A 115,343-nucleotide genomic window follows, 5' to 3' on the forward strand; every position below is an offset into this window, starting at 1 on the left:
CGATCATGGACGCGCTGATCCGCTTCCGCCGTATGCAGGGTCGCAACACCCTGTGGCAACCGGGCACCGACCACGCCGGTATCGCCACGCAAATGGTGGTAGAGCGTCAACTGGCCGCCGAAGGCATTGGCCGTCACGACCTGGGCCGCGAGAAGTTCCTGGAAAAAGTCTGGGAATGGAAAGAACAATCCGGCGGCACCATCACCCGTCAGATTCGTCGCTTGGGCAGCTCCGTGGACTGGTCCCGTGAGCGCTTCACAATGGACGAAGGTCTGTCCGAAGCGGTGAAAGAAGCCTTCGTGCGCTTGCACAACGATGGCCTGATCTACCGTGGCAAGCGCCTGGTTAACTGGGACACCAAATTCCACACCGCCATCTCCGACCTTGAAGTGGAAAACCACGACGAGAAAGGCAGCCTGTGGAACCTGCGCTACCCGCTGGCCGACGGTAAGAAGACCGCCGATGGCAAGGATTACCTGATTGTCGCCACTACCCGCCCAGAAACCATGCTCGGCGACAGCGCCGTGGCCGTACACCCGGAAGACGAGCGTTACAAGGCGTTGATCGGCAGCTTCGTTGAGCTGCCGCTGGTAGGCCGCCGTATCCCGATTATCGGCGACGACTACTGCGACCCTGAGTTCGGCACCGGCTGCGTGAAGATCACCCCGGCCCACGACTTCAACGACTATGAAGTCGGCAAACGCCACAACCTGCCGCTGATCAACATCTTCGATAAAGACGCCGCTGTGCTGGCCACTGCTCAGGTGTTCAAACTCGACGGCAGCGTTAACCCAGACGTCGATGGCAGCCTGCCTGCCAAATACGCCGGTCTTGACCGTTTCGAAGCCCGTAAGCAAATCGTGGCTGACTTTGAAGCCGCTGGCCTGCTGGAAAAAATCGAAGACCACGCCCTGAAAGTCCCGAAAGGCGACCGCTCCGGCACCATCATCGAGCCGTGGCTGACCGATCAGTGGTACGTCTCCACCAAGCCGCTGGCAGAAAAAGCCATCGCTGTGGTTGAGAGTGGCGAAATCCAGTTCGTGCCGAAGCAGTACGAAAACATGTACTTCAGCTGGATGCGCGACATCCAGGACTGGTGCATCAGCCGTCAGCTGTGGTGGGGCCACCGTATTCCTGCCTGGTACGACGACGCAGGCAACGTATATGTAGGCCGCGACGAAGCCGAAGTGCGCGCCAAGCACAATTTGGGCGACGCCAACCTGCGTCAGGACGAAGACGTCCTCGACACCTGGTTCAGCTCGGGCCTGTGGACCTTCTCCACACTGGGCTGGCCGCAGCAGACTGACTTCCTCAAGACCTTCCACCCGACTGACGTGCTGGTGACTGGTTTCGACATCATCTTCTTCTGGGTTGCCCGGATGATCATGCTGTCCACTCACCTGACCGGGCAGATTCCGTTCAAGACCGTTTACGTTCACGGTCTGGTGCGCGATGGCCAAGGCCAGAAGATGTCCAAGTCCAAGGGCAACGTGCTCGACCCGCTGGATATCGTCGACGGTATCGATCTCGAGTCACTGGTCGCCAAACGCACCAGCGGCATGATGCAGCCGAAACTGGCCGAGAAGATCGCCAAGCAAACCCGCGCCGAGTTCCCGGAAGGCATCGCCGCTTACGGCACCGACGCCCTGCGCTTCACCAACCTGGCATTGGCCTCCACCGGTCGTGACATCAAGTTCGACATGGGCCGTGTTGAGGGCTACCGCAACTTCTGCAACAAGATCTGGAACGCCGCCAACTTCGTCATCGAGAACACCGACGGCCAGGATACTGGCGTCAATGGCGAGCCGGTTGAGCTGTCCTCAGTAGACCACTGGATCATCTCGGCTCTGCAGCGCACCGAAGCCGACGTGACCCGCCATCTGGATGCGTTCCGCTTCGACATGGCCGCCCAAACGCTGTACGAGTTCATCTGGGACGAATACTGCGCCTGGTACCTGGAGCTGGTTAAGCCGGTGCTGTGGGACGAGAACGCGCCGATTGAGCGTCAGCGCGGCACCCGTCGCACCCTGATACGCGTACTTGAAGTGGCCCTGCGTCTGGCTCATCCGTTTATGCCGTTTATCACCGAAGAAATCTGGCAGCGCATTAAGGCGCAAGCTGGCGTCAGCGGTGACACCATCATGCTGCAACCGTGGCCAGTGGCCAACGAAGAACGCATCGACGCCGCCGCTGAAGGCGATATCGAGTGGGTTAAACAACTGATGCTGGGCCTGCGCCAAATCCGTGGTGAGATGAAAATCTCCATGGCCAAGCGCATCGACATCATCCTCGCCAACACCAACGACGAAGACCGCCGCCGTCTGGCCGACAACCTGCCACTGCTGAACAAGCTGGCCAAGCTGGAGTCGGTCCGCGTGCTGGAAGCCGGAGAAGAAGCGCCAATGTCCGCCACCGCACTGGTTGGCGAGATGGAAGTGCTGGTGCCGATGGCCGGCCTGATCGACAAAGATGCCGAACTGGCTCGTCTCGACAAGGAAATCACCCGACTCGAAGGCGAAGTGAAGCGCGTTGGCGGCAAGCTCAACAACGAAGGTTTCGTCGCCAAGGCCCCGGCTGAAGTGCTGGAGAAGGAACGCGCCAAACTGGCCGAGGCCGAACTGGCCCTCGGCAAGATGGTTGAGCAGCGCGGCAAGATCGCCAGCCTCTAAACCTCAACAAGGCCCGTGTAATGCGGGCCTTGTTCTATTCATAACAGCCAGGCCGAACAACTCAGGAGATGCGATGGAAGTCAGTAAAACCAAAACCAGCTTTTACCGCCGCCTGTACGTGGCCTGGCTGATCGACAGCGGCACCGCCACCAGCGTGCCCGCGCTGATGGAAGCAACCGGAATGCCCCGCCGCACCGCGCAGGACACCCTGCTGGCCTTGGGCGAGCTGGATATCCACTGCGAATTCCAGCAAGAAGCAGGTGAACGCAACAACGCCGGGCATTACCAGATCAGCGATTGGGGCCCAATTAACCGCGATTGGGTCGCAGCACATGTGGCCGAGATCAAAAACCTGCTGGGCTATCCATAAGCCTGCGACGTTGCCGACTTAAGGACACTGCATGAACATCGAACTGCTCAGTGTATTGGGCTTGCTGTTAGTCGCTGTCAGCCTGTTTGTACTGAACAAACCGCGCATGGATGTGGTGGCTCTGCTGGTTCTGGTCGCGCTGCCCCTGACAGGCGTACTGAGCATGGCGGAGGTACTGGCAGGCTTTAGCGACGCCAACGTCATTCTGATCGCCGCACTGTTCGTTATCGGCGAAGGGCTGGTACGTACCGGGATTGCCTACCAACTGGGCGACTGGCTTGTGGATAAAGCAGGCAGCAGTGAAACCCGCCTGATCGTATTACTGATGCTCGCCGTTGCGGGCCTGGGCTCGGTGATGAGTTCCACTGGCGTGGTCGCCATTTTCATTCCCGTGGTACTGGGCGTTGCCGCCCGCCTACGCATTTCCCCCGCTCGCCTGATGATGCCGCTGGCCTTCGCCGGGCTGATCAGCGGCATGCTCACGCTCGTCGCAACACCGCCTAACCTGGTGGTGCACGCTGAGCTGCGTCGCGCCGGGCTGGAGGGCTTCGATTTCTTCTCCTTCACACCGATCGGCCTGGCTGTTCTGGTTGTGGGCCTGGGCTACATGCTGGTCGCACGGCGCTGGCTGGGCGAACGCGCAGAAAAGCGTGACGATCAGATTCCGCAAATGACCCTGTTCGACATGGCTGACCGTTACCGCCTGACCGAACGGGAGCGGCGCCTGAGCCTGAAGCCCAACTCGCCGCTCATCAATCAGAAGCTCAACGAATTGGAGCTGCGCCGCGAGTACGGCATCAACGTGATTGCGGTTGAGCGACGCCAACGCCTGCGCACGCTGTTGTTAGTCGCCACCGGTAACACAGTGCTGGAGGCCGGTGACGTCTTGCTCGTAGATATTGCCAGCCCAAGCATCGCCCTGCTGGGCGCCTATCAGCAGTTGGGACTGGAGCCACGGGCCATGCCCAACTCCTATTTCAGCCTGCATGCCCACGAACTGGGGCTGGCTGAGGTGGCGTTATCGCCGGAGTCTGAACTGCCGGGCAAGACTATTCAGGAAATCGCCTTCCGCTCCAAACACAAACTCAACGTCGTCGGCATCCGCCGCCATGGCCAAGCCCTTGAGGGCGTTCTGGTGGATGAAAAACTGCGGGCCTCAGACACCTTGCTGGTCACCGGCAACTGGACTGACATTCATCGTTTGCAAGGCTTAAGCCGGGACTTTTTGGTACTCAGCTTGCCCGCTGAAGTGGCCGAGGTGGCTCCAGCCGCCCGCAAAGCGCCCTATGCCCTGCTGTGTTTGGCGGTGATGATCGGCCTGATGGTTTCCGGTGTTGTGCCCAACGTGCAAGCCGCGCTGATTGCCTGCCTGCTGATGGGCGCCTTCCGCTGCATTGATCTGGAAAGCGCGTATAAGGCAATTCACTGGCCAACACTGATTCTGATCGTCGGCATGCTGCCCTTTGCTCAAGCGCTGCAGAAAACTGGCGGCGTCGATTTGGCCGTGCAGGCGCTGGTCAGCGGTCTGGGCAATGCCTCGCCACACCTGATGCTGGGCTGTCTGTTTGCCCTGACTGCGGTGATCGGCCTGTTTATCTCCAACACCGCCACGGCCGTGCTGATGGCACCGGTCGCGATTGCCACCGCACAAGCGCTGGACGCTTCGCCACTGCCCTTCGCCATTACCGTAGCGCTGGCCGCATCGGCCGCGTTTATGACGCCGATTTCATCCCCGGTGAACACACTGGTGCTCGGCCCCGGCCAATACCGCTTTGGTGATTTCGTGCGCGTCGGCGTGCCCTTCACCATTCTGGTGATGCTGGTCTGCGTGATACTGGTGCCGTGGTTGTTCCCACTCTGATTTCTGTAGATAACTCCCTATGGCCCAGCCACCGAAAACATCCCGCAAGCCCGCGCCCGCGAAAACCGATGCAGGCAAAGGTCAGTTGCACCCGCGCAACCGCCATCAGGGCCGTTACGATTTTCCTGCATTGATCCGTAAAAGCCCTGAGCTGGCTGAATTCGTGATCATCAACCCGTACGGCAAGGAGAGCATCGACTTCGCCAACCCGGATGCGGTCAAGGTCTTCAACCGGGCGCTGCTACGGCAGTTCTACGGCATCCAGCACTGGGATATTCCGGCTGATTATCTGTGCCCGCCAATTCCGGGGCGGGCGGATTACCTGCACTATCTGGCCGATCTGTTGGCTGAAGACAACGGCGGCAAGCTGCCCAAAGGCCCACGGATTCAGGCGCTGGATATTGGCGTGGGAGCCAACTGCATTTATCCGCTGCTGGGCAACCGCGAGTACGGCTGGCGCTTTCTCGGCTCGGATATCGCAGCCAGTGCGATTGCCTCCGCCAAAGCCATCGTGCAGTCCAACCCGGGTTTGGCAGATGTGATCGAACTGCGCCACCAGGCTGACAGCAGCCACATATTCACTGGCCTGCTGCACAGCGATGAACGTATCGACGTGACCCTGTGCAACCCGCCCTTCCACGCCAGCGCCGACGAAGCCAGCAGCGGCAGCAAACGCAAATGGAAGAACCTTGGCAAACTCGATCCCAAACGCAAACTGCCGGTGCTGAACTTTGGTGGCCAGGCGGCGGAGTTGTGGTGTAAAGGCGGCGAAGCGGCGTTCGTAAGCAAGCTGGTAGCTGAAAGCGCACAGGTCGGCCAACAGGTGCTGTGGTTCAGCAGCCTGATTTCAAAGTCCGGCAACCTGCCGGGCGTGTACAGCGCCCTGAAAAAGGCCGGCGCCTTGCAGGTTAAAACCGTCGGCATGGCTCAGGGACAAAAGCAGAGCCGCTTTGTTGCCTGGACCTTCCAGACCGATGAACAACGCCAGCAGTGGCGGCGTGAACGCTGGGGCTGATTACCAACCCATCCAGCCGCCCATCACCAACCACAGACCGGCGACCAGCATGCTCAGCAGCGTGACCGGCACGCCACTGCGGGCGTAGGTCGTAAAGCCCAAATGTACGCCCTGGCGGCGGGCGCTCTCAGCGACAATCAGGTTAACCACACTGCCAATAATCAGCAGGTTACCCGCAAGCGTCGACATGATGCCCAAGCCCACCAGCATGCCTTCGCTGATATCTGGCATCACGCCCAACAGTAAAATCACGAACGGCACATTGCCGATCAGATTACCCGCCAGCAGCGACAGAGACGCCAGCGATATAGCCCCCTGCGGCAATAGGCCGATGTCATTGAGCGTACCGGCAAGCCCTGCCACCTGCGGCAGACTCAAAGCAGCACCGGACACCACAAACAGGCCGGCAAACAGCAGCAACAGGTTCCAGTCGACCTTCTGCACGTAGTCTCGGCTGTCGACCCGACGCGAGATCATCACCAGTACAGCAATCATCAGCGCCGAATACTCGCGGGGAATACTGGTGGAAAACAGCGCCAGCAGCGCCACACTTGCCAGCAGAGGCTTGAGGTAGCTGCGCGCGCCATAAATCTGCTCGGGCGAGGCATCCGTTTGCACCAGCGGCTCGGCAACACCCCAGCGTTTATGCCACTGCAGCCAGATCACCGCATAGGTTATTGCCAGCGCGGCCAATGCAGGCGGCCCGGCAATCCAGGTGTACGACCAGAAATCCAACCCACCGGCCTGGCCGATCAGGATGTTCTGCGGATTGCCGATCAGGCTCGCTGACGAACCTGCATTACAGGCCAGCGCCAAGGCCAGTAGAAACGGCCGTGGATCAAGCTTGCGCGCCAGCAGGCTGTGACACAGCAGCGGCGTTAAGGCGAAGGCGACGATGTCATTGACCAGAATCGCCGACAGCACACCGCCCAGCGCTACCACGCCAAGAAGCAGCACATTGGGCCGGTCCGCCCAATCGTTCAGGCGCTGGTTGAGCCAGGCATACACACCGGAAAAATCGAACTGCGCCGAGATCAGCATCAACGCCAGCAGCAGTAAAAGCGCCCCCGCATCCAGATGTGCCGCCGCCTGCGCTGGCGCAATCGCGCCGCTAAACAGCAGCAACACCGCCGCCCCACCGGCGATCCAGCTGCGGTCGATGCGCAAGCCACGGATGCCACCGGCAGCCATGCCCAGATAGGTGAGAACAAACAGAATGGAAATGACCCAAACGGCCATGGAGCGGGTTTCCTGTACAGGGGGTTGGCGCGAGGCTCGCACTCTAATCTCAGAGTGGGATATGGGAAACAGGTTAGGCGATAAATTCGTTCGTGCTCTCACCCGCGACCAGTACGATCATCACCCACCCCAACCTGAGTCGACCATAAGCCATGTATTTACAAACAAATACTTGAGCCGTTCGCAGATAGTGCGCGCGACATCCTATGTCCCTTCAGGAGGGTGACCAGAATTGCTGCGAAAGAGGTTGAGCGGCATGGATGCCGCGAGAGCAGCGATGGGCCATGGATGGACCCTCGCTGCGTGCCTCTGGAGCGGTGATTCTGGGCACGAACCCGGCGCGAAGCGCAGGGCCGGATGCTGGGGCAAGACCTTTTGGTTTCTTTTGTGGCGATTGACAAAAGAAACTCGCCCGTGAAGGGCGAAACCCTTTCGCAAGATCTCTACGCAGGGCCGAACATGCCGAAACTAGAGTGTTTAGTGAGTTCAAGTGGTGCTGTCAGTACGAGTGGTGAACGGCTCTCGGTCGGTCGGTGGATAACCTGCTTCGCAGGCTTATGCCACCCTACCGGGCGCACAAGATTTGTAGGGTGGATAAGGCCGGAGGCTTATCCACCATGGCGGCCACCTACGCTGTTACGGCAAAGCGTTTATCCAACTGGCTGTAGCCCATGCCCACGCTTTTACTGACTTTTAGCTGCACCGGTATCCGTTCTTTCAGGGCTTCTACGTGGCTGATTACGCCGATCATCTTGCCGCTGGCGTTGAGGCTGTCCAGTGCGTCCAATGCCACTTCGAGGGTTTCGCCGTCGAGGGTGCCGAAGCCTTCGTCGAGGAACAGGGAGTCGATACTGGTTTTGTGGCTGACCAAATCAGACAGTGCCAATGCCAGCGCCAAGCTAACGAGGAAGCTCTCGCCGCCGGACAAGGTGCGCGTATCGCGGGCTGCGTCAGCCTGCCAGGTATCGACCACTTCGAGTTCCAGCTCGCCGCTGGTCTTGCGTCGCAGCTGATAACGGCCGTGCAGGCGTTCTAGCTGCTGGTTGGCCAGATAGACCAGATGATCCAGCGTCAGCCCCTGCGCAAACTTGCGGAACTTGGCCCCATCCGCTGACCCGATCAGGCTGTTGAGTTTTTGCCAGATATCGTAATCCACCTGTTTCTGTTCAATCGCGGCAAACAGGCTTTGCTGACCGGCACGGCGGGCATCGTCTCCGCTGAGTTGCGCACGGATCTCGCCCTGCCGCTGGCTGATCTGCCGCAGTTGTTCAGCCAAGCCTGCAAGCTGCTCATCCAACTGTTCAGCGCTGAGCTCGGTCACCGGAGACGCTTGCAAGGTGTGCAATTGCTGCTGTGCAGATTGGCGCAACGCCTGCGCATCACTGACGGCCTTGTGCAAACGCTGTTGCAGTTGTTGCAGGCTGGCCCGTTCTTCTGCGCTGAGTAGCGCGGCCAGATACTCAGTCTCCGTGGCAAACGGACTCTGCGCCAAAGCGTTCGTCCAGGCCTGCCCGGCTTGCTGCAAGCGTGCCTGCTCTTCCTGCTGACGCGCGAGCAAAGTCTGCCGACTACCAGCGAGTGCCTGCTGAGTACGCAAGGCGTCTTCAACCTGCTGTTCGGCCCGCTGTAATTGCTCAAGCACATTTTCAGCAAAGGCCAACGCAGATCGCTCAGCCAGCTCCAACGCAGCCCAACGGGTTTGCCAGTGCAACTGTTGCTGCTCAACAGCCTGCAACTGGTGTTTTTGGTCAATCAGAACTTGTCGCAGTTGCTGAACCTGCTGCTGAGCCTGCTGCCAGTTTTGCCATTCAGCCTGACGCTGCTCCAGCCAGCTTTCGCCGTCCTCCGGCAGTTCATAGCCAAATACCTGTAAGGACTGTTGCAGGTGCTGTTCATGCTCGAGCGCACGTTGTTGTTGCTGAGCAAGATCAGCTTGAGCCTTACCCAATCGCTCATTAGCGCTTTGCAACTGTTGCTGAGTCAGGGCCAGTTCACTCGCAATCTGCGCAGATTGGGTAACAGCAGCCTGATGCTGCTGACGAGCCTTCTCATGCGCAGATTTGCATTGATCGAGCTGTTTCAAGCGCAGTTCCAGCGTCTGCTGATCCTGTGCAAGCTGCTGCTGACGCACCGCTAAGTCTGCTGCATCCGCCACTGGCGTTTGCAGTTGAGCATTCAGGCTGTGCCAGCGCGTATCCTGCTCGGCGCTGATCTGCTGAGCACGCCCGATTTGCTGTTGCTGCTGCTCCAAACGGGCTTTGATCGCACTGAGCTCGGTGGCCAGTCGCTGTCCCTGCTCAGTCAGCGACTCCAACTCAACACGCTTGCGCTGCAACAGGCTTTGCGTGGAAGACACGTCCAGCGCCTGATACGCCTCAATCGCCGGATGCTCGTGGGAGCCACACAATGGGCAGGCTTCACCGGGCTGCAACTGGGCGCGGTGCGCTTCCAGCTGCTGAATACGCTGTTCCTGTTCGAGCAGCTTCTCCTGCGATTTCACCTGTTCCTTGAGATCTTTATAGGCTTCGCGCAGTTGTTCGACTTCGCTGCTTTTTAGTTGCTGCTGCCCAGTGAGGCTCTCTGCACTGGCCTGCAATTGCGCCAATTCTGCCTGCTGACGCTGACGAATCGCAGCCAGCTCGGCCACTTGCTCCAACACGCCGCGTTGCTGATGCAGGTGCTGCCAATGCTCGCGCAGACCGGATTCATGCTGCCCGTTAAGCAGTTCGTTAAGCGCCTTTGCAGCCTCGCCTTCCTGCTTAGTGGCTAATTCAAGCTGCTGCTGGACAGCCTGAACCTGCTGTTCCTGCTGCCCCAGTTGGGCTTGCCAATCGCTGATGGCTTGCTGGGCTGACTGCTGTTCTGATTGCGCCCGCGCAACAGCCTGCCGCAACTCGACACGGGCCTTGATCTGCTCGCGCCAGCCACCTAATTGCTCGCCCAGCTGTGCATGCTGCGGCTGCTCGGCAAGACGAGTCTGCACCTGCTGCAATTGCTCATCCAGTCGGCTGTATGCGGTTTGTTTCTGACTCAACAAAGCAGTACTGGCTTGCAGCGCCTGCCAGGTTGCGGCGGCGATCTGTTCTTCGATCTGCTGCGCTTCGCGGCTGTTGTGATTGATGCTCTGTTCGGTCTGCGTCAGAGCCTGTTGTGCCTGTTGCAGAGCCTGATGCAAGGGTTGTAGGGCTTGAGCCGGTTCGCTGCTAGCCAGTCGGTTGAGTTGTGCCTGTGCGGCCTGTAACTCAGCTTCAGCGTTTTGCTCAGCTTGCGTGACAGCAGCCAAGTGCACCTGAACCTTGTCCAGTTCACTGCGCCACTGTCGTTGCCGCTGCAGATCAGCGCTCTGTAGATTGAACCGTGCCTCGCTGGCTGCCAGCTCAGAGCTCTCGGTCTGTAAAGACTGCCGCTGTTCTTCGCTCAGCAACTCGACGCCGTCGGCACGGGCGCGCAGTTGATCCAACTCGTTCTTAGCTTCGCGGGTTTGTTCAAACACCCGCTGGGAAATCTGCCCGTAGATATCAGTCCCTGTCAGCTCTTCCAGCAACTCGGCACGCTGGTTGGCATTGGCTTCAAGAAACGCAGCAAAACCGCCCTGAGCCAGCAACATGGATTTGGTAAAGCGCTCGAAATCCAGTCCGGTGAGCTGTTCGGTCTGTTTGAGTTTGTCGTTGATCTTGTCGGTCAGAATGCTGCCATCAGCAATCAACGCCAACTCAACCTTGGGCGCTTGCAGGGCTCCGTCAATTTTGTCCCGCGCCCGGCGCTGGCTCCAGAAGGCACGGTAACCGACGCCCCTTACTTCAAACTCGACCTCAGCCAGGCAATCCGCCGTGTGTCGGGTCATCAGTTCGTTACTGTTGGCCGACAACGTGTTCATCCGCGGTGTGCGGTGATACAGCGCCAGACAGATGGCATCCAGCAGCGTGGTCTTGCCCGCACCGGTCGGCCCGGTGATGGCGAACAAACCATTGTCCTTGAAAGGCTCGCCGGTAAAGTCAATTTTCCATTCGCCTTTAAGGGAGTTGAGGTTTTTTAAGCGCAGGCTGAGGATTTTCATGCTTGCAGCGCTCCCACTACATCCCGGTACATCTGCTGCAAGCGCGCCTGCTCATCCGGCTCCAGCTCTTCTTGCTGCAGACGGCGGACGAATACTTCATCTACGGTCAGTTCGTCCAAGGTTTCCCGCGCTTGACTGCTAAGGCTGGCAGCGGCGTTGCCGCGCTCGCGGCGTACGCGCAGCACTTCAACTGGCAAGCCTTCGCACAAGGCAGCAATGCGGCTTTGTAGGTCGCTGAGGTAATCATCAGTGGCGACCAACACTTCCAGCCAGACAGGCTGTTCGGCTGTACCCTGCTTGGCTATTTCTTCTATCTGCTGGCCCAGCGCGGCCAGCGAGCCACGCAGGCTAATCAACGGCTGAAAACATGGCACCGACAAGGCCGTTACGGACTGCAAGGCGCTACCGGAACACTCCACCAGCAGCACTTCTTTCTGCTGGCGGGCTTCATCAAAGCTCAATGGAATGGGTGAACCGCTATAGCGGATATGTTCAAGGCCACCGACCTTTTGTGGCCGGTGGATATGGCCCAACGCAATATAAGCCGCAGGTGGAAACGCGCTGGTGGGGAATGCCTCCAGACTGCCCACATAGATTTCCCGCACCGAATCAGTGGCGCTGGCGCCCACAGTGGTCAGATGGCCGGTGGCAATAATCGGCAAGTTGCCGCCCAGTTCAGCGCATTTAGCTTCGGCCAGCGCGTAGAGGGTTTGGTAGTGCTGCTGGATCGCCTGTTGCAGCGACAGCTGTTTATCTTCGGCGCTCTGACCTGCTTGGCTCTGTAAAACATCGCGCGGGCGAATAAAGGGGATGCCGCACAGCACAGCACCGGGCTGGCCATTGCGCTGTTTGAGTACCAGCACTTGCTCATTAAGGTCTTCACTCACGCCGGGAATCACCCAAGTGTCCAGCGCAGCCAAGAGGCTGCGGCTTTCACTGAGCATGGCCACCGAATCATGGTTGCCGCCCAGCACCACCAGCTCACAGCCAGTGGCGCGCAGCTCAACGATAAAACGGTTGTACTGCTCACGGGCGTAACTCGGTGGCGCGCCGGTGTCGAATATGTCGCCAGCAATCAGCAGTGCATCGACCTGATGCTCACGCACCTGCTCAATCAGCCAGGCGCAAAAGGCCTGATGTTCGGCCTGACGGGTCTTGCCCATAAAGTGCTGGCCAAGGTGCCAGTCGGAGGTATGCAGAATACGCATGCTTACATCACCCAATCCTTGACCACCATGTGGGTCTTCACTTTCTGCATGCCGGGAAAGCCTTCAATGGCTTCGCGGATTTCACTCAGGCGCTGCATGGTCTGGGTTTCGATATACACCAGCATGTCCGTTTCGCCACTGATGCCGCTGCAACGGATGATCTCGGGAAATGCGCGCATGCGGGCGACGTTTTCTTCGCAATAAGCACCTGCATAAAACAATTCCAGATAGGCTTTGATTCCAGCATCGCCCGGCAGCACAACCTGGGCCTGATAGCCTTTGATGATCCCGGCCTGCTCCAACTGACGGATACGCTCACTGACGGCTGAACGGGATAGGTTTACTTCCCGGGCAATCTGGCTGACGGCCAGCCGCGCATCGGTACGCAACAGGGCGAGGATCTGCTGATCAAACTTGTCCACGATTTCTCTCGAATGATGATGCTTGCCAGAATGACGGCGAAATCCGTCACTTTGCCGGTCAACGCCGACGCTTCGACAGAAGTCTTATCAGGCGCTTGGCCATACGCTATCCGGCAAATTTCCAGAGCATACATCATGAGTCGTCTTAACCAGGAACTGAGCCTGTTGCAGGGCATCGGCTTGCTCAGCACGTCGTTGCTGGGCACCGGCATTTTTGTCGTGCCCGCACTTGCGGCAACCGCTGCCGGAGACGCCTCGCTATGGGCGTGGATGCTGTTGATTGCACTGGTGTTGCCGGTGGCCTTCACTTTTGCCCAGCTTGGCCGTCAGTTCCCCCATGCCGGCGGTGCGCCACATCTGATTGGTCGCGCTTTCGGGCCGCGAATGGAACGCGTAAGCGCTCTGCTCTTTCTGGCGGTGATTCCGGTCGGCCTACCCGCTGCATTAAGTATTGCCAGCGGCTTCTGGCAGAGCCTGTTTGGGCTTAGTTCAGCACAGACGCTGCTGATCCAGCTGGCAACACTGGCAGCCATGCTGATCCTCGGGCAACGCCCGGCGAAGGCATCAGGACTGATTCAGGGGGTGATTGCCGTGGCGATCATCCTGACCGTCGCGCTGATCTGGTGGAAAGCTGATCTGCCTAACAGCCAGCAGCCGCTGGTGCCGTCAATCAGCGGCTCATGGCATCTGCTGCCAGCGGCGCTGGGCGTGATGTTCTGGTGTTTTGTCGGGATTGAGGCGTTCACTCATCTGGGCGAAGAATTCAAAAATCCACAACGGGATTTTCCGTTGGCGCTGGTGTTCGGCGTATTACTGGCCGGGCTGGTGTACTGGGCCTGTTCCGTGGCGGTGCTAAGTCTGAATGCTTACGGCGATGTGCAAACCGACTCCGGCTCCATGCCGCTGATGCTGTCGCACCTGCTGGGTGAGAAAGCCCGCGTGCTGGCTGCGCTGATCGGCTATCTGGCCTGTTTCGCCTCGATGAATGTCTACATTCAGGGCTTTGCACGGCTGATCTGGAGCCTGGCAGATGAAGGCAAGTTGCCGAATGCACTGGCCAGCCGTAACCGCCATGGTGTGCCCGGCCGTGCGCTGCTGCTAGTGATTGCGGTGTGCGCTCTATGCGCCAGCTTGGCGCATGGGCTGGCGCTAACGGTGGATGACCTGATCCGCTACGCCAACGGCAACTTTGTCTTGATCTACCTGTTCAGTATGGCCGCTGGCTGGATGCTGCTACGCGGCTATGCACGGTTGCTGGCGGCCTTCAGCACGCTGTTATGCGCACTGGTTGTGCTGATGTTGGGCTGGGATGCGGGCTATGCGCTATTACTGCTGGCAGCGCTTGCCGGGCTGGACCTGTGGCGCGAGCGTAGGGCTCGTCCCACCCGCCTTGCAGGCCGTTCCGGGTAATCACCGCAAGACTGTGCACAGCCCAATACAGTGGAGAAATGCAACAGGGAGTCCAATACCGCTGGTAATGCCGCTATGCTCTGTCCAGGCAATTAAAAGGACTGACCATGCGCCGCATTCTCAACGACCTGAAAATCCTGATTCTCGCCAACCTGTGGATTGTGCCGGTACTGGCTGGACTGGTGGGGGCCCTGTTCTACTTCGTTGCACCACCTCCACCCATGCATGCGCGCATGGCGACCGGTACGGAAACCGGCGGTTACCACACCTTTGCCAAACAGCTGCAGGCTGAACTGGCCGAGCACGGTTTTGAACTGGAGCTGGTGACCAGCAGCGGCTCACGAGAAAACCTGCAGAAGCTCAATGACGATGAAGTCGAACTGGCCATGGTACAAAGCGGCCAAGAGCTCAGCCTGAGCCCTGAGCAGCGGGAAACCCTCATTGGTCTGGGCGTGATGTACAAGGAGCCGTTGTGGTTGTTTGTCGGCAACAAGACTAAGTACGAACAGTTTGCCGACCTGAAAAAACTGCGCCTGGGGATCGGCTCAGCGCAAAGCGGTACTCAGGCAGTGACGCAAGCCCTGTTCGAAGCCAATCAGATCACACCCGATCTGTACCCGAAAAACTGGCAGCACATTGGTGGCAGCAAGGCGCTGGACGCTCTGCTTGAAGGCAAGCTGGACGCTGCGTTTTTTATCGGCCCGGCTGAAAACAATCTGGTTCAGCGCCTGGCCGCCAGTGAGCAAGTCCGCCTGGTAGGTCTGCGTCGCAGCGAGGCTTATCTGGCCCGCCTGCCTTACCTGAGCCGCGTTGAGGTCAGTGAAGGCATGCTGAACATGGCGCAAAACGTGCCCACTGAAAACATCACCACACTGGGTCCGGTTGCGACGCTGGTAGCCGGCGAGTCGTTTCATCCTTCGCTGACACCGCTGATCCTGGAGGCGGCCCGTACCGTGCTGGAAAACGGCAGCCTGCTCGACCCTGCAGGCAATTACCCGGCTCGCCCGCCCCGCTCCCTCAACACCCTGAGTGAGGCCGAGTACTACTACGACAAAGGCTTGCCGATCCTGCAGCGCTATCTGCCGTTCCGCATTGCCTCGCTGGCGGACCGCTACATCATTCTCGCTATCCCACTGCTGGTGCTGCTGTTCCCGCTGTTCAAAGCCATCGGCCCGATCTACCAGTGGCGCATCCGTGCGCGTATTTACCGCTGGTACAAACACCTGCGGGAGATCGATCAACAGCTTTACAAAGGCCGCCTGAGCAGTTCGCTGGACGAAGAAATCGCCCGACTGGAACGGTTGGAAGATGAGCTGGCGCGAGTTGAGGTGCCGCTTTCATACTCCAGCGAGCTGTACGAACTGCACATGCACCTGCGCTACATGATCGACCGGCTGATCGCTTACAAGCAACGCACGACTGATGAGGGTCAGGTCGGGTAACATGGCGGCTTTCTGTTCACCACGCATCACGAGACTGCCATGCCGATCCGCCATTGCATTGTTCACCTGATCGACAAGAAGCCAGACGGCAGCCCGGCCGTACTCCATGCCCGGGATGCCGAGCTGGAAGCCTCCCAGGCCATCGAGAACATGCTCGCTGACCTTAACGAAAGCTACAACGCCAAACAGGGCAAGGCTTGGGGCTTCTTTCATGAGGAGTCTGCTGCCTTTCCGTTCAGCGGTTGGCTGAAGACTTATCTGGATGGTGGCCAAGACTTCACCGCATTCAGCCGTCAAGCCGTTGAACACCTGCAAAAGCTGATGGAAGAGTCCAACCTCTCGGCGGGTGGGCATGTGCTGTTTGCCCACTATCAGCAGGGTATGACCGATTACCTGGCTATCGCCCTGCTGCACCACAGCGAAGGCGTAGCGGTAAACGATGCGCTGGACGTCACCCCGGCCAAACATCTGGATCTGGGTCAGTTGCATCTGGCTGCGCGCATCAACATCTCCGAATGGCGCAACAATCCCAACTCCAAGCAGTACATCTCCTTTATCAAAGGCAAGAACGGCAAGAAAGTTTCGGAGTACTTCCGCGACTTTATCGGCTGCCAGGAAGGTGTCGACGGTCCGGGCGAAACCCGCACCCTGCTCAAGGCCTTCAGCGACTTTGTGGAGAGCGAAGACCTGCCTGAAGAGCAAGCCCGCGACAAGACCAAGACATTGGTCAGCTACGCCACCAGCCAGGCCAAACAGGGCGAGCCGATTACTCTGGAAGAGCTGTCCGGTCTGATTGACGAGGACCGCCCCAAGGCCTTCTACGAGCACATCCGTAACAAGGATTACGGCCTGTCACCGGAAATTCCGGCGGATAAGCGCACATTAAGCCAGTTCCAGCGTTTCACCGGGCGCGCCGAAGGTCTGTCGATCAGTTTTGAGGCCCACCTGCTGGGCTCCAAAATTGAATTTAACGAAGACAGCGGCACGCTGGTGATCCACAACCTTCCGACTCAGTTGGTGGATCAGCTGAAACGCCGCAAAAACTAAACCATTACGGACTGACCGGACAAACCTTCCGGTCAGCCCGTAGCGCTGCATCAGCAAATAAAAGCTTCTGGCCATCACTGCACTCGATCTGTCGCCCAAGTCATCAATCCACCAAACAGTGTTATGACCTTTAAGCGCTAGGCTGAGTCTCTGACGAATTCTCAGGGCTGTTTGCCTGTAGCGCCTGCCAGCCAAGCACCAGAGCTTCCTTGGCTGTTTTCTTCAGACGTTTAATGGCGCGCTCGCGGCGTAAAGCCTCGCTCTTTGAGGCAGCACTCTCGATGTACACAAGCGCGACAGCCGGGCTCGAGTAGAAAAAACGTGCGCCTTTACCGCTCTGATGCTTGGCGAAGCGCTTATACGGATCGTCGCTGATACCACAGTACAGTGAGCCATTAGCGGCCCTTACCAGGTACACAAACCAGAGCTGAGGGCTAGGAAGCGGTTCGTCGGGCGTGTTGTCAGACATGGGGTTATTACGCAAGAAAAGTGCGTCAAATCTTAACAGAGCACTGGAAAATGCGCTTTTTGTAGCCTGCAAGTGATCAATTCGACACGGATCAGCTTCAGAACTTTCCTATGAAGGATCGATCCACTAGCCTTCTACCGCTGGCCATAACGTGCCAATTATCGAGTATTTCGCCAAAGGTTGATGCTCAGTTCACCGACCGATCCCGGATTTACCAGAGCGATTACGTACTCACTACTGGATGCATTATTCGGCCATGGATTGCACAGTCAGTCACCACGTAGACCTGACGTGCCTGTTTGGAAAACAACGATGCAAGAGTCAACAAGCAAACGCCCTTACCGCGTTTACTGGTCATTAGTCTGGCTGCTGACAGCCCTGAACCTCGGGCGTTTTTATGAGCTGAGCACACCCTTCTGGCTGCTGCTTTATCAAGTGGCACTGATCGGCAGCTATGCCTTAATGTTTATCGCGATCCCCTGCCTGATCACCCGCGTCACTCGGCACCACCTGCCGGCACTGACAGCCATAATTGCAGTCTTGTCCGCGGCGCTGGTGCAACTGACGTTGTACTTCGACTCCATGCTCTGGCAGTTGTATGGGTTTCATATCAATGGTTTTGTCTGGAACCTGCTAACCACGCCTGGCGGGCTGGCAGCATTGGTGACCTCACCCTCCACCGAGCAAGACCTGACCCTACTGGGCTTGAGCGTGCTGGCCCTGTACACGGTGTTGCTGCTGGCCTCTTTTTTCCTCGCGCGAATCCCCCTGCCACTGCCCAGGGCTGCGTGGGTGATTCCGCTGTTTCTGCTGGTGACCAGCGCCGAACGCCTGACGTACAGCATGAGCCATTTCTATGGCTACTCCCCGGTGCTGGAAAGCGCCCAGGCTACGCCCTTCTACCAGCCGCTGACCATGCGTCGCCTACTGGAGCAGCGTTTAGGCCTAGAGCGGCCACAACACCTTGAAGTAGACGGTGTCGAATTAAAGGGCCAACTGCGCTACCCACAAGAGCCGCTGAAGGTCATTGCCCCACAGAAGCCCTTAAATCTGGTCTGGCTGGTGGCTGAATCCTGGCGGGCCGATGCGCTCAATCCCAAGGTAATGCCGCAAACCTATGGCTTTGCCAATCAGGCGCAAAACTTCACCCGGCATTATTCCGGTGGTAACGGCACCCGCATGGGCATGTTTTCACAGTTTTACGGTTTGGCCGCCAATCTCTGGTTCCCAGTGCTCGATGCCCGGATCGGCAGCCCCCTGATCGAGGCGCTGCAGCAACAGAACTATCAGCTGAAACTTTTCACCAGCGCCCGCTTCAGCTACCCGGAATATGACAAGACTATGTTCGTCAAGGTACCTGCCGAGCAGATGATCGCGGATTACAAAGGCCCCACTTGGCAGCGCGACCGCCGCAACGTCGAACGCATGCTGGAGTTCGTTGACAACCGCGACCCGGCAAAGCCCTTCATGACCTTTATGTTTTTTGAGTCCGCCCATGCCAATTACGATTTCCCACCCGAATCGGTCATTGCCAAGGATTACCTGCCGGACTTCAGCTCAGCCCGCGTAGATCTGGATAACGACATTGAAGGCATCCGTAACCGCTACCTCAACGCTGTCCATCATCTGGATAGCCAGATTGCGCGGGTCATCCAGCATCTCAAACGCAAAGGCCTGCTGAATAACACTATCGTGGTGCTCACTGGTGATCATGGTGAAGAGTTTATGGAGCGAGGCCGTTGGGGCCATAACTCGGCCTTCACCGATGAGCAGCTGCGCGTGCCGTTGATTCTTCATGTACCCGGTCGCGCACCTTTCAGAGAAGCATTGCGCACCAGCCATGTCGATTTGTTACCTACACTACTGCCGCTGCTGGGTGTGACGAATCCACCAGAACAGTATTCGATTGGCTACAGCCTGTTTAACCCCCAACCCAGACGAACGCTGATGGCTGGTGAGTGGGATAGCCTGGCGTTTATGACCGAGCAGTACAAACTGGTCGTGCCATTTAGCAGCGCAAACTTCGACGCGTTGAAGATCACCGATGCTAACGACAGTGACACGCAAGACCCACAGGCCGTACTGCAACAGCTACTACCGCAGGTTCAGGAGCAAATGCGCAGCCTGCGCAACTTCCTGGCCCGATAACGCAAAAAGGCTGCTGGCCCTAAGGGCACAGCAGCCTTTTCCAGATTAGCCAGATTGACTGACTTATTTCTGGTTGAAGCTCTGGATCAGGTTGGCGTAGGCCGGCAGGTGGCCGCCCAGAATACCGCCAAAGCCTTCAATGTCATTACGCCAGTCGCGGTGCAGCTCGCAACCCACGCTGAACCAGTTCATCAACTGAGCACCGGCCTGAGACATGCGGTTCAGCGCAGCATCACGCACGCTGGTGTTGAAGGTGCCGGAAGCATCAGTCACGACAAACACGTCGTAGCCAGCCTCGAGCGCAGACAGAGTCGGGAAGGTCACACACACGTCGGTCACTACACCAGCGATGATCAGTTGCTTGCGACCGGTTGCTTTGATGGCGTTAACGAAGTCTTCGTTGTCCCACGCGTTGATCTGGCCAGGACGAGCGATGTATGGAGAATCCGGGAACATAGCCTTCAGCTCAGGAACAATCGGGCCGTTAGGACCGGTTTCAAAGCTGGTGGTCAAAATGGTTGGCAGCTTGAAGAACTTGCCGATATCAGCCAGCGCCAGAACGTTATTCTTGAACTCGTCTGGGGTGTAATCACGCACCAGCGAGAGCAGACCGGCTTGGTGATCAACCAACAGCAGTACAGCGTCATCCTTGTTCAAACGCTTGTAAGTAAACGACATGTGAATCTCCTATCGAATGTCTAAGCCACAGCTAGAAAGAATCTGAACTGCGGTCTTAAAGCTTAGACGCCAGTTCCTCATCTGCACACAGAGCGTGAACGAAATCACTGTTCTGCAAGGGCGAACAATCTCAGAGCAATCCGCTACTATTCATGCACACATTACAGAGTTGAAATCTGATGAGATTGGATCTCCAAGAAATCGAAACCTTTATTCAAGTAGTCGAGCTCGGCAGCGTCAGCCAGGCAGCGGAACGCCTGAACATTTCAAAATCCGTAGTCAGCAAGCGCCTGAGTGACCTTGAGCGACGCCTGAACGCTAACTTGTTGTATCGCTCAACGCGCAAAGTGACCCCCACAGACAACGGGGTTCAGTTCTACCAGCAGAGTAAGGCGGCAATTTCCAACCTCAAGGAGGCGGCAGAATCCGCCACCTTTATCGACAGTGGTCTATGCGGCAGCATGCGAGTGCTGGCCCCAATGAGCCTGGGCACACTGTGGCTGGCGCCACGGATTGCCGAATTTATGAAGCTGCACCCCAGGATCAGAATCAGCCTGCAACTGGACGATCGCCTGACCGACTTTGAACGTGAAGGCTATGACCTGTGCGTGCGTATCTCGCGCATTGGTGACAGTGCGCTAATTGCCCGCCCCCTCTCCCTCAGCCAGCGGCACCTGTGCTGTAGCCCGGAATACGCAGCACAGAACGGCACACCGGGAAACATTTCTGAAATTATCGATCACTCGTGTATCGGCTACAGCAATGTGCCGTCGACACAGGTCTGGTCCTTCCAGACGATCGATCCCCCCAATGAAACATTCACCCTGTCACCACAAGGCCCCTTCACCACCAACAACGGCGAAGCCATGCGCGATATGGTGGTACAGGGCATGGGGCTGAGTGTGCTGCCTGAATTTATTATTCACCGCAATCTGGCCGAAGGCTCGCTGATTTCCCTCGAACCTGGCGTACGGCCAATACCAGACACAATCTATGCACTGTATCCACGCTCCAACAGATCGTCTCGCAAGGTCCTTGTACTCTGCGACTACCTTCAGCAGTGCCTGCTCTCGGAACCTTGGTATTACCCCATTGAGGCGCGCCAAAGCAGAACCTCCGCAGGCTAGAATGGCTGTTTTTAGTGGAGCCCAAGCCATGCAAACACCTGCTGTCTACGGCGTTGGCGATGCCTCCTACCAAGCCGCCGGAGGCTTTGAGGGACTGCAACGCCTGACCCGAGACTTTTACGCGCTGATGGACCAGCTACCCGAAGCCACTGCACTGCGCTCCCTGCACGGCTCCGACCTGTCCATCAGCCAGGACAAGTTGGCCTGCTTCCTCAGTGGCTGGCTGGGCGGACCACGGCGCTTCAGCGAGAAATACGGTTCCATAGCCATTCCCTCTTTCCATGCGCGCTGGCCAATTGATGAAAGCCTCAGTCAGAGCTGGCTCACCTGCATGGCCCAAGCCATTGCCCGCCAGCCCTATGCTCCAGAGTTCGCCGAATACCTGCTGGCCCAATTGCGGGTACCTGCCGAACGAATTGTTCAAGCCAGCCGCAACCGGCACGCCAACGCTGCTGACTAAGCCTAATCCGATGCACCACGGCCCCGACTGGCTTATGCCTGCAGTTCGGGGCCGTTTCGTTTGCGCCCTGAGTACACAGGCAGTTTTTTCCTAGCCAGCGACTACAAAAATCATCATTTCGCCTTTTCTGGCTTCTGCACAGAATGATTCCCGACATTCACGTTGACCGCATCCAATGCGCGACTGCAAGCAGAACAAGAAGAGGCCGGAGATGAACGATTTAAATCACGCTGCCACCCAAAGCACGGGCAATCTGAAACCACAGACGATCGAAATCGACACCTTGGTTGTCGGTGCTGGTCAAGCCGGTGTCGCCATGAGCGAACACCTGACCAAGCTTGAAGTCCCTCATCTGGTTCTGGAGCGCAGCCGCATTGCCGAAGCCTGGCGCACTGGTCGCTGGGATTCGCTGGTCGCAAACGGCCCTGCCTGGCATGACCGTTTTCCCGGCATGGAGTTTGAAGGTCTGGACCCGGACGCCTTCGCCCATAAGGATCAGGTTGCCGATTACTTCGAAGCCTACGCCCGTAAGTTCAATATGCCGATTCGTACCGGCGTTGAAGTGAAGAAGGTCGTGCGCAATGCTGACCGCGCCGGGTTCACCGTTGAAACGTCTGAAGGCGTGATTCAAGCTCGTCGCGTTGTGTCCGCAACCGGCCCGTTCCAAAAGCCGGTGATCCCGGCCATTGCACCGAAAATCGAGGGCATCACCCAGATTCACTCCGCCGCCTACTACAACCCGCAACAGATTGCCGATGGTGCTGTGCTGGTCGTAGGCGCAGGCTCTTCCGGTGTGCAGATTGCGGATGAACTGCAGCGTGCCGGTAAGCAGGTTTACCTATCAGTGGGTGCCCATGACCGTCCGCCACGAGCCTACCGCAACCGTGATTTCTGCTGGTGGCTGGGCGTGCTGGGCCTGTGGGATGCCGAAGCCGCCGTACCGGGTAAAGAGCACGTCACCATCGCTGTCAGCGGCGCTCGCGGCGGCCACACTGTAGATTTCCGCCAGTTGGCGGCACAGGGCATCACCTTGGTGGGCCTGACCAAATCTTTTGAAAACGGCGTGGTGACCTTCCAGCCGGATCTGGCAGAAAACCTTGCCCGTGGCGACGAAAACTATCTGTCGCTGCTGGATGCTGCTGATGCCTACATCGCCCGTAACGGCCTGGACCTGCCGGAAGAACCCGAAGCCCGCGTGCGTCTGCCAGAGCCGGAGTGTGTGAAGAATCCGCTCCTCGAGCTGGATCTGAAGCAAGCCAATATCCGCACCATTATCTGGGCCACCGGTTACTCCGTTGACTTCAGCTGGTTGCCGCAGACTGCCCTGGACGCCAACGGCAAACCACAGCACCAGCGCGGTGTTTCCAGCGAGCCGGGCGTTTACTTCGTCGGCCTGCCATGGCTGTCCCGCCGTGGCTCCACCTTTATCTGGGGTGTGTGGCACGACGCCAAACACATCGCTGATCACATCGCGACCCAGCGCAAGTATCAGGCCTATCAGGACGCCAGCCAGCGTCAGTTGAACCAATAAGCCGCAGGCAGGTGCCAGCCACCTGCCGTGCAGTTCATTCCATAATCACAACATCGGAATTCAGCACATGCCTACTCACACCCGTATTCGCATGTTCAATACCAAGGCCACTTATCCTAATCAGAGCCTGGACAACGACCTGTGCCAAGCCGTACGCGCGGGCAACACCGTGTACGTGCGCGGTCAGGTCGGAACCGACTTTGAAGGCAATCTGGTCGGCCTCGGCGACCCGCGTGCGCAAACCGAACAGGCGATGAAAAACGTCAAACAGCTGCTCGAAGAAGCGGGCAGCGACTTGTCCCACATCGTTAAAACCACCACCTACCTGATCGACCCGCGTTATCGTGAACCGGTTTATCAGGAAGTCGGTAAATGGCTCAAAGGCGTCTTCCCGATTTCCACCGGCTTGGTTGTCAGCGCTCTGGCTCAACCGCAGTGGCTGATGGAAATTGACGTAATCGCCGTGATCCCGGACGACTGGACACCGAATAACGCATAAGGAATTGCCATGACCTTCTCAATCGTCGGCCGCTGTGCCGAAACCGGCCAGCTAGGCATTGCCATCAGTTCATCCAGTATCGCCGTGGGGGCCCGTTGCCCGTGGCTGCGGGCTGGTGTTGGAGCGGTTTCCAGCCAGAACATCACCCTGCCCGCCCTCGGCCCGCAGATTCTTGATGAGCTGGAAGCTGGAAAAGAGCCTGCTGCGGCACTGGAACATGTGCTCAGCCGCAATGGCTACAGCCAATACCGACAAGTGGCGGTACTCGACAGCAAAGGCCGCACGGCGCTGTTCTCTGGCAGTGAATCCCTCGGTGTTTATAACGCGGTGGCCGGCGAACAATGCGTGGCGGCGGGCAACTTACTGAGCAGTCCAGCCGTTATCAACGCCATGGTTCACGCGTTTGAAACTTCAGGCGGACCGCTGGCTGATCGCCTGCTAAGCGCCATGCACGCTGCAATGGCCGAAGGCGGCGAAGCCGGCCCCGTGCATTCAGCGGCACTTAAAGTTGTGGACGACCTGACCTGGCCGCTGATTGACCTGCGTGTGGACTGGGCCGATCACGACCCAATCGGCGAGCTGGATAAACTCTGGCAAGCCTACAAGCCACAGATGCAGGACTATGTCATCCGCGCCCTGGACCCGACCAAGGCACCCAGCTATGGCGTACCCGGTGATGAATAGCCGTGATCTGCTGGCCAGACTGGTGGGCTTCCCCACCGTCAGCCGCGACTCCAATCTGGAGCTGATCCAGTTTGTCCGTGACTATCTGGAAAGCCTCGGCGTGTCCTGCGAGCTGGATTACAACAGCGAGCAGAGTAAAGCCAACCTGTATGCGCGCTTCGGCCCGGATGTGGCCGGCGGCGTACTGCTTTCAGGGCACACTGATGTGGTACCGGTGGACGGCCAGAACTGGACTGTTCCACCGTTTGAGCTGACTGAGCGGGATGGCCGTTTGTACGGTCGCGGCACGGCCGACATGAAAGGCTATATCGCCTGCGTGCTGGCCGCTGTTCCGCAACTGCTGGCCAAGCCACTGCGGGTGCCGGTGCATCTGGCCTTTTCTTATGATGAAGAGGTTGGTTGCCTGGGCGTTCGCACCTTGCTGGAGGTGATTCGTCAGCGCCCCAACCCGCCAGCGGTGTGCATCATCGGTGAGCCGACTGAGCTTAAACCGGTACTCGGGCACAAGGGCAAACTGGCCATGCGCTGCGAAATTCACGGCGCTGCCTGCCATTCGGCTTACGCACCGCAAGGTGTTAATGCCATCGAATACGCAGCCAAACTGATCAACCGCCTTGGCGAGATCGGTCAGCGCCTGCGTGCAGTTGAACGCCACGACCCGCGTTTTGATCCGCCTTTTTCCACCGTACAAACCGGCTTGATTCAGGGTGGCCGGGCGCTGAACATCGTCCCGGCGGAATGCCAGTTCGACTTCGAAGTCCGTGCCCTGCCCAGTGATGATCCGCAGCAAGTTGCTGATGAACTGCGCGCCTATGCCGAAAGCGAACTGCTGCCGGAAATGCGCAGCCGCAGTGAGGCCAGCAATATCGAGCTGAAGCCGCTCTCAGCCTATCCGGGGCTGGCAACAGACCCGCAAAGCGCCGCCGCTGAACTGCTGGCGATGCTCTGTGGCAGCCGCGAATTCGGCACGGTGGCATTCGGTACGGAAGGCGGCTTGTTCGATCAGGCTGGGGTGCCCAGCGTGATCTGCGGCCCCGGTAGTATGGATCAGGGTCACAAGCCGGATGAGTTTGTCACTCAGCAGCAACTGGATGCCTGCGATGCGATGCTGGCTCGGCTGGCCGGGTGGTTACAAAATCCGGTCTAAAGGTTCGTGGCTAAAGCCACTCCTACATAAACGCAACACCACCTGTAGGAGTGGCTTCAGCCGCGAAAGTCCCAGCGCTTAATCCGCCGATTCTTCCGCTTTGGAGCCCAGCTGCTCCTTGCAGAACTCTATAAAGAGCTGAGCAGGCTTGGTCAGTTGCGAACGTTTCAGCCAGGCTGCAGCGAGGCCAGAACCCGTCACATCTTCGGCGATATCCACCATCACCACTTTCTTGCCGTCGTAGGTGCATTCCGAATGCGGCCGCGTCACCAGCAGAGAGAAGCCAAAGCCCTGCCCGACCATGCCCCGCACCATCTCGATAGACGGTGAACTGAAGACGATATTGGGCGTCAGGCCCAGCTCCTCAAACAGACTCACGAAGTAGGTCCGGCTCGGCAGCACATCCAACAGGATCATCGGCTCCAGGCACAGATCACGCAGCGAAACCTGCGCCTGCCCGGTAAAGCGGTGCCCTTCGGGCAGCAATGCATATGGTTTTTGCGGTGCCATCAATGGTTCGCACTCTATGGTCACGTCCAGATCGTGGTCATACAAAATCGCCAGATCGAAGCGTCCTGCAGTCAGTCCCTGAATCAGCTCCTGCTGCTCGCCATCGCGAATGCGGATTTCAACCCCCGGATACAGTGCATTAAAGCCTGCGATCAGGCGTGGCAGGTACAACGGCGCAACGGTTTCAAAACAGCCGATGTCTATCTGCCCGGACACCACATCATTATCCGCAAGCGCGTTCTGCTCGAACTCCCGCGCCATGCGCATCAGCTCCTGCGCTTTTTTATAGAAGCGCGCGCCGCCCGGCGTCAGTGACACCCCTTGGGCGTGATGGCGGATAAACAGTTGCAGCCCAAAACTCTCTTCCAGCCCTTTGATCGCGGTCGAGATCGACGGTTGGGCGATGTATAGCTTGCGCGACGCCTCGGCCACACTGCCGCACTCCACCGTCGTCACAAAATACTTGAGTTGTCGCAAGGTATAAGCAGCCATGAGAACCCTCATTGCAGCTTTAAAGCCGCTTTTCTTATCTTTTTAAGTAGTCCCAACCATACCCCAGCCCTTGCCTTTGGGCTGACCATTTTTTTCATGGCTAACGAGCATATTTTTACTAATTTTCCTATTCCGCCACCTGCGCCACCATCGTCATCACAACTACAAAGCCGATCACGGCACCATGACGAGGTATACAGGCTATGTTGCAGCACAGCGATTGGCAGAAGCGTGCAGCCGATCAACGCTTCATCACCCAGGCTCTAATAGATGGTCAGTGGGTGAGCGCCCGCAGCGGCAAAACCTTTGACTCCATCAATCCGGCCACCAATCAACTGCTGGCGCAGGTTGCAGCCTGCGACAGTGAAGACGTCGATCTCGCCGTTGCCAGTGCGCGCAAAGCCTTTGAACAAGGCCCGTGGGCGCGTATGGCTCCCCGTGAGCGCAAGCAAGTGCTGCTGCGTCTGGCTGAGTTGATTCTGGCCAACCGTGAAGAGCTGGCTCTGCTCGAATCGCTGAACATGGGCAAGCCGGTGATGGACGCCTACAACATCGACGTACCCGGCGCAGCCGGTGTCTTCAGTTGGTATGGCGAGGCGCTGGATAAGATTTACGATCAGGTTGCCCCGACCGCAAGTGACGCCTTAGCCACCATCACCCGTGAGCCTGTCGGCGTGGTTGCTGCTGTGGTGCCGTGGAACTTCCCGCTGGATCTGGCTGCATGGAAACTGGGCCCGGCACTGGCTGCCGGTAACTCGGTGATTCTCAAACCTGCCGAACAATCGCCCTTCTCCGCTTTGCGTCTGGGTGAACTGGCGCTGGAAGCGGGTCTGCCAGCCGGTGTGCTGAACGTGGTTCCCGGCCTCGGCGAAACCGCCGGCAAAGCGCTCGGCCTGCATATGGATGTGGATTGCCTGGCCTTCACCGGCTCCACCGAGGTGGGCAAATACTTTATGGGCTACTCAGCCCAATCCAACCTCAAGCAGGTGTGGCTGGAGTGCGGCGGCAAGAGTGCCAACGTGGTCTTTGCCGACTGCCAGGATCTGGATCTGGCTGCAGAAAAAGCCGCCTTTGCGATTTTCTTCAACCAAGGTGAAGTCTGCTCCGCCAACTCGCGCCTGCTGGTACAGCGCGAGATTCATGATGAGTTCGTCGAACGTGTCATCGCCAAAGCACAGAAATGGTTGCCGGGCGATCCGCTTGATCCGTCCAGCCCGGCGGGTGCCATCGTGGATGCACGTCAGGCCAAACGCATCATGGACTTTATCGACATGGCTCAGCGTCAAGGCGCGAAGTTGGTCTGTGGTGGTCAGCGTTCGACCTTTAACGGTTCCGATAACTTCATCCAGCCAACCATCTTCACCAACGTCACGCCGGATATGCCGCTGGCGACTGACGAAATCTTCGGTCCGGTGCTGGCGGTTATTCCGTTCGACAGCGAAGAAGAAGCCATCCAGCTCGCCAACGACAGCCAGTACGGCCTGGCCGCTTCGCTGTGGACAGATGACCTGCACCGCGCTCACCGCGTTGCCCGTCAATTGCGTGCCGGCACCGTATCGGTCAACACCGCCGATGCGCTGGATGTCTGCGTGCCCTTCGGTGGCTGCAAGCAATCAGGCTTTGGCCGAGACCTGTCGCTGCATGCCTTCGACAAATACAGCCAACTGAAAACCACTTGGTTCCAGCTGCGTTCCTGACAGGAGTCACAGTCTCCACGGATCCGGATAAAAAGATTCACCTGACACAACAATAAGATGCAGGAGAGATCCCATGCGTGACCCAGACATTGCCGTTGCGGCTCCACTAAACGCTACCTCTGCGGTAGCTTCAAAACCCCGCCCGCGCCTGGGCCTCTCCGCGCTGCTGGCGGTGGCGGTTGGCCTGGTAGTTTCTCAGGGCGTAATGGTCCTGATGCTGCAAGGTGCGGGTATCGCCGGGCTGGGATTTCTCATCCCGCTGAGTCTGGCCTTTATTCTCGCACTGACTTACGCCGTATCGTTCTCCGAGCTGGCGTTGATGATTCCGCGCGCAGGTAGCCTGAGCAGCTACACCGAAGTTGCCCTGGGCCACTTCCCGGCCATTCTGGCGACCTTCTCAGGCTACGTGGTGGTCGCCATGTTTGCCCTGTCGGCCGAGCTGCTGCTGCTCGACTTAATCATCAACGAGGTTTACCCCGGCTCATTCCCGGACATGACCATTGCCTACGGTGTGCTGATTTTGTTCACCGTGCTTAACCTGCTCGGTATTGATCTGTTCGCCCGCCTGCAATCTGCGCTGGCGCTGGTCATGGTGATCGTGCTGCTGACCTTGGGCATTGCCTCGGTAACTGGCAGCGGCACAGAAGCGGCTCTGGGCACGTCGATTACCAGTGACTGGAACCCGCTGGGCGCTGGCGTTCTGACCCTGGTCGCCTTGGCCATCTGGGGTTTTGTGGGGGCAGAGTTCGTTTGCCCGCTGGTAGAAGAAACCCGTCAACCTGAGCGCAACATTCCGCGTGGCATGATGCTGGGAATAACCATCATCTTCATCACCATTGCTCTGTACAGCATCGGTGCTCTGTTCTACGTACCGCAGGCTGATTTGGCCAGCGCGTCACTGCCACACTACCTGTTTGCTACCGCCGTATTCGGTGAGGCAGGCAAAGTGGTTCTGGTCGTAGCCGCTATCACCGCAACCTGCAGCACAGTCAATACCTCACTGGCTGCAATCCCGCGCATGCTCTACGGCATGGCCGTGAACGGTCAGGCCTTCCCGCAACTGAAGATGGTCAGCAAACGCTTCAATGCCCCGTGGGTCGCTGTGCTGTTCGTAGCTGCCATTACCGGTATTCCGGTGATCTTCATGGGTGATAATCCAGGTGCCATCAGCCTGTTGCTGCTGGCGGCGTGTGTCGCCTGGCTGCTGGCCTATATCATCTGCCACCTGAACGTGATCGCCCTGCGTCGCCGTTATCCGGATATGCCGCGTCCGTTCAAAACACCGTTTTACCCGCTGCCACAAATTGTCGGTATCGTCGGTATGCTGGTATCTCTGTACTACGTGTCGCCAACGCCTGAGATGACCATGGACATCGTCTACTCCTCCGGCGCAGTACTGGCTCTGGTCTCCGTGATCGCAGTGCTGTGGATTAAATTCGTGATGCGTAAGCCTCTGTTCAAACCCGAGCCAATCGAAACCGTACTGGCCCGTAAATGAACCCCAGGCCGGGGACGGTCCCGGCCAGCTACACCTGCAATGATTGAGGTTGCTGAAATGACGAGCCCGAATACTCCATCCCGCTCCACTCAGGACTATCAGGCAGCCGATGCTGCTCACCACATTCACGCATTTCTGGACCAGAAAGCCCTGAATGCCGAAGGCCCGCGGGTGATCGTGCGCGGCGAAGGCTTGTACCTGTGGGACAACGACGGCAAACGCTACCTGGACGGCATGTCCGGCCTGTGGTGCACCAACCTCGGCTATGGCCGTCAGGATCTGGTCAAAGTGGCCGCCGAGCAAATGGCCCAACTGCCGTACTACAACATGTTCTTCCACACCACTCACCCTGCGGTGGTGGAGCTGTCTGAGACGCTGTTCAGCCTGCTGCCTGGCCACTACAGCCACGCGATCTACACCAACTCAGGCTCTGAATCTAACGAGGTTCTGATCCGCACCGTGCGCCGCTACTGGCAGATCCTCGGCAAGCCGCAGAAGAAGATCATGATTGGTCGCTGGAACGGCTATCACGGCTCGACCCTGGCTGCGACCGCGCTGGGTGGCATGCAATTCATGCACGAGATGGGTGGCATGATCCCGGACGTCGCTCACATCGACGAACCTTACTGGTACGCCCATGGCGGCGATCTGACCCCGGAAGAGTTTGGCCGTCGTTGCGCCCAGCAGCTGGAAGACAAGATTCTCGAACTGGGCGCTGACAACGTCGCTGGTTTTATCGCTGAGCCATTCCAGGGCGCTGGCGGCATGATCTTCCCGCCGGAAAGCTACTGGCCGGAAATCCAGCGCATCTGCCGTAAGTACGATGTGCTGCTGTGCGCAGACGAAGTGATCGGCGGCTTTGGCCGTACCGGTGAGTGGTTTGCCCACCAGCACTTCGGCTTTGAGCCGGACACCCTGTCCATCGCCAAAGGCCTGACCTCCGGTTACGTGCCAATGGGCGGCTTAGTTCTGAGCAAACGCATTGCTGATGTGCTGGTCGAGCAAGGCGGCGTATTTGCCCACGGCCTGACCTACTCCGGGCACCCGGTGGCCGCTGCTGTGGCTCTGGCCAACATCAAAGCCCTGCGCGATGAAGGTGTGGTTGATCAGGTTAAGGATCAAACCGGCCCGTACCTGCAACAGTGCCTGCGTGAAGTCTTTGGCCAGCACCCGCTGGTGGGCGACATTCAGGGCACCGGCTTTGTAGCGGCTCTGCAATTTGCCGAAGACAAAGCAACCCGCAAGCGCTTCGCCAATGAAAACGACATCGCCTGGCGCTGCCGTACCATTGGTTTTGAAGAAGGCGTCATTATCCGCTCCACCCTGGGCCGGATGATCATGGCCCCGGCACTGGTTGCAACCCGCAGCGAGCTGGATGAGCTGGTGGAAAAAACCAAACGCGCAGTTGACCGCACCGCCAAGGAAATTGGCGTGCTGTAACCTCCGGTGTTTGTCAGACAGCCGCGCAATGTCGCGGCTGTTTGCATTCTGGCGAACGGAATTTTCGAATTATTCCCACGCCATCCCGTCCGTTGGCACCTGCCCGAACAGTCAGGAATCTGTAGAATTCTCCCATCGCGACTCCGCTGCGGAGTACTGTCTGAAACTGCCTGTTAACGCTTCAATCCATGCCCACAACCCTGGCTCGCCATCGACAACCGCTGCTGATCTGGATGCTGTATTTCAGCGTTCTAGTCAGTTCGTGGGCGTGCGCACTGAACCATGGGCAAATGACCGGACTGAGCCTTAGCGGCCTCACTCCGGCGTTTTGTTCGCTGCATGCTGAGGCGTCGTCTGCTGAGCCTTTGGCGCTTGAGCAGCACAGCACGATGAATGCAGCCGCAGAACCGAGCTGCATGTTGACCAGCCTGTTCAGCGCCCTTTTGTTGGCCGCCTTATTTGGCTTGCTGTGCCTGCTAAGGACAGATGCAGGCCAAGCTCTGCCAGTGCGCTGTTGCCACAGAGCCCCGCGTGACCGCTGGCCGCTGGCCAATCCCCGCGCCTCCCCACGCCCGCTTCCTTCACGTTGATTTCAGCCTGAAACAGCCCGCCTGAGGCGGCGCTGACGGCTGCTCGCTGATTCACAACCAGGAAGCTGAACATGCTCCGTAGAACAACTCTGGCGCTGCTGGTAAGCAGTGCGACCACCTGCACCTGGGCATTGGATGACACCCTCAATCTGCCCGCTGGCACCATTACTGCCACCACTCACAACAATGGGGAAGACACCCAGCTGGACCTCGACAAGCCCATCAGTAGTGGCTCACGTCTTAACCTCAGCGCTAGGGAAAACCCGGCCTCCGTCAGTGTTGCCGACCGCGCCACCATGGATCGCATCGGCGCGCGCAATTTCCAAGACGCAGCCAACGCTCTGCCCGGCGTCAATGCCTCAGCTCCGCCCGGTTGGGGCGGCTACGTGTCTTACCGGGGCTTTAACGGGGCGCAGATCGGTCAGTTATTCAACGGCATCAACCTGCAATCCGGCGCGGCCGCCCGCCCCATCGGTGACTGGATTTATGATCGAGTCGAGCTGCTCGGCGGGCCGTCATCGTTTCTTAATGGCAGCGGCGCTGTGGGTGGCAGCCTGAATATGATCACCCGCCTGGCCAACCGCGACGAAGATGTCTTCGAGGGCCGTACCCGTTACGGTCGCTACGACACGTGGGAAACCGCAGTGGGTTTTAACAAAGCGCTCAACCCAGACAGCGACGGAATCAAGCACTACGCCCGCATGGACTACAGCCGCACCAGCAGCAACGGCTATATCGACCGACAAGAGAACGGTGCAGGCAACGTTGCCTTCTCACTGCTCAGCGACATCAACGACCGACTCTCCCACACCTTGGCCATCGAGTATCTGGAAGAGAAAGAAGACAGCCCGTACTGGGGCACTCCAACGCTGCAACCGCAGTCCGGCGAGTTGCATATCGACAAGCACAATCGCTTTAAAAACTACAACGTTGAAGATGGCCGCTACGAGCAGCGCACCCGCTGGCTGCGCTCAATCACGGATTACCGCCTGAGCGATGACAGCCAACTGCGTAATACCTTCTATCACTACAAAGGCCAGCGCGATTACCGCAACCTTGAGGTGTACCGCTACAGCAATGACAACAGCCAGATTGCCCGCTCCAGCGCCTACCGCCAGCGCCACGATCAGGAACTCAACGGCAACCGCGTGGAACTCAGCCATGCAGGCGAACTGTTCAGTCTGAGCAGCAACTGGGCGTTTGGCCTTGAGTACAGCCGCAATCAACAGACGTTGTATCCGTTGTCGTCCGGCGCGTTTGATGTGGTCGACCCGGGACAGTTTGATCCCGGGCACTTCCTCGATATACCCGGCATGGACGCGCCACGTACCAAGGGCCGCAGCACCTGGACGGATACCTCGTCGCTGTTTGCCGAAAACCAGACCCAGCTGACCGATCAGCTGTCGCTGATTACTGCACTGCGTTACGACCACATCGACTTCGACCTCAAAGACCACGTCAACGGCCAGACCTATGACCGCCGCTGGGATGCCGTTACCGGCCGCCTCGGTCTGGTCTACGAGCTGACTCCCAACCTGAGCCTGTACAGCCAATACAGCACGTCGGCTGAACCTCCGGGAGGCACGCTGACCAGCGCCTCGGCGTCACAGGTGGGTGATTTTGACCTGAGCACCGGACAGCAGGTGGAAGTCGGCAGCAAGTTCGACTTTCTCGATGGCCGAGGTAGCGCCACAGCAGCGGCTTATCGGATTGTGCGCAAGAACGTCTCGGTGCCCTCTTCAACTGTGCCCAATACCACAGAGCAAGCCGGTCAGCAGACTTCAACCGGGGTCGAACTGGCGGCCTCTTTCAAAATCACTCCTAAACTGCTGGTCGCCGCCAACTATGCCTGGGTAGATGCCGAGTACGACGAATTCAACGAGAAGATCGGCGACACGGTGTACTCACGCAAAGGCAAAAACCCGGTGAACATCCCCGACCGCACTGCCAACCTGTGGCTGACTTACCAGATGGCACCGAACTGGAAGATCGGCGCGGACGCCCGCTATGTTGCCGCAGCCTACGCCGATACCGCTAACACCATGTGGGTGCCGTCCTACACCCTGTATGGCCTGTCCATGAGCCATGATCTGGACGAGCACATTCAGCTCAACGCCCGCGTCCGTAACCTGACAGATGAGGTCTACGCCCGTTTTATCCACCAGAGCAACACCCAGTACTACGTGGGAGAGCCACGCAGCGTTGAATTCGAAATGCAGTGGAGATACTGATGAAGCTCAAACGCCATCTTTATCTCTGGCACCGCTGGCTGGGTATCGTCTCGTGTCTGTTTATGGCGCTGTGGTTCATTTCAGGCGTGGTCATGCTGTATGTGGGCTACCCCAAACTGACACCAGCCGAACGCCTTGGCCACCTGCCGGAGTTACCCGCCACTTGCTGTGCACCGCTCCCAAACCAGTGGGCACATATCCCACTGGAAAGCCTGCGGCTGACCAGCCTAGCCGGGAAACCGCATTACCTGCTGGTGTTGCCTAACGGACAGCATCTGGCCGTGAATGCACAAAACGGCAAACCCGTCAGCGAGGTTACTCAGTCTTGGGCCGTCGCAAACGCCTGGCAGTTCAACGGCAACACCTCGCTGTATTATCAAGGCCTGCTGGATGAAGACATGTGGACCCACTCCCGCGCCCTTGACCCGCACCGTCCGCTGTACCGGATAGTCAGCAACGATAAAGCGAAAACCTGGCTTTACCTGTCCAGCCAGACGGGTGAGGTGGTGTTGGATGCCAACGCACAGGAGCGCAGCTGGAATTGGCTCGGTGCCTGGCTGCATTGGCTGTACCCGTTGCGCGGGGGATTCGGCATAGAAAATGGCTGGCGCATGCTGGTCATCGGCCTCTCGCTGATCGGTACTACGATGGCTGTGTTCGGCATGATCGTGGGCCTGCTGCGCTTGCGCCTGCGCACCCCATATCGCCATGGCTCCTGCAGCCCTTATAAGACCGGCTGGCTGCACTGGCACCACATCGCAGGCCTGCTGTTTGGGCTGCTGCTGGTGCTGTGGGTATTCAGCGGCTTCATGTCTATGCGCCCGTGGGGGCTCACCGACGGCCACTCACAGCTGCTGAGCAAAGACTTGCAGCAGGGGTCGTTGCGCGCTGCTGATCTGAGCTTCGGGGTCAATGAGGCGCTGCTTCAATTCCAGACGGAAACCGGCTTCAAGCCCGTTGAGCTAGAATGGCAGCGCTTAAGCGGCGAAACCTATCTTGTGGCCAGGGATGCCACCGGCAAGAGCCGCATTCTTGAAGACTTCGAGCCGCCTAAACTGGCCTTCTCCCGTGAGCGCCTGCTCGCAGCCGCGCGCCTGCTTGCCGAAGGCATCACCTTGCAGGGTGACTGGCAAAGCCACTATGACAACTACTATTACGCGCGGGCCGAATACAGCATGAACGGTGCGCAGGAGCGTCCGCTGCCAGTGGTGCGGATGCGCTTTGGCGATGCGGAAAAAACCTGGCTGTACATAGACCCAACCAGCGGCAAGGTGGTGGCACGCAGCGATGAGGCTCAGCGCACTAACCGCTGGCTGTTTAATCTGCTGCATAGCTGGGACATTCAGGCCCTGCTGGATCGGCCGTTGCTGCGCGAAGTGCTGATTATCCTGTTCAGCCTGGGCGGACTGTTGGTCTCAGTAAGTGGTGTAGTGCTCAGCTGGAGACGCCTGAGTCGGAGGCAGCAACAGCGCCAACGCAGCCAGCGCCTATAACTGCCAGAGTCCTGAGACTATCAGGGCTGGCAGTTGCCAGCCCTTTCAGCGCCAACGATCTGCCGCAGCCTGATCGCTGTTACGTCCTTCAACCCAGCGCGGACCGTTCGCGGTGTCTTCTTTTTTCCAAAACGGCGCACGGGTTTTCAGATAATCAATGATGAAATGGCACGCCTCAAACGCCGCCAAGCGGTGGGCGCTACAGGTGCCGACAAATACAATCGGTTCACCCGGCTCCAGCCGCCCGATGCGGTGGATCACATCAACCTTCAGTAGCGGCCAACGCTGCTGCGCCTCAGCAATGATTTTATTCAGCGCTTTTTCAGTCATGCCGGGGAAGTGCTCAAGAAACATCCCGCCAACATCCTGCCCGTCATTAAAGTCACGCACATAGCCGACAAAGGACACCACAGCCCCAATCCCCAGGTTGTCGGCGTGCAGAGCATTCAACTCAACTCCGGGATCGAAGGCGTGGGGCTGAACACGGACAGACATGCTTCAGCCTCCAGTCACAGTGGGGAAAAAGGCGATCTGATCACCACTGCGGACAGGTTCGCTGAGGCTGCACAGCTCTTCATTGCGCGCGCACATCAAACCACCCTCGGCCAGAACGCTCCACACACCACCCCGGCTAAGCAGATGCTGACGCACCTGGTCCATATTGCTGAATTCCGCTGCCAACTCTTCTGAATCCAGCCCCAACACCTCACGGTAACGGGCGAAATACTGCACGCGAATCATACGGACGCCACATAGTGGCCACTCTTGCCACCCAGTTTTTCCAGCAACCGTACTTGCTCAATTTGCATACCGCGATCCACCGCCTTGCACATGTCATAAATCGTCAGCGCGGCCACACTTGCAGCAGTCAGCGCTTCCATTTCCACACCGGTCTGGCCGGTCAGTTTGCAGCGTGCAGTGATCCGCACAGCGTCATCGCCTTCGGCCTGCAACTCAACTTTGACACTGGTGAGCATTAGCGGATGACACAGCGGAATCAGGTCAGAGGTTTTCTTCGCGGCCTGAATCCCGGCAATTCGCGCCACAGCAAACACATCCCCTTTAGGGTGATCACCCTGCACGATCATCTGCAGCGTTTGCGGCAGCATGCGCACCCGCGCTTCAGCTACGGCTTCACGCACGGTCTGCGCCTTGTCGCTGATATCGACCATGTTGGCACGGCCTTGTGAATCAAGATGGGTTAGCACTGAAAAGACTCCAAACAGGAATTGCGAAGATTGTACGACTAAGCTTTGAGAGGGAATACGTGCAGCGCCAGTCAGTTACGACACAGGGCAGTATCGGCTAGTGCCAGAGAGTCTGCGTTGATGCACTGATATTCACCAGACAGTGGTTGGTCTCCCTGACATCGAAAGCTAAATATTTGGCGCAGTTTGTTAAGTCTATCGACTGTCAGCACACCACACTCCTGATGTACGTCCGTCCGAGCCAGAGCTGTCTCAATGCATGTTGAGCTGATCAGACATGATTAAAACACTCTACAAACAGAGGCCGTCATGAATCTGTCCACCCGTATTCTTCCCCTCGTCACTGCCGTTAGCGTTATTTGTACACTCACCCTGCCAGCCAGTGTGCTGGCCGCCCCTGCAACCCCCAGCCAAACAACCCAAAGTGAAGAACAAGCGTTCAAGGCGCTGGTAAGCGATGCCTATTTGTACGCCTACCCGCTGGTCACTATGGATGCCACCATGCGTCAGGCCGTCAATACGCCTGACGCTACCAGCATCCCCCGCCGCGCTCCGGTCAATCAGTTCGCGCATTACCGCTCCTATCCGGATGCCGAGGCCAAAGAGGTGGTGCGCTTTAACTTCGACACCCTGTACTCCCTGGCCTGGCTCGATACCGCTAAAGAGCCCGTCATCCTCAGCCTGCCAGACAGCAAAGGCCGCTACTACCTGGCACCGTTGATGGACATGTGGACCGATGTATTTGCCGTGCCCGGCACCCGCACCACCGGCAACCAAGCTGGCCACTACGCAATCACCGCGCCAGGCTGGGAAGGCAAACTGCCGGACGGTGTGGAGCAGATCAAAGCGCCCACCTCGATGGTCTGGCTGCTTACCCGCACGCAGACCAATGGTCCTGCGGACTATGCCAACGTGCATGCCTTCCAGGACCAACTGAAGCTCACCCCGCTCAGTGCCTGGGGCAGCGACTACACACCGCCCACCGGTTTGCCCGTACGCAAAGACCCGAATGATCAGATCGCCCCGCAGAAAGTGGTCAACTCAATGGATGGCGTTCAACTGCTGACGCGCTTTGCCGAACTGCTGAAAGTTTATCCACCCCATGCCAACGACTACCCCATCCTGCATCGTCTGCGGGCTCTGGGGATCGAGCCGGGCAAGGACTTCGACACCAGCCGCTTTACCCCCGCACAGCTCGAAATCATTCGTGGCGTAGCCAAGTCCAGCCAGGAAGACATCGTCAAAGCCATCAGCAACGCCTCGATTGGCAAGGTGAAAAACGGCTGGAACTGGTCTGATGATCTGGGCGTCTACGGCACCCGCTACCGCACCCGAGCACTTGTCGCCCTGGCCGGGCTGGGGGCCAACCTGCCGGAAGATGCGATCTACCCGAATGGTTTTGCCGATGCAGACGGTAAGCCTTACTCAGGCCAGAACAACTATGTCCTGCACTTTGAAAAGAGCCAGCTACCTCCGGCTGACGCCTTCTGGTCGCTGACCATGTACGACAACATGGGCTTTCAGATCGCCAACCCGATCAACCGTTTTGCCCTCAGCAGCCACGACAAGCTCACCTATAACAGCGACGGCTCCCTTGACCTGTATCTGCAACACGCAGCGCCGGGCAAAGACAAAGAAAGCAACTGGCTGCCAGCCCCTGAAGGCAACTTCCAACTGACCCTGCGCCTGTACTCTCCGCGCGCTGAAGTGCTGCGCGGCGAATGGGTACCGCCTGCCGTCCGTAAGACCAACTGAACAGGAAAGCAGAGAAATGGATATGAAAAAAACACTGCTCAGCACTGCACTTATGCTCGCCACCAGCGTACCTGTATTTGCACAAGCGGATATGACGCCTGAAGAAATCCAGGAAATCGCCCGGGATGCCTATATCTATGCATACCCTCTGGTAATCATGCAGATCACCCGCGATGTTGCTACCAACGTGGCCAAGCCCACCGGCTTACGGGGGCCAGTCAACCAGTTTGCGCATGCCAGAGCCTTCCCGGATCACACCTTCACCGACGTAGTCAGACCTAACGCCGATACGCTCTATAGCGCACTGACTTTCGACGTCAGTAAAGAACCGCTGCTGATCGAAATACCGGAAGCCGGTGATCGCTACTACATGCTCACCATGCAAGATTGGTGGACCGATGTATTTGCCGCGCCGGGCACTCGCACCACCGGTAATGCACAGCAAAAAATCGCCATTGTCGGCCCCAATTGGAGCGGCAAACTCCCATCCGGGGTTCACACCTATCACAGCCCAACCAACGACGGCCTGATCATTGGTCGCACCAAAACCAACGGAAAAGCTGACTATCCAGCAGTACACAGCTTTCAAAACGGCTTACGCGCCTACCCGCTGAGTGCAGATGGCAAAAGCTACACAGCCCCTTCTGGACAGGTGAATCCTGAACTGGATATGTCTGCGCCACCAGAGCAAGTCGAGAAAATGCCTGCCGAAGCGTTTTTTGCAAGCTTCGCAGAGTTGCTCAAGCGAAACGCGCCGCACGCAACGGACTACCCGATGCTAGACAGAATGCAGCGCATCGGGCTGATTCCCGGGCAACCGTTTGAATTCAACAAACTCTCAGCCGAGGTCCAAAAGGCTCTGCGTGCTGCCCCCGCCGAAGCGCTGCCAATGATCAAAGCTGCGTTCCGCGACTCTGGGGTAAAGGCCAATGGCTGGAGCACCAACCTGACGGCTATCGGCACCTACGGTACTGACTACCTGCGCCGGGCTGGCGTGGCCTACGCGGGACTGGGTGCCAACGTGGTTGAAGATGCGATTTACCCAAGCGCCTATACCGACAGCGAAGGCAAACCGCTGCAAAGTGACAAACGCTACGTGATTCACTTCCCAGCTGATCAGTTGCCGCCAGTCCGAGGTTTTTGGTCACTGACCATGTACGACGAGCGCCAGCTGTTCACCGCCAACCCGATCGAGCGCTTCGCCATTGGCGACCGCGACAATCTCAAGCTCAATCCGGACGGTTCGCTGGATCTTTACATCCAGCGTGAAGCGCCTGAAAAGGACAAGCAGTCCAACTGGCTGCCGGCTCCGGCCAGCGGGAACTTCAGTATGAACATGCGTCTGTACTGGCCGAAAAGCCCGGCACTGACCGGCAAATGGACGCCTCCGCAGGTGAAGGCGCTCTAAGCCACCAACAAGCCCCGGCACCTGCCGGGGCTTGTGCTTTTTACATATGACTTTCCGCGTACTCCGCCAGAATCGAGCGCGGTACACCTTGCAAGGTGATATGCACGCCGTGCTCAAAGTCCTTAAAGCGTTCAGTTAGGTAAGTCAGCCCTGAGCTTGGTGCAGACAGATACGGCGTATCAATTTGCGCCAGGTTACCCAAGCAGATCACCTTGGAACCGTTACCGGCACGGGTGATGATAGTTTTCATCTGGTGCGGCGTGAGGTTCTGACACTCGTCGATCAGGATCAGACTCTGCTGGAAGCTACGGCCACGGATGTAGTTAAGGGATTTGAACTGCAACGGCACCTTCTGCAGGATGTAATCCACGCTGCCGTGGGTGTTCTCATCATCCAGGTGCAGCGCCTCCAGGTTATCGGTGATCGCCCCGAGCCAAGGCTCCATCTTCTCGGCCTCAGTGCCTGGCAAAAAGCCGATTTCCTGATCCAGCCCCTGCACACTGCGCGTTGCGATAATGCGCCGGTAGCGTTTGGTCACCATGGTCTGCTCAATGGCTGCGGCGAGCGCCAGAATGGTTTTACCCGACCCCGCTGCGCCCGACAGGTTGACCAGATGAATATCCGGATCGAGCAAGGCATACAGCGCCAGCGCCTGATAAATATCCCGGGGTTTCAGGCCCCAGGCTTCCTGATGTAACAACGGCTCCTGATGCAGATCGAGAATGGTCATCTCGCCGTTTTCGATGCCTTTAATCCAGCCCACAAAGCCTTGTTCGTCGAGGATAAATTCATTGACGTGCACAGCAGGCAAGTTGTCAGTGAGCTGCACCTTGTGCCACGTACGCCCGTGGCCCTGACGGGTTTCCACTTTACTGACGCGGTCCCAGAATGAGCCTTCCATATCGTGGTAGCCCTGGGACAGCAAAGACACGTCATCCACCAACTGATCGGTGTGGTAATCCTCGGAGTTGATGCCACAAGCCCGCGCTTTCAGGCGCATGTTGATGTCTTTAGTCACCAGCACCACGTTGAGGCCGGGGCGGTGTGATTTGAGCTCAACCAGTTGGTTGATGATGCGGTTGTCGTTGAGGTCTTCCGGCAGCCAGGTCACCGGGGCTGCGCTTTTGCTCATGAGAATCGACAGAAAGCCACAAGGGCCACTCTTGTCACGCTGAATGGCAACGCCGTGCTCCACTTCCTCCGGCGATGCACTGCCAAGAATCTTGTCGATCAGGCGAATGGCCTGACGGCACTCAGCCGCCACACCTTGTTTACCGCTTTTGAGTTTGTCCAGCTCCTCCAGCACCGTCATCGGAATAGCGACATGGTGTTCTTCAAAATTCAGCAAGGCGTTCGGATCGTGGATCAGCACATTGGTATCGAGGGCATACAGGGTTGGAGCGGTAGACTTGCGGCGTCCATGGTCATCCATACTCGAGCACCTTCTCATTGTGGCCAGGCGGTACAGCTCACGACTGCACCGAAAAAGGCCGCCAAACGCTCAACCAGAGATTGAGAACAGGCAGAAATGTGAAGGCCAATGGCCGCCACCTGTCTGCAGGGTTCGGCGGTCTTGAATGACTAATTACTCCAAAAAAAGTGACAGAAAAATGTTTTTTTGAGGTTTTCCCTATTTATTTGTCGACACGACAATTGACCCTTGGCGTCGCTAAAAATGAGGTCTACATTCAATAGTCCTACCGGGCGAAAATTAACGCCCAAACTCGCTGCAACCCTTCTGTATCGCCCGACTTAAACGGCCTATTACATCCGACTATCCATCTAATCGCCCTGATAGGTGGTTTCAACCGTGCACACCTTCTAGAATCGGCCGGGTATCTTAAGGAGCCTGCTTATGTTGATGGTGATTTCCCCGGCCAAAACCCTCGATTACGAAACCGCGCCGGTGACTCAACGCTTTACCCAGCCGGAACATCTGGACCACTCACAGGAATTGATCGAGCAGCTGCGCGAGCTGAGCCCGGCTCAGATCGCTGAGTTGATGCATCTCTCCGACAAGCTCGCTGGCCTGAATGCCGCCCGCTTTGGCAGCTGGGAGCGTCCGTTCAACCCATCCAATGCCAAACAGGCCCTGCTGGCCTTTAAAGGCGACGTGTACACCGGCCTGAATGCCGAAGATTTCAGTGAAGACGATTTCGACTTTGCCCAAACTCACCTGCGCATGCTCTCCGGACTGTACGGCCTGCTGCGTCCGCTGGACCTGATGCAGCCTTACCGCCTGGAAATGGGCACCAAGTTTGCCAACCACAAAGGCAAGAACCTCTACGAGTTCTGGGGCGAGCAAATCAGCGGCTGGCTGAATGAAGCACTGGCAGCCCAAGGTGATGATGTACTGCTCAACCTGGCCTCCAACGAATACTTCAGCGCGGTTAAACGCAAAGCCCTGAACGCCCGGATCATCGACACCGAGTTCAAGGACCTGAAAAACGGCCAGTACAAGATCATCAGCTTCTACGCCAAAAAGGCCCGCGGTCTGATGGCCCGCTATGTGATCAAAGAGCGCCTGACCAACCCGGAAAAACTCAAGGACTTTAACCTCAACGGTTATTACTACAGCCCTGAGCAGTCCAAGCCTGATAGTCTGGTGTTCCTGCGCGACCACCCCGAGGACTGATGCATGCTGTTCGGCGCGTTCCTGCTGCTGTGCTGGCTGATATTACTGATTCGCTACCCGGCCAAGGCGCTGCCGATTTCACTCGGCGCGCTGGCTGGGCTGGGGCTGGTTGCCAGCTGGGTGCTGTGGCAAGAATCGCGGGACAATCATCAGCTCTCGCGCCTGCAAGTGAACTTGAACTACGCGCCGGACAGCTGTCCGGCCGACCGGCCACTGGCGTTTGAGCTGAAGAACGACAGTAACGCTGCTGTACACGAACTGCACTGGGAAATCGCCGCCTATCGCCCCGGTGAAACAGTCAACCTGGCTCAACGCCTGTACGACACCCCGCGCTACACCGGTCCTGGTGATCTGCCGCCCGGAGAGAGCTGGAGCACCTGCCTGCCCTTGCCTACGCTACGCAGCGGCTACCGTCCAAGCACCTTGGAGTTTCGCGCTGAACGCCTGCAGGGCACCTTCACCTATTAATAACGATTAACAAGAACAGGAGTCTGCCATGCCACAACCCAGCGTACTGATCACCGGATGTTCCAGCGGTATTGGCCGCGCACTTGCTGACGCATTCAAACAGGCGGGTTATCAGGTCTGGGCTACGGCTCGCAAAGCGGAAGATGTTGCTGCACTCGAGGCCGCCGGTTTTCACAGTGCGCAACTGGACGTGAATGACGGCCTGGCATTGGGTGAGTTGGCCGAACGCCTGAAAAGCGAAATCGGCGGGCTGGATGTGCTGATCAACAACGCCGGCTTCGGTGCCATGGGGCCGTTGTTGGATGGTGGCGTTGAGGCCATGCGCAAGCAGTTCGAGACCAACGTGTTCTCCATCATCGGCGTGACCCGCGCGATGTTCCCGCTGCTGCGTCAGAACAAGGGCCTGGTGGTGAATATCGGCAGTATTTCTTCGGTGCTGATCACCCCATTTGCCGGCACTTACTGCGCCTCCAAAGCAGCTGTCGCCGCACTCACTGGCTCGCTGCGTATGGAGCTGGCGCCTTTTGGCGTCGAGGTGATGGAAGTACAGCCTGGTGCGATTGAGTCCAGCTTCGGTGCCAATGCGACCCAGCAAGCTGAGCAATTGATTGATGAAGCCTCACCCTGGTGGCCGATTCGCGACGGCATCCGCGCCCGCGCGATGGCCTCGCAGGACAACCCAACGCCCGCAACTGAATTCGCCCAAAAGCTACTGCGCGAAGTGCAGAAAAAGCCCCGCGCCCGCCGCGTGCGAATCGGCAACGGCAGCCGCGCCCTGCCGTTTCTGGTCAGTTTGCTGCCGCTGGGGCTGCTTGAAGGCATGATGAAAAAACGCTTCGGTCTGAACCGGTCACTGTAACGGATGACTCAGCCAACTTTGCGTAACGTCGTTATCAGCCACCTCGCCATTGGCGGTGTGGTCGGCGCAATTGTGCTCAATCTACTGCTGCGCACCTTCGTCAAACTCGGCGGAGTGGTCGCTACTGTTGCTGCTGCGGCGCTAGTGGCAGCAGGCATGGCGCTGTGGTTTCGCTGGCGTGAACAACGGCCGATGCAATCCGGCGAACGCTGGCGCTTGCTGGGTTTATACAGCGGGATTCTCGGCATGCTGTATCTCGGTCTGCTGGGCATGATGACGCTCAAAGAAGACCCGAGCCCCATGGGCACGCTGATCTTCGGCCTGCATTACTTCTGTTATCCGCTTTTAGCGTGGTTGTTTACCCGCCCCGGCGATCCGCAGTAGTAAAAAAGGGCGTCCTATATGGACGCCCTTTTTGCCTCAAGGCTCTTCGACTCCCGTGGTATCGCTGATCAGCGACTCTGGCTTCAACGGCGGTTGCGGCTGGCTGCGCAGCTTCGCCACCTGCCTGGCACTCACGCTGCCCGCCTGATTCCCCCAACTGGTGCGGATAAAGCTGACCACATCCGCCACCTGCTGGTCGGTCATACGCCAGGCAAACGGCGGCATGGTGAAGGTCGACGGTGCCGTATGGGTTGCAGGCAAGGTCGCGCCCTCCAGCACGATATGGATCAGCGACGTGGCATCCTCACTCTGTACCACCGGGTTACCCGCCAGCGCCGGGAATACCCGCTGATAGCCTTTACCATCGGTACGGTGACAGGCCGCGCAGCTGTCCACATACAGCGCCGCGCCAGTTTTGCTGTCGTCCCCTGTCCACAATGCGCTGGCGACTTTCGCGTCCTCTTTGAACGGTGGGTCGTCATCATTCACCGCAGGCAGACTTTTCAGGTAACGGGCAATCGCGGTCAGGTCAGCATCGGTCAGGTATTGCAGGCTGTGCACAACCACATCGCTCATGCCACCGAATACCGCGCTTGTGTCGCTGCGACCGGTCTTCATAAAGGCCACCAGCTGCTCTTCACTCCAGCTGCCGAGGCCGTCCTTGTGATCGCCGCGCAGGCTCTTGGCGATCCAGCCTTCCAGCGGTGCGCTGCCGGACAGGAACTCACTGCCTTCAGCATCGCTCAGGGCCTTCTCCTGCATGGTCAGTGCCCGTGGCGTGTGGCAGGCACCGCAGTGGCCGAGACCTTCGACCAGATAAGCTCCGCGCTCGATCACCGGATCTTTGCCTGCCGCATCTGCGACCTTGACCTCCGGTGCAAACAGCCCACGCCAGATCGCCAGCGGCCAACGCATGCTCAGTGGCCACGGGATGTCGCTTGCTTGGTTCTTTTGCTCAACCGGTTCAACACCGTGCATAAAGTAGGCATACATCGCTTTCATATCGGCATCTGTCACCCGCGCATAGGACGGGTAAGGCATGGCCGGATACAGGGTGGTTCCGTCTTTGGCGATGCCCTGACGCACTGCCCGTTCGAAGTCCTCGTAGCTGTATTCACCGATACCGGTGCTGTGGGGCGTGATGTTGGTGGAGTAGAGAATTCCGATGGGGGTTTCCATGGGCAGGCCACCGGCGAATGGCTTGCCACCCTTAGCGGTATGACAGGCCACGCAGTCACCGGCACGGGCCAGGTATTCGCCCTGTTTGATCAGCTCGGCATCCGCGCCTTCGGCGGCGTACAGACAGCCACTGGCGAGCAGGCCGAGGGCTGCAATCAACGTCGTTTTCATGCGCATGCTCCTTATACTTGCACCAGTGGGCCGGGGTTCTTCAGGTACTGCTCGCGGATCGCCCGCGCCGACCAATAGGTCAGGGCTGCCAGCAAACCGGTCGGGTTGTAACCCAATCCCTGCGGAAACGCCGAAGCTCCCGGCACAAACACGTTGTGTACGTCCCAGCTTTGCAGATAGCGGTTCACCGCGCTGGTTTTCGGGTCGGTGCCCATAATTGCGCCACCATTCAGGTGGGTGGTCTGGTAGCTATTGGCATCGAAATGCGCACCGTTGACCTTGCTCGACACACTGATGGCTTTCGGGCCCATGGTTTCTGCAACCTTTTGCAGGCGTTCGAGCATGAAGCGGTTCATCTTCACATCGTTTTCCTGCCAGTCGAAGGTCATGCGCAGCAGCGGCAAGCCGTAGTTGTCGGTGTATTGCGGGTCAAGGTCGAGATAGTTGTCGCGGTAGGACTGATGCGCACCGTGAGCATCCATCGACAGGGTGTGGGTGTAGCTCTCGGCCACTGCAGCCTTCCAGGCGCTGCCCCACTTCGGTGTTCCCGGCGGCACTTTGAGTCCGGCGATGGGTTTTGTTCCAGCCTGGTTCACCCAAAATGGCGAGCCACCGACAAAACCGTGCGGGCCGTGGTCGAAGTTATCGGCGTTGAAATCATCCATGCCGATGCCGTTACCACCGGCACCAATAAAGGGGTTGGTGTAATGCGCGTCAGGCTTAAAGAAGGCGGTCACGGTGGACATGTTCTGGTAGGCGAAATTGCGCCCAACTACGCCTTCGTTGGTTACCGGATCGTACGGTTTGCCGATGCCGGACAGCAGCATCAGGCGCACGTTGTTGAACTGGAATGCGGCCAGAATCACCAGATCCGCCGGCTGCTCAACCTTACGTCCCTGACTGTCCACATAGATCACACCGGTGGCCTGAGCTTTTGAATCGTCGAGTTTCACCTTGAGTACGTGGGCGTTGTTGCGCAGCTCAAAGTTAGAGGCCTGGCGCAGCGCCGGCAGGATGTTCACGTTGGGCGATGCCTTGGAATACATGTAACAGGCATAGCCACTGCAATAACCGCAAAAGTTGCACGGCCCCATCTGCGCGCCGTAGGGGTTGGTGTACGTCCCTGAGGTGTTCGCCGATGGCAGGTTGTACGGGTGATATCCCAACTCAGTGGCGGCCTTGGCGAACAACTGTGCGGAGACGGTGTTCTTCTGCGCTACCAGCGGGAAATCGTCGCTGCGATCGGCTGCAAACGGGTTGCCGCCCTTATCACGCCCCACCACCTCACCCTTGATCGACCAAGCGGTGCCGGAAGTGCCGAAGACCTTTTCGGCAAAATCGAAATACGGCTCCAGCTCTTCATAGCTGACGCCGAAGTCCTGAATGGTCATGTTCTCCGGGATGAAGTTCTTCCCGTAGCGCTCCTCGTAATGGCTGCGCATACGCAGCTCCATCGGATCAACCCGGAAGTGCACGCCCGACCAGTGCAGGCCAGCGCCGCCCGTGCCAGTCCCTGGCAAAAATGCGCCGAACTGACGGTACGGAACGGCTACATCATTGCGGCTGTGGCGCAAGGTGACGGTCTCGCGGGAGATGTCCATAAACAGTTTTTTGCGCGAGTTATAGGTCAGCTCATCCATGGTCTGTGGATAAACCCCATCCGGGTAAGTATCCCGCGCCGGGCCACGCTCCAGTGCCAGCACCTGCAATCCGGCTTCGGTCAGTTCCTTGGCCATGATGGCGCCCGCCCAACCGAAACCGACGATAACCACATCAACTTTCTTCATCACGTGCATGGCTTATCCTCGCTCGCCGCTGATGGAAACAGGCGGGAAGGCATAACGCTCATCACGCTCAACCCAGTCCATAAAGTCGGCTCGGGCACCGGGGAAGCCGATCAGCTTCCAGCCAGCCAGGCCCTGATTACCGCCATGAATCGGATCACTGAAAAAGCCCTCACAGGTGTTGCTCCACAGCATGGCGAAGAAGGTCGCAGCCGGTACGGCTTCGAACACCGCCTTGCCGCTGTCAAAGTCCTGCAAAGCCTGCTCCTGCTTGGCTTCATCCAGCTCAGCGAACGACTTACCCCACTGCTTCTGGCAATAGCTATTGGCCTCTTCGATGCCCAGGCGATAGACCTCCTGCGGGCTCAGTTTGAGCTGATACCCCAGCTCCTTGGGTGCATCCGGCTGGAATGGCCCCTGCATGTACCACAGCCCACCGCTGCCATAGCGGGTGTTGAGCTGGCGGTCGATAAACTCCGGCACGCCACTGTCTGCCGCGCCGGGACCTAGGTTGTCTGATGGAATCAGGCGCGCTACCGCTGCGCTGACAAAGGCCAGCTCTTCTGCTGTGAAATAACTGGGTGTGAAGCTCTTTGTGGCGGGAGCAGCAACTGCTGCTTCTGGCTTAGCCAGAATGGCGGAACCCACTCCGGTAGCGGCAATCGCTGCCACCGGAATCAGCCCGAGGGAATGACGCAAAAACTCTCGACGCGCCGGATAAGTGTGGTCGGATTTATCCTTGGACATGGCAGGTGCCTCTCCTTGCAACAAGCTTGATCAGGTCAATGCAGCGTGGTCCCCTATTTCCAGGGACTCTTCGGGTAGACCGGTGTTATGGACGGCTGTTCCTAAAAAACCGTTCAGGAACAGCACAAGGACTGGCTATACGTCAGTGCAACGCGGCCAGACAGAGTCGTTAACCAAATTGGTCGGGCGCTCGCCCGCCAATGCGGCCAACAGGTTGTCCACGGCGCAGCGGGCCATGGCTTCGCGGGTTTCCTCGGTTGCTGAGCCGATATGCGGGGTCAGCACCAGGTTCTCCAGCTGTAGCAGGGGCGAATCCATCGGCAAGGGCTCTTTGACCATCACATCCAAACCTGCACCACGAATGCGTTTGTGCTTGAGTGCATCGACCAGCGCCGATTCATCTACAACCCGACCGCGGGCAATGTTCACCAGAATGGCTGAAGGCTTCATCAAGGCCAGTTCAGCCGCGCCGATGAGGTTCTCGGTCGCTGAACTCAGCGGCACGGTCAGACAGACGAAATCCGACTCAGCCAGCAGAGCTCGCAAACTGCGGTAGCCCGCGCCGTAACGCAGCTCGACTTCCGGGCGGGGGTTACGGCTGTGATACAGCACCTGCATGCCGAAGCCCGCCGCCGCACGCCGGGCCAGCGCTTCACCGACGCGCCCCATACCAATAATGCCCAGGGTTTTGCCCTGCACATCGCAACCAAACTGCGCCGGCCCAATCGACGCCTTCCAGTGACCAGCACGTATCCAGCCATCCAGTTCCACCACCCGCCTGGCGCACGCAAGAATCAGGGCAAAACCGGTGTCAGCAGTGGTTTCTGTCAGCACATCCGGCGTGTTGGTCAGCAGTACGCCGCGCCGGTTAAAGGCCTCAATATCGTAGTTATCCACACCTACTGAAACACTGGATACCACCTCAAGGTTCGGTGCCAGCGCGAGTACTGCGTCGTCCAGACGCATGCTCGCGCCCAGCAAACCATGAGCAGCAGGCAGTGCCGCGTGCAGCGTTGTCTTGCCCTCGCCTGTGGGGTTATCAATCAGAGTCACCTCAGCGTGCGCCTGCAAACGCGCCATCAGTGCATCCGACAGGCGCTTATAAAGAACAACTGACTTCTTCATCACACATCCCTAGTGGTTGGTCGCCAGACGCTGCCGATGCGTCGGCTGTAAGGGGTTAAGCACTGCCGTAAGCGCGACGGCAAACAACAACGCCCCACACATAAACAGATAAGAAGCACCCGGCCCGCCGGTGGCACCATTGAGGTAACCCACCAGCCACGAGCCGGAGAACGAACCCAAAGCCCCCATACTGTTAATAAGGGCCATCGCGCCGCCCGAGACATTGTTTGGCAACAGTTCCGGAACAATGGCAAAGAACGGTCCATACGGCGCGTACATGCAGGCACCGGCCAGCACCAGCAGCGCATAAGACAGCCAGAAGTGATCAGTACCCACCACGTACGAACCGTAAAAGGCCAGCGCCGCGATCAGCAAAGGAGGCCAGACGAAGCGCTTACGCTTCTGAATTTTGTCCGACGCCCAGGACACACCCAGCATCGCCAGCACCGCACACAGATACGGCAACGCAGACAACCAGCCGGCCGTGACAATATCCACACCCGCAGCCTGTTTCAGAATTGAGGGCAGCCACAGAACAAAGCCATATACACCGATGCTCCAGCAGAAGTACTGCAGCGACAGGATGATCACCGTCGGTGAGCGAAAAGCTTCACGGTAGTTTTTCACCGGCTTGATGCCCTGCTGCTCAGCGGCCAGCGCATCCTCCAGCGCCTGTTTTTCATCAGCCTTTAACCACTTGGCCTGAGCCGGACGATCATCCGCCAGATGCCACCAGATAAAAGCCCAGAGAATTGCCGGCGCGCCTTCGATGATGAACATCCAGCGCCAGTTGAACTGCTCGATCAGATAGCCCGACACCACCGACATCCAGAGGATCGTCACCGGATTGCCCAGCAGCAGAAAAGTATTGGCCCGCGAGCGCTCGGCACGGGTAAACCAGTGGCACAGGTAAATCAGCATGGCAGGCATCACCGCAGCTTCCACCACGCCGAGCAGGAAACGAATGACGACCAGCCAGTACACCTGATGCACCACACCGGTCAGCGTGGCCAAGCTGCCCCACAGAATCAGACTCCAGAAGATCAGCGTTTTTACGCTGCGCTTTTCCGCATAGATCGCCCCCGGCACCTGAAAAAAGAAGTAACCGAGAAAGAACAAAGCCCCCAGCAACGACGACAAACCGGGCGTGATGTTTAAGTCTTCGGCCATGCCCGAAGCGGCGGCAAAACCGTAATTGGCCCGATCCAGATAGGCCAGGCTATAGGTGATAAAAACGATGGGCAGAATGTGCCACCAACGGCGTGAGGCAAGTCGTGAAGTAAGCATCTGGGCTCTCCTGGCGTTGTTGTTTTTGTTCCATCAGGACCGGCTGAGCCGGCGGTTTACATCGAGCGTTGCAACAGCATTTCGTAATCATTCAGCTGCGCCTGCAGCGGCAGCCCTTCCATATCCCCGCGGCTCTGCACGGCACGGCTACCGCACCAGTTGCCACGGTCCACGGCATACTCAAGCGGCAACCCCTGCAGCAGCGCACTGATCACGCCAACGGCAAAGGCATCACCAGCCCCTACGGTATCCACCACCTGCACCACCGGATGGCCCGGTACGACGCCGTGTCGACCCAGTGCATCCTGCCAGTAGGCACCCTCCGGTCCGAGCTTGATGGCTACTTTCTTAACGCCACGCTCCAGATAGAACGCAGCAATCTCTTCAGGCGACTCATAGCCAGTCAGCAAACGCCCTTCCTCCAGACCCGGCAGTAGCCAGTCCGCCTTGAAAGCAAGTGCGTTGATCGCCTCAACCATCGTGGCCTCATCCGGCCACAGCGACGGCCGCAGGTTAGGATCAAATGAAATAGTGCGCCCAGCTGCACGCATCGCATCCATCAGTTGGTGGGATAGATCACGACAGCTGGCCGACAGCGCTGGCGGAATACCTGTGGCATGCAGATGACGCACCTGCAGCAATTCCGGGCTGATCAGCGCAGGCGACATACGGCTGGCCGCTGAGCCACGGCGGAAATATTCCACATGCGGATCGCTGCCATCATCACAGCGCTGTTTGAGCTGCCAGCCGGTCGGGTGCTCTCTGTCCACCTCAAGCCTGCTGCAGTCCAGCCCTTCATTGCGCAGACTGTCGAGCACAAACTGGCCCAGCGAATCATTACCTACACGGCTCAGCCAGTTGACCTTGAGCCCCAAGCGGCTCAAGCCGATTGCGACATTGCTGTCTGCACCGGCAATGCGTTTTACGAAGCGATCAACCGACGCCAGCGAACCGGATTGTTCGGCCACAAACATAGCCATGGTTTCCCCAAAGCACAGCACATCATGCTTAAACATGGCTCACCTGCCTGTTCAGTTCTGCCAGCTGTACAACCCGCTGCCGCGTCAGGGCAGGCAGATTTTTGCCTGCCAGGGGATATTCGATTGCCAGCGGGACCCTGGCTGGAAAGTGACGGATCAACTCTCGCCATTGCTGCAGATCGCTCTCTTGCGGAGGCACCGCTACCAAACGCCCGTCTTCACGGCGTTTAACAGCCTTGCAGTGCACGTATCGTACCCAGCGTCCAAGGCTCAGCGCGGCCTGCTCGGCCGACTCCCCCTGCCACTGCCAGTTACCGATATCAAAGGTCATGCCCGGTGCAACGCCCTGCTGCTGAGCGGCCTGAAAGAACGCCAGCAGGCGCTCCAAATTACCGCCATGGGGAGTCTGATCGTTCTCCACATACAGCTCTGGCCCTTGTTCCAGCAGCGGCTTCAGCAACTTCAGATCACACTTCGGCTGCCAATGCCCCAAGGACACCTTCAGGGCCACCGCTCCCATGCTCGCAGCCATCTGCATGCGCTCGATGACCTCTGGTTCCAGCTCTCCATCCTCACGCCAAAGCTCCAACGGGCACGAATACAACTGCTGCAAACCGTAGGCTTCAGCAACACCGGCCAGCATTGTCGGGTTGGGCTCACGCTCAAACAACTCTTCGCGCCACTCCACACGGCTTGCTCCGGCAACCGCCAACAGCGGGATGTAAACCACCTGACCGCGCTCACGGACCGCATCTGCACCGAAGCTTGAGAGGCTGATGGAGACAGGATTTAACTGCATGTAGACGTCCTTGTTAGCACTATGAAACCGGTTTCAATTCCGGATAAACAAACCCCGCAAAAGCAGGTATTAGTCAGACCCGTAGTCGGCTAGAACCTCGGGGAATCAGTTGGGCAGGCAAGTCCAGCCTGCGGGGAGCAGCCACACTGCCCTGCAAACGATCAAGCAGACAGTTAAAAGCTACGGCACCAATCTGCTCAGTCGGCTGCGCCAGGGCGCTGATGCCGCTGCCCACCAGCGGGTACCAATCCAGTTCGTCGATCGCTAACAGGCCGGCCTCATCGAACAAAGTACCGGGGCGGGCATGCAGTACGTGCATCACCTGTAAAGTGGCGATGCCGTTGAAGGTCAGCAGTGCTTTCGCACCATGGCCGCTGTCGGCGAGGAATTCACTGACCTGCTGATCCAGCTCATTGCCGGTTTCAAGCACCAGCCCACGTAAACCGGCACGGCGCACAAGTGAAGTCATAAACGCTTCAACACGCTCATGCCGGGAGCTGGTGCCGTCCAGCGGTTCAGTCACTGCCAGAATGTCGCTGTAGCCGTTTTGTTGCAGGTGATCCAGAGCCTGCTCAATGGTCTGGCGGTTATCCAAACCGACCATATCCACCTGTAACTCAGCCACTTGCCGATCCACCAGCACCATCGGCAACTCACGGGCCAAACTCGCCAGCTCCCGCGCCTGATGGCCGAGGGTATGCACGATCAGCCCGTCGATATTGTAAGACTGCAAGGCCTGCAGCTGAGCCTTCTCAAGGTCATCGTCACAGGCGGTGTTGCACACCACCAGGCTGTAGCCTTGCTGGCGGCAGGCGGTTTCGACGCCATGCATCACGGCAACGGAATAGGGATTGCGTATGTCCGCCAGAAGCAAGCCGATCAGACCGGTACGCCCGCGTTTCAGAGCGCTGGCCATACGGTTGGGGCGGTAACCCAGACGCTCAACAACGGCCTCAATGCGCTGAGCGGTAGCCTCAGCCAGCAGTTGCCGGTCTTCGCCCATAAAGCGCGATACCGTAGCCTTGGAGACTCCGGCGGCTTTGGCCACTTCACTGATCGTGACGCGGGCGCGAGCAGGTAAAAGATCCTTATTCACCCCAATTCCTTTTTTGTTTGAGCTTGGCTGGGTGTTTATGAAAACGGTTTCAATGAAAACGCGTCGTCACCCAATCGTCAAGTCTCCCTTTGTCGGATGCCCCTACAAACTCTGGTTAATGAGGCCTTCGCGGAACAAAAAAGCCGCTGGCAGCGCAGTGCTGACAGCGGCCTGATCGTGCAATGGAATTACTTGCGCTTAATGGTCTTAAGCAGATCATCCGGAGTGATGTAACCCACTGCACCACCTGTGCTTTGCAGGCTACCCGGCTGCGGTTGGTTGAGAATGTGGCCCTTCATCTTGCCGATGATGTGCATCTCGCACGGCTTGCAATCGAATTTCAGGGTCAGCACTTCGTCCTGATGGATCAACTGCATCGGTGCGACCTTGGTACGCACGCCGGTCACACCTTTAGCCTGTTTCGGGCACAGGTTGAAGGAGAAACGCAGGCAATGCTTGGTGATCATCACCGGCACTTCGCCCGCCTCTTCGTGGGCCTCGTATGCGGCGTCAATCAACTGCACACCGTAACGGTGATAGAAGGCGCGGGCTTTCTCGTTGTAAACGTTGGCAAGGAAGGTCAGGTGCGACTCCGGGTACACCGGCGGCGGCACGCTGACAGGCTTACGGAAACCGCGCGGGTGCGCCGCCAGGCGGGCCTGAGTCAGCGCCTCAATTGCCTCACGGCGCAGGGATTTCAGCTGTGATCCGGGGATAAACGGCACCGCCTCCGATTCCACCTGCACATGGGCTGCGAAGTAAATGGTGGTACCCAGTTTGCCCAGCGTATCGATCAACTGCTCACGGGCTTGTTCAGCATCTTTTGCCGCCGCAAATGGCCCAGCCAGTGTCACGTCGACACTCACACCGTCTTCACTGGTGACGGTGAGTTGCAGCTGATCCGCACTGCAACGGGCCAACCAGTTCACCGCCACACGGCGCTCGGCGGAAGTCTTCAAGAGCGCCTGCTGCCAGTTGTGGTCGAGGTTGCGGTTAAGCGTATGCAGCGGACGCAGGCGGAACATCGCTTCCGGCATTTCATTCGGCTCTACGCGGTAGCGGTAACGCGCCTGGCCGTCTTCTTCAAACTGCTCTTTCAGCTCGGCGATATTGGCGCGGAAGCCCACCACTTCGCGCTTAACCAACACGTTAAGGCCATCACCGTTGGACAACGGCGTGTCAGTCACGGCGATCAAATCGCGCTTGTTGACCTTTTCCACCTGCCCCACTGGCAAGCCGGTGAAGGTCGGCGAATCGAAGGCGCCGATGTCGATCTTGCGATCGGTAACGAAATAGTCAGTGCTGCCACGGTGGAACGTCTTTTCCGCGTCCGGCGTAAAGAAGTGCTCGGTACGGCCGCTGGAGGCGCGAGCGAGATGCGGGCGTTGCTCAAGAATCGCGTCCAGTTCCTGACGGTAATGAGCGGTGATGTTCTTCACGTAGCTCATGTCTTTGTAGCGACCTTCGATCTTGAAGGAACGCACACCGGCATCCACCAGATGGATCAGGTTAGCGGTCTGGTTGTTGTCCTTCATCGACAGCAAATGCTTGTCGTAGGCCACCACGCGGCCCTGATCGTCCTTCAGCGTGTACGGCAAGCGGCAGGCTTGCGAGCAGTCACCACGGTTGGCGCTGCGCCCGGTCTGCGCATGGGAGATGTTGCACTGGCCAGAGAACGCCACACACAGCGCACCGTGGATAAAGAACTCGATGGCGGAATCGACGTTCTCGCAAATCTCACGCACCTGTTGCAGGTTCAACTCCCGGGCCAGCACCAGCTGGGAGAAGCCTGCATTATCGAGGAACTTGGCCTTCTCCAGCGTGCGTATATCGCACTGAGTACTGGCGTGAATCTCGATAGGCGGCAGGTCCATTTCCATCACGCCCATGTCCTGCACGATCACAGCATCCACACCGGCTTCGTAAAGCTGCCAGATCAATTGGCGCGCAGGCTCCACTTCATCGTCATGCAAAATGGTGTTGATGGTGACAAACACCCGCGCATGGAACAGATGGGCAAACTCCACCAGGCCCGCAATATCCGCCAGGCTATTGCTCGCGTTATGCCGCGCACCAAAGCTGGGGCCACCGATATACACGGCATCAGCGCCGTGCAGAATGGCCTCCTTGGCAATGGCGGCATCACGGGCCGGGCTCAACAATTCGAGGTGGTGCTTGGGCAAGGACATGGCGGACTAATCTGTCAGGGAAATCGAACCGCGCATTTTACCCTTAATTGCACATTTGTCTGTGCCCGCCGGGATGAAATACCAGCAATCGACACACTGTATAGGCATACAGACCAGAGACACGTAGAATCAGTGCCTTATTCGTTCGAGGTTCTTGCGGTGGACTTAAAACAGGGCTTTCTTCTGACCCGACACTGGCGCGACACGCCGGACGGGACGCAGGTGGAGTTCTGGCTGGCCACTGACGACGGCCCGCGGCGCATTCGCATCCCGCAGCAAACCTCCGTTGCGTTTATACCCGCCGAACAGCAGGACAAAGCGCTAGCGGTGATCAGCAAAGAAAAAGGCGCTGAGCTGCGCCCGCTTGGCCTGAAAGATTTTCGCCACCGCCCCGTCGTGGGGCTGTACTGCCAGCAGCACCATCAGCTGATTGATCTGGAAAAGCAGCTGATCCGCGCCGGTGTGGATATCTACGAAGCCGACGTACGCCCGCCCGAGCGCTACCTGATGGAGCGTTTTATCAACGCGCCGGTGCTGTTCGGCGGCCAAGCCGATGCCAGCGGCGTGCTGCTCAACGCCCAGATCAAACCCATCCAGGATTACCGCCCAGCCCTCAAACTGGCCTCACTGGATATCGAAACCAGCGAGTTCGGCGAGCTGTATTCCATCGGCATCCACGGCTGCGGCCAGCGTCAGGTGTACATGCTGGGGCGCGCCAAAGAAGACGATGCGCCGGTGGATTTTGATCTGGAGTTCTGCGCCACCCGTGCCGAGCTGCTGCAACGCCTGAATCAGTGGGTACAGACCCACGACCCGGACGCGATCATCGGCTGGAACGTGGTCCAGTTCGACTTCCGCGTACTGCATAAACACTCCCGCGAACTCGGCGTGCCGTTGCTGTTGGGCCGCGATGGCAGCGAAATGCAATGGCGCGAGCACGGCAGCGGCAACAATCACTACTTTGCCGCTGCGGCGGGCCGATTGATTATCGACGGCATCGAAGCGCTGCGTTCGGCGACGTGGTCGTTCCCTTCGTTCAGTCTGGAAAACGTCGCGCAAACCCTGCTCGGTACCGGCAAAGACATCTCCACGCCCTACCAGCGCATGGACGAAATCAACCGCATGTTCGCCGAAGACAAACCGGCGCTGGCCCGTTACAACCTGCGCGACTGCGAGCTAGTCACAGAGATTTTCGCCAAAACCGACATCCTCAACTTCCTGCTCGAACGCGCCACCGTCACCGGCCTGCCCGCCGACCGCATGGGCGGCTCGGTGGCAGCGTTTGAGCACCTGTATATGCCGCTGATGCACCGCTTGGGTTTTGTTGCACCGAACCTGCGCGATAAAGCACCTCACGCCAGCCCAGGCGGCTTTGTCATGGACTCGCAACCGGGCCTGTATGAGTCGGTGTTGGTGCTGGATTACAAAAGCCTGTATCCGTCGATTATCCGCACCTTCCTGATCGACCCGGTGGGACTGATCGAAGGCCTGCTTCAGCCAGATGATGCGCACTCGGTGGAAGGCTTTCGTGGTGGCCGTTTCTCCCGCACCCAGCATGCGCTGCCGTCGATTGTCGAGCGCGTGTGGCAGGGCCGCGAAGCCGCAAAACGGGAGAAAAACGCCCCGCTGTCACAAGCCCTGAAAATCATCATGAACGCCTTCTACGGCGTGCTGGGTTCAAGCGGTTGCCGCTTCTTTGATACGCGCCTGGCCTCCTCTATCACCCTGCGCGGCCACCAGATCATGGGCCGCACCCGCGAGCTGATCGAAGCCGAAGGTTATACGGTGATCTACGGCGATACCGACTCCACCTTCGTCTGGCTCAAACGACCCCACAACGAAGAAGACGCCGCCCGCATCGGCCGCGCCTTAGTGGCCAAGGTCAACCAATGGTGGAAGGATCATCTGCTTAAAGAGTTCGGCCTCACCAGCGCCCTGGAGCTGCAATACGAAAGCCATTACAAACGCTTCCTGATGCCCACCATTCGCGGTGCGGATGAAGGCAGCAAAAAACGCTACGCAGGCTTAGTGACCCGCGCAGACGGCAGTCACGATATGGTCTTCAAAGGCCTGGAAACCGTACGCAGCGACTGGTCACCGCTGGCCCAGCAGTTTCAGCGCGAGCTGTACGAAAAAATCTTCCTGCGCCAGCCCTATCAGGCCTACGTGCGCGACTACGTTGAACGCACACTTTCCGGCGAATTTGACGACCTGCTGGTCTACCGCAAACGCCTGCGTCGCAAACTCAGCGACTATGAACGCAACGTCCCGCCCCAAGTCCGCGCCGCCCGCCTCGCCGACGAACACAACGCCGCCCACGGCCGCCCACTGCAATACCAGAACGGCGGCTGGATCAACTACGTCATCACCACCAGCGGCCCGCAACCGCTTGAAGCCCTCAGCGCGCCGATGGATTACGAGCATTACCTCAGCAAGCAACTACAGCCGGTGGCGGATGCGATATTGCCGTTTGTGGATGATGATTTCGGGACGTTGGTTGGGGGGCAGTTGGGGTTGTTTTGAGTAAGACATCGCAGGCTGTACCTTCTACCGTCCTGCCCTCTTACTTAACTGTTAGAGACCTGAAACTTCATTAAACCAGCTAAGATTAGTTTCATATAACGTCCCCAAAGCGCCAAGCCTAAACGGCTCAACTCATGAGAAAGCGATTTCTTCCGTCAACATATGACTCACTCTGTGAAGAAGATCCCCACGGATTTGGCGTCTTGTTAGACGCATTACGAAACGAACCTCACAAAGTTCGAGCAATCGTCACAGCCAATCCGGCTTTGCTCTACGTGACAAACTTAGCTGGGGAGAATGTCCTGCATTGGCTCGCTATAGAAAACAGACATGAAGAAGTACGACTACTAAGAAGCTTGGGTTCACCAATTCCAAAAAACGCATTAATTGATGCTGTAGAACTAGGAAAACTTGAAACTGTAATAACTTTGCTAGAGCTTGGATCGGAAGTCATCCCAAGTGAAATAACCCAAGCTATTAATTATAAACTTCCAAACCTAAACAAGAAAAAAACATCGCTCATCAGACGATATTTCAAACAGTTTGGGTACGAAGTTTAGCCTTCACCTAATTGGCACCGACATCTACGCCATAGCCAGAGTAACCCATAGCAAGAACCCCAAATAACCTCTCTGGTTTGATGTGCTTTGGAGGTTTTACGAAAACTAGGGGCGACTCAAGCGAAATCGCCTGCCCGCCCCCAAATTTTAGGCCAGATTTCTGTTGTGCCTCACTCATTCGCAATGAGCGAGCTTACATCTTAGGCAACTTCGAGAAAAACTCAGCCATCTCCCCAGGGAAACCTTTGGCGATGGTCTCTCGGAGGTCATTCATGGCACTGTTAAAATCTTTCGGAATTTCTTTTGCTTGCATGGCTTGGTGGTCCGACACATTAGCCTGCAAGCCATCAAAGATGCCTTTCATGTTATTCAACATGCTGTCGCCAGATTGCGTAACACTTTTCAGGACAGAGCTCGCCGTATCCGGGCCAGACATTTTAATATCGTTAACCCCCTGGAGAAATGTCTTACTCAAAGAGGCTTGGGAACTCTGCCCCATATTTAAACTGGCTTGCATGGTTTCAAGTAGTTTTGCTGGATCTAACATACGTATTACCTCTGTCGATGGTGTTTATATTGCTTTAGGGCATGAAAAGCCTTTCAGCCCTCGTGACCACAGTGGGAAGTCTTTCATGGTTGAACGCAGTTCGAGTTTCAATACACCAACCACGGAAGACATCGATGCCGTCAGTTCACGCCTGTCACCGTCAATCGCAACAGGGTTGCTGGCGTCAAACATTCGGAACAGCGCCCATGGCCCGTCGAAGTTGGCTACCTGGACCTGCCCTGTCCCCGTCTTGAATGTCAGTCGTACATAGCTGCCCCCCTTGGGGCCTGGCCATTCGACGCGGGTCGGCTGGATAAAACCATGACTGTAGGTAATCACTTGCCCGTCAATATCCAGAATGGCCTCAGTGATGGTCGGTGTCAGTGATAACGGCCGTACGAACATCGAGAACGACAGTTTTTCGCCCGACGTAAAGAAGGTGTTGCGGATCAGCGCAGCATTTTCAAAGGCGCTCAGCGTGCTCTTGGTGACCAGGCCTTCTGCTCCCGGTTTGGCACTCCACCTCTGCGCATTCACGTCGACGTAGGAAGCCAGGTTGTCATCGAAGAACTGCTGCATGGCCCCGCCCCGGCCAAACATGCGGGAGAAGTCATCAATACCGACCTCTGCCCGGGCATTGCGCACAAATGGATAACGCCCACTAATGCTGCTGTTGCATAACCCGGAGGCCAGGGAAGATGCCCCTTTGCTCAGGTTCTGCTGACTTTGCCTCACGGTTTGGGTATCGCCAACTTGCAGCAGATCCGTCATGACGCTACGCACGGGCTCTGGCTGGCGCGCTGCATCTAGCTGTAAGCGTTTCAACATGTCGTTCGCCGGAACGACCTGCCCCCCGCGCAAGGATATCGATAACGTGCTCAACTGGTTGTAGAGCGCTTCGAAGCTGCGATTCAGCGGATCGTTATTGTTGTTGGTTTGCAAAAGCTGGTAACCCAGTCTGCGTATCAACTCGAAACGATCCTCGACAGCACGCTCCGGCGTTAGACGAAAGCGTGAACGCTCCCCCGAAATTTCGCCGAGAATATCCCGTCGCTGTTGCTCGATGTGGTTTCGCTGACTATCAAACCAACTGGCAGCATCGCCTTGATTGGTTCCGGTCATACTGGTTTCACGCGCGACAAATCGCACCAGATTGGCCAACGGTGATGACGGATCGGACAGCTGACGCGCCAAACTCGCGGCGTCCTCCAACCCATTGACCGGACGGGCGCGAACATCACGCACAAAGACGTCCCACTTATCAGCATATTCAATCAAGTACAGCTTTCTCGCCTCGTCCGCCAACCTCTGCGCCGAAGCTAGCGAGTCGAGCTTCGTGCTGCCTTCTTCGCTTTCACGCAGTACCCAGGACTCCTCCTCAATCATGTCTTTGCTCGCATCATCCAACTGCGGCAAAAATACGTCTCGGTAACTTGCCCGGGTATAGAACCCCGAGACTGCGGTGTCGGTAACGGTGGCCTGGCTCTTGCGCCGCAACATCAGGGAGACGTTTGGCCCGGCCGCATCGGCCAGCGAAATATCCCAGATGGCCGCGGGAAGTGGTTTCTCTTCAATACGACGTACCACCCTGGCCTGCATTGGGATGTTCATCGCTTTCACCCGGGCCAGGCGCAGCAGGTCATCGTTCATCTTCATCACCGGCGCGTTGGGCAAGGAAAACATTTCGCGCAAGTGGTAGATGAAAACGTCCTTGTTCATGTCGGTGTAGCCCTGAGGGATGAGGTTCTCCCAGCGAGCCATGAACCAGTTGACCAATGCCTCGTCCGAACGATGTTCAGGCTTGCCGAGCATCACATACACTTTCAGTGTGCTGTACACATCCTTGTTCGAGTCTGAAACGTCGTTCTTCAACTCGCTAGCAATGTAATTCTCGACGGCGGGCCAAAAGATTTGCAGCAAATGGCGCTGATAGGTCTTTTTTGCCGCATTGTTAATTAGCTTGTGTTCAATATAGGGGTTGAGGAACGGCGATACTTCGCCCAACAGTTGGACGTTCATATACCCCATCTGCTCATAAGCCGAGATCACATCGTCGCTGATGCGATTGGTGACCGGTATTTCCCGCACAATGCGTTTGGTTTCGTCAAAGCGTGCGGCGATGTAGGAGATGTAGTCGCTTTCCCACAAATAACGCATGGCCAGCACATTCAAAAACACCGCCAGCAGAATGAACACCACGACATAGCGCCCGCCTGCAGCCAACTTGTTACCTGACAGCAGGGTTTTCGAGGAGTGTTGCAAGACCCCACGTTCCTGCCAGGCATAAGTCAACTCAGGCAGGTAAATGTGGCCTGTGGGTCGGTCCTCGTACATGTCCGCAGCCTGGGCGTTGTAGATAGCGTCTCGCGGCGGTAGCGCAATGGCACTGCCCAACCAGACCTGCTGGAGATGGCAGGAATACCCCACCGGCGTCTGCGGAAAAATCTGTTCTAGCAACGAGTAGAGGGGATTACCCAACGAACCCAGCGATTCAGTGAAGAACAACAATTGCTGACGACATTCAGCGTCGGGGGCATCGTGTAAGAGTTCAAGTACGTGGTGACTCACCCTAGCCACCATTTCGCGGTACAGGCTTTCGTACTGTGTAAACAGCGTCTCGGCATTTTTGGCGCGGTTCAGACTGAAGCCCATGCCCTTTTGCAGCAACTCGTCATCGAGCATCGACAGGAAGGTTTCACCGCCCGTGATCTGGTCAATATGGCTGATGGTGAAGTACACCGCCAAATCAGAACGAAATGTGGAGGCGGTCTCCAGTAGGCGCACGCGCAAAGCATCGGCTACGGATTTTCTTTCCGTCATCGTGGCTCGCAGCAGCCAACGAGCATCCAGGCACAGGATAATGCCATCGATGCCAGGGTAACGACGATGGCGCTTGATCAACTTGAACAGCGTATCGCGAGCCTTTGCGGCTTCTTCGCCATCACCGTTCAACTGGATCCACTCGCCTGATGTGTCGATGTAGACCGAGTTTTCCGCCAGCCACAAGTTGCAGTCTTGCGTCGGCCCGACATCAACCGTCTGCTGCAAGCCATAGTGTTCTGCCAGCAAGAAACGTTCGCCACTCTCGCCGATCAGCGAGGTTTTCCCACTGCCAGGTGGGCCGACCACCAAAAACCAGGGCTTCTCGCTGATGTGCTCACGAGTGAAGCGATAACGGAAGCGTTGCCAGCCCGTGCGTTGTTTGGCCAACCCGACGTACTGCAACGTTCGCAGCGCATCATGGAATCGCGTGGTGACACGATCGCGCTGGGCTGTTTTTTTCCGGATAGCTCTCGGCGCCCGCACATGACGAAATACCCAGGCCAAGAAGCTCGCAACGAAGGGCCACAACGCCCAGCACAAAATGAGGGTGATGATGATCGCCCGCACCCAAAACCCGAATAGGGGTCGATAGATGCCAATTGCAATCAACGGCCCTACCCACCACACCACAGCACAAAGAAGCAGGGCGAACACTAAGATAGTTATTCTACGAATCATAAAAATGTCTTATCCCTAGACGATGAGTGCTTTTAGTCTTCCTGAGGGCCGGCGGAGACGCCGGTGCTGTTGAGGTCAACCGGGGGAGTCGAAGCTTCTCGCTCACCGATCTTCCACAGGATGTCTACACGACGGTTACGGCGGCGTCCTTGCTCCGTGTCGTTGCTGTCTAGCGGCTCGGTATCGCCCTTGCCCACTGAGGTCAAACTGCGCTGGTATTTACTGCCCTGCATCGACTCGCGCATGATGTCGGCAACTGTCTTCGCCCGACCTTCGGAGAGTTTCAGGTTGGAGTTGCTTGGGGAGTTGCGATAAGGCTTGTTGTCGGTGTGGCCGATCACTTCAAGATCACCCGGCCACGGCGCCAGCGCCTCGCCCAGACGCTCGACGTTGCGTTTCTTTTTAAACTCTTCCGACAACACGGCTTGCCCCGTGGCAAAAGCGCCATCGGAGGTAAAAATCAACAGCCAGCCACGCGGGTCAGAGCGCACCTCCAACCAACCTTCGCTGAGGATTGCCGGCAACGGTTGCGGCAAAGTTTCCATTATGTTGATCTTGCGCGGCATCGGCGGCGACCAAGCCAGGATGGCATTGCGCAGCGACTTGGATTGATCGTGCAGGTACCACGCAGCAGTACCGTACACCAGCAACATCACCATGACGCCGTAACCCAGCAATTTCGCCGGGCTAATCCAGCGCACTTTGCGCACGATCTTCTCGACACCCGCATCGGCCAGAGTTTGTGTCGGGTTCTGGCTATACAGCAAATTATCGAGATGATTGCGTATATCAGCCAGCAACACCTGCCCACGCTCCATCACCCGATACTGGCCCTCAAAACCTAACGACAGGATCAGGTCGTAGAAAGCCAGGATATCTTTATCGCGGGGCGTTGCTGCCATGTAGTCCTGGAGGTGCTCAAAACATTTTTCCCCGCCCCAGGCATCGTGATAGAACTCCACCAGCAGGCTGAGATTAATTCCCCCCGCGTCGAGCGTGCTCAAGCAGCTCTCATCGAGATAGGAGCACAATAGGTAGGCCAGTTTATCGACGTCGACGGGAGAAACCTGGTTCTTCAACAAGGTCTGCCGGAACTGTTGAAGCTCGCGGACAAACTGGGAGCGCACCACTGCCAAGTTTAGCTGGCGTTGACTACGTACCCGTTCGGCCTGCAACAAAGTTGGCACAGCGGCAGCAATCAGTGGGTTATCCCAGCTGCCCATCAACACACCGGGCTTGCTCAATGCCGACCGACTGTACGGGTTGGTGGAGCTTGTCATCGACTCCTCACCACTATGGCCCAACGGCTCAAGCTCACCTGCCCCACGTGTGATCGCAGGAGCTTCAGACTCAGACCGGCTGGTCAGGCCTGAGCTGCCATGCCGTAGTTTTTCAGCCAGTGCCCGGGCCCCCGATGCAATGCCTGCGACCTCCGCCGTCGTACTCCCCAACTGCCCACCGATTGAAGGCGTCTGTGGATACGCTTTATTACGCAGGTTGGCCATTGCCGCACGGGTTCTTTGTTCAAACTCGTTCATCCGACTCTCCCTTGTCTCAAACCCCAAACGTCAAAATGCAGATCCGGGAAATCACCGACGATGCTCAGAGCGAGCGCCGAACCTGACATCATCTCCTTGTAGATCGGGTCGGAATGGTCGACTTCGAAATAGATGCTATTGGGGTAATAAGGAATGTGACGGGGTGGTGATGCCATCGGCATCAGCCGGGCTCCCGGCAATTGCAGATCAATTAACTGAATGATTTTTTCCACCGGCCCCAGTTTCACCTGGGCAGGGAAATAAGTGCGCAGATGCTCAATCGACAATCCGCAGCTGACGGCGAACACCAGTTTTTCCAGGCGCAACTGGCTATCGTTATGACACAGGTAAATGCTGTCGCCGCGGTCGATAAACGTCAGTGCCACTGCTGGAGCTTCGATTACCAGCGACAATGCACGGCGAATCGATGTAAACAGCTGGAAGAAACTAGTGTGGGGTTCATCATGCAGGTACACCAAGTCTGGGCGCTCCCACAGTCGTTCACCGCCGGGAATGATGCTCAGGCTGCCCAGCAGGCTCAACAGTGTTTCAAACAGCTTTTCCGGGTGCACCTGCGCGCAAGACAGCAACTGATTGAGACGCAGGTTGTACTCAGACAGCGTCTGCAGCAATAACAACTCCAGCAACTCTGAAAGCCCGCCGGAAGTCCTGTGGACATCTGGACGGAACACTGACTCCAGACGCTGGGTCATCAGGCCGAGCAGTTCGGTGGTCGCACTGTGCAGCCAGCCAATGGCACGGAAATCGAGCATCGGTGGCAATGTACGATCATCCAGCAGGATGCGCCGGTCGCTGCTCACCTCACGAACAAACCCGACTGACAATGAACTTTCCACACTGCTGACGGCGTCCTCCAGGCTCAGCCGGGTCACCAGGCTGCCCAATTGCATGGTGCACACCCGTGGCGTTCCCTCAAGACTGATGCCGTGGTTACGGTCTGGTATCTCGGCATCCATCGCGCGGAACCGACTACCTTTTCGCTCGTCATGCAGCAGGTCAATTTGCGCGTTGCCGGAAATATCCATCAACACCGACAGACAGACGACTTTGCCCTGGCAGCCATCGTCCAACTCCAGCGGCAACGGCAGTGGTATGTCTTCGGGCATGCTGAAAGGCGTGCCGTCCGGGAAGATACCCTTGGCTTGCTTCAGCGCGAATTTGCCCTGTTCCAACAGCCCTCGGTCGACCTCCAACGCCAGAAATCCCCAGTTAAATGGCTTGAGGCTCTTGGTCCGTGTATCAATCAAATGTTCGAAAAAACGTTCCTGTTGCTGGAAATGTTGCGGCTCCATCAACATGCCTTCAACCCAAGCGACCCGCTGATTAGGTAACATGTCATTCATCCATTTTTTTATCATTAGCCACTACTGAAAGGGCCGTCATCTCTATCCATACTCGTATGTCAGAATCAGCCTTCGCAGAGGATTTCTGCTCAACTAAATACAATGCTCCATTGATCTGCTGGAACTCGGCGCCCACCACAATCCAGCGCGTCTGATGGGCAGGAACAACGAGCTGATAACGCCACGTTTGATTCGGTTGCAGGATGCTCTGATTACGGCTTACCACCCCGTCCTCCAGAGGTCCGTCCCGGCAGGGGGCACCCTCGCTGATGGACCCTGGTGTCCAGCCAGGCTTGCTGGTTTCAATCACGCAGACCTTCACCGGTTGCGGCTGACTGAAGGCATTGGGGTTCACTTTGTCGCTGGTGCTGATCTCGATATCGACATTGCGCGTGTCGCGAATAACGACCGACGGTTCATGAGAAAACCAGCTGCAACCGCCCAGCATTCCCCCCGCCAAAACGACCAGTGTCGAGTAATCCCTGAGTGTCCTGAACATGCCGGCAGATCCCCTATGCATTGATGAAATACTTGGTCTGACTCGGCGCAATCTGGTTAACAACCATGTTGTTGTTATTGGTCATGCTCATATCTCCCAGGCGTGTAGCCGGCATTCCCTGGATGAAATACTTTCCCGAGCCTTGCATCGGCTGCATCTGGCCTGAGTGGGTGCCCGATGCGGCTCCGATGGCGAAGCCGGTGTCGCTGGTGGAGGTGCGGATAGTGGCCTGGTTTTGCTCATTGCTGCCGCAGCAGAAATAGTTGGCGACGTTAGGTATGCCGGTACTGTTTGGCGCGGTGTTGGGGCCTGGTGCTGGGATCATCGGATCACAACCGGCAAAGCTCACCCCACCCGAATTATTATTGGCTGCTGTCATTTCTGATCACCCCACATGGACCTGGCCGCCGTCGATCTTCAGCACAGCCGAGGCCTTCAGCGATGCGATCTCGCCTTTCATGACATAACTTCCCCGGGCCTCCTGCAAAATGTGCTTAGCCTGGGTTTCATCCGTTTGCTCAACCTTGCGGCTCGCATGCTGGGTGAGGACGAACAGGCGCTTTGAAACCTGATGCAGGGTGTCTGCAACCCAGCGACAACTGCGGGTAAGCAGTGTGAAATCCGAACTGCGGAAGGTCAGTCGCCGACTGCCCTCTATCTCGATTTCCGGCGCAACAATACGCAAGTTGGCGCAGCGGCTATCCAACGTCATGACAGCATCGGCCTGCTGACGAAATAGAATCGCGGTAATCACCAAGTGTTGTCCGTCCACCACGCCATACACCCGGTCACCGGCCAACGGCTGCACCAGGCAACTGGTGGCCACCGTCAGTCCGTAAGCCGGCATGTCGGCGACGTAAAGCTGACCATTGGCGTGCGCCTGCACATCGACCACCACGCGGCTACCCTGCTCAGGAGCGCTGGCTTTCGCCAACACGTGCAAAGGCGTGACATTGTTGTTGGTGTGTACCTTCTGATGTTCTTTTGCGGACTTATACATATCGGCTTGCTCCTGTAGGCCTCGCAGCAGTTTGCTGGCGTGGCCCTAGCTGGTGGCGTGCATACCATTGATCGATAGCGATCAGAAACGGATCGCTGGAGGCGGGTGTCGTATCGGTGCGCGCGCGTTGCGCGGCGTGCAGCCGCGCGGACTGCACTTGTTTGGCAGTCAGCGGCTGCTCGCGCAAATCGGCCACACGCAAGTCAGCCTGCTGGAGGTTCGCCTGGGTGAGTTCGCAGTGTTTGAACTCGGCACGCGGCAAGATTGCGTTTACCCACGTGCTCTCCCCCATCTGACACTCGACGAACTGCGCGTCTTGCCCCTGTACCTGGTTCAATTGCGCTTGGCTGAAGTCACAGCGCAGCAACCGCGCCTCAGTAAAAATCGCCTGCGCCAACTGGCTGCCTGCAAGGGAGCAATCCTCCAACTCGGAGCGATGAAAGCTGGAACCCGAGAGCGGCAAACCTGCCAGAACACATCCCGACAGCTGACAGACAAACCAGGTACGCGCCAGCCCAGAAATACCCTGCCAAGTACAGTTTTCAAGCTGGCAACTGCCCATGATATGGCGCGTCAAAACCAGCTCCCGCCAACTACACGCTTGCAACTGGCAGGCGTGCCAGTTCGCATCCTGCAACTGCCCCTCGTGAAACATCAGGTTTTGCGCGGTAATCGATTGCGCATTGAATTGGCTCAGCCGGCTGTTACGGATCTGAATGTCGCTGACCAAGCACTTGTTCAGGCTAAGGTCCTCACTCAAACAATTTTCGGCCTGGCAGACCTGCAGACTTCCCTCGTTGCAAACCAAGCCGTAAACATTCACCTCTAGCAGGCTCAAATGCTCCAATTGGCACTCGGTGAACATCAACCTATCGAGTTGACCGCTCACCATGCTGACGTCACTCAGCGTGCAGCGCTCAAAACGAACCTGCCGCACATCACAGTCACGGAACGTGATGCGTTCAAAACTGCACTCGATAAAGAAGCAATCGGCGAGCACCAACCCCTGCAACTCGCGATCACGGAAATGCCGCTTTTTGAAGACTCGTGATTTAGGCGGCAACCCGACCAGCGCGCTGTCAACCTGTTGTTGAATCTCTGCGATGTCCGGTAGCGGGACAACGGGAGGGATATCAGTTGGCATAAGGATGCTCCCCCTGCAGAAGTCTGCGTGGCACCCAACAGGCACGGTCAAGCAAGCAGCCCTTGAACGCGGTATCGTCGTCCTGCCAGGCCATCGCCAGGTTAGCGGCCGCCAGATTGCAATGGTCGAACGTCACGTCGCGCAGATCGGCGTTGTACAACATGCCTTGTTGCAGGCTGGTGTCTTGCCATCTGGAGTGGGTGAGAACGCTGTCCTTAAAACGCGCCCCAGCCAGGTCGCAAGCGCTTACGGATGAGGAAGTCAGGTCCGCCTGATCGAAATTGCTCTCGGTAAAGGAGCAATAGAGTAAATGGCAGCCTTGCAGGGCCGCATGCTTCAAACCCACCTTGTTGAAGGTGCAATCGCTAAAGACCGACTGACCGAAATCCACTCGCATTCCAGCGGTCAGGCTCTCTATCTGGCAGGTGTCAAAGCGGGCGTCGCGCCAGTCCCCCCCCATCAGCGAGCTTTTGCTCAATTGCACCTGATTGCAGGTAACTCCCTTGGCGCTGCAGCGATTGAAAACACAGGCGTCGATTTGCCCTTGCTGAACGTGCAGGTGAGTAATGTCAGTACCACTGAACAAGCTATTGCTGAGGGAGCATGCGTAAAAGCACGAGTCCACGAGGCTGCCCTGATCGAACGTACAGTAGTTCCACGCTGAACTTTCGACGTGCAGCCTTTGCGCTGACGGTGCCTGCAAGTTCACTTTCTCAAATGTGACCTCATCCAGGTTGCTGTCGGTCAGTACCACCTTCTGCAACGTGCACTGCGCCAGCCGCACCTGATGCAGTGTTGTATCGCTGAAACTCACCGCGTCGAGCAAACACTGCTCGAACACACAATTTTTCAGCGTCGCCTGAGAGAAGTCACACCGGGTAAAATTGCACTGTTGGAAGGTTTTTCCGTTCAAAGTGCCGCTAAAACGCAACCCTGTGAAGTTTTTATTTTCGACAACCGCGAGGTCGTTGTAGAGCAGGGTTTCCTCGTTATCGTCAGGGATTGCTGGCAGCACAGACCAATCCATTTCTTGCGCAGATCGTTGATCGTGCACCGCAATAGCATCGCGTATTCGCCGGTAATAGTTATCGCTGGCCTCCCTGGATGTTGGAGTTGCTTCATAACGCGATGAGTCAGGGTGGTCACATACCGACTCCGTGATATTGACCGCCATTTCCTCAGGCATCAGGTCTGTATCGAGCAAAAACTCGAAGGTGGATGCCTTTTCATCGCTGCGTTTGTGATGCACCTGCTGGTAGTGATCAATAGTGCGCAATGCATCACAGCGGTCCAGTGACACCATCAACGACTCGATCGACTCATCGAGAAGGTGCTCGATCGGCAAGCTGCCCGTATAGATCATCAAGGCAATGTCACTGTCTGGAAAAAACCACAATGTCTTGCGCTGTAAGGCCACTTCTTCCAGCTCACAGCTGCTATACCGGCTCACAAAAGCGCGACCGCGAACCTCGGGCAAAACACCGCTGATTGCCTGATTGTCCGGACGAAATCCCTGCAGCTCGAACGGCACCTGATCCGGCCACTCCTCCTGTGGCAACCATTGCGCCGGCGCTGCCATTTGGAAAAAGCGGTGGTCAATGTTGGCTGGTAGTCCTGGAAAAATGGTCTCCAGGTATTCTTTGCCAGCCATCAAATGCGCCACCTTGTCGATGTGCATTTTGCGAGTGCTGAACTCATGCGGCAGCGGCGTTGGTGCCGCCAGTGGCGAACGCTCCTGCACAGAGTTATCTATGCCCATGCTCATCAGCAACGGGTTCAGTCCATCGTGACTGCCGCGCCCCAGTGGGTTTTCCTTGACCCCTTTTCCTCCCCACGCCGAAGGGTGGTCAAGCGCCACCCTGACAAAGGGGGCAACGCGAGCAGCATCACTGCGCCCCTCCCCCTCAACCCGCCAATAACGAGATAATCCACCTACCTGCGCACTGACATTAAGCGCTTTTACGGGTTGGCCAATGCCCGCATGCCCGGCGATCAGGTATTCGGCAAATGGCTTGGGCTCGGCAGCATCAAGCACTGGAAAACTGAGAGGCGCACGCTTCCACGCGTCCCATATCTGGGGTTCGCTGACAAAGTGCTGGGGACGTGACAGATAACATCCGGCAATCACGCTGATGCCGAGCCGGCTTTCCTTGCCGATCTGAAACGCCCCTTTGATGGCGATCAACTGCTGAGGCCGTATGACTCTCATTGTTATTGCTCCTTAATTCTTGCTTTGCATGCCAACCTTTTTCAGGTCAACACCCGTATCGGAGTAAGAAGCACCGCTATAGCTGATCGAAAGCCCGGTGGTGCTGGTGCTATTGCCGGTGGTCGACACGCTGCTACCGGTGTTAGACACGCTGCTGCCGGTGGTCGACATGCTACTGCCGGTAGTGCCGATGCTGCTGCCTGTGGTCGAGATGCTGCTGCCCGTGGTCGAGATGCTGCTGCCGGTAGTCGACACGCTGCTGCCTGTGGTCGAGACACTGCTGCCGGTAGTGCCGACACTGGAGCCGGTAAAGCTGGTGGAAGAACCGACGACGGATGTGCTGACCCCTGTCATGCTGCTGCTGGTGTCGACAAAGCTGTTGCTTTCGCCGGTGTAGCTGGTACTGGTCCCGACCATGCTGTTACTGATGCTGGTGAAGGACTTACTTTCCCCGGTTATTGAGGTGGACTTCGCGGTGCAACTGACGCCATCCCCGAGGAAAGAAGTGCTCTGCCCGGTAAACGACGTATTAACCCCCGTAAAGGAGGTCCCCACACCGGTGAACGAGGTGCTCACGCCGGCAAAAGCGGTGTTCACACCAACCACACTGATATTCACCCCCTTCATACCAGCATCGAAGCCCATCACCGAAGAGTTGAAGCCAATCACCGTAAATTGAAAGTCCTTATAAGTGAGGTGGTTACCGATCTGTTCAGTCACAGTACGAGCGACCTGCTTGTACTCGTCCCCCCCCACGCTCGTCGCTCGGTTTCGCTCCACCGTGGTTTGCAGATCGCGCTCGGCATGCATCATGAAACGCTCGCTTCCACGGTTGTCATCGAAGGTTAGTTGGCTCGCGTGTTGCGGTTTGCCCTTACGCAACGATCGGGACACCATGCCTGAGTAGTTGACGTATTCCGGCAATTTGTAAGGGGGCGGGTTATCACCGTTATAGACAATGCCAGTCACCATCGGACGATCCAGGTCACCATCAACGTAGGTAACCAGTACCTCCTGCCCGACACGCGGCATCGCCAATACTCCCCAGCCTTTACCAGCCCAGGCTTGCACCACCCGAATCCAACAGGAGCTATCCTCCTCGGTGGTTTTATTGCGATCCCAATGAAAGTGCACCCGGATACGGGCGTATTTGTCGGTGTGAACATCAGAGTCCGGAGCCCCGACCACGGTCGCACTCTGAATCCCGGGCATTTGTGGTCGTGGGGTTTTACGGGCTGGACGGAAGGCAATGTCATCGTTCAATGCGCTGAACTGGCAAGTTACATTGCGCCCTTTGCTACTGCTGTCGGGACCGTCCTGGATGAACGTGTAATCGCAACGAATCAGTTTGAATCGGCGGTTACGTTTAGGGTCCGGGTGCAGCGTGAGGCTGAAGCTTTTACCGGGCAGCAGCCCCACGGCGTTGCTTTCAGCAAGCAGCAGGTGGGCCTCGCTCTGCATCTCTTCCAGGCGTAACCGCGCAAGGTATTCGCCCCGCTCGGTATCGGCATAACCGGCCGCATAGTCGTACCACTCCAGCGGCGTATTCTGCAGGCCCAGGCTGCTTTCCTCGACTTTGGTCTGCAAGTTGTTACGCGGGTTGAGGTAATCGAAGTCTCGCAGGACAACTTCGTTCGGACGCACTTGCCGCGATCGGCGAATGCTCTGAACGCCCTCGCGGATCGCACGGTTTTCCTCGCTATCAGGCATGAACGGTAAGACCGCGTCATCGCCTGCCAGGTCATCAAAGTCTTGGCGGTCCGTGATCACCAACGTGTGCTTGTCGTCCTCATGATCGAAGTAATACCAAATACCTTCGTTTTCCAGCAGGCGATTGATAAACGCGAAATCGGTTTCGGAAAACTGCACACAATATTCCAGGGTGGGATAACTCCCCTGAATATCAAGACGATAATTGGCCACGCCATAACGCGCGAAGATCTGCTCGATAATGTCGAGCGTTGTGAGGTCCTGAAAAATACGGCAGTTACGGTTTTGCATCAAAAACCATAACCAAGTGCTCAGCTCTAACTTATAGACAAACTTATCTTGGTGCTGTCCAACATCAGTAGCGCCGACTACATAGGCATGGAATGGGCGTGAACCAAAACCAGGGCGTTCAATCTGGATACTCACCCCTTCGCCCAATAACGCCTCATAATCCACTCCAGCCTGCTCGCACTCAAACTCCAGTGTATAGAACGAATTATTCGACAGCCCCTCGCGAGTAGAGAAACTCAACGCAAAAGCATCCCAGCCAGATAACACAGCGTTATCAATTTCAATCAAAGGCATATCCACCTCGCTTGACCAATGTCCATGCCTGACTGACGCCCGCACGGAGAACAATGGAATAAGTCACTGATCGTCAGTCGAACGACACCGTTAAGTTGTCGTCTTCGACCATGAGTTGTATTTTTTTCAGTTCGCGATCGTCGCGTTTGCGTTGCAGTACTTCATTGCTGATGGGCGGAAGAATGGCGTGGTGGAGTAACGACTCCACCGCTCTCCCGCGTGAAGGGTGGCTGCTGACGCGCTGGGCAATCCAACCGGTGATATCGCCTTGCAACTCCAGCGTAACGCCCACTTCTTTAGTCAACCGTTGTTGCAAACGGGACAGTTGTTTCGCGGCAATATGTGCGATGGCTTCAATCGAGAGTGGCACGTAAGGAATGGTATTTATCCGCGCCAGTAACGGTGCCGGGAATACCTGCACTAAGGCATCGTGCAGGACAGGCCGTAATGCTTCGGCCTTAAGCTCTGGCTGCTCTGACAATCGGGCTTCTATTTCAGCGGCGCCAACATTGCAGGTCATCAAAATAAAGCACTGACGGAAACTGATCATTCGACCTTCACCGTCTTCCATCACGCCCTTATCAAAGACTTGATAAAACGCTTCATGAATATCCGGGTGCGCCTTATCAAACTCGTCAAGCAATACAATAGAGTACGGTTTGCGTCTGACCGCCTCTGTCAGTTTGCCGCCCTTGCCATAACCGACATATCCCGGAGGAGCCCCTTTTAATGTTGAAACCGTATGCGCTTCCTGGAATTCACTCATGTTGAATACGATCAGGTTATGCGCTCCGCCGTACATCGACTCGGCGAGTGCCAACGCCGTTTCGGTTTTCCCGACGCCGCTGGGGCCTGAGAGCATAAACACGCCTAACGGACGATCCTGATGCTGGATACCGGCCCGAGTAATCCTGACGGCCTGGGCAATTTCGTTGATCGCCATGGTCTGGCCGAAAATCTGCTTCTCCAGCAGTTGATTAAGGTTAAGCGCGTTGTCGAGGTCGTTCTGAAACATGTGTACCGTCGGAATACCGGTCCAGTCTGACAGCACCTGCGCTACGACACGGTCATCGACCCAAGGATGAACCAGCGGTAATGTGCCTTCTTGCAGCCTGTCCAATTGATCCGTTAGCCCTGGTAACCGCTCGGGTTGCGTCTGTTCGGCTTCGCGCAGTTGGGTAACGAGCTGGTGTTCTTGTGTCTGCTTTTCGCGCAGCACGACCAGCGTCTGCTCTACCTCCAAGATGGCGTGCTTTAACTCCTCAACACGACTGAGCACGCTTGGATCAAATTTCACCTCTTCCTGCAGGCTGTCCATTTCGGCGCGCATCACGGTCAGCCTGGCGTGCAGCAACTCCACCTTTCCAGCTTGCGCATGCTGACTCAGTGCAACCCGCGCGCAGGCGGTATCCAGCAAACTGATGGCCTTGTCCGGCAACTGGCGGGAAGGCAAATGACGTAGTGATAGACGTACGACTGCCTTTAACGCCGACTCACGAATGATGACGTCGTGATGCTTGGCAAAATAAGGAGAAATCGCTCGCATCATATCGACGGCGTTTTCTTCGTCGGGCTCCGAGACAAGGACATGCTGGAAACGACGCGTAAGGGCGGCATCCGGTTCGATGAACTGCTTGTATTCAGACCAAGTCGTTGCGGCGACCATACGAAGCGAACCACGTGCCAGCATCGGCTTCAGCAAGTTGACCGCATCGCCGGTACCTGCTTGGCCGCCGGCCCCGACCAGGGTGTGGGCTTCGTCACAGAACAGAATCACCGGAGACTGGGATCGGCCAATGGCATCAATCAACGCCTTCAGGCGTGATTCAAACTCGCCTCGCATGCTTGCACCAGCTTGCATACGCCCCAAGTCCAGCGAAAGCAGGCGCGCGCCCCGGAGCAACGGAGGAACCTGCCCAGAGGCAATTTTGCACGCCAACGCCTCAACCACCGCCGTCTTCCCGACCCCGGCCTCCCCCACCAGAATCGGATTGTTTTGACGGCGACGCAGCAAGATATCAATCACTTGGCGCAATTCGAACTCACGACCAATAACCGGATCGATCTCTCCATCCATGGCCTGTTGGGTCAGATCAGCGCACCACTTATGCAGAACGTCAGCGCCTTGAGGATCACTGGCAACATTTTTATCTGTCTCGACCGGGCGTTCTTCAACCTCGTCATGTTCGATAGAGTTCGCCAACAAGGACAGGTACTCGTCGAATACCTGCGGAATCGGGATCTTCTTGAATTCATCACACAGACGGTATAACCCGCGTTGCAAGGTCGGGTCCTGAAGAATGCCGATCAATATATGGACAGTGCGCACCCCCTCGTTTTGCACTTCGCTGAGTTGGTTCATCAGCAGCCCTCTTTCCACCGCTGTTTCCAGCTGCGCAGAAAGATCCACCACCGCATTCGTCCGATTGGGCATCGTATGAAGGATACGATCCAGTGCATCACTGATGCGTCGTGGATCAATCTGGTAATGGCTGAGGATCATCGGTAAATCACCGCGCTCCTTATCCACTACCACCTTGAGCCAATGCTCGAGTTCCACATACTCATGCCGAAACGTGCGACACAGTTTCGTCGCCTCAGCAAAAGTCTGGTAGGCAAAGTGCCCTAGTCGCGAAAAAAGACGCTCACGTTGATACACCTTATATCTTCCTTGATATTAAGTTGCTGACTGATAGACCTGCTGTTTGTAGGTCCCTGTTTTCGGCTTAAGCCATCCATCTTTGCTCAAGCGTTTATTACCCAGTTGCATCGCCATTTCCGGTTCAGTGTGAATCAGCAGACTGATGTCCAGAACCAACTGATGGCACATAAAGTCATGGCATATATTGACCAACGCCTGAAGGCGGACGCTGCCACGCTGGTACTGTTGATACTGTGAAGAGGGCAATGGACCAATATCGATATGCGCGCCATATTGCGCATCGAAAAAACGGCTACCTACTCGGGTTTTACCCAGCGCTCCCAGTTTCTGGTTACCGGTCTGTTTGCCGTCATTGACCCATTGGGCATGACGAGGCGTGATCTGAACCGGCACGAGAAAATAAGCTGCCAATATCTTCTGGAGCTGGCGCAACGAACGCCTTCCAGGCAGATAGGCGCCGCCATAAGCCGCTCGCAAACGCTGGACATGAGGATTTGTCCCGACACCCGGAGTCACGCCTACGGCCTGCCACAAGCGGCACAGAAACGGGTTCTTCTGATCGTCATGATCGTGCCCCGCCATGGTGTTCAACTGCGACCAAGCACGGTAATGCAACACGGCAAAACGCTGGCTCATGATGCTCACGAACTGCTGAAATGCTTTATTGCGCTTGGCAATATCCTCGCTACGGGCATGCTCGGTAACGTGGATCGGTAACGGACCATAGGGAGCAAACATGCCGAAATGGCGCGCCTTGATGATGACCTTTGGAGGCTTTTGCTCCACATCGACCACTTCACGCGAAGCAAAGGCCAGGTCGGCAGGCTGAGTAATATTCAACCGCTCGTGACTGCGATCGTTGGACACCCCCAAGCGCGGTGCATCGGGCTGCGCGCGCTCGATCCGGCGCAGCAATTCGAAAAAATCCTGTCGATTGGACAACCCCTGGATTTTCAACGCAGGAGACTTGTCAGGACTGTCTTGCTGCTCCAACAACGGTGCTGGCTCACTGTGCTGAATCAGTGACATTTCATGCATGGCGGATAGCCTCCCACTTGGCATGGGGCTCGCCCTCAAGCATCAACGCCATACTCAGTGTCTGATTCAGATCGCAGTAGTTGCTCAGTGCGTGATGCACCACCCGAGCAAACAGATAGGCACCGTGATCAGCATGATGCCGCGGACTCAAGTTGAGGCTAATCTCGGCCCCGCGAATCCAAGCCAGCGGACCACGCCCCTGGTAGCGCTCGAATCTGTGCTCGATCCAAGCGTTCTGAATACTGGAAATACGTTTGCGTTGGCTGGGATCGTCCTGGTTACAAAACAGCAACAGCCAGTCGCGCAACAGCGTCGCGCAGTCCTGCACATCGGGGCGCGCATAACGTAGCGGGTTCAGCGATAACATCTGAATGGCCTGCCAGGCTTGGCCAAGATCCGGCACCCCCACGGGGTTGGTTGGGTAGCGAACAACTTCAATGCTGTGCACCGGCATTGCAGTATCCAGCTGGAAAATCGGCTGCTGCAAATGCGCAGGAATCAGGTGCCGTTCACAGACCAAGGCCTCCACAATCAGCGAACGCACTGCATCAATTTCAAGACCACTTTTACCAGGCGAGATGGCAATAAAGGTGTCTTCGTTCGGCAGAAACACATTGTTGTATTTGGACGGTGATGGCTCCCGGCGTCGGCGCAGCGCATACCCTGCTTGCTCGTATTCACTGTCGAAGTTCACATCAGCCTGCAGCGAAGAAAAAGTGACCGGATTGCCTTCGCGCATAACGCCTTTGACCTGCAGCACACTGTGTATTTCGTACAGCGAGGTGTTCAGTCGGTCGACCACCAAGTGATGCTCAGTCTGCGACCCCGTCACCTGTACCGGCGTGCAGTGACGACGGTAAAGGTTGATCACCGGGGTGGCGAATAGATGAAAGTCCTTGACACTGACATGGCCTATTAACGGTAGCGGACGTTGGTCGAGTACAAATAGAATCTCGAAATCATGAACCCGCTCGCACTGCTTCAGAAAATCGCGCAGGCCATGCACTTCGAGGCTGAAGAAGCGGCTGGGGGCGGCAAAATACTCACGCAGCAAGCGGCTGCCAGGAAGCTCACCCACCGCCTCCGGAAGCAAAGCCTCATCGTCCGTCACGCCCCCCAGACGCAGCTGTGTCGGCTCAAGAACCTTGATCACCGGCTGACCATCCGTTTTCGCCCACAACACAACGCGCAAAGAGTGATTCAGCAACGCCACCAGCAGTTGATTCGCTCGTACGGTTTCCTCAGCCAGCGTGAGGTGCATCGGCTCGAGGTCAATTTCGGAAAGGGACAGCACGCCCTGTGTGGTCAGGTGCAAGCGCACGTGTGCAGAACCATCTTGCAAGTGGCGGGCGACACCTGCCGGTAAATGGGGCGGTGGAAAAATTGCGCACTGCGCCTCAGCGATTTCCACGGGTTGGATCTTGATGTGGCGTGCCGTCGTGAACGTCGCCGGTTTGTTGCTCAGTGAAGGATCGTTCAAAGTCACCTTACTGCCACGCGGCAGCTCAACCTGAGCGTGCCATTGGGGAAACGACAGGTCAGGCTTTATGGCAATCGTGGCAATCGATGGAACCGGGGTGTACCAGAGGGGCGCCAAGCGTGAAAGCATTTGCAATGCAAACTCGGGCTGCTCGCTGTTGAGTTTTTCCTGCACCCGCGTGGATAAAAAAGCGGAGCCTTCCAGCAAGCGCTCAACAAAGGGATCCTGTACGCCATCAATGTGCATACCCAGGTGTTGAGCTACCTGAGGGTGAGCAAGAGCAAATTGACGCCCCGTCTCACGGAAATAGCGCAACTCATCGTTATACAGTTGCAGGAAGCGCTCACTGAACATAATAAAACCCGACCTTTTCAATCAAACACGTGCACAGCGCCACACGAATAATCAAGTGCAATACGCACATTGACTAACGTCTCTCTACCCGGCAAAGAACCGGTACCATAAATATCGAATAAAATAGCCAATACATCATAAGACTGGCGCGTATTAATCACCGGCACCACACGAATCGTTTTCGGATTTAAACGTGGTTCAAATGAAGCAAGAATTCTTTGGATATGCTTTGCCAATTTCAGCGGATCCGTACTGATAGGAATCCGTTTACTTAACGAAGGCAGTCCAAAATTAAGCACAGAGTTTTCACAGTGCACATAGTCCTGCAGGTGCAAATCAGCGCTACGTGATGCGTCATTCAGTAAAAACTCAATATCTCGCACCAATACTTTGCGCCAGCCATCCGATGTCATGTTATGTGTTTTAGTACTGAGTTTGTCGAACAACATAGGCAATGATGTTTTCATATGCGACCCGACTCTCTGGGAAAGAGTGCCCGCCCGCGCTATCGACGAACAGGCACTCTGTAAACAGCGTCAATCTAGTTAGACGCGTGCATTCAGCTTCAGGTCGTAACCGGCCTTGATAACGGCCCCCATGGACCCATCATTATTCTGCTCTTTGTACTCCACTTCGATGCGGCCAAAGTTAAGTTTGATAATGTCGGTTGGTATTACAGTATCTACCCCTTCCCCAAACGCAGCGTCCAAGGGCATGTTGCCAACCGTCTTGTATGATGAAACCAAGCAGTTGCTGAAGATTACTTTGAGAAAGTCTTGTTGACCCTGGCCCGATTTACGGCAGACCAGTTGCGCCGAGCTAACATGCTCGCCTGTCGCGCACATCAGGAAGAGTTTCGGGGATGCTTTATTGCTCACCATACGAAACTCAAAGTCTTTCATCTCAACTTTGCCCGAACCACCACCACTGCCAAAGCCCCAACGCCCGGCATTGTCTTCAGACCACTGCCAAGCCTGCACTTGAATCCAGTTGGGATAGGCCTGATCGGGTGACTCACCATCCACACCATCAATCTTCAAAAAATAGTCTACTAACGCTTTAGAGCTCATTTGTTTTTCCTTAATCCATTAGATAAAAACAACGCACTACAGGTTAATTTAGGCAAGTTTGGACACTCCAACTATAAAAGTCGGAATTAATTTCGGAAAAAAGCCCCTCTTGTCACCGCGACAAACGTTAAACTGGAAAATATCTTACCGGCACACGTCCACCTACAGGCAATATCAAATCAACTGATACTGCCATTAATGACTCGAGGCTCATTATTCCTAATTAAAGTTAGTCTTTAACTTACCTGCTTCCATCTTTTTTAGCCGATGGAAGTTTTGATACCAGCCGCAAGGACACTGTCATTCCTTCTAACTGGTAATGCGGGCGCAAATAGAAATGTGCGCGATAATAACCAGGATCATCTTCTACATCCTCAACACGAACTTCTGCAGCAGCCAGAGGGCGACGAGCCTTAGTGGCTTCTGTGGATACTGAAGGATCACCATCTACGTAGTTCATCAACCAGTCATTCAGCCAAAGTTGCATGTCATCACGGGAGCGGAATGAACCGATTTTGTCACGCACAATACACTTGAGATAATGTGCAAACCGGCACGTGGCAAAAATATAAGGTAATCTTGAGGACAACTTAGCATTGGCCGTGGCGTCCGGGTCTTCATACTTCGCTGGTAAGTGCATGGTGCACGAACCGATAAAAGCGGCAAAGTCAGAATGTTTACGATAAACCAGTGGCAAGAAACCAGCGTCGGATAACTCTTGCTCACGTCGATCAGAGATAGCCACTTCCGTTGGACACGTCAGTTCATATCCCCCCTCATCGGAGGGAAATGCGTAGGCAGGCAACTCTTCCACAGAACCACCCGACTCAATACCACGGATTTTTGAACACCAGCCATACTCGTGGAACGCACGGTTAATGTTCACCCCCATAGCGTAGGCCGAGTTCGCCCAAGAGAAATCGTCATCAACACCTGGCCTGACCAACTCTTCAAAAGCGAATTCTTCTACCGGATTGGTTTTGGCACCATACGGCAGGCGCGACAGGAAACGCGGCATGGTCAAAACCAGGTAACGCGAGTCATTGCTTTCGCGCAGACGACGCCACGACGCGTATTCTGGCGTGGTGAAAATCTTGCCGATATCACGTGGGTTGCCCAACTCATTCCACTTGCTCATTTGCAGCAGGGACGGAGAGGCGGCGGAAATAAATGGACAGTGTGCAGCAGCAGAAATCTTCGCCAGTTCCGTCAGAAGAGCCACGCTCATTGGACTGTGATCAAACTCGAAGTCGCCAATGATGCAACCAAACGGTTCGCCACCGAACTGGCCATATTCCTGTTCATAGATCTGTTTGAATATCGGGCTTTGGTCCCAGGCTGAACCGCGATAACGCCGTAGGTGACGGGTCAACTCATCCTGGCTGACGTTCAGCACCCGGATTTTTAGCGTCTCGCTTACATTGGTGTTGTCTACCAGGTAGCTCAAGCCTTGCCAGGCAGACTCCAGCTTCTGATATTCCTTATGGTGCAGAATCTGATTCATTTGATCAGAGAGTTGCTCGTCGATCTGGGCGATCAGAGACTCAATGGTAAATATCACATCATGACTGACCTTCACCTTACCGCTGTTCGCGTAGTCCGCGAGCGTCCCAATAGCTCGCCGAACAGCTTCGGATGCTTCATTGGTTCTTAGACGAAAAGAACGCTTGAGCAAACCATCCAGTTCATTTTCAACTCCGGCAGGTTCCACTTCGCTAACGGCGGAGTCCTGTTGCTTAATCGCAGCACTTCGTTGCCTCACAGCCATTACTCACCTCCTTTTTGACGGGAGTCCTGAGCATCTTGCTCAGCGGCGGCCACTGTTTTTCTGGGATCATTAACTAGCCGATGTAGGAAGTCCGGTTTTTCAAGCAACTCTCTCACCGTATCTTCAGCACTTGCTTTACCGTCCATATAGGTAATCAACTCAGTCAAGTGCTCACGCGCCTCAAGCAAGCGCTGCATTTGAGGGATACGCTTGGCTATTGAACCGGGAGAAAAGTCCTCCATTGATTCAAACTCCAGTTCCACGTCCAGTAATTCATCGCCTTTGCTTAATGTATTCTCCACATAAAACTGCAGGCGAGGCTTAATGGCCCTCATGCGGTCGTTGAAATTATCCTGATCAAACGTCAGAAACTTACGTTCCTCAATCGGCATCAGAGGCACTTTCCTGTGCCCTGAAAGATCAGACATAACCCCCGTTACAAAAGGGAGTTCTACCTTCTTTTGTGAGCCGTAGAGTTCCACATCATATTCAATCTGAACACGCGGAGCGTTATTTTTTCCAATAAACTTCTGAGAGCTAGAATCCTTAGCCATCGGGAAATCCTCCATGAAAAATTACTTGCCAGATAACTGAAGCAATGTCACCTGTGATTCGGGCAAGAGCTCTTCAACAATTGTTTTGAAGTCCATACCGATCATTTTCTGAGAGCGCCTGATAAGAATAGGTGCTGGATGACTTGGCTCATACTGTTGAAAATAATCCAACACTTGATCCAAGAGGGATATAACGTCTTGTCTGGAGCGAATAAGCTTATTCGCCGGAGATATATTGGTTCTCACGTCCGGTAGAGCCTGCTCCTCTTCTTCCTCAATAACAGACGCGCCTTGCTGCTCTAGAGCGCCGAGGAAATGGGACAAACTTTGGAGGTAATCTCTTACATGAGAACAATTCAGACGGTAGTCTTTGGCCTGCACATTCGCATAATTTTCAATACGCTCCAGTGCCTTTATGCCTAAAGCCAGCTGCTCTCGCAGCGATGGAATTCCTTGGTCGGCAAAAAATGCATCGGCTTGACTGATGATCTTTACCGCTTCAGAAAAATGCAGATCTCTTCTTTCCTGGTCGGAGAAGCGCAGAGTAAGAAGTTCATCGACAGTTAACCGATTATCCCTAAAAACCCGACTGTTTTTTATTTCATGCAGGCATTGTGGAGTGGCAAGCCAACCCAATGCTGCCGCGTGAATACTGTCAGGCTGATCAGTATCGGCTTGTGGGAATATAGTACTTTTACCCGCAGAGTATTCAGTGTCGATGTTGAGCGCACCGATGATAAGGGCAGAAAACCCTTCAAGGCGCAACTTGGCCCTCATCAGCCAGAGCACCACTCGCAAATCAAAACACTTAGCGAGAAGCAGCTCTGAATGTTCGCTAATCAAACTCCAGTTTATGGCAGGTATTTCTTCCAGACCACTGAGAGGATCAGTCTGACTATCGAACTGTGATAGTAAAAACTCAACCTCACTATAGTGCGAATCAAACTCAACACCTCTGTCTACACCCGACAGTCTGTCGTCATCCATTACTTACCATCCTGACCATCCTGGTCAATAAGTCCTATAACGTCGGAAAAGAAACTACCCCAGCCTAAAATCGAAAGTCAACATAGAACACATCAACAAATGACGACCTGCACTTACCCAAACGAATAATTCATACCTAATCTAATTAGCGGACAGATCGCCATAACATCACCATAACATCGTCATAGCATCATCATATATTGACCGATAGCGCCATATAATACACCCGTCCCGACAACTTCCCGACTGAACGGCTAGCAAAGAACACCCAGCAGATCACACTAAGCTATTGAAATAAATCCACACTTTCCATCATAAATAAAAATTAACATAGGACATACCCAAGAATGACGACCGTGCAATAAACCCAATAAAAAACACATGTCGACTCTAATTAGCTAGAACATCAATATAACATCACCATAACATCAAAATATTTTTGAGTTATGGCCACCATACAACGGCGCCCCCCCGAAAACTTTCACCATTGAAAGCTAGCAAAGAACACCCGACAGCCCACACTACGCAATAGAAATTAATCTACGCCATTCATCATGAATTAAAAATTAACATAGGACATATCAACAAATTACGCCCCTACACTTAACCCAATGAAAAACACATGCTGGATCTAATTAGCGAGGACATCAATATAACATCATCACAACATCACAATATTTTTGGGTCATGAACGCCATGCAACGCCCCCGCCCCGACAACTTTCTCCAAGGCTACCGCCCTCTTAATGTCGGACTCCCTCAATCAGTAAGCCTGATCAAGGAATTGGGCGAGCGGTATCCACGAGCCGAGCCAGGCCGCGTATTGGGCGTAAATCGCAGCAGTGTCTATGAGGCCTGCACGCGGCGTCGCCGAGTAGATTGTCGGCGGATTGCTCTGCGTCAGTTGGCGCTGAGCTTCATCTGCAAAGCCGTGGTTCTGTGGGGACGAGAACATTAGCGGCAGCGCTGAGGATACAGGGCGTGTAGGTAGTCCTTTTTCTGGCTGGGCGCTTAATGAAAGAGGCGCGCTGGTTCAGTACACAATCCCGCAAGCATCGGTACCGCAGAGCTGATGGAGAAAGCGCCATCGCAAGCAACGTACTGAATCAGCAGTTCACGGTGAGCAAGCCCAATCAAGTGTGGTGCGCGGACGTAACCTACATCTGGGCGGGAATCGCTGGATCTACCTGACAGCTGTTAGGGATTTGTATGCACGCTGTATTGTAGGTTGGGCGCTGTCCAATCGACCAAATTCGCAACTTACAATTCAGACCTTGTGCGTGGCCGTTGAGTCCCGAAGCTGCCCGCAGCAACTGATGTTTCACTCAGTTCTCACGCCGCTCCCAACTCAGCCTTGGGCTTTGGCTTCCTAAACACCAACACATTCCCCACCATCACCAGCACCAGCCCGAACAGCGCCGCAGCCGTCCACTGATAGCCCTCGGCAAACACCGAAATATTCAGCGCCACCACCGGGAACAATACAGTGCAATATGCCGCCCGCTCCGGCCCCATGCGCCCGACCAGCGTCAGGTAGGCGGTAAAGCCGATTACCGAGCCAGGGATCGCGAGGAATAGCAGGCTGCCGACATAGCGGGTGTTCCACTCAAAGCCAAACGGCGTGCCGGTTACCACACAAAGCGCCACCAGCATCAGCGCGCCGTAGAGCATGCTCCAGGCGTTGGTGGTCAGCGGTTTAAAGCCGGCCTTCTGTTGCAGGCTGGAGAGCATATTGCCCGCCGAGAAACACAAGGTCCCCAGCATCGCCAAGCCGATACCCAGCAGGCTTTCGCGGCTGGCTTCGTGCCCGGCCAGTTCCGGCCAGAACAGAAAGCCCAGCCCGAGCAAACCGAAGCCGCCGCCGATCAGCACATTGGCAGAGATTTTTTGTTTGAAGAACAGCCACGAATTCAGCGAATTCCACAGCGTGGCCATGGAGAAGATCACCGCGATCAGTCCGCTGGGGATCCAGCGGCTGGCGTTGTAGAAGCAGATAAAGTTGAGACAAAACAGCGCCAGCCCTTGCCACAGGCAGAGTATTTGCCCTCGTCGGTCGAGGCGTTGCAGGCGGCCGGTAAGCAGCAGGAAGGCAAACAACACCAGCGCCGCCAAGCCAAAGCGGTAGGCGATGGAAGCGGTAATCGCCACCTCGCCCAGCTGCATTTTCAAGGCAATCCAGGTGGTGCCCCAGATCAGTACGGTTAACAGGTAGAGCGAAATGTTCATCAACAGACTCCTTGCAGATGCGAGTAGTCTGCCGCACATCCCACTCAAACCGATTGCATATCCTTGCGCTTTTTAAAGCTGAAGCCTTACGAGCTCACGCATCACACCGCCGGAGTCTGTTTTGACCCGAGGCAAGGCGCGAAATGCGCGGTTTGGTCGCTCCAAATAAGCATTGAGCAACGCAGTATCGGGTTAAAACAGGCCCAGCTACGGATCAGATAGCGGTTTGATTCACTCGACGTGAAATCTCCTCAGCCGACTCCTTGCGCTCGGAGTAACGATCCACCAACTCCGGCTTATCGCGCAGCAACAGGGTGAAGCGCACCAGCTCTTCCATCACATCCACCACGCGGTCGTAATAGGCAGACGGCTTCATCCGCCCCGCTTCATCAAACTCCTGAAACGCTTTGGCCACGGAGGATTGATTGGGGATGGTGAACATACGCATCCAGCGCCCCAAGACACGCATCTGATTGACCGCGTTGAACGACTGCGAGCCGCCGCACACCTGCATCAGGGCCAGCGTCTTGCCTTGGCTCGGACGGATCGCGCCCATGGTCAGGGGAATCCAGTCGATCTGGGACTTGAACACGCCGGTCATTGCGCCGTGGCGTTCGGGCGAGCACCACACCATGCCTTCTGCCCACAGCACCTTCTCCCGCAGTTCCTGCACTTTGGGGTGATCCTCCGGCGCATCATCTGGCAACGGTAAACCGCTGGGGTTGAAGATGTAGGTTTCTGCGCCAAAAGCTTGCAGCAGACGCGCCGCTTCTTCTGTGAGCAAGCGGCTGTAAGAGCGCTCGCGGGTGGAGCCGTACAGCAGCAGGATGCGCGGCTTTTCACCAGTGATTACCGGGGTTTTCAGCAGCTCGGGATCAATATTGGGCAGGTCGGCAGACATATGAACTCCAGAATCAAAGGCTGGCGATACGGCTCAGCTCAGCTTGCACAGCGTCGCGGCTCAAGGTGTCGGGCTGGGCGTCAAAGAACGCCTGCACGCGGCGGCGGATGATGGCCACGCACTGATCAAACGCAGCTTCGATCTGCTCAGGCGTGCCCTCCACATCGGAAGGATCGGACAAACCCCAATGTGCCTTTTGCGCCGCACCGAAATAAACCGGGCAGGCTTCTCCTGCGGCCTTGTCGCAAACGGTGATAACGATGGCCGGGTTCAGCGCTTCGTGCGCATCCGTGCCTTTGCTGCTGAGGCCCGTCACCGGCACACCGGCGCGCTGCAAGGCTTCAATCGCCAGCGGGTGCACGTCGCCCTTAGGGAAACTGCCAGCACTGTGGCCACGCAAGCCCGCAGGTGCAAGTTGGTTGAAGATGGCCTCAGAGAGGATGCTGCGGCAGCTGTTGGCGGTGCACAGAAAGAGTACGTCCATGATGTTCTCGTCAGTTCAAATTAAGTCAGTCACAGGAAATCGGGCGCTCCGGCCTGTTCCTCATGCTGTTCAGCTTCTCGCGGTTCTGTGCCAGCCATGGCTGATTGGCCTGCAAAGTGGTCGCCAACACCTGCTCCGCCCACTCAGGCAATTCCGGATGCAGGCGGTAATAAACCCACTGGCCGCTACGCCGGTCCTGCAGCAGGCCACAGCTGCGCAGTTGCGCCAGATGGCGGGAGATTTTCGGCTGGCTGTCGTCCAATGCAGCCATCAGCTCACAGACGCATAACTCACCTTCTGCGGCGATCAACAGCGCCATGCGCACGCGGGTTTCATCTGCCAGGCACTTGAACAAGGTCAGCGGATCAATGGCTTCCGTTTGCATTTCCACACCTGTCGATAAATTCGATTTGCCGAATATACAGATTTCCATATATCTTGAAAACCATATATTCAACTCACCGGTATTTGATCATGTCTGAACCAACCGCTTCCTCTTCATCAGCGCCGTTAGGGCGCTTTGAGCGTTACCTGTCAGTTTGGGTATTACTGTGCATGGTCGTCGGTACCCTGCTCGGCCTCTACGCGCCTAGCGCTGCACAGACTATTGGCAGCCTTGAAGTGGCTCAGGTGAATCTGCCGGTCGGCGTGCTGATCTGGGTGATGATCATCCCCATGCTGATGAAAATTGACTTCCGCGGGCTCAACGAGATCTACCAGCAACGCGCTGGCATGGCCGTCACCCTGACCGTGAACTGGCTGATCAAACCCTTCACCATGGCGTTTCTGGCCTGGCTGTTTTTGCGTCATGTGTTTGCCGACTGGCTGCCTGCTGATCAGATCGACAGCTATGTGGCGGGCCTGATTCTGCTGGGCGCAGCGCCCTGCACGGCCATGGTGTTTGTGTGGAGCAACCTGTGCAGCGGCAACGCTAACTTCACCCTGAGCCAGGTGGCGATTAATGACCTGGTAATGGTGTTTGCCTTTGCCCCCATCGTCGCCCTGCTGCTGGGCGTTTCAGCGATTCCTGTGCCCTGGGCCACGCTGCTGTTGTCAGTGGTGATGTACATCATCATCCCGCTGATCATTGCCCAGTGGCTACGCGCCCGGTTGCTGCGCCGTGGTGAGGAGGCGTTCAACAACGCCCTCAAACGCCTAGCTCCAGCCTCTATCATTGCTCTGCTGGCTACACTGCTTCTGCTGTTCTCTTTCCAGGGCCGGAACATCGTTGAACAGCCGCTGATCATCGCCCTGCTGTCCGTGCCGATTCTGCTGCAAACGCTGTTTATCGCCGCGCTGGGCTACTGGATGTGCCGCACGCTGAAAGTACGTCACGATATCGCAGGCCCAGCGGCGATGATCGGTGCCTCCAACTTCTTTGAACTGGCCGTGGCGGTAGCAATCGTTCTGTACGGTTTCAACTCAGGCGCGGCGCTGGCCACAGTGGTCGGCGTGCTGATCGAAGTACCGGTGATGCTCTGGCTGGTGCAACAAATCAACCGCAGCAAGGTCTGGTACGAAAGCAGATAAGACATTCATGCTCAGCATGGAGGCAGCATGGACTCACCCGATAAACTGCATGTCTTCCAACACCTGAACAACTCGCCCAATGCCTCACTGCAACGCAGCGCAGCATTGGGTGACGGGCTGAGCAGCGTGATCTGGCACAGCCGAGAAGAGCACAGCCTGTGCCTGACGCCAGACCATTACACGCTAGCCAGCTATCTACCCGACGCCATTCACGAAAACGCTGTAACAGGACACGGCACTGCGCCTAAAGGCTTGTGCATCCGCTCTGCCGGGCATCAATCCGCCTGGCAGATCAGCCCCGCTGAACCGCTGGCCCACCTCTATATCAGCCGCGAAACGTTTGCCCTGACAGCTCTGCACGTGCTGGACAAAGAACCCCGCGAACTGGACTGGGGCGAGAGGCACTACCTGAATCAGCCCCTTCAAAAACAACGCTTTCGCCAACTGTTCCAGCTGAACTGGCAAGAACCTGCTGAACGCCTGCTGGGCAACAGCCTTGCTCACGATCTGATCCAGCACGCCCTGCTCAGCCGCGCGCAGCAGCGCACGGACCTGCATCTGAAAGGCGGCCTGGCTCCCGCTCACCGCCAGCGCATCATCGACTACATTCACAGCAACCTGTCTCAGGCCATGACCTTAGACGAACTGGCGCGGCTCTGCGGCCTATCCACCTACCACTTCGCCCGCATGTTCCAACTCAGCTTCGGCATTGCGCCCCATCGTTATGTGTTGGCCTGTCGGTTGCAGCACGCCCGCGATCTGCTCAGACACAGCAATGTGCCGATGCTGGAGATTGCTTACGCCTGCGGCTTCAGCAGCCCAAGCCACTTCAACAACCGTTTCCGGCAACATCTGGGCGCGACACCCGGACAATATCGCAGCCTGTTCCGCAGCAACTGACATTGCGCCAATTGCACAAACTTGCGCTTTTGTTCTGCAAGGGGCTGGCAGCCGCTCAAGCCAGGCGTAGGATGATCAGCGGAAGGAGGAGCCATGTCCCAGCTTGAGCATCTACAGGTATTTCAGAGCCTCAACAACTCGCCCCATGCCAGCCTGCAACGCAGTGCCGAGCTGGGTGACGGGCTGGCTGCAGCCATCTGGAAGAACCGTCACGATGCACGGGACTATCACGCTCCGACTCACCACACCTTGTCCTGCTACCTGAGCGGCGGCACCCGCACCTTTCGCCGGGACGCACCGCACAGTAAGGGCGCACCGGACAAGCTGTGCATCCTCCCGGCCGGACATCAGTCTGCCTGGGTGATAAATGGCGAAGTTCAGCTGACGCACCTGTATATCAGTCAGGAGCAATTTGCCCTGGCCGCCATGCGCCTGCTGGATCGCGAACCCCGCGAGCTGCACATGCGTGAAGGCACCTATGTGGATGACCCGCAGCAGGCGCAGCGCTTTCGTCAGTTATGCCAGCTCGACTGGAATGAGCCTGGCGAACGTCTGCTCACCAGCAGCCTGGCTCATGAGCTGATCCAACACACTGTCCTTTCACAAGTGGAACGACGTCAGAGTGTGCAGCTTAAAGGTGGTCTTGCCCCCAACCTCAGGTGCCACGTGGTGGACTACATTCAGGTCAATCTGGCCAGCCCGATCACCCTGGGCGAGCTGGCACAGCTCTGTTCGCTGTCCGAATACCACTTCGCCCGCATGTTTCAGAAAAGTTTCGGCCTGCCACCGCACCGCTATGTGCTGGCTCAACGTCTGCACCACGCCCGCAACCTGCTGCAACAAACCGATGAACCTCTGAGCGCCATCGCGCAGGCCTGCGGCTTTGCCAGCCCGAGCCACTTCAACAACCGCTTTCGTCAGGTCCATGGTGCAACGCCAGGGCAATATCGCAGTGCATTTCGCACCTGAACTGAGCGTGTCCTTTCATCCGCGAGCAAATGGCCTGTATTGAACTGCCCCTTCCTTATCTATAAACCAGCTCGGTTTACTGCCAAGTGGTATTAGCACCATCTGCTATTGCACATGAGTCTGTGTAAAAATCACCGGCTGTCTTGAGGAAAGGCTTTTTGATTTTGCGTTCACTTATTTGTCGGATCAGTTTCAATTGATGGCGTTCGATATCCTGCACCTGCGCGAGGAAGACTGGCGCGCGGAATTTGATGAAGGGGATTTTGCCCGGGGCCAGCAATACGCAACCCAGGGCCGCAGCCGCTTGCTCAGCATTAAGGAGAGCACCTTGCAGGCCAACTGCTGGGGCTCGGCGGTCAACGCCTATCAGCAACGCATCGTCCTGCAACAAACCGAACAGGGTTGGAACGTCAACGGCAAGTGCAGTTGCCCGGTGCGCGCCAACTGCAAACACGTCGCCAGTGCCCTGCTGACCCTGCAAGCCTTACAGGAGCGCGGTGAGGACCTGTCTTCACTGATCGTCAACGAAAGCAAAATCCACGAAGAACGCCTCGACAACCTGCAACCCAAAGCAGTACTCAGCCTCGGTAGCTTGGTCCGTGTGCACTTCGACGCCCGCAAAGGCCGCATGCTGGAACAAACCCAGCACCGCGCCGCGCTGGCCTTTGATTACGACGGTCATCTAGCTACTGGTAAGCAGAGTAAAGAGTTGCTGATACGCCTGACGCCCGAACACCACCTGCGCGTCATTCGCGACCTACACAGCGAAGCTCAGTTACGTAAGCGTCTGGAACAGACCGGCCTGCAAGTCGCCCTGCGCCAGAGCGATGCCCTGCCGGAAAGCGCTGGCGAAGCCTACGAACACCTCAACGAAACGGCATGGCTGCATTTTGTCCGCGAGCAACTGCCGCAACTGCGCCTGGAAGGCTGGCAGGTCAACATGCAGCCGGACTTCCAGTTCAACCTGGCGCAGATTGATGACTGGTACGCGCAGGTCGATGAAGATCCGGAGCAAAGCTGGTTCGACCTGGAGCTGGGCATTGAGGTCGAAGGCGAGCGCATCAGCCTGCTGCCTGTATTGCTGCAAGCCATCCGCCGTACGCCCTGGCTGCTCAACGGCGAAGCGCTGAACAAGCGCAATGACGACGAACTACTGCTGGTCAGCTTGCCCAACCACAAGCGCGTCGCCCTGCCGCTGGCCCGTCTGAAGCCTCTGCTGGCCACGCTGGGTGAACTGTTTGTGCGTGAGCCGGGCGAATCGTCCCAGCGCATCCGCATGTCCAAACTGGATGCCAGCAAACTCAACCATCTGCAAACCGGCCCGAGTTTCTCATGGCAAGGCGGCAGTGAACTCCGCGACTTTGCCTCACGCTTGCAAGCGCTGGAAGGTAAAGAGCAGCAAACACCAAAAGGCCTGCAGGCCGAATTACGTTCCTACCAATTGCAAGGGTTGGCCTGGATGCAGGGGCTGGCCGAGCTGAACGTCGGCGGGTTGCTGGCCGATGACATGGGCCTGGGTAAAACCCTGCAAACCCTCGGGCATATCCTCTGCGAACACCAAGCCGGGCGCTTGCAGCACCCTGCATTGATCGTGATGCCCACCAGCCTGATTCCCAACTGGCAGGATGAAGCTGCACGTTTCACGCCTCAGTTGAAGGTGCTGGCCCTGCACGGTGCCAAACGCCGCAGCCAGTTCAAGCTGATCCCTGAGCATCAGATCATCCTTACTACCTACGCCTTGCTGCCCCGCGATCTGAAAGCGTTGGGTGCCTATCGCTACCGCCTGCTGATTCTTGATGAAGCGCAAAACATCAAAAACCCGCGCAGCAAAGCCGCCAGCGCCGCCAGCCAGTTGCAGGCAGATCAACGCCTGTGCCTGACGGGTACGCCGCTGGAAAACCACTTGGGCGAATTGTGGTCGCTGTTTAACTTCCTCATGCCGGGATGGCTGGGTGATTACAAAAGCTTCAATCAGGACTACCGCGTACCGATCGAGAAAAATGGCAACGAGCAACGTCTGGCGCACCTGACCGGACGCATCAAACCGTTTATTTTGCGGCGCACCAAAGAACAGGTAGCCAGCGAACTGCCGCCGAAAACCGAGATTATCCAATGGGTTGAGCTGACCGCCGCCCAGCGCGACCGCTACGAAACCTTGCGCCTGGCCATGGACCAGAAGGTTCGTGCCGAAGTGGCCCGCCAAGGTTTGGCCCGTAGCCAGATCGTCATCCTCGAAGCCTTGCTGCGCCTGCGGCAGGCCTGCTGCGACCTGCGCCTGCTGGATGAAGTAAGTACGCTGACCAGCGCCGACTCCGGCAAACTCAGCGGCTTGCTCGACATGCTGCAAGAACTGTTCGCTGAGGGCCGCAAAGTGCTGCTGTTCTCCCAGTTCACCCGCATGCTCGCGCTGATCGAAACCGAACTCCAGGCCCGGCAGATTCCCTACGCCAAACTCACTGGCGAGACTCAGGACCGCCGCACTCCGGTTGAGCGCTTCCAGGCAGGCGAATTGCCGATCTTCCTGATCAGCCTGAAAGCCGGCGGTGCAGGCCTTAACCTGACGGCTGCCGACACCGTGATCCACTTCGATCCATGGTGGAACCCGGCTGCCGAAGCCCAGGCCAGCGACCGCGCCTACCGTATCGGCCAGGACAAGCCGGTGTTCGTCTACAAGATGATTGCCCGTGGCAGCGTGGAAGAGAAAATCCAGCAACTGCAACAAGCCAAGGCCAACCTGGCCAAAGGCGTGCTGGCGGGCGGTAGCCAAAGCCAGTTGCAGTTGAGTGAAGAGGATCTGCAGGCGCTGTTTGCGCCGCTGGAGGACTAAGCCTGTCTATCCGGAGCTGTAACTAAAAAGGCGCTTTCGCGCCTTTTTATTCATATTCAGTTCTTATCAATCAAATCGCCGCCGTTCACATCCAGCGGCCGTTTTGACGGGTATTTATACGATGCATAGCGCACCACAAGTACCGACATCGACAGGATCAAAATCCCGCCACAGATATACAGCAGGCCCAGGTCTGGCTTGTTGTGATGGGATACATCACCAATCAGGTAGCGGGTCAGCGCGGTGATTGCGATATAGAGCAGGAAACGAATCGGCAGATGATTGGTTTTGAAGTAGATGCCGATCATCGCGCCCATTTCGAGGTAGATAAACAGCAGCAGAATGTCGTCGATGCTGGCGGACCCCTTGTCCACCATGCCGATGAAAGTAAACAGCGCCGACCAGACCGTGGCCGCTCCTATTACGAACAACCCCAGAAGGTGAAAGCCCTCAACCATCAAGTTACCCAGTGAGTTTGCACTGTGATGCATCACCTCACGGGCGCGTTCTGCCCACTTCATTCTCTGCCCCCGGTTAGATCCAAATACTGCAAGTTCTTACCCATCATCACTGCCTGAGGAGCAGGACGCCCTGATTGTGCAACGGATTGAACGACCTTACTAAGAACTCTTCGCGCATGCGGCAACTCGCCGCGCCTGCGTTATGACTCAAGATTTACGCCTGTGAGAGTCACTTTCGGCAGATAGATAGCCTAAGCATTTCCCATACCGGCCAGTTGCCAGATTCCTTTACTACTATTCAAATGGTTACGCGTGATCTATCCTTCGCGTAGCTGTATGAATAACCAGTATTTCAACCATTAGCATAAAGGCGTAGAGGTGATGAATGGCCGTCGAAGTGGTGTACCGCAGCAGCCGGGATCTGGAGCGTTTGTTTATGGATAAAGCCGAAGCCGATCGCTATGACAAGATGCTCGAGCTGGCCGAACTGCTCACCGAGGTCCTGCAGAAAGCCGTCCCTTCTCTCAGCGAAGAGCAAGGCGAAGAACTGGGCATTTATATGGCCAAAAATCGCGATATTTTCGCCCGGGCCTTTAAGAATCAGCCTGATGCGCTGGGCGAGCTAAGCGCAACTTCCGACGCCGAAGCGTAACTACCGACCTGCCGCGCTCCAACCATTCAAAGCGGAGCGCGTGGTTCTTTGTCTGGCCCAGCTGGATCACAGCCCGCCCTGAGCACAAAGCACTGGACTAAGCCTGCAACCTTGGCTACAAAAACCGGAACACCGGGAGAATGCCATGGACCCTCGAGCTGCTTGCCTCGCTTGTCTGGAACGCCCAATACCTGCCTTGTTCGAGGCAGCGTTGTGGATTGCTGCAGAACATCACCCGGACATCGAACCTGCCACCATTCTCAGCCAACTCAACACGCTGCAATTGCAAATCCGCAACGGCCTGCCTAACGCCCCAGCGCAGGAGTTGGCCCAGCCTTTATTGCGCCGTATGGTTGAACTTGGTTTTCAGCAAGATGATGAGGTGCCTCAACGCCCTCAGGCAGCCTTAATGCATCGGGTGCTGCAACGTCGCCGCGGCCAGCCGCTATCCTTAGCGTTACTCGCCTTGGAAATGGCCACTCGCCTGGACATTCCTCTGCAAGGTGTCGCATTTCCCGGTCATTTCCTGTTGCGGGTCCCCGGGGCTGATCACCTGCTGGACCCCTGCAGCGGACGCCGCCTGTATACCCGCGAATGCCGTGACCTGCTCCGGCTGAATTTCGGAACTCAGGTTGAATTAAGCGCTAGTCATATGCAGGCCAGTACGCCACAACAGATCCTGCAGCGTTTATCACGCAACCTGCGCAAACTGCACATGAATAATGATGAACCACTGGCCGCTCTTCGCGATGCCGACCGCGCACTACTACTGGGCACGGGATCATTGAACGACTATTTGGCCAGAGCTGATATTTACCACGATCTCGACTGCCCACACGCAGAACGCTTTGATGTGCAGAATGCTTTGCTGCTGTGCGACACACCGTCTCAACGCCTGCAACTCGTGCAACGCTTGATGCTCTTAAAATCCCCCCCGGCGCTGCACTGATCAGAAAAATCCAAGTGCTTTAGCTTTAGCCACCGCCTGGGTGCGACGTGCCACACCTAATTTTCCATTAATACGCCTGGCGTGGGTCTTGACCGTGTGCAGAGAGATAAACAGCTGCTCGGCAACTTCTTGATTCGACATCCCCTGAGCAATCAAACGCAAGACTGCTAATTCACGGCTGCTTAACGTGTGCGCTGGTCCCGGCGCTGGCTCGGCGAGTGCAAACCACACACGCTCATAACCAATGCGCTGAGCGATGGATTGGCCTTTTTGCCGGGCGTGCTCGGCAGCTGAATGCTCACCAATGACCATGCATGCGTCTGCGTAACTCAGCCACAGTTCACTGGCCAGTGCCTGACGCCCCTGCGCTGTTACCTGCTCGATCAATCGTTGTAACGGTTCGCGGACATCCTGCCCTTGCTCACGATCCAGACGCAGCAGCAAGGCCTGCAAACGTGGGATCAATTCAGGAAAATTCGGTGTTGGAAGGATTGCTTTGACACGTCGCTCGTATCCAAGCACACGGGTAACAGCCTCCCGTGCGCGGGCGAAATGGCCTTGGGCAATCCATAAATGGCTGCTCGCCAACAGCAGGGTACCGCGGTACAACGGCTCACTCACACGCTGCCGCTGCATCTGCCGCTCAGCTTCAGCCAGGCAAGCAAATGCGCCGGCAATATCGCCCTTGCCCATCGCCAATTCGGCCAGCCCCAGATAACCGTGAAAAGCGATGGGATCACCGCATTGCAAGGCGTTGTCCAAACCACTGCGCAACCAGTGACGTGCTTCAACCGGGCGATTTTGACGCAGGATCAATCGACCTAAACGCAACTGGATACGCGGCAGCACCAGCGTATTGAGCAACTCGGTCTGACTGGTGCTGCCTAACACGCGCTGCAGCAAAGACTCAGCCCGAGCAAATTCACCACGGGCCTCAAGCAACAAAGCATGGTCCAGCTCCAACCACGCCTCAAATACAGGCTTACTCAGTTGCCGCGCCTCGCGCAGCGCCGCGAAACTGAGTTTTTGTGCTGCTGCCAGATCCCCCTCACCAATCGCAATCAGGGTCAATATTGAACGGCACAACAGCGCTGGAGCCCACGCATCGTCAGACAAACCTTCTAACGCTTCCAGCAGATGCGTACGCGACTCCATGGCGCAGACCAAGCCGAAGGCGATGATGCCGTGAATGGCCTGCCACTGCGCAAACAGTTCACGCATGCGCCCGGGATCGTTACACGGTTGAAACCTCGCTAACTGGTCAACACAGGCCTGGGCTTCATCCAAGCGCCCCACCAGCACCAGCACCCATGCATTCAGCGTAACCAGCCGTGGGGTGCTGTACAGCAGCGTATCTGGCAGTTCATTGCGCCAGCGCAAGATGAGCCCAAGGTCCTGCCCTTGTAGAATTTGCTCTTCAGTGAAGTGCTCTAAGAAACTGCCCGCGACTTCGGGTTGCCCCGCAAGTAATGCGTGCTCAATGGCTGAGTGGGTGTCTCCGTGGCTGGCAAACCATTGGCTGGCATGCACATGCAGGGTGCTGCCGGACAGCATCTGGGGCAGTTGCACCAGCAGATGCGCCAAAGGCGCGAATACGTTGTACCAGCCCCTCGAGGTTTCATCCTCTTGAATGAATACACCGCGATCAATCAACTCACGCAGCCACTGAGCACCCTCACCGGCTCCAAACAGGTGCTCACACAGTGCAGCGTTAAATCGGGGCAAGTGAGCCAGCTGCTGCAGCATTTGCCGCAGCTCCGCCGGCAGCGCATGCAGCACTTCACGCTCCATATAATCGATCAGGACTTGAGGCTGCTGATCGGCAGCTGTAACGCTTCGGGCTGCTGTGTCCCCTTGAATAGAGAGCAGGCGCAGGCGTAATGCGGCAGGCCAGCCCCGTGTTTGAGTGTAAAGCTGATGCGCCAACGATTCCCGCTCGGGGTCCAGATTGCGTATCCAAACGGCGGTTTCCTCAGAGGAGAACAACAGCTCGTTTGCGCTGACTTCCAGTAGATCACCCTCCAGCAACAATCTGGGTAAGTTGCACGCCGGCCTACGCCGGCTGCCCAACCACCATCTCAAGGTGGCAGAACTTTGGCTGAGAATTTGGTCCAGGTAGGTGTCTAACAGATGATTGGGTTGCGCTGGATAGTCATTGAGCATGATCCACAGTTGGCGGGATTCCTGTCCAAGCTGAGTGAGCAATGCATCGGCGCTCCACTCAGACGGATAGCCCAACAAGTCATTCAAATGCCATACGAAATGGGCAGGTTCGTGCAGAGTGCCTGGGCAGTTCAACCAAAGCACCTGATAGCCGACCGGGCATGCGCGGGCGCAATCTGCCATCAATACCGTTTTGCCGTAACCAGCCGGTGCGACCAAAAGCCGTAGACGAGCATCTTGTGCCAACAGACGCTGCTGCAAACTTGAGCGGGGAATATGCCCTGGAGGCACTCTCTGTATGCCCAAGCCGGCGGATAGAGGTGCTCGTAGCGGATTAGGCCCTGAAGCGTTCATAACGGCTCGTTCTTAGTGTTGTTTTTAGGAGAACCGAAGAGAGTGTAGGCTAACCGCCATTCACCAGCGCTGCAACGCTAAGGGCAAACTGCCCGCACAGCTCCAGGGGCATTTAAAGCTACCTTCATGGCCTCCGCTCACTCCAGTTTTAAAGCTCTCTATAAGGTCTACACAGGCAGCAAACGCGCCTAAGACTGCCCCACTGTCCCATAAAAAAAGGCGACCTTGGGGCCGCCTAACTCACGATGCAGTCACACTTGGGTTTATCAACGAACGCCAGTATTACGCAGTGCTGCCGGGGTGTAGTTGACGCTGGCGGCTTTGAAACCGAAGTTGTAGGCCGAGCGCTCTTCGTTTTTCATGCCCAGGGCCAGATAACGGCCTGCAATCACGTCATACAGCGCTTCAAGTGTGTAACCCGGCACATGGTGGTTGTAGTACTGCTGAGCATGCCCCTCAGCCACTCGCCAGAGTTGACCACGTCCGTCGTAATGGTCAACCAGTGCCAGTTGCCAGCTGTCTTCGTCGAAGTACATATGGCGCTTGGCGTAGATGTGGCGCTCGCCGCTCTTCAACGTGGCAACCACCTCCCAAACACGGTGCAACTCATAACGGGTCAGGTCTTGGTTGATGTGGCCGGGCTTAATGATCTCGTCATATTTAAGTGACGGTGAATCGAGCTTGTAGCTGTTGTACGGAATGTACATTTCTTTCTTGCCGACCAGCTGCCAGTCATAGCGATCCGGCGCACCGGAAAACATATCGAAGTTGTCAGCAGTACGCATGCCGTCGGCAGCTGTACCCGGTCCGTCATAGGCAACCTGCGGTGCACGACGCACGCGACGCTGACCTGCGTTGTAGATCCACGCCAAGCGAGGCTCTTTAACCTGGTCAATGGTTTCGTGAACCAGCAAGACGTTACCGGCCAAGCGCGCAGGCTCGATCACACGCTGTTTAAAGTAGAGCAAGATGTTGGTGGCTTTACCGGCTTGCAAATCAGTCATCTCAGCCGGATAAGCCACTTCATCCTCGAATTTAACAATGCTGAAAGAGCCACCTACTTGAGGAGTGGCCTGGGCCACAGTGCGGCGGGTATTGCCCCCCCGATATCGGGTGATGTGGTTCCAAACGACTTCGATTCCGCTCTTGGGGATTGGAAACGCGTAGTAGCGACTTTCCGAGAAATTATGCAGCCCGTTCCCCCCATCAACTGCTGTGGTGTTCAGGGCACTGACTTTTGCTGCCGCATAGGCTGCATCCGGGACTGCAGTCGTTCGGTGAGTGGGATAGACCGGAATTTTGTAGCTCTGCGGGTAACGCTTAAACATCGCCAATTGGCCTGCCGAGAGTTTGTCTTTATATCGCTCGGCGGTGTCCGCAGTGATGACGAACAGCGGCTGCTCGTTGGCAAATGGATCGGCCAAAAAGCCTTTGGCGTCGGCGGCACCTGCCGTGGTCGGCAATCCTCCGGTCCAGGCTGGAATGGTGCCATCTGCATTGCCAGCAACTTCAGCACCTAAGGGCGTGAGACTACTGCCCAGTTGAGCGGCCTCATCCTGGCTGACGGCAGCCATTGCACTGCATGCCAACAGGCTAAGTGTCAGGGTCGCAACTTTAGGGAAAATGTTTGTGTTCATGCGTACAAATCCTTTAACACTGCATTGGTCAGAAGTTCACACCGAAGCTCAGCGCAATAAAGTCGCGGTCGATGCTGGTGTTGTAATCGCCACCGAAAAAGTCGGTGTAACTGAGGCTGGCGGTGTAGGTGTTTTGATAGTCCGCATTAAGACCCAGACTGATGGCTTTGCTGCCTTCAATGAAATTCGGCCCATAACCGTCAACATCATGGGACCAAGCGATGCTTGGGCTCAGGTTGACGCCGGCAAACACGTTGCTGTAGTCGAGGCTGGCCCGCACGCGATAGCCCCAGGAGCGGCTGGTGAAGAAACCATCATCGTTACACTGGTCGGGTTTCGCGGTGTTTAATGCCCCCTCACACAGACTTGCGGGTCCAGCAACTTCGCCAAGCCCGAAGACAGCATCACGGCCATAGCGCAATTCACCGACATCATTGCTAATCCCTGTGATGTGGTTGTACCCCACCTCCCCTACCAGCGTGAGGCGACTTGCGCCCAGCACACGGTCGTAAAACTTCACGGCCGATATCTGTGCCTGAGTAAATGGCAAACGCTTGTACCCTTTGATTTCCTGACCGGGCACAAGCTCAGCGTGACCGCTGGTAAAGACCGGTGAGAATGGCAGCCCAAGCGACCCAAATGTTAAGTCTGTGGAGTTAAGCGAAATCGGCATGTTGGGCCGATAACTGAGCTCGCCCCCCAGCGATACACCCTCCACGTTGGTTTGGAAGCTCAAACCGTACAAACGGATATCTTCCGGGTACTCCAAAAAATAGTTCGCAAACGGCGCGCCGGGAATAAAACTCGCAGAGGGCGCGGTACTCAGGGTAAAACTGCCGCTGGGCATGCGGCTGTGATAGTTCATGGCGTACAGGCCGAACTCAGTGTCATTGAGTGATTCCGCGAACCAACGCAGCGCCACACCATATTGCCCGCTGTCACGTGCATCGCGATCACCTGCACGCGGAATATAAATAGGATTTCCCGGGGCACCGGTGTTGTTCGAGGCCCCCGGCGCGACATCTGCGCCAAATACAGCCAGACGATCATTACAGCCATCTGCCGCCGTGTCTGAGCCTGCGAAGAAAGTCCCGCAGTTATCCACAACGGTCTGATCCCACTCCAGCTGATAGAACGCCTCCATGCTCAACGTCTCAGTCAGACTCTGCGAGACATACAGCATGTTCACCGGGATCAGGCCTTCTTTAATCTCAGCACCAGGGCGACGAAAAGCGGCGACGTCGACCGGGTTAATCGAGTTAATTGAGTTACCAATAAAGGTGCTCTCTCCCCAACTCACGACTTGCTTGCCGACACGTACACTGCCTGGCAGCCCGGCGATGTCATAGTTGTGATAGATAAATGCATCGAGAATTTCCGCACCGGATGCCTGAGCAGCCGTCTTGCGGTTGTGGTCGTCGATGTCATAAAGCAGGCGGCTCTCGTCTTTGGTTTCAAAGTCATACCAATACTTACCGCGCACGAACACGCCGGTGTTGCCGTACTTCAGCTCAAGGTCGTGGATGCCTTTAAAAATTTTCGAGAAGGTCTCGCCTTTCTTAAAGTTGAGACGCCCGTCATCGCTGGTTTGTGAGGAAGCACGACCGCCATTACGCGTGCCGACCATGTCGGGATCAGGCGCACGCGTACTCCAGCTCGCCCCCACAGACAGGGCAGAATCAAACTGAACTTCAAGGTCTCCAACATTGAAAGTTATAGCTTGAATGGGCGTAACCCAACTCATTGCGATGGCAGCCACCAATGCACTGGGCTGGAAGATTGCATGCCTTGTTGTTGTTCTCATGCGGCTCTCCTGAAAGCGAGGTTTCGTGTTGAAACATCACGCTACTCAGCCAATAAGTGCCGGATAAGCGCCCGAAAGGGTTATTTGCAGTGTCAGCCAAAAGAGTGAGTCCCGCTCTGGCGCGCCTTTCAGCCAGTTTATGAGTTCACTCGATAACGCTTTATAGCTGCCGTGAATGACGCATTACTCAGAACCCGGTGGACATGTTTACTGCCAGAACCTTCGAGTAAATCAGCCCGAAAGAGCCGTATTGCTTTCAATACATCGTATCCAAATCAATACAAAGCAGCTCATCTATACAAGGATGGAGGTTTGGAGAGTGCTTCGCACTCGCACCGGGCTCAAGCGTATTGAATTCAATACAGCCTAACCGTTTTAAATTACGAGTCATCCCTGGCAAAGCCTTTAGATTCAATACTTTCACGTCTATGGCACTGCACTTGCAGATGGCTTCCCAGAACTATTCCGCTTGCATAACTGTGCAAGCCCAACCGCCGCCCACTAAGAACGGCGAGTGATTACTTCGAGGAGCCTACATGAGCGAGTTGCGTTTTACCGTTGAGCACGAATGGCTGCGTCAGGACGCCGATGGTCTGGTCACCGTTGGCATTACTGCTTACGCACAAGACGCTCTGGGTGACGTAGTTTTCGTCCAACTGCCGGAAGTGCAGGGTTATGCACAAGGTGATGAGGTTGCGGTGCTGGAATCGGTCAAGGCCGCCAGCAACATCACCATGCCACTGGATGGCGAAGTGGTTGAAATCAACGGCGAGCTGGAAGGCAGCCCGGAGCTGGTCAACGAAGACCCGCTGGGCAAAGGTTGGTTCTTCCGTTTCCGCCCGACCAACCCGGCAGCGATCAATGACCTGCTCGACGAAGCTGGTTACGACAACCTGCTCAAATCCAACGGCTGAGATCTCGCGATGACCAAGCTGAATACCCAGAACGAATTTGTCGCCCGCCACATTGGCCCGCGTGAGGCTGATACTGCCACCATGCTGGAGCTGCTGGGCTTCGACAGCCTGGATGGCCTGACCGATAAAGTCATCCCGGACAGCATCAAAGGCAGCAGCGTACTTGGCTCACTACCAGGCCTGTCCGAGGCTGATGCACTGGCTAAAATCAAAGCCATCGCCAGCAAGAACAAGCAGTTCAAGACCTACATCGGTCAGGGCTACTACGGCACCCTGACGCCAAGCCCGATCTTGCGTAACCTGCTGGAAAACCCGGCTTGGTACACCGCTTACACGCCTTATCAGCCTGAGATTTCTCAGGGCCGCCTTGAAGCCCTGCTGAACTTCCAGACCCTGATCAGCGACCTGACCGGCATGGAAATCGCCAACGCCTCGCTGCTGGACGAAGCCACCGCCGCTGCGGAAGCCATGACCTTCTGTAAGCGTCTGTCGAAGAACAAGGGCAGCAATCGTTTCTTCGCTTCCGTACACTGCCACCCGCAAACACTGGATGTGCTGCGCACCCGCGCCGAGCCGCTGGGCATTGAAGTAGTTGTGGGCGATGAAGCCAGCATCAACGACCCGGCTGAATTCTTCGGCGCGCTGCTGCAATACCCGGCCAGCAATGGCGATATCTTCGACTATCGCGAGCTGGTTGAGCGCTTCCACGCCGTGAATGCACTGGTAGCGGTGGCCGCCGACCTGCTGGCTCTGACCCTGCTCACTCCGCCGGGCGAGTTCGGTGCCGACGTAGCCTTGGGCAGCGCCCAGCGCTTTGGTGTGCCGCTGGGCTTTGGTGGCCCGCACGCCGCCTACTTCGCCACCCGCGATGCGTTCAAACGCGATATGCCGGGCCGTCTGGTCGGCATGTCCATTGACCGTTTCGGCAAGCCTGCTCTGCGTCTGGCCATGCAAACCCGCGAACAACACATCCGCCGCGAGAAGGCCACCAGTAACATCTGTACCGCTCAGGTGCTGCTGGCCAACATCGCCAGCATGTATGCGGTCTATCACGGTCCGAAAGGGCTGATTGAGATTGCCGAGCGCACCCACGTATTCACTGCCATTCTGGCCAAAGGTCTGAAAGCTCTGGGTTACAGCGTCGAGCAAACCCACTTCTTCGATACGCTGACTGTCGCCACCAGCACTCAGACTGCTGCGCTACACGCCAAAGCCCGCGCTGCCGGGATCAACCTGCGTGAAATCGACGACCAGCGCCTGGGGCTGTCCCTAGACGAAACCACCGATGAGGCCGCTGTTGAAGCGCTGCTCAACCTGTTTGCCGACGGTAAAGCGGTTCCGGCCTTCGACGAGCTGGCCACAGGCATCAGCAGCCAGCTGCCACAAGGCCTGAAGCGTCAGTCGGCCATTCTGGAGCACCCGGTATTCAATCGTTATCACAGCGAAACCGAGCTGATGCGCTACCTGCGCAAGCTGGCCGACAAGGATCTGGCGCTGGACCGCAGCATGATTCCGCTGGGCTCCTGCACCATGAAGCTCAACGCCGCCAGCGAAATGCTGCCGATCACCTGGCCGGAGTTCGGCAACCTGCATCCATTCGCCCCTGCTGAGCAGAGCGAAGGCTACAGCCAACTGACCCGCGAACTGGAAGCCATGCTCTGCGCTGCCACCGGTTACGACGGCGTATCCCTGCAGCCAAACGCCGGCTCGCAAGGTGAGTACGCCGGCCTGCTGGCCATCCGCGCCTATCACCTGAGCCGCGGCGATGACCAGCGCGACATCTGCCTGATCCCGCAATCAGCCCACGGCACCAACCCGGCAACCGCCAGCATGGCCGGTATGCGCGTTGTGGTAACCGCGTGCGACAGCAACGGCAACGTCGACATCGCTGACCTCAAAGCCAAGGCTGAAGAGCACCGCGAGCGTCTGGCCGCGCTGATGATCACCTATCCGTCCACCCACGGCGTGTTTGAAGAAGGCATCCGCGAGATCAGCCAGATCATCCACGACAACGGCGGCCAGGTTTACATCGACGGTGCCAACATGAACGCCATGGTCGGCCTGTGCGCACCGGGCAAGTTCGGTGGCGACGTCTCTCACCTGAACCTGCACAAAACCTTCTGCATCCCCCACGGCGGTGGCGGCCCGGGCGTTGGCCCGATCGGTGTGAAAGAGCACCTGATCCCATTCCTGCCGGGCCACAACAACATGCAGCGCAAAGAAGGTGCGGTCAGTGCAGCACCGTTCGGCAGCGCCAGCATCCTGCCGATCACCTGGATGTACATCACCATGATGGGCGGTGAAGGCCTCAAGCGTGCCTCGCAGATGGCTATCCTCAACGCCAACTACATCGCCCGCCGTCTGGAAGAACACTTCCCCGTGCTCTACACCGGCAGCAATGGTCTGGTGGCCCACGAGTGCATCCTCGACATCCGTCCGGTTAAAGACTCAAGCGGAATCAGCGTAGACGATGTGGCCAAGCGCCTGATCGACTTCGGCTTCCACGCGCCGACCATGTCCTTCCCGGTTGCCGGCACGCTGATGATTGAGCCGACCGAAAGCGAATCCAAGGAAGAACTGGACCGCTTCTGCGACGCCATGATCGCCATCCGCAACGAAATCCGCGCGGTGGAAAACGGCACGCTGGACGCCAACGACAACCCACTCAAGAACGCGCCACATACTGCGCAGGAGCTGGTTGGCGAGTGGACCCACAGCTACAGCCGTGAGCAAGCCGTGTACCCGGTCGCCAGCCTGATCGAGGCCAAATACTGGCCGCCGGTAGGTCGTGTCGACAACGTATACGGCGACCGCAATCTGGTCTGTGCCTGCCCGTCCATCGAAGCCTATCAGGACTGATGAAACCTGCGGCCCGCTCTTCTGCGGGCCGCAGCTTGTTCAACTGCTTTTCCGGTCTATCCGCTTTCGCGGTAGGCCAGTTGCACCCACAAGAATCCCAACGTGAGGCCGCCACCATGTTCAGCAAACACGATCAACTGCAAGGTTACGACGACGCCCTGCTCGCCGCGATTAATGCAGAAGAACAGCGTCAGGAAGACCATATCGAGCTGATCGCATCGGAAAACTATTGCAGCCAGCGCGTTATGCAGGCGCAAGGCAGCGGTCTCACTAACAAATACGCCGAAGGCTATCCGGGCAAGCGCTATTACGGCGGTTGCGAGCATGTGGATAAAGTCGAGTTGCTGGCCATTGAGCGCGCCAAGCAGCTGTTCGGTGCCGACTACGCCAACGTCCAGCCGCATTCCGGCTCTTCCGCCAACAGCGCGGTATATCTGGCCCTGCTGAATGCCGGTGACACCATTCTGGGCATGAGCCTGGCCCATGGCGGCCACCTGACCCACGGTGCCAAAGTCTCCTCCTCCGGCAAGCTGTACAACGCCGTGCAGTACGGCATCGACGAGCAAGGCCTGATCGACTACGACGAAGTCGAGCGTCTGGCCGTCGAGCACAAGCCGAAGATGATCGTCGCCGGTTTCTCCGCCTACTCGCGCACACTCGACTTCGCCCGCTTCCGTGCGATTGCGGACAAAGTCGGCGCGCTGCTGTTTGTTGATATGGCCCACGTGGCCGGTCTGGTTGCCGCCGGGCTTTACCCGAACCCGATCCCGTTTGCTGATGTGGTCACCACCACAACTCACAAGACCCTGCGCGGCCCGCGCGGCGGCCTGATCCTCGCCAAAGCCAACGAAGAAATTGAGAAGAAGCTCAACTCGGCAGTATTCCCCGGCGCTCAGGGCGGCCCGCTGATGCATGTCATCGCCGGTAAAGCCGTGTGCTTTAAAGAGGCGCTGGAGCCCTCGTTCAAAACCTATCAACAGCAGGTGATCAACAACGCCCGTGCTATGGCCGAAGTGTTTGTCGGTCGCGGCTACGATGTCGTCTCCGGCGGCACCGACAACCACCTGATGTTGATCAGTCTGGTCAAACAAGGCCTGACCGGCAAAGCAGCCGATGCTGCGCTGGGTAACGCCCATATCACCGTTAACAAGAACGCCGTGCCGAACGATCCGCAATCGCCGTTTGTGACCTCCGGCATCCGCATTGGCACACCGGCCGTCACCACCCGTGGTTTCAAAGAAGGCGAATGCCGTGAGCTGGCCGGTTGGATCTGCGACATTCTCGATGAGATCGAAAACCCGGATGTCGTTGAACGCGTTCGCGGACAAGTCGCAGACCTTTGCAAGGTTTTCCCGGTCTACGCTGAGTAAGCAGGCAGCTGCATCGGGTGCCGCTATCCGCAGCGCCCGATCATGTTACCCACAAGGACGAAACAGACTCACAGGCGGAGAATTGCATGTCACTCAGTGTGTTTGATCTGTTCAAGATCGGCATTGGCCCTTCCAGCTCCCATACCGTTGGCCCGATGCGGGCAGCGGCGCGTTTTGTCGAAGGACTGCAGCGGGAAAACCTGCTGGCCAGCACCCATAGCATCCGTGCCGAGCTGTATGGCTCGCTCGGTGCGACGGGCAAAGGCCACGGCAGTGATAAAGCGGTTCTGCTCGGCCTTGAAGGTGATCACCCGGACAGCATTGATACCCGCACGATTGATGCGCGTCTGGCGGATATCCGCGCCAACAAAACGCTGAAGCTGCTGGGCGAGAAGACCATCCGCTTCGTGGAAAAAGAGCACCTGTCGCTGATTCGCAAGCCTCTGCCCTACCACCCCAACGGCATGATCTTCCGTGCGTTCGATGAAGCAGGCCTGCAAATCCGCAGCCGCGAGTATTACTCGGTAGGCGGCGGCTTTGTGGTGGACGATGAAGCAGCCGGTGCCGACCGTATCGTCGCCGATCAGACGCCACTGAAATTTCCCTTCACCACGGCCAAGCAACTGATGGAGCATTGCCACCAGCAGCAGCTTTCCATCAGTCAGGTGATGCTCGCTAATGAGTCTGCCTGGCGTAGTGAAGAAGAAACCCGCAGTGGCCTGCTGCATATCTGGCAGGTGATGCAGGACTGCGTCAGCGCAGGCTGCCAGAACGAAGGCATCATGCCCGGCGGCCTCAAAGTCAAACGCCGCGCCCCGGCGCTGCACCGCCAACTCAGCAAGAACCCGGAAGCCAGCCTACGCGATGCCTTGAGCGTGCTGGACTGGGTCAACTTGTATGCCCTGGCGGTCAACGAAGAAAACGCCAGCGGCGGTCGCGTAGTCACAGCCCCCACCAACGGCGCAGCCGGCATCGTCCCAGCAGTGTTGCATTACTACACCCGCTTTATCCCCGGCGCTAACGACGATGGCGTGGTGCGTTTTCTGCTGACCGCCGCTGCCATCGGCATTCTCTACAAAGAGAACGCGTCCATCTCCGGGGCGGAGGTCGGCTGCCAGGGTGAAGTCGGCGTGGCTTGCTCCATGGCTGCTGGAGCCCTATGTGAAGTACTGGGCGGCAGCGTTGAGCAAGTCGAAAACGCCGCCGAGATCGGCATGGAACACAACCTCGGCCTGACCTGCGACCCCATCGGCGGGCTGGTTCAGGTGCCCTGTATCGAACGCAACGCCATGGGCTCAATCAAGGCCATTAACGCGGCACGCATGGCCCTACGCGGCGACGGCCAGCATTTTGTTTCACTGGATAAAGTCATCCGCACCATGCGCCAGACTGGCGCTGACATGAACAACAAATACAAGGAAACCGCACGCGGCGGCCTGGCCGTAAACATCATCGAATGCTGATCAAGCGTGCTGTCCTGAATTAAAAGCGACTGTGGTCGCCCTTCAATCCAATGTACTGGAGCCAACCCATGACCAGCGCAACTCTGGCAAAAACCCCGCTACATGCCCTGCATCTTGAACTGGGCGCACGCATGGTGCCCTTCGCCGGTTACGACATGCCGGTGCAGTACCCACTCGGCGTACTCAAAGAGCACCTGCACACCCGCGAACAAGCTGGCCTGTTTGACGTTTCACACATGGGCCAGATCATGCTGCGCGGTCCCAAAGCGGCCGAAGCACTGGAGCATCTGGTACCGGTGGACATCATCGACCTGCCAGTAGGCATGCAGCGCTACGCCATGTTCACCGACACCAACGGCGGCATTCTGGATGACCTGATGGTGGCTAATCTGGGTAACGACACCCTGTTTCTAGTCGTCAACGCCGCCTGCAAAGACCAAGACCTAGCCCACCTGCAGAAGCACATCGGCGATCAATGCGAAATCATCGACTTCTTCGAAAGCCGCGCCCTGCTCGCCCTGCAAGGCCCGAAAGCCGCTGAAGTGCTGGCCCGCCTGGCACCGGAAGTGACCAAGATGACCTTTATGCAGTTCACTCAGGTACGCCTGCTCGGTGTGGATTGCTATGTAAGCCGCTCCGGTTACACCGGCGAAGACGGCTACGAGATTTCCGTACCTAACCAGCAAGCCGAAACCCTCGCCCGCAGCCTGCTGGCTGAGCCGGAAGTGCAACCGATTGGCCTGGGTGCCCGTGACTCGCTGCGCCTGGAAGCCGGCCTGTGCCTGTATGGCCACGACATGAGCAACGAAACCACACCGATCGAAGCCAGCCTGCTGTGGGCAATCTCCAAACCACGTCGTGCAGACGGTGCCCGCGCCGGTGGTTTCCCCGGTGCCAAACGTATTTTCGAACAGCAGCAAGAGGGCGTACCGAGCAAGCGCGTCGGCCTGCTGCCGCAGGAGCGCGTGCCGGTACGTGAAGGTGCAGAGATCGTTGCCGCTGATGGTGAAGTCATCGGCAAAGTCACCAGCGGCGGCTTTGGTCCGACGTTGGGGGCGCCGGTGGCCATGGGCTACGTCAGCGTCAGCCACAGCGCCGTTGATACCGATGTCTGGGCCATCGTGCGCGGCAAACGCGTCGCCATGAAAGTCGCTAAAACGCCGTTCGTACCGCAACGCTACTACCGCGGCTAAGCCTGCAGCCGTTCGCGCCGACCATAGTGGCGGCGCGAACGCTCTGTTGATCAGTCGCGCAGATGATCAACCATTGCCGAGGCGACACTCAGCACATCCTTACCCAGCTGCTTCGAGCGTGCGCTGCTCCAGCCTGTCTGCGGATTAGGCCGGTCATCATGATCCTTGAACGGCATTTCGATGGTCAGCGACAGACAATCGAACTCCATCCCCACTGAGTTGGCCGCCAGACTGGTATTGGCCTCGCCAAACTGCTGCGGCGCATAGCCAAACAGAGTCTGAAACTCAGCGCCGTGCTCAATCAGGCGACGTCCAAACTCCTCCTCCAACGCCGCTAAGCGCGGGGTAAAGGTCGGATTGCCGGAGCAGCCTGCGGTGAACACGTGGGGGATTTCCTCGTCACCGTGGATATCAAGGAACATATCCACTCCGATATCACGCATCTGCTGCTGAATGAAATAAACCTCTGGTGTCTCCGCTTCAGTCGCGGACTGCCAAGCCCGGTTAAGGTCGCGTCCGGCCATATTGGTACGCAGATGACCGTGGAAAGCGCCGTCCGGATTCACGTTGGGCACCAGATACAGCTCGGCCTGATCCAGCAGCCTCTCCATCTCTTCATCGCCATTGGATTGCAGGCGCTCAATCAGTCCTTCCATAAACCATTCGGCCATGTGCTCACCGGGATGCTGCTGGGCGATGATCCAGATTTTTTTCGACGCTTCAGAATGGCGCTTAATGCGCAATAGCGGAATGTCACGGCCTTCGATGCTTTTGCCGGTTGCCACCAGCTCGGCTCCCGCCAGAGTGCGGGCATCCTCGATCAGGCGATCATGCCGCGCCCGGCTATAGGGTTCGAAATAGGCAAACCAGACTTTTGTGCCTTGCACTTCCAGCTCAAAATTCAGCGCGCCTTCAACAAACTGGCTCGGCACGCGAAACCAGCTGCGTTGGTCATAGGTAGCCACGACGTTGTAGCCATCCCAGGCATTCGGATAAGAGGACTGGCTGGCGTTAGTCAAGCTGAAACCATAACGCTGCCCCTCTTTCAGGTCATCGACCTTGAAGTGGAACCACTGAAAGTGACCACTGTTTGTATCCGGGCGGATTGCCAGCAACACTTTCTGCGGATTCTCGACATCGAGTACCTGAATATTGCCGCTGTCAAAATCTGAGTTGATTTGCATGGAGTTCAACCAGCCTGAAATAAATATGAGCTAACAAGAATCGCAGCTCTTACCGTGGAGTTAAATGCCCAATACGACAAACTGATATGTATTCTGTCCCATGCAGGAATTTCCCCTCGCAACTTCTCTACTACCCTACAGTCTCTGAGTATTAGCCCCTGATAGCCCAGCCAAGGAGAACCAGATTATGCGCACACTACCCGCGCACGTTGTGCTACTGAGCGCGCTGTTACTTTGCGCATGCTCCACAACATCCACCATGCAAAAACCTGATGAGGCCTCCTCCTCAGTCACGCCATCCACCAACAGCACTACCCCCCAGTTTGATGCTCTGCAACAACAGGCAACCCGCGGCGATCCCGAGAGTCAGTTTCAGTTGGGCAATCAGTACTTCAATGCACAGCCAAAAAACCTCAAACAAGCAGAATACTGGTGGAAACAGGCGGCCGATAAAGGCCACGCAGTTGCAGCGGTGAGCTTGGCCTACCTGTATACCGGCAACAATGAGCCGTCGCTGAGCAATCAGCCCCAGATGCTCAAATACCTTAATCAATCTGCTGCCGGTGGTAACCCGATGGCGCAACATATCCTCGGCACGCTGTATCAACGCGGACAGCAAGGTGTCCCACAGGACCCAGATCAAGCCCGGCGCTTATTTCAAAGTGCCTGCGGACAGAACTATGAGCCCAGCTGCAAAGCTCTGGGCAACTGAATAATCCAAGCGCTGCAGATGGATCTAAGCAATCACCAGACTATCTGCCAGCGCTCCAGTCGTAACTTGGTAAAGCCCTCTCATATTAGGAAACAATAATTACTTATATATGTCCGGCCCTCGCACATATATAAACCTCCGAAACCAGCAGGCTAGAGCGGCGGTAGACCAATCAGAAACACCCCGCCGTACTAGACCGTCTTATTCCCAGCTACTCTAAAGAGCATCGGGTGTCTAACGCACTATTGTAGAGACACTTAGGAATGGGTTAGAAACCTACACGACTTACAAAAATCATGAAGTGAGACAACCGTAAGACGGATCGCTTCGGTCTACACTCGTTGCATGAATAAGGAAGGATTAGTGCTGCGAAACCTGATACTGACATTGAGTCTTTTAGGTTGCGTGAACTATTCACCGGCGACAGAGATGCTATTTGTCACCGAGGAGTTTCCACCCTTTAGTTACTCCCGAGGCGCTATCGCCAGCGGCGCATTTCCGGAAATAGTTAACTTGGTCTGCACACAACTTAAGTGGCATTGCCCAATAGATGTGCTGCCTTGGCGTCGGGCTCTGCAGCACGCCGAAGATGGAGAAGTGGACGGCATATTTACCGTGATTGACTCACCGGCCAGACGCGATTCGTTCTATATAACACCAATGCTCAGTGTCAGCCGTTACAACTTTTACACGCGCCGTGAGAACGACTTCATCTTCACCAAGCCATCAGACCTAGCGGGTCGTAAGATCGGGGTATACGGCCCATCCGGCACCTCATACATCTTGCAGGAAAAGCTCAAAAATGTGACTGACATTGAGATATCGCTGATTACCAACAACCAGCGTCTGTTGCTGATGCTGAGCGCCGGGCGCTTCGGAAAAAATGGCCTGGTGGTTCTGAATAATGACGTGGCCCGACACTTGATTGACCACGATCGACTTTATGCATTACGCAATGCCGGCCACATGGCATCGACCTCCTACGGAATAGGGTTTTCTCGTAAAAAGGTGACCCATGAACGATTTTCAGAGTTCAACGAAGCTTTGATCAAACTGATGGACTCCGGCCAGGTTGGAAAAATCTTGAAGCGCTACGGCCTTGAACAAGCCAAGTGACACACTAGACTTGCCCTTGGCGTTCAATGATAATTAATGAGTATTCACACTCTCTTAAGTCGGCATTCTATTGCTGGACAACCCGAGCGTTTTACTCAGGTTATCACTGCAACTCTTCGCTTTAATGATGGCCGTGCTGCCGACATCTTTATCGGAATCAGCGTTCTTCAGAGGGTGATACCTAAAAGGTATTTTCATTCCTTTTTTATATTCTTAGACACACTTTAAAAGCGGTCTGAATACAGAAACGAACCTCTGTCTGGCCGTGATATCTGCAATAAATGGGTAACTCTACGTGACGAAAGACGAATTGCGCGCCGAACTTGAACGGCAGGCACAACGCTTCAAAGATATATACGGCGGTGAGGTGGTAACATACGCTGCTCAACCTGACCCGGAACGCAAACCGTGGAGAAAGCGCTCCAATGTGCTGGATCAGGCGTTCGCTAAAGAAATCGAAAAGATTGAGAAGGAACTGAAAGACCGCGCCGAAGCTGCCACAGATGCAGCCTCAAGTGATTGAGTCAATTAAGGCCACCCCGAAGCGTGGCCTTCCTTAACTTAGCGCCCCTTCTTGCCCATTAAAGAACCCAGTAAGCCGCGAACTAACTGACGGCCAAGCTGGTTGGCTGCCTGTCGCACGGCGGTTTTCATCGCATTACTTGCCAGATCGCCCAGCAATTCACCCGCCATTCCGCCAAGGCCTATCTCTTCTTTTTTGCTCTTGGCGGAAGGTTGTTTGGTCGGTGCAGACGGCTCTTCCGTGACTCGTTCAGCAGCGCGGGCAGTGAGAACCTCATAGGCAGACTCACGATCAATCGGCTTATCGTAGCGACCCAACAGCGGAGACTGGCTTATCAGCGCAGCCCTCTCGTTCTCACTCAACGGACCAATCCGCGATTGCGGTGGCGCTATCGCTACGCGCTGCACCATAGCGGGCGTGCCTTTGAGCTCAAGAGTTCCGACTAGTGCTTCACCAATACCCAGCTCAGTCAAAGCAGCCAAAGTATTGATCTCTGGGTTGGGGCGAAAGCCATCTGCCACGGCCCGCAGCGCTTTCTGCTCCTTAGCCGTGAAAGCGCGCAAACCGTGCTGAATACGCAGGCCCAACTGGGCCAGTACCGCATCGGGCAAATCACTCGGCGACTGCGTAACAAAGTAAACCCCGACGCCTTTCGAGCGAATCAAGCGAACCACCTGCTCCAGCCTCTCCTGCAGAGCCTTCGGCGTGTCAGCAAAAAGCAGATGAGCCTCATCAAAAAACAAAGCCAGAACCGGTTTATCGGCATCCCCACGCTCCGGCAACTGCTCGAACAACTCGGCCAGTAACCACAGCAAGAAGGTGGCATACACCTTCGGTGCTTCATGCACCAGCCGGCTGGCATCGAGCAAATGCACACGCCCACGGCCATCACGATCTGGGTGCAGCAGGTCTTCAAGCTGAAGAGCCGGCTCGCCAAACAGGTCGTCACCGCCCTGCTGTTCCAAGCTGGCTAACTTGCGCAACAGGGCCTGGGATGAAGTCGGATTGAACAGCGCACTGTCTTCGCCGAGCACTTGAGGATTATTTTTCAGGTGTGACAACAGCGCCTTCAGGTCCTTCATGTCCAACAACAGAAGGCCTTCGCGATCAGCCACTTTGAACGCGGCATACAACGCGGCCTGCTGGCTGTCAGTCAGTTCCAATAACGCTCCAAGCAACAGCGGCCCCATTTCACTAAGCGTGGTGCGTAGCGGATGGCCGCTTTTGCCATCTACATCCCATAGCGTCACCGGGTAAGCCTGAGGCTGATGATTAAGCCAAGGCATGCTGGCGATACGTTCGGCGACCTTTCCCTGGGGCGCACCCACTGCGCCCAGGCCACATAAATCGCCTTTGACGTCTGCCGCAAAAACAGCCACACCGGCATCACTGAATGTCTCGATCAGTTTTTGCAGAGTCACCGTTTTCCCGGTACCCGTCGCACCGGCGATAAGCCCGTGGCGGTTTGCCAAACGCAGCGCCTGGCCGATCTGCCGCCCTTGGAGATCCGCTCCAATGAAAAACTGCGCACCTTCAGTCATCCCGTCATCTCCCTCGAAATAAATAGCTACAGCAACCGGGCAAACATTTTTATTTGCACTAGTGTACTTATCTGAAGCCTGATTAACCTCAATGCCAGTTTTGACATTGGATATAACAATATGAGCAATGCGTTGAAGTTCAGCCACAAAATTCTCTTGGCGGCCTCGTTGGTTGTGGTCTGCGTTTTTGCCCTGTTTACCCTCTATAACGATTATCTGCAGCGTAATGCCATTCGCAATGACCTACAGAATTATCTGAGAGAAATGGGGGATCTGACCGCTTCCAACATCTCTAACTGGCTATCCGGCCGCATTCTGTTGATCGACAGCGCGGCCCAGTCGGCAGCAAACAATGCCGAAGAAAGCCAAGTCCGAAGCCTTATTACGCAAAAAGCTCTGGCCAATACCTTTGGCTACATCTATCTGGGCTATAACGACGGTCGCTTCGTCATGCAGCCTGATGAAGATATGGGCGATGACTACGATCCACGCTCGCGCCCTTGGTTCAAGGATGCAGTCAAGGCCGGCGGCGTAACCCTAACCGAGCCCTATCAGGATGCGTCAACCAAACAGCTGATTGTCACCATTGCCTCGCCTGCGGCGAATACTGGTGTTGTGGGAGGCGACCTGAGCTTGGATGCATTGGTTAAAACCATTAACTCGCTCAATTTTGACGGCATGGGTTTCGCGTTTCTGGTCAGCGCTGACGGAAAAATTCTTGTTCATCCTGATCAGACACAAGTGATGAAGTCTCTCAGCGAACTTCACCCGCAAAACACACCGGCCATTAACAATGGCTTCAGTGAGGTAGAGGTCGACGACACCACCCGCATCATGACCTTCAGCGAGGTACCTGGCCTGCCTTCAGTGGAGTGGTATGTCGGACTGTCCATCGATAAGGAAATCGCCTATTCGATGCTGACCCAATTCCGAACCTCAGCGGTGATCGCCATGATCGTTGCGATAGTGTCGATCATCGTGCTGCTGGGCATGCTGATTAATGTCCTGATGCAACCGCTGCGCCTGATGGGCAAAGCCATGCAAGATATTGCCCAAGGTGAAGGGGATTTGACCAAACGACTGAGGATCAACAGCAGCGATGAATTCGGCCAGCTTGCTCAGTCCTTTAACCAGTTTGTCGAACGTATACACGCGTCTATCCGGGAAGTTTCTTCGGCTACACACAAAGTGAACGAATCCGCTCAGTTGGTGCTCGGTGCTTCCAACGCCTCCATGCTCAACTCTGATGAACAAGCAAGCCGAACCAACAGCGTTGCAGCCGCCATCAACCAGTTGGGTGCCGCGGCACAGGAAATCGCCCGCAACGCAGCCGATGCCTCTACCCAAGCCAGCGATGCCCGTCAGCTCGCCGAGGACGGCCGTCTGGTGGTTGAGAACACGATTGCGGCCATGACTCAGCTATCCAACAAAATCAGTGCATCCTGCGACAACATTGAGGCGCTCAACAGCAAAACCGTCAATATCGGACAGATTCTTGAGGTGATCAAAAGCATTTCCCAGCAGACCAACCTACTCGCCCTCAATGCCGCTATTGAGGCAGCCCGGGCCGGTGAGGCCGGACGCGGGTTTGCGGTGGTCGCCGATGAAGTACGTAACCTGGCCCATCGCACTCAGGAGTCAGCGCAGGAAATCGAATCCATGATCGAAGAACTGCAGATCGGCTCACGCGAATCGGTCACCACTATGACCGAGAGCCAGCAGCACAGTGATCAGAGCGTCGAGATCGCTAATCAGGCCGGCCAACGCCTGACCAGCGTCACCGAGCGCATCGGCGAGATTGACAGCATGAACCAGTCGGTCGCCACAGCAACCGAAGAGCAAACGTCAGTCATTGAGTCATTGAATATGGACATCACTGAGATCAACACCTTAAACCAGGAAGGCGTGGAGAACCTCAATGCCACATTGCGCGCCTGCGCAGACATGGAGCAACAGGCAGCTCGCCTGAAACTGCTGGTGGAAGGTTTCAGAATCTGAGGAGAAAAAACAA

92 protein-coding genes and 1 pseudogene (1 of these 93 only partly in view) are annotated in these 115,343 nt (G+C 56.7%); 44 read left to right on the forward strand and 49 right to left on the reverse strand.

What is annotated here, in order from left to right; genetic code table 11:
- The 4 genes from AO726_RS03770 to rlmF all read left to right on the forward strand — a co-directional run.
- On the forward strand, window positions 1–2,669 hold the 3' portion of the coding sequence (locus AO726_RS03770; RefSeq protein WP_058066701.1) for a valine--tRNA ligase. It extends 163 nt beyond the left edge of the window; the window shows 2,669 of its 2,832 coding nt (coding positions 164–2,832); its start codon lies off the left edge, out of view; it ends in the stop codon at window positions 2,667–2,669.
- A gap of 73 nt (window positions 2,670–2,742) precedes the next feature.
- The gene (locus AO726_RS03775; RefSeq protein ID WP_058066702.1) at window positions 2,743–3,039 is read left to right on the forward strand and encodes a winged helix-turn-helix domain-containing protein; all 297 of its coding nucleotides are present in this window, start codon (window positions 2,743–2,745) and stop codon (window positions 3,037–3,039) included.
- 31 nt (window positions 3,040–3,070) lie between these two features.
- Window positions 3,071–4,900 carry an SLC13 family permease gene (locus AO726_RS03780; RefSeq protein WP_058066703.1) on the forward strand — a complete coding sequence of 610 codons (1,830 nt, stop codon included), beginning with the start codon at window positions 3,071–3,073 and terminating at the stop codon, window positions 4,898–4,900.
- 19 nt (window positions 4,901–4,919) lie between these two features.
- Window positions 4,920–5,915, forward strand: coding sequence for a 23S rRNA (adenine(1618)-N(6))-methyltransferase RlmF (gene rlmF / locus AO726_RS03785; RefSeq protein WP_058066704.1), 996 nt, complete (start codon window positions 4,920–4,922; stop codon window positions 5,913–5,915).
- Here rlmF and AO726_RS03790 read toward each other — a convergent pair whose 3' ends face one another.
- The 4 genes from AO726_RS03790 to AO726_RS03805 all read right to left on the reverse strand — a co-directional run bounded on the left by AO726_RS03790 (window position 5,916) and on the right by AO726_RS03805 (window position 12,841).
- Complete coding sequence (locus AO726_RS03790; protein ID WP_058066705.1) at window positions 5,916–7,154, reverse strand: SLC13 family permease; 1,239 nt, start codon at window positions 7,152–7,154, stop codon at window positions 5,916–5,918. It abuts the gene before it with no gap.
- Between the two features lie 628 nt (window positions 7,155–7,782).
- Window positions 7,783–11,211, reverse strand: a complete 3,429-nt coding sequence (locus AO726_RS03795) for an AAA family ATPase (RefSeq protein ID WP_058066706.1) — start codon at window positions 11,209–11,211, stop codon at window positions 7,783–7,785.
- Window positions 11,208–12,419: an exonuclease subunit SbcD gene (gene sbcD, locus AO726_RS03800; RefSeq protein WP_058066707.1), complete on the reverse strand. Its 1,212-nt coding sequence runs from the start codon at window positions 12,417–12,419 to the stop codon at window positions 11,208–11,210. Before sbcD ends, AO726_RS03795 begins: the two co-directional genes overlap by 4 nt.
- A gap of 2 nt (window positions 12,420–12,421) precedes the next feature.
- Window positions 12,422–12,841, reverse strand: coding sequence for an Lrp/AsnC family transcriptional regulator (locus AO726_RS03805; RefSeq protein WP_058066708.1), 420 nt, complete (start codon window positions 12,839–12,841; stop codon window positions 12,422–12,424).
- A gap of 135 nt (window positions 12,842–12,976) precedes the next feature.
- On the opposite strand from AO726_RS03805, the gene yjeH reads away from it, so the two are divergent.
- From yjeH to yejK, 3 genes are all read left to right on the forward strand, one after another.
- On the forward strand, window positions 12,977–14,251 hold the full coding sequence (yjeH, locus tag AO726_RS03810) for an L-methionine/branched-chain amino acid transporter (RefSeq protein WP_058066709.1): 1,275 nt from the start codon (window positions 12,977–12,979) through the stop codon (window positions 14,249–14,251).
- Between the two features lie 107 nt (window positions 14,252–14,358).
- Window positions 14,359–15,693: a TAXI family TRAP transporter solute-binding subunit gene (locus AO726_RS03815; RefSeq protein ID WP_058066710.1), complete on the forward strand. Its 1,335-nt coding sequence runs from the start codon at window positions 14,359–14,361 to the stop codon at window positions 15,691–15,693.
- Between the two features lie 39 nt (window positions 15,694–15,732).
- Window positions 15,733–16,740: a nucleoid-associated protein YejK gene (gene yejK / locus AO726_RS03820; RefSeq protein ID WP_058066711.1), complete on the forward strand. Its 1,008-nt coding sequence runs from the start codon at window positions 15,733–15,735 to the stop codon at window positions 16,738–16,740.
- A 130-nt stretch (window positions 16,741–16,870) separates the two neighbouring features.
- On the opposite strand, the gene AO726_RS03825 is transcribed toward yejK, so the two are convergent.
- Complete coding sequence (locus AO726_RS03825) at window positions 16,871–17,209, reverse strand: GIY-YIG nuclease family protein (protein WP_058066712.1); 339 nt, start codon at window positions 17,207–17,209, stop codon at window positions 16,871–16,873.
- A 312-nt stretch (window positions 17,210–17,521) separates the two neighbouring features.
- On the opposite strand from AO726_RS03825, the gene AO726_RS03830 reads away from it, so the two are divergent.
- Window positions 17,522–19,357 (forward strand): sulfatase-like hydrolase/transferase, encoded by a 1,836-nt coding sequence (locus tag AO726_RS03830; RefSeq protein ID WP_058066713.1) that lies wholly within the window; start codon window positions 17,522–17,524, stop codon window positions 19,355–19,357.
- Window positions 19,358–19,420: 63 nt separating this feature from the next.
- Here AO726_RS03830 and ycaC read toward each other — a convergent pair whose 3' ends face one another.
- The gene (gene ycaC / locus AO726_RS03835) at window positions 19,421–20,035 is read right to left on the reverse strand and encodes an isochorismate family cysteine hydrolase YcaC (RefSeq protein ID WP_058066714.1); all 615 of its coding nucleotides are present in this window, start codon (window positions 20,033–20,035) and stop codon (window positions 19,421–19,423) included.
- 179 nt (window positions 20,036–20,214) lie between these two features.
- Here ycaC and AO726_RS03840 point away from each other — a divergent pair, with 179 nt between their 5' ends.
- From AO726_RS03840 to argE, 6 genes are all read left to right on the forward strand, one after another.
- On the forward strand, window positions 20,215–21,162 hold the full coding sequence (locus tag AO726_RS03840; protein WP_058066715.1) for a LysR family transcriptional regulator: 948 nt from the start codon (window positions 20,215–20,217) through the stop codon (window positions 21,160–21,162).
- Window positions 21,163–21,190: 28 nt separating this feature from the next.
- Window positions 21,191–21,622, forward strand: a complete 432-nt coding sequence (locus tag AO726_RS03845) for a group II truncated hemoglobin (RefSeq protein ID WP_152987223.1) — start codon at window positions 21,191–21,193, stop codon at window positions 21,620–21,622.
- Window positions 21,623–21,833: 211 nt separating this feature from the next.
- Window positions 21,834–23,153 carry a flavin-containing monooxygenase gene (locus AO726_RS03850; RefSeq protein WP_082629040.1) on the forward strand — a complete coding sequence of 440 codons (1,320 nt, stop codon included), beginning with the start codon at window positions 21,834–21,836 and terminating at the stop codon, window positions 23,151–23,153.
- Between the two features lie 67 nt (window positions 23,154–23,220).
- Complete coding sequence (locus AO726_RS03855; RefSeq protein WP_058066717.1) at window positions 23,221–23,652, forward strand: RidA family protein; 432 nt, start codon at window positions 23,221–23,223, stop codon at window positions 23,650–23,652.
- A gap of 9 nt (window positions 23,653–23,661) precedes the next feature.
- Window positions 23,662–24,336: a DUF1028 domain-containing protein gene (locus tag AO726_RS03860; RefSeq protein WP_058066718.1), complete on the forward strand. Its 675-nt coding sequence runs from the start codon at window positions 23,662–23,664 to the stop codon at window positions 24,334–24,336.
- Window positions 24,326–25,483, forward strand: coding sequence for an acetylornithine deacetylase (argE, locus tag AO726_RS03865; RefSeq protein ID WP_152987241.1), 1,158 nt, complete (start codon window positions 24,326–24,328; stop codon window positions 25,481–25,483). Before AO726_RS03860 ends, argE begins: the two co-directional genes overlap by 11 nt.
- A 78-nt stretch (window positions 25,484–25,561) precedes the next feature.
- On the opposite strand, the gene AO726_RS03870 is transcribed toward argE, so the two are convergent.
- Window positions 25,562–26,485: a LysR family transcriptional regulator gene (locus AO726_RS03870; protein WP_058066720.1), complete on the reverse strand. Its 924-nt coding sequence runs from the start codon at window positions 26,483–26,485 to the stop codon at window positions 25,562–25,564.
- 203 nt (window positions 26,486–26,688) lie between these two features.
- On the opposite strand from AO726_RS03870, the gene AO726_RS03875 reads away from it, so the two are divergent.
- The 6 genes from AO726_RS03875 (at window position 26,689) to AO726_RS03900 (ending at window position 35,434) form a co-directional block, all read left to right on the forward strand.
- Window positions 26,689–28,182, forward strand: a complete 1,494-nt coding sequence (locus tag AO726_RS03875) for an aldehyde dehydrogenase (RefSeq protein ID WP_058066721.1) — start codon at window positions 26,689–26,691, stop codon at window positions 28,180–28,182.
- Window positions 28,183–28,255: 73 nt separating this feature from the next.
- Window positions 28,256–29,680, forward strand: a complete 1,425-nt coding sequence (locus tag AO726_RS03880; protein WP_058066722.1) for an APC family permease — start codon at window positions 28,256–28,258, stop codon at window positions 29,678–29,680.
- A 57-nt stretch (window positions 29,681–29,737) separates the two neighbouring features.
- A complete protein-coding gene (locus tag AO726_RS03885; RefSeq protein ID WP_058067088.1) occupies window positions 29,738–31,120 on the forward strand; it encodes an aspartate aminotransferase family protein in 1,383 nt (460 codons plus the stop codon).
- A gap of 188 nt (window positions 31,121–31,308) precedes the next feature.
- The gene (locus AO726_RS03890; RefSeq protein ID WP_058066723.1) at window positions 31,309–31,710 is read left to right on the forward strand and encodes a DUF2946 family protein; all 402 of its coding nucleotides are present in this window, start codon (window positions 31,309–31,311) and stop codon (window positions 31,708–31,710) included.
- Window positions 31,711–31,781: 71 nt separating this feature from the next.
- The gene (locus AO726_RS03895) at window positions 31,782–33,941 is read left to right on the forward strand and encodes a TonB-dependent receptor (protein ID WP_058066724.1); all 2,160 of its coding nucleotides are present in this window, start codon (window positions 31,782–31,784) and stop codon (window positions 33,939–33,941) included.
- A complete protein-coding gene (locus AO726_RS03900; protein ID WP_058066725.1) occupies window positions 33,941–35,434 on the forward strand; it encodes a PepSY domain-containing protein in 1,494 nt (497 codons plus the stop codon). Before AO726_RS03895 ends, AO726_RS03900 begins: the two co-directional genes overlap by 1 nt.
- Before the next feature lie 45 nt (window positions 35,435–35,479).
- Here AO726_RS03900 and moaE read toward each other — a convergent pair whose 3' ends face one another.
- The 3 genes from moaE to moaC are packed head-to-tail and all read right to left on the reverse strand — an operon-like array spanning window position 35,480 to window position 36,642.
- A complete protein-coding gene (gene moaE / locus AO726_RS03905; protein WP_058066726.1) occupies window positions 35,480–35,929 on the reverse strand; it encodes a molybdopterin synthase catalytic subunit MoaE in 450 nt (149 codons plus the stop codon).
- A gap of 3 nt (window positions 35,930–35,932) precedes the next feature.
- The gene (locus AO726_RS03910; RefSeq protein ID WP_058066727.1) at window positions 35,933–36,175 is read right to left on the reverse strand and encodes a MoaD/ThiS family protein; all 243 of its coding nucleotides are present in this window, start codon (window positions 36,173–36,175) and stop codon (window positions 35,933–35,935) included.
- A complete protein-coding gene (gene moaC, locus AO726_RS03915) occupies window positions 36,172–36,642 on the reverse strand; it encodes a cyclic pyranopterin monophosphate synthase MoaC (RefSeq protein WP_058066728.1) in 471 nt (156 codons plus the stop codon). Before moaC ends, AO726_RS03910 begins: the two co-directional genes overlap by 4 nt.
- Before the next feature lie 309 nt (window positions 36,643–36,951).
- On the opposite strand from moaC, the gene AO726_RS03920 reads away from it, so the two are divergent.
- A complete protein-coding gene (locus AO726_RS03920) occupies window positions 36,952–38,397 on the forward strand; it encodes a DUF1254 domain-containing protein (RefSeq protein WP_082629041.1) in 1,446 nt (481 codons plus the stop codon).
- A gap of 16 nt (window positions 38,398–38,413) precedes the next feature.
- A complete protein-coding gene (locus AO726_RS03925; RefSeq protein WP_206542494.1) occupies window positions 38,414–39,805 on the forward strand; it encodes a DUF1254 domain-containing protein in 1,392 nt (463 codons plus the stop codon).
- Window positions 39,806–39,845: 40 nt separating this feature from the next.
- Here the strand turns inward: AO726_RS03925 and AO726_RS03930 are convergent, their stop codons facing one another.
- Window positions 39,846–41,237, reverse strand: coding sequence for a PhoH family protein (locus tag AO726_RS03930; protein ID WP_058066729.1), 1,392 nt, complete (start codon window positions 41,235–41,237; stop codon window positions 39,846–39,848).
- Window positions 41,238–41,660: 423 nt separating this feature from the next.
- Between AO726_RS03930 and yaaA the strand changes: the two genes are divergently transcribed.
- The 4 genes from yaaA to AO726_RS03950 are packed head-to-tail and all read left to right on the forward strand — an operon-like array spanning window position 41,661 to window position 44,151.
- Entirely contained in the window at window positions 41,661–42,440 is a 780-nt protein-coding gene (gene yaaA, locus AO726_RS03935) for a peroxide stress protein YaaA (protein WP_058066730.1), read from the forward strand.
- A gap of 3 nt (window positions 42,441–42,443) precedes the next feature.
- Window positions 42,444–42,908 carry a hypothetical protein gene (locus AO726_RS03940; protein WP_058066731.1) on the forward strand — a complete coding sequence of 155 codons (465 nt, stop codon included), beginning with the start codon at window positions 42,444–42,446 and terminating at the stop codon, window positions 42,906–42,908.
- A 28-nt stretch (window positions 42,909–42,936) separates the two neighbouring features.
- A complete protein-coding gene (locus AO726_RS03945; protein WP_058066732.1) occupies window positions 42,937–43,767 on the forward strand; it encodes an SDR family oxidoreductase in 831 nt (276 codons plus the stop codon).
- 3 nt (window positions 43,768–43,770) lie between these two features.
- Window positions 43,771–44,151: a hypothetical protein gene (locus AO726_RS03950; RefSeq protein ID WP_058066733.1), complete on the forward strand. Its 381-nt coding sequence runs from the start codon at window positions 43,771–43,773 to the stop codon at window positions 44,149–44,151.
- A 36-nt stretch (window positions 44,152–44,187) separates the two neighbouring features.
- Here AO726_RS03950 and AO726_RS03955 read toward each other — a convergent pair whose 3' ends face one another.
- The 9 genes from AO726_RS03955 to AO726_RS03995 all read right to left on the reverse strand — a co-directional run bounded on the left by AO726_RS03955 (window position 44,188) and on the right by AO726_RS03995 (window position 55,508).
- Window positions 44,188–45,501 carry a c-type cytochrome gene (locus tag AO726_RS03955; RefSeq protein ID WP_058066734.1) on the reverse strand — a complete coding sequence of 438 codons (1,314 nt, stop codon included), beginning with the start codon at window positions 45,499–45,501 and terminating at the stop codon, window positions 44,188–44,190.
- Between the two features lie 11 nt (window positions 45,502–45,512).
- Window positions 45,513–47,297: a GMC family oxidoreductase gene (locus tag AO726_RS03960; RefSeq protein ID WP_241492044.1), complete on the reverse strand. Its 1,785-nt coding sequence runs from the start codon at window positions 47,295–47,297 to the stop codon at window positions 45,513–45,515.
- Between the two features lie 3 nt (window positions 47,298–47,300).
- Entirely contained in the window at window positions 47,301–48,032 is a 732-nt protein-coding gene (locus AO726_RS03965; protein WP_058066735.1) for a gluconate 2-dehydrogenase subunit 3 family protein, read from the reverse strand.
- Window positions 48,033–48,167: 135 nt separating this feature from the next.
- Window positions 48,168–49,157 (reverse strand): 2-hydroxyacid dehydrogenase, encoded by a 990-nt coding sequence (locus AO726_RS03970; protein WP_058066736.1) that lies wholly within the window; start codon window positions 49,155–49,157, stop codon window positions 48,168–48,170.
- 9 nt (window positions 49,158–49,166) lie between these two features.
- Window positions 49,167–50,444, reverse strand: a complete 1,278-nt coding sequence (locus AO726_RS03975) for an MFS transporter (protein ID WP_058066737.1) — start codon at window positions 50,442–50,444, stop codon at window positions 49,167–49,169.
- Between the two features lie 56 nt (window positions 50,445–50,500).
- On the reverse strand, window positions 50,501–51,460 hold the full coding sequence (locus AO726_RS03980) for a sugar kinase (protein WP_058066738.1): 960 nt from the start codon (window positions 51,458–51,460) through the stop codon (window positions 50,501–50,503).
- On the reverse strand, window positions 51,453–52,223 hold the full coding sequence (locus AO726_RS03985; protein WP_058066739.1) for a sugar phosphate isomerase/epimerase family protein: 771 nt from the start codon (window positions 52,221–52,223) through the stop codon (window positions 51,453–51,455). Before AO726_RS03985 ends, AO726_RS03980 begins: the two co-directional genes overlap by 8 nt.
- 73 nt (window positions 52,224–52,296) lie before the next feature.
- Window positions 52,297–53,319 (reverse strand): LacI family DNA-binding transcriptional regulator, encoded by a 1,023-nt coding sequence (locus AO726_RS03990; RefSeq protein ID WP_058066740.1) that lies wholly within the window; start codon window positions 53,317–53,319, stop codon window positions 52,297–52,299.
- A gap of 188 nt (window positions 53,320–53,507) precedes the next feature.
- On the reverse strand, window positions 53,508–55,508 hold the full coding sequence (locus AO726_RS03995; protein ID WP_058066741.1) for a peptidase U32 family protein: 2,001 nt from the start codon (window positions 55,506–55,508) through the stop codon (window positions 53,508–53,510).
- A gap of 159 nt (window positions 55,509–55,667) precedes the next feature.
- Between AO726_RS03995 and AO726_RS04000 the strand changes: the two genes are divergently transcribed.
- On the forward strand, window positions 55,668–58,031 hold the full coding sequence (locus AO726_RS04000; RefSeq protein ID WP_058066742.1) for a DNA polymerase II: 2,364 nt from the start codon (window positions 55,668–55,670) through the stop codon (window positions 58,029–58,031).
- A 134-nt stretch (window positions 58,032–58,165) separates the two neighbouring features.
- Complete coding sequence (locus AO726_RS21105; protein WP_152987224.1) at window positions 58,166–58,591, forward strand: hypothetical protein; 426 nt, start codon at window positions 58,166–58,168, stop codon at window positions 58,589–58,591.
- A 193-nt stretch (window positions 58,592–58,784) separates the two neighbouring features.
- Here the strand turns inward: AO726_RS21105 and AO726_RS04005 are convergent, their stop codons facing one another.
- The 23 genes from AO726_RS04005 to AO726_RS04115 all read right to left on the reverse strand — a co-directional run bounded on the left by AO726_RS04005 (window position 58,785) and on the right by AO726_RS04115 (window position 86,596).
- Window positions 58,785–59,138: a DUF6277 family protein gene (locus AO726_RS04005; RefSeq protein WP_058066743.1), complete on the reverse strand. Its 354-nt coding sequence runs from the start codon at window positions 59,136–59,138 to the stop codon at window positions 58,785–58,787.
- Between the two features lie 24 nt (window positions 59,139–59,162).
- On the reverse strand, window positions 59,163–62,615 hold the full coding sequence (gene tssM, locus AO726_RS04010; RefSeq protein WP_241492045.1) for a type VI secretion system membrane subunit TssM: 3,453 nt from the start codon (window positions 62,613–62,615) through the stop codon (window positions 59,163–59,165).
- A 56-nt stretch (window positions 62,616–62,671) separates the two neighbouring features.
- Complete coding sequence (icmH, locus tag AO726_RS04015; protein WP_058066745.1) at window positions 62,672–64,177, reverse strand: type IVB secretion system protein IcmH/DotU; 1,506 nt, start codon at window positions 64,175–64,177, stop codon at window positions 62,672–62,674.
- Window positions 64,174–65,532, reverse strand: a complete 1,359-nt coding sequence (tssK, locus tag AO726_RS04020) for a type VI secretion system baseplate subunit TssK (protein ID WP_058066746.1) — start codon at window positions 65,530–65,532, stop codon at window positions 64,174–64,176. Before tssK ends, icmH begins: the two co-directional genes overlap by 4 nt.
- 1 nt (window position 65,533) lies before the next feature.
- On the reverse strand, window positions 65,534–66,040 hold the full coding sequence (locus AO726_RS04025; RefSeq protein WP_058066747.1) for a type VI secretion lipoprotein TssJ: 507 nt from the start codon (window positions 66,038–66,040) through the stop codon (window positions 65,534–65,536).
- Window positions 66,041–66,053: 13 nt separating this feature from the next.
- Window positions 66,054–66,419, reverse strand: coding sequence for a PAAR-like domain-containing protein (locus tag AO726_RS04030; RefSeq protein ID WP_058066748.1), 366 nt, complete (start codon window positions 66,417–66,419; stop codon window positions 66,054–66,056).
- Between the two features lie 6 nt (window positions 66,420–66,425).
- A complete protein-coding gene (locus AO726_RS04035; RefSeq protein WP_058066749.1) occupies window positions 66,426–67,040 on the reverse strand; it encodes a DUF3540 domain-containing protein in 615 nt (204 codons plus the stop codon).
- Window positions 67,033–68,229: a pentapeptide repeat-containing protein gene (locus AO726_RS04040; RefSeq protein ID WP_241492069.1), complete on the reverse strand. Its 1,197-nt coding sequence runs from the start codon at window positions 68,227–68,229 to the stop codon at window positions 67,033–67,035. Before AO726_RS04040 ends, AO726_RS04035 begins: the two co-directional genes overlap by 8 nt.
- Window positions 68,174–70,393 (reverse strand): DUF2169 family type VI secretion system accessory protein, encoded by a 2,220-nt coding sequence (locus tag AO726_RS04045; protein ID WP_058066751.1) that lies wholly within the window; start codon window positions 70,391–70,393, stop codon window positions 68,174–68,176. The genes AO726_RS04040 and AO726_RS04045 overlap by 56 nt, the downstream gene beginning before the upstream one ends.
- Before the next feature lie 12 nt (window positions 70,394–70,405).
- Window positions 70,406–72,688, reverse strand: coding sequence for a type VI secretion system Vgr family protein (locus tag AO726_RS04050; RefSeq protein ID WP_058066752.1), 2,283 nt, complete (start codon window positions 72,686–72,688; stop codon window positions 70,406–70,408).
- Window positions 72,689–72,761: 73 nt separating this feature from the next.
- Window positions 72,762–75,347, reverse strand: coding sequence for a type VI secretion system ATPase TssH (gene tssH / locus AO726_RS04055; RefSeq protein WP_058066753.1), 2,586 nt, complete (start codon window positions 75,345–75,347; stop codon window positions 72,762–72,764).
- An 18-nt stretch (window positions 75,348–75,365) separates the two neighbouring features.
- A complete protein-coding gene (gene tssG, locus AO726_RS04060; protein WP_058066754.1) occupies window positions 75,366–76,388 on the reverse strand; it encodes a type VI secretion system baseplate subunit TssG in 1,023 nt (340 codons plus the stop codon).
- Window positions 76,381–78,222, reverse strand: a complete 1,842-nt coding sequence (gene tssF / locus AO726_RS04065; protein ID WP_058066755.1) for a type VI secretion system baseplate subunit TssF — start codon at window positions 78,220–78,222, stop codon at window positions 76,381–76,383. The genes tssG and tssF overlap by 8 nt, the downstream gene beginning before the upstream one ends.
- A gap of 17 nt (window positions 78,223–78,239) precedes the next feature.
- On the reverse strand, window positions 78,240–78,689 hold the full coding sequence (locus AO726_RS04070; protein WP_058066756.1) for a type VI secretion system baseplate subunit TssE: 450 nt from the start codon (window positions 78,687–78,689) through the stop codon (window positions 78,240–78,242).
- 78 nt (window positions 78,690–78,767) lie between these two features.
- Window positions 78,768–79,292 carry an Hcp family type VI secretion system effector gene (locus tag AO726_RS04075; RefSeq protein ID WP_058066757.1) on the reverse strand — a complete coding sequence of 175 codons (525 nt, stop codon included), beginning with the start codon at window positions 79,290–79,292 and terminating at the stop codon, window positions 78,768–78,770.
- Window positions 79,293–79,533: 241 nt separating this feature from the next.
- Window positions 79,534–81,060 (reverse strand): type VI secretion system contractile sheath large subunit, encoded by a 1,527-nt coding sequence (gene tssC, locus AO726_RS04080; RefSeq protein WP_206542495.1) that lies wholly within the window; start codon window positions 81,058–81,060, stop codon window positions 79,534–79,536.
- Entirely contained in the window at window positions 81,060–81,614 is a 555-nt protein-coding gene (gene tssB, locus AO726_RS04085) for a type VI secretion system contractile sheath small subunit (RefSeq protein ID WP_058066758.1), read from the reverse strand. Before tssB ends, tssC begins: the two co-directional genes overlap by 1 nt.
- A 21-nt stretch (window positions 81,615–81,635) precedes the next feature.
- On the reverse strand, window positions 81,636–82,601 hold the full coding sequence (locus AO726_RS04090; protein WP_058066759.1) for a type VI secretion system protein TssA: 966 nt from the start codon (window positions 82,599–82,601) through the stop codon (window positions 81,636–81,638).
- A 762-nt stretch (window positions 82,602–83,363) separates the two neighbouring features.
- The gene (locus tag AO726_RS04095) at window positions 83,364–83,555 is read right to left on the reverse strand and encodes a hypothetical protein (protein ID WP_058066760.1); all 192 of its coding nucleotides are present in this window, start codon (window positions 83,553–83,555) and stop codon (window positions 83,364–83,366) included.
- Window positions 83,556–83,932: 377 nt separating this feature from the next.
- Window positions 83,933–84,826: a DMT family transporter gene (locus AO726_RS04100; protein ID WP_058066761.1), complete on the reverse strand. Its 894-nt coding sequence runs from the start codon at window positions 84,824–84,826 to the stop codon at window positions 83,933–83,935.
- A gap of 214 nt (window positions 84,827–85,040) precedes the next feature.
- Window positions 85,041–85,727, reverse strand: a complete 687-nt coding sequence (gene arsH, locus AO726_RS04105) for an arsenical resistance protein ArsH (RefSeq protein WP_058066762.1) — start codon at window positions 85,725–85,727, stop codon at window positions 85,041–85,043.
- Window positions 85,728–85,740: 13 nt separating this feature from the next.
- Complete coding sequence (locus tag AO726_RS04110) at window positions 85,741–86,211, reverse strand: arsenate reductase ArsC (protein WP_058066763.1); 471 nt, start codon at window positions 86,209–86,211, stop codon at window positions 85,741–85,743.
- Window positions 86,212–86,236: 25 nt separating this feature from the next.
- Window positions 86,237–86,596 carry a metalloregulator ArsR/SmtB family transcription factor gene (locus AO726_RS04115; protein ID WP_058066764.1) on the reverse strand — a complete coding sequence of 120 codons (360 nt, stop codon included), beginning with the start codon at window positions 86,594–86,596 and terminating at the stop codon, window positions 86,237–86,239.
- An 89-nt stretch (window positions 86,597–86,685) separates the two neighbouring features.
- Here AO726_RS04115 and arsB point away from each other — a divergent pair, with 89 nt between their 5' ends.
- From arsB to AO726_RS04135, 4 genes are all read left to right on the forward strand, one after another.
- Window positions 86,686–87,741: an ACR3 family arsenite efflux transporter gene (gene arsB / locus AO726_RS04120; RefSeq protein ID WP_058066765.1), complete on the forward strand. Its 1,056-nt coding sequence runs from the start codon at window positions 86,686–86,688 to the stop codon at window positions 87,739–87,741.
- A 27-nt stretch (window positions 87,742–87,768) separates the two neighbouring features.
- Entirely contained in the window at window positions 87,769–88,641 is an 873-nt protein-coding gene (locus AO726_RS04125; protein WP_058066766.1) for a helix-turn-helix domain-containing protein, read from the forward strand.
- A gap of 93 nt (window positions 88,642–88,734) precedes the next feature.
- A complete protein-coding gene (locus AO726_RS04130) occupies window positions 88,735–89,610 on the forward strand; it encodes a helix-turn-helix domain-containing protein (RefSeq protein ID WP_058066767.1) in 876 nt (291 codons plus the stop codon).
- Window positions 89,611–89,809: 199 nt separating this feature from the next.
- Entirely contained in the window at window positions 89,810–92,437 is a 2,628-nt protein-coding gene (locus AO726_RS04135) for a DEAD/DEAH box helicase (RefSeq protein WP_058066768.1), read from the forward strand.
- A gap of 56 nt (window positions 92,438–92,493) precedes the next feature.
- On the opposite strand, the gene AO726_RS04140 is transcribed toward AO726_RS04135, so the two are convergent.
- Window positions 92,494–92,958, reverse strand: coding sequence for a phosphate-starvation-inducible protein PsiE (locus tag AO726_RS04140; RefSeq protein ID WP_058066769.1), 465 nt, complete (start codon window positions 92,956–92,958; stop codon window positions 92,494–92,496).
- A gap of 325 nt (window positions 92,959–93,283) precedes the next feature.
- Here AO726_RS04140 and AO726_RS04145 point away from each other — a divergent pair, with 325 nt between their 5' ends.
- The gene (locus AO726_RS04145; RefSeq protein ID WP_058066770.1) at window positions 93,284–93,550 is read left to right on the forward strand and encodes a YebG family protein; all 267 of its coding nucleotides are present in this window, start codon (window positions 93,284–93,286) and stop codon (window positions 93,548–93,550) included.
- Between the two features lie 145 nt (window positions 93,551–93,695).
- Window positions 93,696–94,499, forward strand: a complete 804-nt coding sequence (locus tag AO726_RS04150; RefSeq protein WP_058066771.1) for a SirB1 family protein — start codon at window positions 93,696–93,698, stop codon at window positions 94,497–94,499.
- Here the strand turns inward: AO726_RS04150 and AO726_RS04155 are convergent, their stop codons facing one another.
- From AO726_RS04155 to AO726_RS04165, 3 genes are all read right to left on the reverse strand, one after another.
- Window positions 94,500–96,908 (reverse strand): LuxR C-terminal-related transcriptional regulator, encoded by a 2,409-nt coding sequence (locus tag AO726_RS04155; RefSeq protein WP_160320957.1) that lies wholly within the window; start codon window positions 96,906–96,908, stop codon window positions 94,500–94,502.
- Window positions 96,909–97,282: 374 nt separating this feature from the next.
- Window positions 97,283–98,653 (reverse strand): DUF1329 domain-containing protein, encoded by a 1,371-nt coding sequence (locus AO726_RS04160; RefSeq protein WP_058066773.1) that lies wholly within the window; start codon window positions 98,651–98,653, stop codon window positions 97,283–97,285.
- A gap of 28 nt (window positions 98,654–98,681) precedes the next feature.
- On the reverse strand, window positions 98,682–100,457 hold the full coding sequence (locus AO726_RS04165) for a DUF1302 domain-containing protein (protein WP_058066774.1): 1,776 nt from the start codon (window positions 100,455–100,457) through the stop codon (window positions 98,682–98,684).
- A gap of 536 nt (window positions 100,458–100,993) precedes the next feature.
- On the opposite strand from AO726_RS04165, the gene gcvH reads away from it, so the two are divergent.
- The 5 genes from gcvH to gcvT all read left to right on the forward strand — a co-directional run bounded on the left by gcvH (window position 100,994) and on the right by gcvT (window position 108,256).
- The gene (gene gcvH / locus AO726_RS04170; RefSeq protein ID WP_058066775.1) at window positions 100,994–101,371 is read left to right on the forward strand and encodes a glycine cleavage system protein GcvH; all 378 of its coding nucleotides are present in this window, start codon (window positions 100,994–100,996) and stop codon (window positions 101,369–101,371) included.
- A 9-nt stretch (window positions 101,372–101,380) separates the two neighbouring features.
- A complete protein-coding gene (gcvP, locus tag AO726_RS04175) occupies window positions 101,381–104,230 on the forward strand; it encodes an aminomethyl-transferring glycine dehydrogenase (RefSeq protein WP_058066776.1) in 2,850 nt (949 codons plus the stop codon).
- 116 nt (window positions 104,231–104,346) lie between these two features.
- Window positions 104,347–105,600 (forward strand): serine hydroxymethyltransferase, encoded by a 1,254-nt coding sequence (gene glyA / locus AO726_RS04180; RefSeq protein WP_058067093.1) that lies wholly within the window; start codon window positions 104,347–104,349, stop codon window positions 105,598–105,600.
- Window positions 105,601–105,686: 86 nt separating this feature from the next.
- Window positions 105,687–107,063 carry an L-serine ammonia-lyase gene (locus AO726_RS04185; RefSeq protein WP_058066777.1) on the forward strand — a complete coding sequence of 459 codons (1,377 nt, stop codon included), beginning with the start codon at window positions 105,687–105,689 and terminating at the stop codon, window positions 107,061–107,063.
- 68 nt (window positions 107,064–107,131) lie between these two features.
- Window positions 107,132–108,256 carry a glycine cleavage system aminomethyltransferase GcvT gene (gcvT, locus tag AO726_RS04190; RefSeq protein ID WP_058066778.1) on the forward strand — a complete coding sequence of 375 codons (1,125 nt, stop codon included), beginning with the start codon at window positions 107,132–107,134 and terminating at the stop codon, window positions 108,254–108,256.
- A gap of 50 nt (window positions 108,257–108,306) precedes the next feature.
- Here the strand turns inward: gcvT and AO726_RS04195 are convergent, their stop codons facing one another.
- On the reverse strand, window positions 108,307–109,440 hold the full coding sequence (locus AO726_RS04195; protein ID WP_058066779.1) for a M14 family metallopeptidase: 1,134 nt from the start codon (window positions 109,438–109,440) through the stop codon (window positions 108,307–108,309).
- Window positions 109,441–109,627: 187 nt separating this feature from the next.
- On the opposite strand from AO726_RS04195, the gene AO726_RS04200 reads away from it, so the two are divergent.
- The 3 genes from AO726_RS04200 (at window position 109,628) to AO726_RS04210 (ending at window position 111,791) form a co-directional block, all read left to right on the forward strand.
- Window positions 109,628–110,152 (forward strand): tetratricopeptide repeat protein, encoded by a 525-nt coding sequence (locus AO726_RS04200; RefSeq protein ID WP_058066780.1) that lies wholly within the window; start codon window positions 109,628–109,630, stop codon window positions 110,150–110,152.
- A 363-nt stretch (window positions 110,153–110,515) separates the two neighbouring features.
- Window positions 110,516–111,268 carry a substrate-binding periplasmic protein gene (locus AO726_RS04205; RefSeq protein WP_058066781.1) on the forward strand — a complete coding sequence of 251 codons (753 nt, stop codon included), beginning with the start codon at window positions 110,516–110,518 and terminating at the stop codon, window positions 111,266–111,268.
- Between the two features lie 295 nt (window positions 111,269–111,563).
- Window positions 111,564–111,791 carry a hypothetical protein gene (locus AO726_RS04210; RefSeq protein WP_058066782.1) on the forward strand — a complete coding sequence of 76 codons (228 nt, stop codon included), beginning with the start codon at window positions 111,564–111,566 and terminating at the stop codon, window positions 111,789–111,791.
- Window positions 111,792–111,829: 38 nt separating this feature from the next.
- Here AO726_RS04210 and AO726_RS04215 read toward each other — a convergent pair whose 3' ends face one another.
- Window positions 111,830–113,332 carry a helicase HerA-like domain-containing protein gene (locus AO726_RS04215; protein WP_058066783.1) on the reverse strand — a complete coding sequence of 501 codons (1,503 nt, stop codon included), beginning with the start codon at window positions 113,330–113,332 and terminating at the stop codon, window positions 111,830–111,832.
- A 120-nt stretch (window positions 113,333–113,452) separates the two neighbouring features.
- Here AO726_RS04215 and AO726_RS21565 point away from each other — a divergent pair.
- Window positions 113,453–114,475, forward strand: a pseudogene (locus AO726_RS21565) (HAMP domain-containing protein); the annotation flags it as partial.
- 90 nt (window positions 114,476–114,565) lie between these two features.
- A complete protein-coding gene (locus AO726_RS21570) occupies window positions 114,566–115,330 on the forward strand; it encodes a methyl-accepting chemotaxis protein (RefSeq protein ID WP_446737409.1) in 765 nt (254 codons plus the stop codon).
- The last annotated feature ends 13 nt before the right edge of the window (window positions 115,331–115,343 follow it).

The organism is Pseudomonas sp. TTU2014-080ASC, assembly GCF_001446935.1.
Taxonomy (GTDB): domain Bacteria; phylum Pseudomonadota; class Gammaproteobacteria; order Pseudomonadales; family Pseudomonadaceae; genus Aquipseudomonas.

Coding starts and splice junctions, on each gene's coding strand:
- AO726_RS03780 (WP_058066703.1), top strand. CDS start 3,071: ATGAACATCGAACTGCTCAGTGTATTGGGCTTGCTGTTAGTCGCTGTC.
- AO726_RS04030 (WP_058066748.1), bottom strand. CDS start 66,419: ATGACAGCAGCCAATAATAATTCGGGTGGGGTGAGCTTTGCCGGTTGT.
- AO726_RS03860 (WP_058066718.1), top strand. CDS start 23,662: ATGACCTTCTCAATCGTCGGCCGCTGTGCCGAAACCGGCCAGCTAGGC.
- arsH (WP_058066762.1), bottom strand. CDS start 85,727: ATGTCTGCCGACCTGCCCAATATTGATCCCGAGCTGCTGAAAACCCCG.
- gcvT (WP_058066778.1), top strand. CDS start 107,132: ATGACCAGCGCAACTCTGGCAAAAACCCCGCTACATGCCCTGCATCTT.
- AO726_RS03995 (WP_058066741.1), bottom strand. CDS start 55,508: ATGTCCTTGCCCAAGCACCACCTCGAATTGTTGAGCCCGGCCCGTGAT.
- AO726_RS03875 (WP_058066721.1), top strand. CDS start 26,689: ATGTTGCAGCACAGCGATTGGCAGAAGCGTGCAGCCGATCAACGCTTC.
- AO726_RS03885 (WP_058067088.1), top strand. CDS start 29,738: ATGACGAGCCCGAATACTCCATCCCGCTCCACTCAGGACTATCAGGCA.
- AO726_RS03870 (WP_058066720.1), bottom strand. CDS start 26,485: ATGGCTGCTTATACCTTGCGACAACTCAAGTATTTTGTGACGACGGTG.
- AO726_RS03775 (WP_058066702.1), top strand. CDS start 2,743: ATGGAAGTCAGTAAAACCAAAACCAGCTTTTACCGCCGCCTGTACGTG.
- AO726_RS04130 (WP_058066767.1), top strand. CDS start 88,735: ATGTCCCAGCTTGAGCATCTACAGGTATTTCAGAGCCTCAACAACTCG.
- tssK (WP_058066746.1), bottom strand. CDS start 65,532: ATGTTACCTAATCAGCGGGTCGCTTGGGTTGAAGGCATGTTGATGGAG.
- AO726_RS04110 (WP_058066763.1), bottom strand. CDS start 86,211: ATGGACGTACTCTTTCTGTGCACCGCCAACAGCTGCCGCAGCATCCTC.
- AO726_RS04125 (WP_058066766.1), top strand. CDS start 87,769: ATGGACTCACCCGATAAACTGCATGTCTTCCAACACCTGAACAACTCG.
- AO726_RS04185 (WP_058066777.1), top strand. CDS start 105,687: ATGTCACTCAGTGTGTTTGATCTGTTCAAGATCGGCATTGGCCCTTCC.
- AO726_RS03795 (WP_058066706.1), bottom strand. CDS start 11,211: ATGAAAATCCTCAGCCTGCGCTTAAAAAACCTCAACTCCCTTAAAGGC.
- gcvP (WP_058066776.1), top strand. CDS start 101,381: ATGACCAAGCTGAATACCCAGAACGAATTTGTCGCCCGCCACATTGGC.
- AO726_RS04195 (WP_058066779.1), bottom strand. CDS start 109,440: ATGCAAATCAACTCAGATTTTGACAGCGGCAATATTCAGGTACTCGAT.
- ycaC (WP_058066714.1), bottom strand. CDS start 20,035: ATGTCGTTTACTTACAAGCGTTTGAACAAGGATGACGCTGTACTGCTG.
- AO726_RS04115 (WP_058066764.1), bottom strand. CDS start 86,596: ATGCAAACGGAAGCCATTGATCCGCTGACCTTGTTCAAGTGCCTGGCA.
- AO726_RS03965 (WP_058066735.1), bottom strand. CDS start 48,032: ATGTCCAAGGATAAATCCGACCACACTTATCCGGCGCGTCGAGAGTTT.
- AO726_RS03925 (WP_206542494.1), top strand. CDS start 38,414: ATGGATATGAAAAAAACACTGCTCAGCACTGCACTTATGCTCGCCACC.
- AO726_RS03910 (WP_058066727.1), bottom strand. CDS start 36,175: ATGATTCGCGTGCAGTATTTCGCCCGTTACCGTGAGGTGTTGGGGCTG.
- icmH (WP_058066745.1), bottom strand. CDS start 64,177: ATGAACGAGTTTGAACAAAGAACCCGTGCGGCAATGGCCAACCTGCGT.
- AO726_RS03825 (WP_058066712.1), bottom strand. CDS start 17,209: ATGTCTGACAACACGCCCGACGAACCGCTTCCTAGCCCTCAGCTCTGG.
- AO726_RS04100 (WP_058066761.1), bottom strand. CDS start 84,826: ATGAACATTTCGCTCTACCTGTTAACCGTACTGATCTGGGGCACCACC.
- AO726_RS04145 (WP_058066770.1), top strand. CDS start 93,284: ATGGCCGTCGAAGTGGTGTACCGCAGCAGCCGGGATCTGGAGCGTTTG.
- AO726_RS03945 (WP_058066732.1), top strand. CDS start 42,937: ATGCCACAACCCAGCGTACTGATCACCGGATGTTCCAGCGGTATTGGC.
- AO726_RS03900 (WP_058066725.1), top strand. CDS start 33,941: ATGAAGCTCAAACGCCATCTTTATCTCTGGCACCGCTGGCTGGGTATC.
- AO726_RS03940 (WP_058066731.1), top strand. CDS start 42,444: ATGCTGTTCGGCGCGTTCCTGCTGCTGTGCTGGCTGATATTACTGATT.
- AO726_RS03815 (WP_058066710.1), top strand. CDS start 14,359: ATGCGCCGCATTCTCAACGACCTGAAAATCCTGATTCTCGCCAACCTG.
- AO726_RS04150 (WP_058066771.1), top strand. CDS start 93,696: ATGGACCCTCGAGCTGCTTGCCTCGCTTGTCTGGAACGCCCAATACCT.
- AO726_RS03930 (WP_058066729.1), bottom strand. CDS start 41,237: ATGGATGACCATGGACGCCGCAAGTCTACCGCTCCAACCCTGTATGCC.
- AO726_RS04050 (WP_058066752.1), bottom strand. CDS start 72,688: ATGCCTTTGATTGAAATTGATAACGCTGTGTTATCTGGCTGGGATGCT.
- AO726_RS04135 (WP_058066768.1), top strand. CDS start 89,810: ATGGCGTTCGATATCCTGCACCTGCGCGAGGAAGACTGGCGCGCGGAA.
- yaaA (WP_058066730.1), top strand. CDS start 41,661: ATGTTGATGGTGATTTCCCCGGCCAAAACCCTCGATTACGAAACCGCG.
- tssG (WP_058066754.1), bottom strand. CDS start 76,388: ATGCATGAAATGTCACTGATTCAGCACAGTGAGCCAGCACCGTTGTTG.
- rlmF (WP_058066704.1), top strand. CDS start 4,920: ATGGCCCAGCCACCGAAAACATCCCGCAAGCCCGCGCCCGCGAAAACC.
- AO726_RS03830 (WP_058066713.1), top strand. CDS start 17,522: ATGCAAGAGTCAACAAGCAAACGCCCTTACCGCGTTTACTGGTCATTA.
- AO726_RS03895 (WP_058066724.1), top strand. CDS start 31,782: ATGCTCCGTAGAACAACTCTGGCGCTGCTGGTAAGCAGTGCGACCACC.
- AO726_RS03960 (WP_241492044.1), bottom strand. CDS start 47,297: ATGCACGTGATGAAGAAAGTTGATGTGGTTATCGTCGGTTTCGGTTGG.
- AO726_RS03850 (WP_082629040.1), top strand. CDS start 21,834: ATGAACGATTTAAATCACGCTGCCACCCAAAGCACGGGCAATCTGAAA.
- AO726_RS04045 (WP_058066751.1), bottom strand. CDS start 70,393: ATGAGAGTCATACGGCCTCAGCAGTTGATCGCCATCAAAGGGGCGTTT.
- tssC (WP_206542495.1), bottom strand. CDS start 81,060: ATGGCTGTGAGGCAACGAAGTGCTGCGATTAAGCAACAGGACTCCGCC.
- AO726_RS04025 (WP_058066747.1), bottom strand. CDS start 66,040: ATGTTCAGGACACTCAGGGATTACTCGACACTGGTCGTTTTGGCGGGG.
- AO726_RS03880 (WP_058066722.1), top strand. CDS start 28,256: ATGCGTGACCCAGACATTGCCGTTGCGGCTCCACTAAACGCTACCTCT.
- tssB (WP_058066758.1), bottom strand. CDS start 81,614: ATGGCTAAGGATTCTAGCTCTCAGAAGTTTATTGGAAAAAATAACGCT.
- gcvH (WP_058066775.1), top strand. CDS start 100,994: ATGAGCGAGTTGCGTTTTACCGTTGAGCACGAATGGCTGCGTCAGGAC.
- arsB (WP_058066765.1), top strand. CDS start 86,686: ATGTCTGAACCAACCGCTTCCTCTTCATCAGCGCCGTTAGGGCGCTTT.
- moaE (WP_058066726.1), bottom strand. CDS start 35,929: ATGTCTGTCCGTGTTCAGCCCCACGCCTTCGATCCCGGAGTTGAGTTG.
- AO726_RS04095 (WP_058066760.1), bottom strand. CDS start 83,555: ATGTTCTCGTCCCCACAGAACCACGGCTTTGCAGATGAAGCTCAGCGC.
- AO726_RS03975 (WP_058066737.1), bottom strand. CDS start 50,444: ATGCTTACTTCACGACTTGCCTCACGCCGTTGGTGGCACATTCTGCCC.
- yejK (WP_058066711.1), top strand. CDS start 15,733: ATGCCGATCCGCCATTGCATTGTTCACCTGATCGACAAGAAGCCAGAC.
- AO726_RS03955 (WP_058066734.1), bottom strand. CDS start 45,501: ATGAAAACGACGTTGATTGCAGCCCTCGGCCTGCTCGCCAGTGGCTGT.
- tssF (WP_058066755.1), bottom strand. CDS start 78,222: ATGTTCAGTGAGCGCTTCCTGCAACTGTATAACGATGAGTTGCGCTAT.
- AO726_RS03845 (WP_152987223.1), top strand. CDS start 21,191: ATGCAAACACCTGCTGTCTACGGCGTTGGCGATGCCTCCTACCAAGCC.
- AO726_RS21105 (WP_152987224.1), top strand. CDS start 58,166: ATGAGAAAGCGATTTCTTCCGTCAACATATGACTCACTCTGTGAAGAA.
- AO726_RS04160 (WP_058066773.1), bottom strand. CDS start 98,653: ATGAACACAAACATTTTCCCTAAAGTTGCGACCCTGACACTTAGCCTG.
- AO726_RS21570 (WP_446737409.1), top strand. CDS start 114,566: ATGCTCAACTCTGATGAACAAGCAAGCCGAACCAACAGCGTTGCAGCC.
- AO726_RS04075 (WP_058066757.1), bottom strand. CDS start 79,292: ATGAGCTCTAAAGCGTTAGTAGACTATTTTTTGAAGATTGATGGTGTG.
- AO726_RS04165 (WP_058066774.1), bottom strand. CDS start 100,457: ATGAGAACAACAACAAGGCATGCAATCTTCCAGCCCAGTGCATTGGTG.
- AO726_RS04140 (WP_058066769.1), bottom strand. CDS start 92,958: ATGAAGTGGGCAGAACGCGCCCGTGAGGTGATGCATCACAGTGCAAAC.
- AO726_RS03890 (WP_058066723.1), top strand. CDS start 31,309: ATGCCCACAACCCTGGCTCGCCATCGACAACCGCTGCTGATCTGGATG.
- AO726_RS03855 (WP_058066717.1), top strand. CDS start 23,221: ATGCCTACTCACACCCGTATTCGCATGTTCAATACCAAGGCCACTTAT.
- AO726_RS04200 (WP_058066780.1), top strand. CDS start 109,628: ATGCGCACACTACCCGCGCACGTTGTGCTACTGAGCGCGCTGTTACTT.
- AO726_RS03920 (WP_082629041.1), top strand. CDS start 36,952: ATGAATCTGTCCACCCGTATTCTTCCCCTCGTCACTGCCGTTAGCGTT.
- AO726_RS03985 (WP_058066739.1), bottom strand. CDS start 52,223: ATGCAGTTAAATCCTGTCTCCATCAGCCTCTCAAGCTTCGGTGCAGAT.
- AO726_RS03950 (WP_058066733.1), top strand. CDS start 43,771: ATGACTCAGCCAACTTTGCGTAACGTCGTTATCAGCCACCTCGCCATT.
- sbcD (WP_058066707.1), bottom strand. CDS start 12,419: ATGCGTATTCTGCATACCTCCGACTGGCACCTTGGCCAGCACTTTATG.
- AO726_RS03970 (WP_058066736.1), bottom strand. CDS start 49,157: ATGAAGAAGTCAGTTGTTCTTTATAAGCGCCTGTCGGATGCACTGATG.
- glyA (WP_058067093.1), top strand. CDS start 104,347: ATGTTCAGCAAACACGATCAACTGCAAGGTTACGACGACGCCCTGCTC.
- AO726_RS04070 (WP_058066756.1), bottom strand. CDS start 78,689: ATGAAAACATCATTGCCTATGTTGTTCGACAAACTCAGTACTAAAACA.
- AO726_RS03840 (WP_058066715.1), top strand. CDS start 20,215: ATGAGATTGGATCTCCAAGAAATCGAAACCTTTATTCAAGTAGTCGAG.
- AO726_RS03980 (WP_058066738.1), bottom strand. CDS start 51,460: ATGTTTAAGCATGATGTGCTGTGCTTTGGGGAAACCATGGCTATGTTT.
- AO726_RS03790 (WP_058066705.1), bottom strand. CDS start 7,154: ATGGCCGTTTGGGTCATTTCCATTCTGTTTGTTCTCACCTATCTGGGC.
- AO726_RS04035 (WP_058066749.1), bottom strand. CDS start 67,040: ATGTATAAGTCCGCAAAAGAACATCAGAAGGTACACACCAACAACAAT.
- AO726_RS04090 (WP_058066759.1), bottom strand. CDS start 82,601: ATGGATGACGACAGACTGTCGGGTGTAGACAGAGGTGTTGAGTTTGAT.
- AO726_RS04215 (WP_058066783.1), bottom strand. CDS start 113,332: ATGACTGAAGGTGCGCAGTTTTTCATTGGAGCGGATCTCCAAGGGCGG.
- yjeH (WP_058066709.1), top strand. CDS start 12,977: ATGAGTCGTCTTAACCAGGAACTGAGCCTGTTGCAGGGCATCGGCTTG.
- AO726_RS04005 (WP_058066743.1), bottom strand. CDS start 59,138: ATGTTAGATCCAGCAAAACTACTTGAAACCATGCAAGCCAGTTTAAAT.